The sequence below is a fragment of the Pseudomonas sp. GW822-FHT03F08 genome (genome assembly GCF_058801265.1).
Window position 1 is genome coordinate 114,771 of sequence record NZ_JBXANC010000005.1, and the last position, 107,554, is coordinate 222,324.

General features: G+C 57.3%; 124 protein-coding genes, 5 tRNA genes and 3 pseudogenes (2 of these 132 only partly in view). 32 read left to right on the forward strand and 100 right to left on the reverse strand.

Annotated elements, in window-relative coordinates:
* A protein-coding gene (locus AC1RME_RS13985; RefSeq protein ID WP_493091432.1) for a vWA domain-containing protein crosses the window boundary here: on the reverse strand, window positions 1-1,395 show its 5' portion. Its footprint begins 153 nt before the window's first position; only the first 1,395 of its 1,548 coding nucleotides appear in the window; it begins with the start codon at window positions 1,393-1,395; its stop codon lies beyond the left edge, outside the window.
* 205 nt (window positions 1,396-1,600) lie between these two features.
* On the opposite strand from AC1RME_RS13985, the gene rtcR reads away from it, so the two are divergent.
* Both rtcR and AC1RME_RS13995 read left to right on the forward strand, forming a co-directional pair.
* A complete protein-coding gene (rtcR, locus tag AC1RME_RS13990; RefSeq protein ID WP_493091433.1) occupies window positions 1,601-3,220 on the forward strand; it encodes an RNA repair transcriptional activator RtcR in 1,620 nt (539 codons plus the stop codon).
* On the forward strand, window positions 3,195-3,404 hold the full coding sequence (locus AC1RME_RS13995) for a hypothetical protein (protein WP_493091434.1): 210 nt from the start codon (window positions 3,195-3,197) through the stop codon (window positions 3,402-3,404). The genes rtcR and AC1RME_RS13995 overlap by 26 nt, the downstream gene beginning before the upstream one ends.
* A 52-nt stretch (window positions 3,405-3,456) precedes the next feature.
* Here AC1RME_RS13995 and AC1RME_RS14000 read toward each other — a convergent pair whose 3' ends face one another.
* Window positions 3,457-3,885, reverse strand: a complete 429-nt coding sequence (locus AC1RME_RS14000; RefSeq protein ID WP_255261930.1) for a hypothetical protein — start codon at window positions 3,883-3,885, stop codon at window positions 3,457-3,459.
* A gap of 122 nt (window positions 3,886-4,007) precedes the next feature.
* Between AC1RME_RS14000 and AC1RME_RS14005 the strand changes: the two genes are divergently transcribed.
* On the forward strand, window positions 4,008-4,346 hold the full coding sequence (locus tag AC1RME_RS14005; RefSeq protein ID WP_096821280.1) for a YceK/YidQ family lipoprotein: 339 nt from the start codon (window positions 4,008-4,010) through the stop codon (window positions 4,344-4,346).
* A gap of 427 nt (window positions 4,347-4,773) precedes the next feature.
* On the forward strand, window positions 4,774-4,983 hold the full coding sequence (locus AC1RME_RS14010) for a hypothetical protein (protein ID WP_493091435.1): 210 nt from the start codon (window positions 4,774-4,776) through the stop codon (window positions 4,981-4,983).
* A gap of 83 nt (window positions 4,984-5,066) precedes the next feature.
* Here AC1RME_RS14010 and AC1RME_RS14015 read toward each other — a convergent pair whose 3' ends face one another.
* The gene (locus AC1RME_RS14015) at window positions 5,067-6,299 is read right to left on the reverse strand and encodes an NADH:flavin oxidoreductase/NADH oxidase family protein (RefSeq protein ID WP_493091436.1); all 1,233 of its coding nucleotides are present in this window, start codon (window positions 6,297-6,299) and stop codon (window positions 5,067-5,069) included.
* Between the two features lie 74 nt (window positions 6,300-6,373).
* Window positions 6,374-7,453, reverse strand: coding sequence for a saccharopine dehydrogenase family protein (locus AC1RME_RS14020; protein WP_493091437.1), 1,080 nt, complete (start codon window positions 7,451-7,453; stop codon window positions 6,374-6,376).
* 194 nt (window positions 7,454-7,647) lie between these two features.
* Here AC1RME_RS14020 and AC1RME_RS14025 point away from each other — a divergent pair, with 194 nt between their 5' ends.
* Complete coding sequence (locus AC1RME_RS14025) at window positions 7,648-8,451, forward strand: type 1 glutamine amidotransferase domain-containing protein (RefSeq protein WP_103385254.1); 804 nt, start codon at window positions 7,648-7,650, stop codon at window positions 8,449-8,451.
* A 115-nt stretch (window positions 8,452-8,566) separates the two neighbouring features.
* On the forward strand, window positions 8,567-9,493 hold the full coding sequence (locus AC1RME_RS14030) for an acetoacetate decarboxylase (ADC) (RefSeq protein ID WP_493091550.1): 927 nt from the start codon (window positions 8,567-8,569) through the stop codon (window positions 9,491-9,493).
* Window positions 9,494-9,508: 15 nt separating this feature from the next.
* Here the strand turns inward: AC1RME_RS14030 and AC1RME_RS14035 are convergent, their stop codons facing one another.
* Window positions 9,509-9,988 carry a MerR family transcriptional regulator gene (locus AC1RME_RS14035; protein WP_414881750.1) on the reverse strand — a complete coding sequence of 160 codons (480 nt, stop codon included), beginning with the start codon at window positions 9,986-9,988 and terminating at the stop codon, window positions 9,509-9,511.
* Between the two features lie 227 nt (window positions 9,989-10,215).
* On the opposite strand from AC1RME_RS14035, the gene AC1RME_RS14040 reads away from it, so the two are divergent.
* Both AC1RME_RS14040 and AC1RME_RS14045 read left to right on the forward strand, forming a co-directional pair.
* Window positions 10,216-11,046: an alpha/beta fold hydrolase gene (locus AC1RME_RS14040; RefSeq protein WP_048390108.1), complete on the forward strand. Its 831-nt coding sequence runs from the start codon at window positions 10,216-10,218 to the stop codon at window positions 11,044-11,046.
* 243 nt (window positions 11,047-11,289) lie between these two features.
* Window positions 11,290-12,378: an NAD(P)/FAD-dependent oxidoreductase gene (locus AC1RME_RS14045; RefSeq protein ID WP_493091438.1), complete on the forward strand. Its 1,089-nt coding sequence runs from the start codon at window positions 11,290-11,292 to the stop codon at window positions 12,376-12,378.
* A 278-nt stretch (window positions 12,379-12,656) separates the two neighbouring features.
* Here the strand turns inward: AC1RME_RS14045 and AC1RME_RS14050 are convergent, their stop codons facing one another.
* Window positions 12,657-15,266 carry a hypothetical protein gene (locus tag AC1RME_RS14050; RefSeq protein ID WP_493091439.1) on the reverse strand — a complete coding sequence of 870 codons (2,610 nt, stop codon included), beginning with the start codon at window positions 15,264-15,266 and terminating at the stop codon, window positions 12,657-12,659.
* A 741-nt stretch (window positions 15,267-16,007) separates the two neighbouring features.
* Here AC1RME_RS14050 and AC1RME_RS14055 point away from each other — a divergent pair.
* Entirely contained in the window at window positions 16,008-16,826 is an 819-nt protein-coding gene (locus tag AC1RME_RS14055; RefSeq protein ID WP_493091440.1) for a toll/interleukin-1 receptor domain-containing protein, read from the forward strand.
* A 67-nt stretch (window positions 16,827-16,893) separates the two neighbouring features.
* Here the strand turns inward: AC1RME_RS14055 and AC1RME_RS14060 are convergent, their stop codons facing one another.
* The 20 genes from AC1RME_RS14060 to AC1RME_RS14155 form a co-directional block, all read right to left on the reverse strand.
* Window positions 16,894-17,400 (reverse strand): lysis system i-spanin subunit Rz, encoded by a 507-nt coding sequence (locus tag AC1RME_RS14060; protein WP_493091441.1) that lies wholly within the window; start codon window positions 17,398-17,400, stop codon window positions 16,894-16,896.
* Window positions 17,400-17,825 carry a cell wall hydrolase gene (locus tag AC1RME_RS14065; protein WP_493091442.1) on the reverse strand — a complete coding sequence of 142 codons (426 nt, stop codon included), beginning with the start codon at window positions 17,823-17,825 and terminating at the stop codon, window positions 17,400-17,402. Before AC1RME_RS14065 ends, AC1RME_RS14060 begins: the two co-directional genes overlap by 1 nt.
* 57 nt (window positions 17,826-17,882) lie before the next feature.
* Complete coding sequence (locus tag AC1RME_RS14070) at window positions 17,883-18,563, reverse strand: hypothetical protein (RefSeq protein ID WP_493091443.1); 681 nt, start codon at window positions 18,561-18,563, stop codon at window positions 17,883-17,885.
* Window positions 18,563-18,868: a hypothetical protein gene (locus tag AC1RME_RS14075; RefSeq protein ID WP_493091551.1), complete on the reverse strand. Its 306-nt coding sequence runs from the start codon at window positions 18,866-18,868 to the stop codon at window positions 18,563-18,565. The genes AC1RME_RS14070 and AC1RME_RS14075 overlap by 1 nt, the downstream gene beginning before the upstream one ends.
* An 8-nt stretch (window positions 18,869-18,876) precedes the next feature.
* Window positions 18,877-22,017, reverse strand: a complete 3,141-nt coding sequence (locus AC1RME_RS14080) for a TipJ family phage tail tip protein (protein ID WP_493091444.1) — start codon at window positions 22,015-22,017, stop codon at window positions 18,877-18,879.
* A 70-nt stretch (window positions 22,018-22,087) separates the two neighbouring features.
* On the reverse strand, window positions 22,088-22,696 hold the full coding sequence (locus AC1RME_RS14085; RefSeq protein ID WP_493091445.1) for a tail assembly protein: 609 nt from the start codon (window positions 22,694-22,696) through the stop codon (window positions 22,088-22,090).
* 44 nt (window positions 22,697-22,740) lie between these two features.
* Entirely contained in the window at window positions 22,741-23,160 is a 420-nt protein-coding gene (locus AC1RME_RS14090; protein ID WP_493091446.1) for a hypothetical protein, read from the reverse strand.
* A gap of 30 nt (window positions 23,161-23,190) precedes the next feature.
* Window positions 23,191-23,958, reverse strand: a complete 768-nt coding sequence (locus AC1RME_RS14095; RefSeq protein ID WP_493091447.1) for a C40 family peptidase — start codon at window positions 23,956-23,958, stop codon at window positions 23,191-23,193.
* A 2-nt stretch (window positions 23,959-23,960) separates the two neighbouring features.
* Window positions 23,961-24,662, reverse strand: a complete 702-nt coding sequence (locus tag AC1RME_RS14100; RefSeq protein WP_493091448.1) for a phage minor tail protein L — start codon at window positions 24,660-24,662, stop codon at window positions 23,961-23,963.
* Window positions 24,663-24,718: 56 nt separating this feature from the next.
* Entirely contained in the window at window positions 24,719-24,994 is a 276-nt protein-coding gene (locus AC1RME_RS14105) for a tail fiber assembly protein (protein ID WP_493091449.1), read from the reverse strand.
* On the reverse strand, window positions 24,991-25,350 hold the full coding sequence (locus tag AC1RME_RS14110) for a hypothetical protein (protein WP_493091450.1): 360 nt from the start codon (window positions 25,348-25,350) through the stop codon (window positions 24,991-24,993). Before AC1RME_RS14110 ends, AC1RME_RS14105 begins: the two co-directional genes overlap by 4 nt.
* A complete protein-coding gene (locus AC1RME_RS14115; protein ID WP_493091451.1) occupies window positions 25,350-26,507 on the reverse strand; it encodes a hypothetical protein in 1,158 nt (385 codons plus the stop codon). The genes AC1RME_RS14110 and AC1RME_RS14115 overlap by 1 nt, the downstream gene beginning before the upstream one ends.
* A gap of 8 nt (window positions 26,508-26,515) precedes the next feature.
* Window positions 26,516-26,857: a phage tail protein gene (locus tag AC1RME_RS14120; RefSeq protein WP_493091452.1), complete on the reverse strand. Its 342-nt coding sequence runs from the start codon at window positions 26,855-26,857 to the stop codon at window positions 26,516-26,518.
* On the reverse strand, window positions 26,844-30,302 hold the full coding sequence (locus tag AC1RME_RS14125; RefSeq protein ID WP_493091453.1) for a phage tail tape measure protein: 3,459 nt from the start codon (window positions 30,300-30,302) through the stop codon (window positions 26,844-26,846). The genes AC1RME_RS14120 and AC1RME_RS14125 overlap by 14 nt, the downstream gene beginning before the upstream one ends.
* 10 nt (window positions 30,303-30,312) lie before the next feature.
* Window positions 30,313-30,606 carry a DUF1799 domain-containing protein gene (locus AC1RME_RS14130; RefSeq protein ID WP_142579744.1) on the reverse strand — a complete coding sequence of 98 codons (294 nt, stop codon included), beginning with the start codon at window positions 30,604-30,606 and terminating at the stop codon, window positions 30,313-30,315.
* 17 nt (window positions 30,607-30,623) lie between these two features.
* On the reverse strand, window positions 30,624-31,013 hold the full coding sequence (locus AC1RME_RS14135; protein WP_493091454.1) for a phage tail assembly chaperone: 390 nt from the start codon (window positions 31,011-31,013) through the stop codon (window positions 30,624-30,626).
* A 2-nt stretch (window positions 31,014-31,015) separates the two neighbouring features.
* Window positions 31,016-31,672, reverse strand: a complete 657-nt coding sequence (locus tag AC1RME_RS14140; protein ID WP_493091455.1) for a phage tail protein — start codon at window positions 31,670-31,672, stop codon at window positions 31,016-31,018.
* A 71-nt stretch (window positions 31,673-31,743) separates the two neighbouring features.
* The gene (locus AC1RME_RS14145; RefSeq protein WP_493091456.1) at window positions 31,744-32,160 is read right to left on the reverse strand and encodes a phage tail terminator-like protein; all 417 of its coding nucleotides are present in this window, start codon (window positions 32,158-32,160) and stop codon (window positions 31,744-31,746) included.
* A complete protein-coding gene (locus AC1RME_RS14150; protein ID WP_493091457.1) occupies window positions 32,157-32,813 on the reverse strand; it encodes a hypothetical protein in 657 nt (218 codons plus the stop codon). Before AC1RME_RS14150 ends, AC1RME_RS14145 begins: the two co-directional genes overlap by 4 nt.
* Window positions 32,814-32,815: 2 nt before the next feature.
* Window positions 32,816-33,205 carry a hypothetical protein gene (locus AC1RME_RS14155; protein ID WP_493091458.1) on the reverse strand — a complete coding sequence of 130 codons (390 nt, stop codon included), beginning with the start codon at window positions 33,203-33,205 and terminating at the stop codon, window positions 32,816-32,818.
* 34 nt (window positions 33,206-33,239) lie between these two features.
* On the opposite strand from AC1RME_RS14155, the gene AC1RME_RS14160 reads away from it, so the two are divergent.
* Complete coding sequence (locus tag AC1RME_RS14160) at window positions 33,240-33,461, forward strand: hypothetical protein (protein WP_493091459.1); 222 nt, start codon at window positions 33,240-33,242, stop codon at window positions 33,459-33,461.
* Between the two features lie 6 nt (window positions 33,462-33,467).
* Here AC1RME_RS14160 and AC1RME_RS14165 read toward each other — a convergent pair whose 3' ends face one another.
* Genes AC1RME_RS14165 through AC1RME_RS14180 form a run of 4 tightly spaced genes read right to left on the reverse strand, consistent with a single transcriptional unit; the run spans window position 33,468 to window position 35,972 of the window.
* Window positions 33,468-33,845, reverse strand: coding sequence for a hypothetical protein (locus AC1RME_RS14165; RefSeq protein WP_493091460.1), 378 nt, complete (start codon window positions 33,843-33,845; stop codon window positions 33,468-33,470).
* Window positions 33,846-33,855: 10 nt separating this feature from the next.
* Window positions 33,856-34,161, reverse strand: a complete 306-nt coding sequence (locus AC1RME_RS14170; protein ID WP_493091461.1) for a HeH/LEM domain-containing protein — start codon at window positions 34,159-34,161, stop codon at window positions 33,856-33,858.
* Window positions 34,162-34,217: 56 nt separating this feature from the next.
* Window positions 34,218-35,195, reverse strand: a complete 978-nt coding sequence (locus AC1RME_RS14175) for a major capsid protein (protein ID WP_493091462.1) — start codon at window positions 35,193-35,195, stop codon at window positions 34,218-34,220.
* Between the two features lie 3 nt (window positions 35,196-35,198).
* Window positions 35,199-35,972, reverse strand: coding sequence for a hypothetical protein (locus tag AC1RME_RS14180; protein WP_493091463.1), 774 nt, complete (start codon window positions 35,970-35,972; stop codon window positions 35,199-35,201).
* A 191-nt stretch (window positions 35,973-36,163) separates the two neighbouring features.
* Here AC1RME_RS14180 and AC1RME_RS14185 point away from each other — a divergent pair, with 191 nt between their 5' ends.
* Window positions 36,164-36,670 carry a hypothetical protein gene (locus tag AC1RME_RS14185; RefSeq protein WP_493091464.1) on the forward strand — a complete coding sequence of 169 codons (507 nt, stop codon included), beginning with the start codon at window positions 36,164-36,166 and terminating at the stop codon, window positions 36,668-36,670.
* Window positions 36,671-36,684: 14 nt separating this feature from the next.
* On the opposite strand, the gene AC1RME_RS14190 is transcribed toward AC1RME_RS14185, so the two are convergent.
* The 5 genes from AC1RME_RS14190 to AC1RME_RS14210 are packed head-to-tail and all read right to left on the reverse strand — an operon-like array spanning window position 36,685 to window position 41,763.
* Window positions 36,685-37,173, reverse strand: coding sequence for a DnaT-like ssDNA-binding protein (locus AC1RME_RS14190; protein WP_493091465.1), 489 nt, complete (start codon window positions 37,171-37,173; stop codon window positions 36,685-36,687).
* Window positions 37,174-37,181: 8 nt separating this feature from the next.
* Window positions 37,182-38,288, reverse strand: a complete 1,107-nt coding sequence (locus AC1RME_RS14195; protein WP_493091466.1) for a minor capsid protein — start codon at window positions 38,286-38,288, stop codon at window positions 37,182-37,184.
* Entirely contained in the window at window positions 38,212-39,672 is a 1,461-nt protein-coding gene (locus AC1RME_RS14200; protein ID WP_493091467.1) for a DUF4055 domain-containing protein, read from the reverse strand. Before AC1RME_RS14200 ends, AC1RME_RS14195 begins: the two co-directional genes overlap by 77 nt.
* Window positions 39,672-41,162 carry a terminase gene (locus AC1RME_RS14205; RefSeq protein ID WP_493091468.1) on the reverse strand — a complete coding sequence of 497 codons (1,491 nt, stop codon included), beginning with the start codon at window positions 41,160-41,162 and terminating at the stop codon, window positions 39,672-39,674. Before AC1RME_RS14205 ends, AC1RME_RS14200 begins: the two co-directional genes overlap by 1 nt.
* Before the next feature lies 1 nt (window position 41,163).
* Complete coding sequence (locus tag AC1RME_RS14210) at window positions 41,164-41,763, reverse strand: hypothetical protein (RefSeq protein WP_493091469.1); 600 nt, start codon at window positions 41,761-41,763, stop codon at window positions 41,164-41,166.
* A gap of 98 nt (window positions 41,764-41,861) precedes the next feature.
* Between AC1RME_RS14210 and AC1RME_RS14215 the strand changes: the two genes are divergently transcribed.
* On the forward strand, window positions 41,862-42,275 hold the full coding sequence (locus tag AC1RME_RS14215; protein WP_493091470.1) for a DoxX family protein: 414 nt from the start codon (window positions 41,862-41,864) through the stop codon (window positions 42,273-42,275).
* A 23-nt stretch (window positions 42,276-42,298) separates the two neighbouring features.
* Here the strand turns inward: AC1RME_RS14215 and AC1RME_RS14220 are convergent, their stop codons facing one another.
* Entirely contained in the window at window positions 42,299-42,754 is a 456-nt protein-coding gene (locus AC1RME_RS14220; protein WP_493091471.1) for a proteasome subunit beta, read from the reverse strand.
* A 77-nt stretch (window positions 42,755-42,831) separates the two neighbouring features.
* On the opposite strand from AC1RME_RS14220, the gene AC1RME_RS14225 reads away from it, so the two are divergent.
* Window positions 42,832-43,086, forward strand: a complete 255-nt coding sequence (locus AC1RME_RS14225; protein WP_493091472.1) for a hypothetical protein — start codon at window positions 42,832-42,834, stop codon at window positions 43,084-43,086.
* Window positions 43,087-43,132: 46 nt separating this feature from the next.
* Here AC1RME_RS14225 and AC1RME_RS14230 read toward each other — a convergent pair whose 3' ends face one another.
* A complete protein-coding gene (locus AC1RME_RS14230; RefSeq protein WP_493091473.1) occupies window positions 43,133-43,480 on the reverse strand; it encodes a hypothetical protein in 348 nt (115 codons plus the stop codon).
* Window positions 43,477-43,815 (reverse strand): MFS transporter, encoded by a 339-nt coding sequence (locus AC1RME_RS14235; protein WP_210701664.1) that lies wholly within the window; start codon window positions 43,813-43,815, stop codon window positions 43,477-43,479. The genes AC1RME_RS14230 and AC1RME_RS14235 overlap by 4 nt, the downstream gene beginning before the upstream one ends.
* Window positions 43,816-43,914: 99 nt before the next feature.
* On the opposite strand from AC1RME_RS14235, the gene AC1RME_RS14240 reads away from it, so the two are divergent.
* Both AC1RME_RS14240 and AC1RME_RS14245 read left to right on the forward strand, forming a co-directional pair.
* On the forward strand, window positions 43,915-44,097 hold the full coding sequence (locus AC1RME_RS14240) for a type II toxin-antitoxin system HicA family toxin (RefSeq protein ID WP_085637950.1): 183 nt from the start codon (window positions 43,915-43,917) through the stop codon (window positions 44,095-44,097).
* Window positions 44,098-44,165: 68 nt separating this feature from the next.
* A complete protein-coding gene (locus AC1RME_RS14245) occupies window positions 44,166-44,897 on the forward strand; it encodes a type II toxin-antitoxin system HicB family antitoxin (protein WP_493091474.1) in 732 nt (243 codons plus the stop codon).
* A 407-nt stretch (window positions 44,898-45,304) separates the two neighbouring features.
* On the opposite strand, the gene AC1RME_RS14250 is transcribed toward AC1RME_RS14245, so the two are convergent.
* The 12 genes from AC1RME_RS14250 to AC1RME_RS14305 all read right to left on the reverse strand — a co-directional run bounded on the left by AC1RME_RS14250 (window position 45,305) and on the right by AC1RME_RS14305 (window position 51,589).
* Complete coding sequence (locus tag AC1RME_RS14250) at window positions 45,305-45,625, reverse strand: hypothetical protein (protein WP_493091475.1); 321 nt, start codon at window positions 45,623-45,625, stop codon at window positions 45,305-45,307.
* Between the two features lie 56 nt (window positions 45,626-45,681).
* Window positions 45,682-46,071 carry an antiterminator Q family protein gene (locus AC1RME_RS14255; RefSeq protein ID WP_493091476.1) on the reverse strand — a complete coding sequence of 130 codons (390 nt, stop codon included), beginning with the start codon at window positions 46,069-46,071 and terminating at the stop codon, window positions 45,682-45,684.
* On the reverse strand, window positions 46,068-46,358 hold the full coding sequence (locus tag AC1RME_RS14260; protein ID WP_493091477.1) for a hypothetical protein: 291 nt from the start codon (window positions 46,356-46,358) through the stop codon (window positions 46,068-46,070). The genes AC1RME_RS14255 and AC1RME_RS14260 overlap by 4 nt, the downstream gene beginning before the upstream one ends.
* Window positions 46,355-47,722: a replicative DNA helicase gene (locus AC1RME_RS14265; protein WP_493091478.1), complete on the reverse strand. Its 1,368-nt coding sequence runs from the start codon at window positions 47,720-47,722 to the stop codon at window positions 46,355-46,357. Before AC1RME_RS14265 ends, AC1RME_RS14260 begins: the two co-directional genes overlap by 4 nt.
* A complete protein-coding gene (locus AC1RME_RS14270; RefSeq protein ID WP_493091479.1) occupies window positions 47,719-48,522 on the reverse strand; it encodes an ATP-binding protein in 804 nt (267 codons plus the stop codon). The genes AC1RME_RS14265 and AC1RME_RS14270 overlap by 4 nt, the downstream gene beginning before the upstream one ends.
* Window positions 48,506-49,270: an LvrA C-terminal domain-related protein gene (locus AC1RME_RS14275; protein WP_493091480.1), complete on the reverse strand. Its 765-nt coding sequence runs from the start codon at window positions 49,268-49,270 to the stop codon at window positions 48,506-48,508. Before AC1RME_RS14275 ends, AC1RME_RS14270 begins: the two co-directional genes overlap by 17 nt.
* Before the next feature lie 3 nt (window positions 49,271-49,273).
* Entirely contained in the window at window positions 49,274-49,495 is a 222-nt protein-coding gene (locus AC1RME_RS14280; RefSeq protein WP_493091481.1) for a hypothetical protein, read from the reverse strand.
* Complete coding sequence (locus tag AC1RME_RS14285; RefSeq protein ID WP_493091482.1) at window positions 49,492-49,818, reverse strand: hypothetical protein; 327 nt, start codon at window positions 49,816-49,818, stop codon at window positions 49,492-49,494. Before AC1RME_RS14285 ends, AC1RME_RS14280 begins: the two co-directional genes overlap by 4 nt.
* Complete coding sequence (locus AC1RME_RS14290) at window positions 49,815-50,258, reverse strand: hypothetical protein (protein ID WP_493091483.1); 444 nt, start codon at window positions 50,256-50,258, stop codon at window positions 49,815-49,817. Before AC1RME_RS14290 ends, AC1RME_RS14285 begins: the two co-directional genes overlap by 4 nt.
* Complete coding sequence (locus AC1RME_RS14295; RefSeq protein ID WP_493091484.1) at window positions 50,255-50,629, reverse strand: hypothetical protein; 375 nt, start codon at window positions 50,627-50,629, stop codon at window positions 50,255-50,257. Before AC1RME_RS14295 ends, AC1RME_RS14290 begins: the two co-directional genes overlap by 4 nt.
* A 224-nt stretch (window positions 50,630-50,853) precedes the next feature.
* Window positions 50,854-51,276: a phage regulatory CII family protein gene (locus tag AC1RME_RS14300; protein ID WP_493091485.1), complete on the reverse strand. Its 423-nt coding sequence runs from the start codon at window positions 51,274-51,276 to the stop codon at window positions 50,854-50,856.
* A gap of 67 nt (window positions 51,277-51,343) precedes the next feature.
* Window positions 51,344-51,589 carry a transcriptional regulator gene (locus AC1RME_RS14305; protein ID WP_493091486.1) on the reverse strand — a complete coding sequence of 82 codons (246 nt, stop codon included), beginning with the start codon at window positions 51,587-51,589 and terminating at the stop codon, window positions 51,344-51,346.
* Between the two features lie 98 nt (window positions 51,590-51,687).
* Between AC1RME_RS14305 and AC1RME_RS14310 the strand changes: the two genes are divergently transcribed.
* Window positions 51,688-52,113 (forward strand): hypothetical protein, encoded by a 426-nt coding sequence (locus AC1RME_RS14310; protein WP_493091487.1) that lies wholly within the window; start codon window positions 51,688-51,690, stop codon window positions 52,111-52,113.
* A 42-nt stretch (window positions 52,114-52,155) separates the two neighbouring features.
* Here AC1RME_RS14310 and AC1RME_RS14315 read toward each other — a convergent pair whose 3' ends face one another.
* The 3 genes from AC1RME_RS14315 to AC1RME_RS14325 form a co-directional block, all read right to left on the reverse strand.
* Window positions 52,156-52,965, reverse strand: a complete 810-nt coding sequence (locus AC1RME_RS14315) for a phage antirepressor KilAC domain-containing protein (protein WP_493091488.1) — start codon at window positions 52,963-52,965, stop codon at window positions 52,156-52,158.
* Window positions 52,962-53,273 carry a DUF3077 domain-containing protein gene (locus tag AC1RME_RS14320; protein WP_493091489.1) on the reverse strand — a complete coding sequence of 104 codons (312 nt, stop codon included), beginning with the start codon at window positions 53,271-53,273 and terminating at the stop codon, window positions 52,962-52,964. The genes AC1RME_RS14315 and AC1RME_RS14320 overlap by 4 nt, the downstream gene beginning before the upstream one ends.
* Before the next feature lie 62 nt (window positions 53,274-53,335).
* Window positions 53,336-53,482 (reverse strand): ribbon-helix-helix domain-containing protein, encoded by a 147-nt coding sequence (locus tag AC1RME_RS14325; RefSeq protein WP_493091490.1) that lies wholly within the window; start codon window positions 53,480-53,482, stop codon window positions 53,336-53,338.
* Window positions 53,483-53,588: 106 nt separating this feature from the next.
* Here AC1RME_RS14325 and AC1RME_RS14330 point away from each other — a divergent pair, with 106 nt between their 5' ends.
* The gene (locus tag AC1RME_RS14330) at window positions 53,589-54,122 is read left to right on the forward strand and encodes an Arc family DNA-binding protein (RefSeq protein WP_493091491.1); all 534 of its coding nucleotides are present in this window, start codon (window positions 53,589-53,591) and stop codon (window positions 54,120-54,122) included.
* Between the two features lie 231 nt (window positions 54,123-54,353).
* Here AC1RME_RS14330 and AC1RME_RS14335 read toward each other — a convergent pair whose 3' ends face one another.
* Window positions 54,354-55,109, reverse strand: coding sequence for a hypothetical protein (locus AC1RME_RS14335; RefSeq protein WP_493091492.1), 756 nt, complete (start codon window positions 55,107-55,109; stop codon window positions 54,354-54,356).
* Between the two features lie 255 nt (window positions 55,110-55,364).
* Between AC1RME_RS14335 and AC1RME_RS14340 the strand changes: the two genes are divergently transcribed.
* Both AC1RME_RS14340 and AC1RME_RS14345 read left to right on the forward strand, forming a co-directional pair.
* Window positions 55,365-55,724 carry an HdeA/HdeB family chaperone gene (locus AC1RME_RS14340; RefSeq protein ID WP_493091493.1) on the forward strand — a complete coding sequence of 120 codons (360 nt, stop codon included), beginning with the start codon at window positions 55,365-55,367 and terminating at the stop codon, window positions 55,722-55,724.
* 139 nt (window positions 55,725-55,863) lie between these two features.
* Window positions 55,864-57,150: a hypothetical protein gene (locus tag AC1RME_RS14345; RefSeq protein ID WP_493091494.1), complete on the forward strand. Its 1,287-nt coding sequence runs from the start codon at window positions 55,864-55,866 to the stop codon at window positions 57,148-57,150.
* 387 nt (window positions 57,151-57,537) lie between these two features.
* Here AC1RME_RS14345 and AC1RME_RS14350 read toward each other — a convergent pair whose 3' ends face one another.
* Together AC1RME_RS14350 and AC1RME_RS14355 are read right to left on the reverse strand one after the other, a co-directional pair.
* Window positions 57,538-58,191, reverse strand: coding sequence for an NYN domain-containing protein (locus AC1RME_RS14350; RefSeq protein ID WP_493091495.1), 654 nt, complete (start codon window positions 58,189-58,191; stop codon window positions 57,538-57,540).
* Window positions 58,192-58,439: 248 nt separating this feature from the next.
* A pseudogene (locus AC1RME_RS14355) lies at window positions 58,440-58,630 on the reverse strand (MPN domain-containing protein); the annotation flags it as partial.
* A gap of 194 nt (window positions 58,631-58,824) precedes the next feature.
* On the opposite strand from AC1RME_RS14355, the gene AC1RME_RS14360 reads away from it, so the two are divergent.
* The 4 genes from AC1RME_RS14360 to AC1RME_RS14375 are packed head-to-tail and all read left to right on the forward strand — an operon-like array spanning window position 58,825 to window position 60,711.
* Complete coding sequence (locus AC1RME_RS14360; protein WP_493091496.1) at window positions 58,825-59,010, forward strand: hypothetical protein; 186 nt, start codon at window positions 58,825-58,827, stop codon at window positions 59,008-59,010.
* A complete protein-coding gene (locus tag AC1RME_RS14365) occupies window positions 59,003-59,338 on the forward strand; it encodes a hypothetical protein (protein ID WP_493091497.1) in 336 nt (111 codons plus the stop codon). The genes AC1RME_RS14360 and AC1RME_RS14365 overlap by 8 nt, the downstream gene beginning before the upstream one ends.
* A 48-nt stretch (window positions 59,339-59,386) precedes the next feature.
* The gene (locus AC1RME_RS14370; RefSeq protein WP_493091498.1) at window positions 59,387-59,599 is read left to right on the forward strand and encodes a hypothetical protein; all 213 of its coding nucleotides are present in this window, start codon (window positions 59,387-59,389) and stop codon (window positions 59,597-59,599) included.
* Window positions 59,599-60,711, forward strand: coding sequence for a tyrosine-type recombinase/integrase (locus AC1RME_RS14375; protein ID WP_493091552.1), 1,113 nt, complete (start codon window positions 59,599-59,601; stop codon window positions 60,709-60,711). Before AC1RME_RS14370 ends, AC1RME_RS14375 begins: the two co-directional genes overlap by 1 nt.
* 89 nt (window positions 60,712-60,800) lie before the next feature.
* On the opposite strand, the gene AC1RME_RS14380 is transcribed toward AC1RME_RS14375, so the two are convergent.
* The 9 genes from AC1RME_RS14380 to thrS all read right to left on the reverse strand — a co-directional run bounded on the left by AC1RME_RS14380 (window position 60,801) and on the right by thrS (window position 68,254).
* A tRNA-Pro gene (locus AC1RME_RS14380) sits at window positions 60,801-60,877 on the reverse strand.
* 89 nt (window positions 60,878-60,966) lie between these two features.
* A complete protein-coding gene (locus AC1RME_RS14385; RefSeq protein WP_003179985.1) occupies window positions 60,967-61,323 on the reverse strand; it encodes a MerR family transcriptional regulator in 357 nt (118 codons plus the stop codon).
* On the reverse strand, window positions 61,304-61,606 hold the full coding sequence (gene ihfA, locus AC1RME_RS14390; RefSeq protein WP_002553164.1) for an integration host factor subunit alpha: 303 nt from the start codon (window positions 61,604-61,606) through the stop codon (window positions 61,304-61,306). Before ihfA ends, AC1RME_RS14385 begins: the two co-directional genes overlap by 20 nt.
* 3 nt (window positions 61,607-61,609) lie before the next feature.
* On the reverse strand, window positions 61,610-63,988 hold the full coding sequence (gene pheT, locus AC1RME_RS14395) for a phenylalanine--tRNA ligase subunit beta (protein ID WP_493072816.1): 2,379 nt from the start codon (window positions 63,986-63,988) through the stop codon (window positions 61,610-61,612).
* A 26-nt stretch (window positions 63,989-64,014) separates the two neighbouring features.
* Window positions 64,015-65,031 carry a phenylalanine--tRNA ligase subunit alpha gene (pheS, locus tag AC1RME_RS14400; protein WP_085712031.1) on the reverse strand — a complete coding sequence of 339 codons (1,017 nt, stop codon included), beginning with the start codon at window positions 65,029-65,031 and terminating at the stop codon, window positions 64,015-64,017.
* Window positions 65,032-65,140: 109 nt separating this feature from the next.
* A complete protein-coding gene (rplT, locus tag AC1RME_RS14405; RefSeq protein WP_007913489.1) occupies window positions 65,141-65,497 on the reverse strand; it encodes a 50S ribosomal protein L20 in 357 nt (118 codons plus the stop codon).
* 28 nt (window positions 65,498-65,525) lie between these two features.
* Window positions 65,526-65,720, reverse strand: a complete 195-nt coding sequence (rpmI, locus tag AC1RME_RS14410) for a 50S ribosomal protein L35 (RefSeq protein ID WP_002553160.1) — start codon at window positions 65,718-65,720, stop codon at window positions 65,526-65,528.
* A gap of 60 nt (window positions 65,721-65,780) precedes the next feature.
* Window positions 65,781-66,332 carry a translation initiation factor IF-3 gene (gene infC, locus AC1RME_RS14415; protein ID WP_170929410.1) on the reverse strand — a complete coding sequence of 184 codons (552 nt, stop codon included), beginning with the start codon at window positions 66,330-66,332 and terminating at the stop codon, window positions 65,781-65,783.
* Window positions 66,332-68,254 carry a threonine--tRNA ligase gene (gene thrS, locus AC1RME_RS14420; protein ID WP_096821278.1) on the reverse strand — a complete coding sequence of 641 codons (1,923 nt, stop codon included), beginning with the start codon at window positions 68,252-68,254 and terminating at the stop codon, window positions 66,332-66,334. The genes infC and thrS overlap by 1 nt, the downstream gene beginning before the upstream one ends.
* Before the next feature lie 382 nt (window positions 68,255-68,636).
* Here thrS and AC1RME_RS14425 point away from each other — a divergent pair, with 382 nt between their 5' ends.
* Both AC1RME_RS14425 and AC1RME_RS14430 read left to right on the forward strand, forming a co-directional pair.
* Complete coding sequence (locus AC1RME_RS14425) at window positions 68,637-68,936, forward strand: hypothetical protein (RefSeq protein ID WP_493091499.1); 300 nt, start codon at window positions 68,637-68,639, stop codon at window positions 68,934-68,936.
* A 292-nt stretch (window positions 68,937-69,228) separates the two neighbouring features.
* Complete coding sequence (locus AC1RME_RS14430; protein ID WP_003179963.1) at window positions 69,229-69,441, forward strand: cold-shock protein; 213 nt, start codon at window positions 69,229-69,231, stop codon at window positions 69,439-69,441.
* A 72-nt stretch (window positions 69,442-69,513) separates the two neighbouring features.
* On the opposite strand, the gene AC1RME_RS14435 is transcribed toward AC1RME_RS14430, so the two are convergent.
* Both AC1RME_RS14435 and AC1RME_RS14440 read right to left on the reverse strand, forming a co-directional pair.
* On the reverse strand, window positions 69,514-69,831 hold the full coding sequence (locus AC1RME_RS14435; RefSeq protein WP_096821276.1) for an I78 family peptidase inhibitor: 318 nt from the start codon (window positions 69,829-69,831) through the stop codon (window positions 69,514-69,516).
* A 166-nt stretch (window positions 69,832-69,997) separates the two neighbouring features.
* Entirely contained in the window at window positions 69,998-70,303 is a 306-nt protein-coding gene (locus tag AC1RME_RS14440; protein ID WP_096821275.1) for a hypothetical protein, read from the reverse strand.
* Between the two features lie 131 nt (window positions 70,304-70,434).
* Here AC1RME_RS14440 and AC1RME_RS14445 point away from each other — a divergent pair, with 131 nt between their 5' ends.
* Window positions 70,435-70,647, forward strand: a complete 213-nt coding sequence (locus AC1RME_RS14445; protein ID WP_085712027.1) for a hypothetical protein — start codon at window positions 70,435-70,437, stop codon at window positions 70,645-70,647.
* 33 nt (window positions 70,648-70,680) lie between these two features.
* Here the strand turns inward: AC1RME_RS14445 and AC1RME_RS14450 are convergent, their stop codons facing one another.
* The 8 genes from AC1RME_RS14450 to AC1RME_RS14485 form a co-directional block, all read right to left on the reverse strand.
* Complete coding sequence (locus AC1RME_RS14450) at window positions 70,681-71,709, reverse strand: nucleoside hydrolase (protein ID WP_096821274.1); 1,029 nt, start codon at window positions 71,707-71,709, stop codon at window positions 70,681-70,683.
* A 44-nt stretch (window positions 71,710-71,753) separates the two neighbouring features.
* Window positions 71,754-72,158, reverse strand: coding sequence for a D-ribose pyranase (gene rbsD, locus AC1RME_RS14455; protein ID WP_096821273.1), 405 nt, complete (start codon window positions 72,156-72,158; stop codon window positions 71,754-71,756).
* Window positions 72,155-73,072, reverse strand: a complete 918-nt coding sequence (gene rbsK, locus AC1RME_RS14460; protein WP_493091500.1) for a ribokinase — start codon at window positions 73,070-73,072, stop codon at window positions 72,155-72,157. The genes rbsD and rbsK overlap by 4 nt, the downstream gene beginning before the upstream one ends.
* 24 nt (window positions 73,073-73,096) lie before the next feature.
* Window positions 73,097-74,116 carry a LacI family DNA-binding transcriptional regulator gene (locus AC1RME_RS14465; RefSeq protein WP_102621548.1) on the reverse strand — a complete coding sequence of 340 codons (1,020 nt, stop codon included), beginning with the start codon at window positions 74,114-74,116 and terminating at the stop codon, window positions 73,097-73,099.
* 3 nt (window positions 74,117-74,119) lie between these two features.
* Window positions 74,120-75,097: an ABC transporter permease gene (locus tag AC1RME_RS14470; RefSeq protein WP_025111208.1), complete on the reverse strand. Its 978-nt coding sequence runs from the start codon at window positions 75,095-75,097 to the stop codon at window positions 74,120-74,122.
* Window positions 75,094-76,647: a sugar ABC transporter ATP-binding protein gene (locus AC1RME_RS14475; RefSeq protein ID WP_085732496.1), complete on the reverse strand. Its 1,554-nt coding sequence runs from the start codon at window positions 76,645-76,647 to the stop codon at window positions 75,094-75,096. Before AC1RME_RS14475 ends, AC1RME_RS14470 begins: the two co-directional genes overlap by 4 nt.
* Window positions 76,648-76,702: 55 nt before the next feature.
* A complete protein-coding gene (locus AC1RME_RS14480) occupies window positions 76,703-77,662 on the reverse strand; it encodes a sugar ABC transporter substrate-binding protein (protein ID WP_085712021.1) in 960 nt (319 codons plus the stop codon).
* Window positions 77,663-77,864: 202 nt separating this feature from the next.
* Window positions 77,865-78,314, reverse strand: a complete 450-nt coding sequence (locus tag AC1RME_RS14485) for a hypothetical protein (protein WP_102621546.1) — start codon at window positions 78,312-78,314, stop codon at window positions 77,865-77,867.
* Between the two features lie 348 nt (window positions 78,315-78,662).
* Between AC1RME_RS14485 and AC1RME_RS14490 the strand changes: the two genes are divergently transcribed.
* From AC1RME_RS14490 to AC1RME_RS14500, 3 genes are all read left to right on the forward strand, one after another.
* Window positions 78,663-79,751: an asparaginase gene (locus AC1RME_RS14490; protein ID WP_096821269.1), complete on the forward strand. Its 1,089-nt coding sequence runs from the start codon at window positions 78,663-78,665 to the stop codon at window positions 79,749-79,751.
* A 179-nt stretch (window positions 79,752-79,930) separates the two neighbouring features.
* Complete coding sequence (locus tag AC1RME_RS14495) at window positions 79,931-80,221, forward strand: DUF1654 domain-containing protein (protein ID WP_096821268.1); 291 nt, start codon at window positions 79,931-79,933, stop codon at window positions 80,219-80,221.
* Between the two features lie 4 nt (window positions 80,222-80,225).
* Window positions 80,226-80,915, forward strand: coding sequence for an endonuclease (locus tag AC1RME_RS14500; protein WP_493091501.1), 690 nt, complete (start codon window positions 80,226-80,228; stop codon window positions 80,913-80,915).
* A 54-nt stretch (window positions 80,916-80,969) separates the two neighbouring features.
* Here AC1RME_RS14500 and AC1RME_RS14505 read toward each other — a convergent pair whose 3' ends face one another.
* A complete protein-coding gene (locus AC1RME_RS14505) occupies window positions 80,970-81,881 on the reverse strand; it encodes a siderophore-interacting protein (protein ID WP_493091502.1) in 912 nt (303 codons plus the stop codon).
* An 87-nt stretch (window positions 81,882-81,968) separates the two neighbouring features.
* Complete coding sequence (locus AC1RME_RS14510) at window positions 81,969-82,337, reverse strand: penicillin-binding protein activator LpoB (RefSeq protein WP_096821265.1); 369 nt, start codon at window positions 82,335-82,337, stop codon at window positions 81,969-81,971.
* Between the two features lie 250 nt (window positions 82,338-82,587).
* Between AC1RME_RS14510 and csrA the strand changes: the two genes are divergently transcribed.
* A complete protein-coding gene (gene csrA / locus AC1RME_RS14515) occupies window positions 82,588-82,782 on the forward strand; it encodes a carbon storage regulator CsrA (RefSeq protein WP_003179932.1) in 195 nt (64 codons plus the stop codon).
* Window positions 82,783-83,000: 218 nt separating this feature from the next.
* Here csrA and AC1RME_RS14520 read toward each other — a convergent pair whose 3' ends face one another.
* The gene (locus AC1RME_RS14520; RefSeq protein WP_096821264.1) at window positions 83,001-83,456 is read right to left on the reverse strand and encodes a DUF2214 family protein; all 456 of its coding nucleotides are present in this window, start codon (window positions 83,454-83,456) and stop codon (window positions 83,001-83,003) included.
* A 458-nt stretch (window positions 83,457-83,914) separates the two neighbouring features.
* Between AC1RME_RS14520 and AC1RME_RS14525 the strand changes: the two genes are divergently transcribed.
* Window positions 83,915-84,172 carry a hypothetical protein gene (locus AC1RME_RS14525; RefSeq protein ID WP_096821263.1) on the forward strand — a complete coding sequence of 86 codons (258 nt, stop codon included), beginning with the start codon at window positions 83,915-83,917 and terminating at the stop codon, window positions 84,170-84,172.
* A 738-nt stretch (window positions 84,173-84,910) separates the two neighbouring features.
* Here the strand turns inward: AC1RME_RS14525 and AC1RME_RS14530 are convergent.
* The 4 genes and pseudogenes from AC1RME_RS14530 to AC1RME_RS14545 form a co-directional block, all read right to left on the reverse strand.
* Window positions 84,911-85,055: pseudogene (locus AC1RME_RS14530) on the reverse strand (integrase core domain-containing protein); the annotation flags it as partial.
* Window positions 85,056-85,258: 203 nt separating this feature from the next.
* Window positions 85,259-85,471: a hypothetical protein gene (locus tag AC1RME_RS14535; RefSeq protein WP_255261929.1), complete on the reverse strand. Its 213-nt coding sequence runs from the start codon at window positions 85,469-85,471 to the stop codon at window positions 85,259-85,261.
* Between the two features lie 184 nt (window positions 85,472-85,655).
* Window positions 85,656-86,836: pseudogene (locus AC1RME_RS14540) on the reverse strand (polymorphic toxin type 44 domain-containing protein).
* Between the two features lie 381 nt (window positions 86,837-87,217).
* Window positions 87,218-87,294: transfer RNA gene (locus AC1RME_RS14545), tRNA-Val, on the reverse strand.
* Between the two features lie 184 nt (window positions 87,295-87,478).
* Between AC1RME_RS14545 and AC1RME_RS14550 the strand changes: the two genes are divergently transcribed.
* Complete coding sequence (locus tag AC1RME_RS14550) at window positions 87,479-88,762, forward strand: NAD(P)/FAD-dependent oxidoreductase (RefSeq protein WP_096821211.1); 1,284 nt, start codon at window positions 87,479-87,481, stop codon at window positions 88,760-88,762.
* A 52-nt stretch (window positions 88,763-88,814) separates the two neighbouring features.
* On the opposite strand, the gene AC1RME_RS14555 is transcribed toward AC1RME_RS14550, so the two are convergent.
* The 18 genes from AC1RME_RS14555 to AC1RME_RS14640 form a co-directional block, all read right to left on the reverse strand.
* Window positions 88,815-89,786: an XdhC family protein gene (locus AC1RME_RS14555; RefSeq protein WP_493091503.1), complete on the reverse strand. Its 972-nt coding sequence runs from the start codon at window positions 89,784-89,786 to the stop codon at window positions 88,815-88,817.
* Between the two features lie 2 nt (window positions 89,787-89,788).
* Window positions 89,789-91,024, reverse strand: a complete 1,236-nt coding sequence (locus AC1RME_RS14560; RefSeq protein ID WP_493091504.1) for a c-type cytochrome — start codon at window positions 91,022-91,024, stop codon at window positions 89,789-89,791.
* 2 nt (window positions 91,025-91,026) lie between these two features.
* The gene (locus tag AC1RME_RS14565) at window positions 91,027-91,566 is read right to left on the reverse strand and encodes a (2Fe-2S)-binding protein (RefSeq protein ID WP_096821208.1); all 540 of its coding nucleotides are present in this window, start codon (window positions 91,564-91,566) and stop codon (window positions 91,027-91,029) included.
* Window positions 91,559-94,390: a xanthine dehydrogenase family protein molybdopterin-binding subunit gene (locus AC1RME_RS14570; RefSeq protein WP_493091505.1), complete on the reverse strand. Its 2,832-nt coding sequence runs from the start codon at window positions 94,388-94,390 to the stop codon at window positions 91,559-91,561. Before AC1RME_RS14570 ends, AC1RME_RS14565 begins: the two co-directional genes overlap by 8 nt.
* A gap of 422 nt (window positions 94,391-94,812) precedes the next feature.
* Window positions 94,813-94,889 (reverse strand) — tRNA-Asp (locus AC1RME_RS14575).
* A 93-nt stretch (window positions 94,890-94,982) separates the two neighbouring features.
* Window positions 94,983-95,059, reverse strand: a tRNA-Asp gene (locus AC1RME_RS14580).
* Between the two features lie 55 nt (window positions 95,060-95,114).
* Window positions 95,115-95,190 (reverse strand) — tRNA-Val (locus AC1RME_RS14585).
* Between the two features lie 90 nt (window positions 95,191-95,280).
* Window positions 95,281-96,057, reverse strand: coding sequence for an SDR family oxidoreductase (locus AC1RME_RS14590; protein ID WP_096821206.1), 777 nt, complete (start codon window positions 96,055-96,057; stop codon window positions 95,281-95,283).
* A complete protein-coding gene (locus AC1RME_RS14595) occupies window positions 96,054-97,265 on the reverse strand; it encodes an O-succinylhomoserine sulfhydrylase (protein WP_493072830.1) in 1,212 nt (403 codons plus the stop codon). Before AC1RME_RS14595 ends, AC1RME_RS14590 begins: the two co-directional genes overlap by 4 nt.
* An 80-nt stretch (window positions 97,266-97,345) precedes the next feature.
* A complete protein-coding gene (gene purF, locus AC1RME_RS14600; protein WP_007956466.1) occupies window positions 97,346-98,851 on the reverse strand; it encodes an amidophosphoribosyltransferase in 1,506 nt (501 codons plus the stop codon).
* Window positions 98,852-98,892: 41 nt separating this feature from the next.
* A complete protein-coding gene (locus tag AC1RME_RS14605; RefSeq protein ID WP_007956464.1) occupies window positions 98,893-99,453 on the reverse strand; it encodes a CvpA family protein in 561 nt (186 codons plus the stop codon).
* 98 nt (window positions 99,454-99,551) lie between these two features.
* Window positions 99,552-100,220: an SPOR domain-containing protein gene (locus AC1RME_RS14610; protein WP_493066257.1), complete on the reverse strand. Its 669-nt coding sequence runs from the start codon at window positions 100,218-100,220 to the stop codon at window positions 99,552-99,554.
* Entirely contained in the window at window positions 100,204-101,511 is a 1,308-nt protein-coding gene (gene folC / locus AC1RME_RS14615) for a bifunctional tetrahydrofolate synthase/dihydrofolate synthase (protein WP_493091506.1), read from the reverse strand. Before folC ends, AC1RME_RS14610 begins: the two co-directional genes overlap by 17 nt.
* Complete coding sequence (accD, locus tag AC1RME_RS14620) at window positions 101,508-102,428, reverse strand: acetyl-CoA carboxylase, carboxyltransferase subunit beta (RefSeq protein ID WP_096821202.1); 921 nt, start codon at window positions 102,426-102,428, stop codon at window positions 101,508-101,510. Before accD ends, folC begins: the two co-directional genes overlap by 4 nt.
* A 192-nt stretch (window positions 102,429-102,620) precedes the next feature.
* Window positions 102,621-103,235: a phosphoribosylanthranilate isomerase gene (locus tag AC1RME_RS14625; protein ID WP_493091507.1), complete on the reverse strand. Its 615-nt coding sequence runs from the start codon at window positions 103,233-103,235 to the stop codon at window positions 102,621-102,623.
* 64 nt (window positions 103,236-103,299) lie between these two features.
* Complete coding sequence (gene truA / locus AC1RME_RS14630) at window positions 103,300-104,124, reverse strand: tRNA pseudouridine(38-40) synthase TruA (RefSeq protein ID WP_173861340.1); 825 nt, start codon at window positions 104,122-104,124, stop codon at window positions 103,300-103,302.
* A gap of 151 nt (window positions 104,125-104,275) precedes the next feature.
* Entirely contained in the window at window positions 104,276-106,936 is a 2,661-nt protein-coding gene (locus tag AC1RME_RS14635) for a motility hub landmark protein FimV (protein WP_493091508.1), read from the reverse strand.
* A gap of 209 nt (window positions 106,937-107,145) precedes the next feature.
* Window positions 107,146-107,554 carry the 3' portion of an aspartate-semialdehyde dehydrogenase gene (locus AC1RME_RS14640; RefSeq protein ID WP_493091509.1) on the reverse strand. The gene runs 602 nt beyond the window's last position, so 409 of the gene's 1,011 nt are visible here — the last part of the coding sequence; the start codon falls outside the window, past its right edge; the stop codon is at window positions 107,146-107,148.

Below are 107,554 nucleotides of genomic sequence, written 5' to 3' on the forward strand. Positions count from 1 at the left end.
GTCGATGCAGATCAGGTGTGCTTGCGGGTTGATCCGCTTTATCCGCTCCCATTGCAGCATCGTTTCACTCGCCCCTCGACGTCGCGCATCGATCCAGGATTCGTTGTCCGACACCATGATCAGCGTATCGACTTTGGCCTTGCTGTCCGCCAGCTTCTTCAGCGGCGCCGAACAGCAGGTTCCACCACCGAAAATGCCCGCAAGCTTTTCGGCATTGCTGATCACACTGTCCCGCGGGTTGAGCGTGATATCCACCACGTCGACCTCGAACGGCATCACTCGTGCAGCCGGCTGCTTGCGCAACACCGCTGCCGCGATCAACGCCGCCACATCGATGCAGCGCACCGCCGTGGTCGCACCCTGCCGGTATCCGGTCAGCGGGCTGCCCATCGAGCCGGAGACGTCCGGGCAGACCACCACCGCGCCTTCAATCTTCGGCACATTGGTCAACGACAGCTCAAGTGCATCTTGCAGCGCCTCGCGTATCGGCGCCGGAATGTCATCACCGATCATTCGATACGCCGTCAGCAACTGGTACGGGTACACCCGCGCCCTGGCGACTGCTTCGGGATCCGCCAACCGCGCGGCCACGTATTCGGTGCAACCCGGCACTTCAAAAGCACCATGGCGCGCCAGGGTGTTGAGGTTGATTCGAAGCCCCTGCCAGCCCATGTTTCGCGCTTGAGCAGCCCACTGCTCTTTGCTCAGGGTTTCATTGCCGAGCAATTGAAAAGGCACCTCTGGCACCTGATCACTTGCACCACTGCGGAACGCCAGCAGATCGCGGGTCAGTTCCGGCAATGCCTGCACATCCACCGGTTTGCCGATCAGCCAGGCGAAGAATGCTTCGCGCCAGGCTTCGGACGGTTTGGGATGAACCATTTTCACCACGTCCGCCAACGAGGGCTGATTACCGATCGACGCTTGCAGCAGTTGCCGCTCGGTCGCGCTGTTCAGCCAGTTCTGCACCAGCCGCTTGGGCTGCGAGCCGAGGGATTTGCGCCCGGTGGCACCACTGCGCAGGATCTGTACGAAGTTGCGCAGCATCTTGCCACTGTCGACGATCCCTCCGAACACCTCCGGTACCAGCACCGAACGCTGGGCGGTCAGCGCCGCCAACAACAAGGCCGGCATGTCTTTCATATGGCCCTTTTGGCGGGCGTATATTGCGGCGTTGGCCACAAAACGGCTGTCCAGTTCAGCCACCAGCTTCAACACCTGATCCAGCTGGTTTTCAGCCGTTGCGTAAAAGGTCTGGTTCAGACAACCGGTCACTGCCAACTGGGCCAATTGATGCTTGGGCGTATAGGCATAGGCGGCCGCTCCAGAAGCATTCAAGGTGTCGCACGCCGGCAGGTTGTTCGATTGTGTGTTGAAGAGGTTGAAATTGGCCATCGTGGCGTCTCGCTGTGTTGTCCTGTTCGTTGCAAGAGCTATTGCAGCCGCCGTGCCAGTTTTAAAAAAATCACCAGAAAATAATTTAACTATTTGATTTATATAGATATTTATTATTATTGCGATGATCTCATAACGTTAAGCACGACAAACCGATTCGCCGAACACTATCATTGAATATCGTCTTTTATCTTTTGAGATAGCCATGCAAAACAAGCGCACTGTTGCCATCGGTTTTATCGGAGCAACCCTCGATCGCGTGGGTAAAGGTGCCAATCGCTGGAACCACTGGCGCCCGAGCGTGGGCCTGTGCCAGCAGCCGGATGTGTTGATTCATCGACTGGAACTGATTCACGGCACAGACGCCCGAGACGCCAGCCTGGCCGAGCGAGTTCGCGAAGACATTCGCCAGGTATCGCCCGAAACCGAGGTCCGCCTGCACCCGATGGCGCTGCGTAACCCGTGGGATTTCGAAGAGGTTTATGGCGCGCTGCATGACTTCACCACCGAATACACCTTCGATACCGAACACGAGGACTATCTGGTCCACATCACCACCGGCACCCATGTGGCGCAGATCTGCTGGTTCCTGCTGACCGAGGCGCGCTACCTGCCGGCACGACTGATCCAGACCTCCCCCGCCCGCCGCAAGAGCGAAGATGAGCCGGCCACCGGCACTCACGCGCTGATCGATCTCGACCTGTCGCGCTACGATCGCATTGCCACTCGCTTTACCATCAAGCGCCTCGAAGGCCTGGAGTTTCTTAAATCCGGCATCGCCACACGCAACGCCGCGTTCAACCGCTCCATCGAACAGATCGAACGCGTCGCCGTGCGCTCGAAAGCGCCGATGTTGCTGATCGGCCCGACCGGGGCCGGCAAATCCTTCCTCGCTCGACGGATCTACGAACTCAAGCGCGGCCGCCATCAAATGCAAGGACGCTTCGTTGAAGTGAACTGCGCCACCCTGCGCGGCGACGGCGCGATGTCCGCGCTGTTCGGCCACGTCAAAGGCGCCTTCACCGGCGCGCAGAATGCCCGCGACGGCCTGTTGCGCGCCGCCGACGGCGGCATGCTGTTTCTCGATGAAATCGGCGAACTGGGCGCAGACGAACAAGCCATGCTGCTCAAGGCCATTGAAGAGAAGCGCTTCTTCCCGCTCGGCTCGGACAAGGAAGTCGACAGTGACTTCCTGATCATTGCCGGCACTCACCGCGACCTGCGCAGTCGTGTCGCCGAAGGCCTGTTCCGGGAAGACCTGTACGCACGAATCAATCTTTGGACATTTGATCTGCCCGGCCTGGCCGGCCGTCGAGAAGACATCGAACCCAACATCGATTTCGAGCTCGAGCGCCACGCACGCGAGCACGGTCAACTGGTACGTTTCAACCTTGAGGCCCGCAAGCGCTATCTGACCTTTGCCAGCTCACGCGAAGCTGCATGGCTGGGCAACTTTCGCGAACTTTCGGCCTCGATCACGCGCATGGCGACACTGGCCGACAGCGGGCGAATTGATGAAACGCAAGTGCAGGAAGAAATTGATCGACTTCGTTATGCCTGGGGACTGAAGCAACCGGCAGGAGTGACGGACGATTTACCGGGAGATGCCGAAGGCATGGACCTGTTTGATCGGTTGCAATTGAAGGCCGTGCTGGCAGTGTGTAGAGAGTCAGATAGCTTGTCGGATGCTGGCAGGCGCTTGTTCGGCGTGTCCCGACAGGCGAAGGCGCAGCCCAATGATGCCGACCGATTGAGAAAGTATCTGGGACGGCTTGGGATTGAATGGAGCCAGGTGACCGATGCCAAAGAATCAGCCGCAAAGTAAAACAGCAGCGACCGCTGCCGAAATAGAACGCTCGATCCAGGCCCTGAACAAAATGGCGGAACGCCTCTGGGGTGACGGACGCGAGGCCGAGGCCAAGGCACTCCTTGATGCGCTGGATGCGTTGAATCGGGCACTCGACAGAATCAGGATTGGAGAAAGTCGCAGGGCTGCGACGCTCCATTAAGATGAACGCCAGGACAGACAACCGAACCAGGGACAATCTACAACAGCATGAATCACTTGCGCTCGGAAGACTGACCGATCTCCTCGCGAGTCGGCATAGTCCAGTCCGAAGCGCGCCGTTCATAAATAGAGTCTTCGTGCTTATGGCCGTCGTAGCCGAACATCAGCAAATACAATCCAAACGCTGTTGCCGCCAATATCGCCCTGCCAATCGGGCTGGCATCTTTAGCTAAACCACCCGGCCCAATGGCCACCCAACCGCCCCGCAGGTAATTGAAGACGGCTTGCATAAACCAAGCTTGCATCGCCAGGGAGAGCCAGAACAGGCTCCATTCTCCTGTGTAGCGCACAAAGGCATTTACCACAGCTCCTGCAACCATCAAGGCCAGTATCCAGTAGCGAAAACGCTTGAGGAAAATCAGGGTGCTGTTCTTGTGCTCCATCCCTCCCTCACGCTTGAACTCAACAGGCTTCTCAACCATGCACACTCCTTGTATCGCGACATAATTTACCAATTCGCAAAAACGTGTCACGACTTTGAAATTGGAAGCTACCACCCCATCCATTCAGCTACCATTCAGATCTTTCGAATGGAGTCGACCAAATGAACTTTAGATTCTTTCTGTTGATGCTCGCAGCCGTTTCAGCGTCGGGATGCGGAACGATCAACACAACCTTCCGGGATGATGCCGTAGCGAGTAATAAACTGGCTCGCTGGCATTCCCACTGCGACTCGGTATCCCGCGTCTACGGCGGCACCATTTTTGACTACTGCACCCTTGATGCGGAGCCACGCCGCAGCAATGGTTTCGATGGACACCCTGCTCCAGCATTAATTGTCCTGGATATGGGAGCGTCAGTGGTCGCAGATACTCTCGTATTGCCATACACCATTTATTTGCAAAACAAGCACGGCGATATCAAGAAGGCTCGTTTCGAATAACAGGGCAAACTGATCAGGTCAGGCCTGAACTTGAACCGATTTTAAACATTCAGAAAGGTGCCGCGACTGGCCTGGCTCGATGGCCGATCCCGTCACTGATCTGAAGAATCGAGGAGCCCCGCAAAAGTCACGCACATGAAAAAGCCCAACTCGCTAAAGTTGGGCTAAGTCATTGAATTATATGGTCGGGACGGAGTGATTCGAACACTCGACCCCTAGCACCCCATGCTGGGGCCTGTAGCGAGCTAATCGACTGTTTTATAAGGAAAATATCTAATTTTAGGAATAGCAAAACATCCGTTTTTTTGTGTGTATGCAAACGAAAATACGCGGCCTCCAGAGGAGGTTTTGCGCATCCCATCTCCGGCATTCTGCCGACCGAAAAACGTCCCTGCTACTCTGGTTTCGTCCTCGGAGGAAACCCAAAATGCCGAACTCTGATCTGCTCCCTTCTCTGCTCTTCAAAATCAACGAAAACCAGCTCGCCCTCGAAGCGGCCATCATGGAACTTGCCCTCTGGGTGGAGCAGCGCGGATCCGCCGACGTCGCAGAAAATGTTCGCAGTTCCCTCGCTGCAATCGATCGGAATGAGGAGTTCATCAAGATGACCTTGGCCGTGTTGATGACACCTGACTGACCGCTATCGGCCAATAGCGGACGCTCCTGTTAGTAAAGACCGATACGACAAAACTTAGCTCTTCAAGTAAAAAACGTATCGGCTCACATCAAACGGTTTTCCACCCACCGTCGATATTGACGAGTGCGAAATGCCATACCGAGCTGTTGCAGGATAAGCGCACGCAGCGGTGAAACGTTCGGATCGGGCTTTTTCTCTCGACTCAGCTTGCGTAACTGAAACTTCACTACCGCCATGTTTGCCAAGGATGCGATGGCTTTATTTTTCCAGGTAATCGGCGGCAATTGCGGAGCATTGTCTTTGCCCAGCAGCCAGTCCCGAGGCAAGTTGGGATCGATGGCTAACGCTGTTCCGATCCCAACCATATTGACGCCGCTCTGCACGACGTTTTCCGCCACCGCGCGGCGACGTATACCACCGGTGACCATCACCGGCATTCTGGCAACTGTTTGGATATCACGGGCGAACTCGACGAAGTAGGCTTCGCGAGCCAGCGTGCGACCATCGCGCGCCTCACCCTGCATAGCGGGCGCTTCATAACTGCCTCCGGATAATTCCACCAAATCCACACCAAGGCCATTGAGCAGCTCAACGACCTTCTTCGCATCATCGGCGGTAAACCCTCCCCGCTGGAAATCGGCGGAGTTGAGCTTGACCGCTACTGCGAAATCCGCAGAAACCACAGCCCTGACCGCCTTGACGATTTCGAGTAACAGGCGCGCCCGATTTTCTAGGGAACCGCCCCATTCGTCCGTCCTTTGGTTGGTCAACGGCGAAAGGAACTGGCTCAACAAATAGCCATGGGCAGCGTGGATTTCCACGCCGGTGAATCCAGCTTGTTCGCCGAGGCGCGCGGTGTTCGCAAAGCGTTGGATAACGTCCTTAATCACGCCGGAGGTCATCGCGTGAGGCGTGGCGAAACGCTTGGACAGTTTGCCCAAATCCAGCGGCACGGCCGACGGTGCCCATGTTTTTTGCCCAAGATTGGACTGCATCTGCCGCCCTGGGTGGTTGATCTGCAACCAGAACTGCGCACCGCCGGATCGACCAATACGTGCCCAACGCTTGAACTTGGCCAGTTGCTGATCGTCCTGTAAAACTACGCCACCCGGTCCGGTCATGGCGCGGCCGTCGACCATCACGTTGCCGGTGATGATCAGGCCTGCACCACCATCGGCCCACGCTTGGTAGAGACGCATCAGTTCTTCGGAGGGTGCCTGATCGGCGTCCGCCATGTTCTCTTCCATGGCGGCTTTGGCGATTCGGTTCTTGATAGACGAACCGTTTGGAAGCATCAGGGTGTCGAACACATTCATGGGGCAGTCCTCAACTGGATATGAGGCCACCTTAAGATTGAAGTCAACTTTAAGGTCAACATCTTTTTTCCGAATCAGTCGATGTTCATCGCGCCAGATCCTGGCAATTGCGTCACCAGCTCAGCACCTAACAACTGTGCGGGCGTGTAAGCCCCGCCAGTCGGACGCATTTGCAACAGGTAATCAACCACCGCCAATGCAGCGTCGATCGTCAGGCTGTAGACGTTCGCGGTATGCAGGCGCGCGGTTCTGCACTCACCACGGGCGTTGCGAGCCTCGCCCCAAACATAGGTGCCTTGATCTGCGCGTTTTTCCTGATCTGGGCCGACCACGGTTTTTCCAATTCGTGCTTTGAGCAACCGCTGCACGAACGACAAACCCAGCAACGGACGTATCCAATTAGCAAACCGGGCGCCGCGGATCATGCCTGCGGAGCCAGGGATGAAAACTTCGATGTTGGCAATGCCGGTGGTGTGCCAAGCAGTGGAAACGTCGCCCCATGGAATAGTCATTGCCAGCTTTTCTCCGGCACCAAAATCGATGCGACGCACTCGGTAGGCCAGCGGCACCGAGGTGATTTTGCCGTCACGGCGAACCTTGCCACCCTGCGCCAAACCCTCAATTGAAGTCTTAGCAGTACCGGGCGAAAAACTTGAGCGCGAATCAAAACCCAATGCCAGATGCGTGGCATCCGGCATCGCATTTTTCAATGCAGCGGCTACACAGTCCGTAGGTACTACATCGAAACCGACGCCTGGGCAAATGACCACGCCCGCCGCCCGCGCACGTTCATTCAGGGATTGAGCGTGCTCGAATACGGCAATCTCGCCGGTGATATCCAGATAATGTGCATTGGCACGTAAGCAAGCTTCCATCATCGGTGCGGCGGTCGCTGAGAACGGCCCTGCACAATGCAGAATTAAACCATGGCCTTTAATCTGAGCAAGTAAACGTACTTCGTCTTCGAGTTCAAACACCCGAGCTTCAAGACTCAACTCCCGAGCCAGGGCTTCAACCTTGTCTCGGCTACGCCCCGCCAGCACAGGTTTAAGCCCACGTTTTACAGCATCACGAGCGATCAACTCGCCGGTGTAGCCATTGGCTCCATAAATCATCCATTTCATCTGCGTATCAAAGTTGTCTTGCTGACTCATGCATGGCTCCCGAGTGGATTAGTGAAGAGCGTTATTGCCTTGCTCATTCAGCATCAGACGCTAGCGTTAAAGTCAGGTTGAGGGTCAAGTTGAAGTGAGCAGCTACCAGTGGAAATTATTTGCAGCGGCGGGGTTGACCTTAAAGCGAGGTTTAAGGTGAGCATGCGCCGACCTGCTTGATTGATGGAACCCGGATGATGCTCAAGACCTTTGTTTCTTATGCGTTGGTACTGATAGGTAGCGCTTTCATGACATTTGCAAATGCTGACACCGCCCCTTCCACAATGACTGCCAAGAATCGCCAAATTCTGGTGATTCTGACCAACCACTCCAGCTATCCCTCACGAACCGATACGACGGGGTTGTGGCTGACTGAGCTGACGCATTTCACCGACGTAGTGGAGGCAGCTGGCTACAGCACAGTTTTTGCCAGTCCCAAAGGCGGTGCGGTGCCTCTAGATGAGCGCAGCCTCGGTTGGTTGTACATGGACAAGGCCGCCCGAGAGCATTTGCAGTCCCCTGCCTTTCGCGCTCGCCTGCAAAACACACTGCCGATCGCCGATGTCGATCCGTCCCAGTTCAGTGTCATCTACTTCACCGGGGGCCATGGGGTGATGTGGGACTTCCCCAATAATCCCGACCTGCGGCGTGTCGCCGAAACTATCTACAACCAGGGTGGCATCGTCTCGGCCGTCTGCCATGGCGTTGCGGGTCTGTTGGATCTGAAGGATGAACAAGGCCAGTTGATCATCAAAGGGAAGAACATCACCGGCTTCTCTGATCGCGAGGAGCTGTTCTCCGGCATGAAAAGCCAGGTGCCCTTCTTCCTTGAGGACAAGTTGGTGAGCCAAGGTGCGCGGTACCGCAAGGGCTGGCTGCCATTCACGTCATTCGCCATCACTGATGGAAGGCTTGTCACCGGCCAAAACCCTCAATCGCCCAAAGCCGTAGCTGAAGCCGTGATGGCGGTGCTCTCAGGCGACAACGTAGCTCGCTGAACCCTCAAGTAGTTCCCACCACCCGGAGAAAGACCGATTGAAACTCGCAAGCGCCGTATTAACAGGATTGCTGTTCAGCTCAATTGCCAACCATGCGTTGGCGGGGACGCCTGAAATGCTCAGCCCGACTGAAACCAACACAATCGATATCGCAGGCCACACAGTGCCGGTCGTCAAGGGCGGCTTGTACGACCGTTATCGCTCGAATCCTCCCTTGTCGGTGATTGCAGCAGAACTGCCGGGTGTTGATTTGAGCTGGTTCAAAGGACTGGAAAAGCACAAGGTAGACATTGGCTTCGAGTCATACTCTCCGAACTTTTATTACCAGAACAGTCGGGTAACGGCTGTCTACACGGCCGACCTGGACGCACTTCGGGCATTGATGCCGCCGGAAGTATTGGCAACCGTACACCCCCTGCAAATCTGGCCGGGTCGCGGCTTGATTGCGTTCACCGCGTACACCTATGAGCATTGTGATAACGACGCCTATAACGAAGTGGCCGTGTCGATCATCACCAACAAGCCAGGCAAAGCCAATCTGGGTCCGTTCACACTGATTGGCCAGTCGATGTCTGGCGACTTCTGGGGCTATGTGCTCAAGCTGCCGGTGAATACCGAGATTGCACGGGTGCGCGGTGTCGTCGGTTACAACCTGCCTAAATGGCTGACCGGTATTGACCGCAAAGAAGATGCCCAATCTGTGGTCTATAACATCACCGACAGCCAGACCGGAAAAGTCGACGTGTCCTTCAAAGCGAAGAAACTCGACAACCTCTCTCGTGATGTCGATATCGTCACCAGCAGCTTCACCAATCTAGATCATCATGGCCAACTGGCATACGGGTATGCGGTTTCCCGCCAGCTCAGTCACGGCTCCAGCCGCGACGCTGATTCGGCCACCCTCACACTGGGCGACGGCAGTCTGTCGAATTACCTCCGTGCCCTGAAGCTGGGGAAAATGATGAAGTACGAATACGTGCCAGAGTTCCAGAGTGCGCTTTATGCGCCCAAGCCACTCGCCAGCCTGATTGGCGAGCGCTGAGACCTTTTGCGCCTGTCAGGCTCCGGAAGCCTGACGGGTGTGTTTTTTTGTAGAAGACGTTACCGCGGGCCTATCTGAAGCTTTGCCAACTCCCTCTTCACGCAGACGATTTATCAGCATTTGAGCATTATCCCCACACGCCATGCCCTCGGGTTTATCTTCGATGCCCTTGATGACGACCAGAAGTTGAGCTTTGTTTTGCGCTAGCCGCTCCTGCAGAACGCTGATTTCTTCCACCTTTTGCTTGAGTCCAGTGAGCAACTCGTCGTGCCGCCAGCCACTGGCATTCATCGGCATCAGTTGCCGAATCTCCTCCAATGAGAAACCTGCCGCTTGTGCGCCGGTGATGAGTTCCAGTACCCATTCGGTATCGGGCGCGTAGTCCCGGTAGCCATTGGCCTTGCGCTCAACGGAGCTGATCAAGCCACTGGCCTCATAGAAACGGATGCGTGACGGCGCCAGTCCGCTGATTTTCGCCAGTTCGCCTATTCTCATACCTCACCCTGAAAAATCTATTGACCTTAAAGTTGACTTTAAACCTAAAGTCCTCGGGCGGCCAAGCGCAACTTGTGACTTGGTCGTCATGGCGTTCGTGAGTAAGCGCAGGCTAATCCAGCAACGCACTCTGAACTGCCTACCGGAAGGACTGCATGCTGTTAACTCAAGGCCATAATCGGAACGCGATTCGATGAAGGCCTCCACTTCATTCAGGAGATACGAACATGGGGTATGTCACTACAAGAGATGGTGTTGAAATCTTCTACAAAGACTGGGGGCCACGCGATGCCCAAGTCATCTTTTTTCACCACGGATGGCCACTGAGCGCAGATGATTGGGACGCGCAAATGCTCTTTTTCCTGGGTGCCGGTTACCGGGTTGTAGCACACGATCGGCGCGGTCACGGGCGATCCAGCCAGGTCTGGGATGGACACGACATGGACCACTACGCCGACGACGTCGCGGCCGTAGTTGATCACCTGGGTGTACAAGGCGCAGTTCACGTCGGGCACTCCACCGGCGGCGGCGAAGTCGTTCACTATATCGCTCGCCATGGCGAAGACCGAGTCTCGAAAGCAGCCATCATCAGTGCCGTGCCACCGCTGATGGTCCAGACACCGACCAATCCTGGCGGCCTGCCGAAGTCAGTGTTCGACGACTTGCAGGCACAACTGAAAGCCAACCGGGCACAGTTTTACCACGACGTTCCTGCAGGACCTTTCTATGGCTATAACCGCCCGGGTGCAAAGACCTCCGAGGGCATTGTCTTGAACTGGTGGCGACAAGGCATGATGGGATGTGCACAGGCACACTATGACGGGATAGTGGCGTTTTCTCAGACCGACTTCACCGAAGACTTGAAGAGCATCAAGATCCCCGTCCTGGTAATGCATGGTGATGATGACCAGATCGTGCCTTATGAAAATGCAGGGGTTTTGTCGGCGAAACTTCTGCAAAACAGTACGTTGAAAATCTACCCGGGCTTCCCTCATGGAATGCCGACAACCAACGCCGAGACGATTAACGCAGATCTGCTGGCGTTCGTGCGGAGCTAAAAAATGGGGCGGGTTAATCCCGCCCTTTTTCCCCTTGCGACTCCAAGATCAGATCTTGAATTTCGCAAAGTGCATAAGAAATGCGTTAACTGATTGTCCGCTTTTGGCCGAAAGCGGACGGTCAGGAGCGGCAGCAAGCGGCCAGTAGCAGACACTCAGAAAGCGTCCTGAACGATCAGGTTCTCATGTAAAGAAATCATCCAGCTGTCGTACCATCCGCACATCAACAAAACGGAGGTTGATATGGGAGATGGTCAGGGCAAACGAGTCGTTGTCATTGGTGCAGGCATCGTTGGCGCGTCATTGGCGTATCACTTGGCAGGTAAAGGCGCGAATGTCACTTTGGTAGAAGCTGAAGATATAGCTTCGGGAGTGACTGGCAGCTCATTCGCTTGGCTCAATGCCTCACACCCCGAACCCGACCCAATCGCGCAACTGCGCGGTTCTGCCATCAAGGAGTACCGCCGACTCGAAACCCAGCTGCCAGGTCTGGAGATAAGATGGACAGGCGCCTTGTCTTACAGCGTGATAGCGATTGAAGCGCTGCCAACCTCAGGTCACCAAGCTTCGGCAAACCTGGTGTCTCGATCGCAGATTCTCGACTTGGAACCAAATCTCAAGAACCCTCCCCAGTCTGCTCTGTATGCGGCTGAAGAAGGAGCGCTGGACGCAGTAGCAGCTACGCATGCGTTGATCGCAGGTGCCCAGGCGCATGGGGCGAAGATTCTCACTCGGACGCGAGTGCTCGGTTTTGTAAGCCAGAGTGCAACGGTGACTGGAGTCGAAACAACAATAGGCATCCTCGATGCTGATATTGTCGTACTGGCAGCCGGGACAGGCATCACGAAGCTGGCAGACATGCTTGGAGTGTCCCTGCCAATAGAGGCATCTCCCGCCATTTTCATCCGTTACAAGTCACAACCCAACCTCGTGCACACCCTCATCTCCAGCCCTGAAATGGAAGTGAGGCAAAGTTCGGATGGTACGTTGCTGGCAGCAGAGGATTACCTGGACGACGCCGTGGAAAATCAGCCGGCAGCGATAGCGCTTCGAACTGCCAAGACGATCCAGAACGAACTCCATGGTGTTATTTCTATAGATCCGGAGCGGGCTTGTGTCGGACTCAGGCCCATGCCTGCCGATGGCATCCCCATCATTGGTTATCTACCCAAAGTGGGTGGCGTCTACGTTTGTGCAATGCATCCTGGAATTACTTTGGCGGCGACAGTGGGACGTCTGGCCAGCGAGGAGATCATCGATGACAAGGTGTCCAGTGTCCTTTGCGCATGCCGGCCCGATCGATTTTTGCAAGCGGAGGGAATCCTCTTGTGAGGCAGAAATCGGCCAGAAGCGCCCCCCCATGAGCGACGGCTTCTGGCAGAGAGCTGAAGTTTGTTAACGCCCACTCTGGGGGTAGCTCATCTCTAGTTGGCACATGCAGAAAACTGAGAACTGCAGCGGGGCCGCATCGATGATGAGGTGGTGCACTATCCTCGGTTCTTCAGATCCACCGCCGTAGTGGTCGCTCAGTTAATCTACCGGCTTTAAAGCGGCGCAGCGCGGCTGCAAGCAACGCAGAATTACGTCACTCGCCTAGCCGCTGGTATCAATCAAAAGAAGCGTTCGATCTTCGTGAGCATACTGCGCACGCGGGTGCTGCGATTGGACCCGTCGCGAAGGAAATCCAAAAGCTCGGTTCGAAGTTCCATGCCAGCTTGACTCGCTCCGGCGACGCCTGACCAAGGTGCATATATGTGGTCTGAACGGCCGCCGTCCGTGAAGCCGACGCTTTCAAGAATCTGCTTTAGTGCTTCTTGGCCTGGAGACGCAGCCGGCATGCTTCCTCTGCCCAATGCGGACAGTCTGATGTACCGGCGGGCTTGAAGGGCACTGCCGTCGCCGAGGTGCGTCGGGAAGAAGGCTCGCAGTGCGCGCCGTAGACACGCTTCTGCGTCACTCATGGTTGGCACGCTCTTGCGGCTGATGCCGGTCAACACCTCTTCCTTGGCAGTCCATTCGCCTTGCATCAGCTTCGCAACATCGCAGTCGCATTCGCAATTTTCGAAGACGACCGGGGAGCCATATGCCGTATCGCCATAGGCAGCTACATCTTGAACCAGCAGATTCTTCTCGCCAATGAAGGTGCAATCGACAAATTTGAGCGCTGGCTTCTTCTTGGATCGCATATTCTTAACGCTGAAACCGCTGAGTTCACAGCCTTCAAAAGTGATCGGCCCATCGCAATTGACTAGTTCCACGTCGCTCAGGATACAGTTCTCGAACGAGACATCACTGAGGGAGACGCCCCGCAGGCGCACGCTGGACACGGAAGAGTTGACCATGCGGTTTCCGTCGAGAAAGAAATCGTCCCCGCTAAGCTCGTTTCCAATTTCAAAACCAGAAAACTCGATATCGGTGACTTCTGCTAGAGGCAAAGGCGCATGCACTGGTGCTGCCAGCGCTTCATCGCCAACGGATGCCCGGAGGAACCATAGATTGGCACTGGCCGATTCAGTGCCGTTCGCGACCGCTAAGTCGAGCGCCTGGCGCCAGTAATCGTCTACCGCATTATCGTTGAGTACGGACGGTAGCAGCGTCTCGAAGGTGAACTTCGCGCGCTCTGCTGAAGCAGCTAGTTGAAGGGTCTGGTCGCGATTCAAGTGAGCTACTGTAGCGTTTGTCGTGAATATTTGTGCGAGGAGAGTGCAGCGAATCCAGTCGCTCAGGAACTGGGGGCGGTAGGCGCCCGCAGCTTCCGTGGCGTACAGTAGCGCGTGCTTCGCGTTCTGCCGTGTAATTGCGACATGCACCTCAGACGCATTGACTGGGTCGACATCAAATGCCTCAGGTACCAGCTCATTGGGCGTGGGCACATGCGTTCCGGGCGGTGCTGAAGCGAGCGCTGCCAAGCCCTGCAATGCCCGCATTTGATTTTTTACCGAATACTTTTGCGCTGCAATGGCGTCTATCTTTGATGCTTCTCGGATGCAGGCAAACACTGCAGCGCTGAGACAAACGTCTCGGACTCTGGGAATGATGGCTTTGTTGTCCTGGTGCAGTGGCGCACGGTTACCGGATCGACGGCCAATGGCGATCGCTGCCAAGCCCTGGACGAAGAATAGCGAAGGCTCCTTCGCCACCTCAGGGAAAACTTCCAGGATCCAGGCGACAATGCTCTGCTTTTCTCGGATGACCATATCATCGGCCGGCCTGGTGCCGATCAATTCCTCGTACTCCGGCGGTAACTCAATCTCGCCTGCATTCCTGCTGCGCTCGACGATACCGTCAAAGACCGCTGCCACGTAAGCCCCGAAGTCATTGCCGTTCACGTCAGGCAGATCGACGTTGAGAATTGTCCAGTCACTGTTGTCGAGGTGCCGTGCCTCGGTACGGCGCCCCGAAAGGATGACTGTCGACTCCGGCGAGCCCAGGCGCAGCGTGATCAAATTGAGGAGGTCGAGGACTAAGTTTTTGTCATATCGACCGGCGACCTCGTCAATACCGTCGAGGAAGACCGTGACCAACCCTGATTTGACAGCCTGAGCCAAAAGGTTCGCGCCTTGACCGACGATGCCTATGAGCTGGGCGATGCTGTCCCAGGCTATGCCTTCGGAAAGGGGCAATTTCCTCAGCGGAATGAAGACCGATAGTTTTCCCCTTTTGTCATTGTTCAGATTTATCGCCGTATGGGCGAGCAAGACACTTTTGCCTTTTCCGGCCTCGGCTTCGATGAAGATCAAGCCAGCACCGGAGTAAACACGACGCGTCAGATCCGCCACAGCATCGAGTTCCCGGTCGCCAAGTTGATCGACCAGTGTCATACGTACTGGATCGATTCCAAGCGATCTAATGGGCTCCAGCGTCTCGTTTATCAAAAGCTGCTGCGAAGCATCGAACGTTGAGGGCAGGTCCAGAAGCCTTTGCAGCGCCATACGCACGGTCTCCGCGGTAAGGCCTAGCCCCAAGGTAATCAACTCCTCACCACTCGGCGCCCAATGGGAAAGCACGTAGTGGACTGCCCTAAGCCCAATCATTGGAGGCTTCTGGCTGATCTCTTTCGCTTCGATTAGTAATTCAGGCTTCGAAATGGCAGGGTCATCGACAAATACCCACAGCTCGCCTTTCAGCTCGAATGCCCGTGCACCTTTAGCATATGGCTCAAGGCTCCTGTCCATGGTTGTTGCGATAGCCTTGGCAACGTCGAAATGCTCTTGATCCATGTGTTTTCTCTTATATGCTTCCTGTTGACTAGATGCCGCTGCCTCGTTGCGCGCCACCAGCGAGGGGTCGAGTGTCGCAGTGCGCTACGCACTTTGCTAGAACAGATTCTGATCAAAGGATAGAAGCTTGCCGCGGCTCATGAGCTTTCGGCTATGGCCGCTTTAAGGCGAGGAATTCATCGGCACAATCTTTAGTAATCGCTGCAAAGTAAACTTCAGCAATTGAAATTCGAAATGCGCTGTTTGGCAGATTGCGGCTCTCCGCGAAGGACCACTATGGTTCGGACGCAGCCGTGACTGGAAGCTAATGGCCGAAAGCAGCTGATCACTATAGCTCGTCGCCTCACCCTCGCCCGCTGGCTGCACCTCAATTACTGTACATGCATACAGAACTTGTACAGCGAATCCGTTTCCATGAATTTCGACCAAGCCAAATCACTCCGCCTCCAGCGATGGCGCGCCACTCTCGATGACCAGGACTCTAATGCTAGTTCCTGTGCGCCGATATGGTCCGTCAGGGATGGCCCCGCACTGACCAAGAATTGCGCAAAGTTTTTTCGATGCCGTAAAAAGGTGGACTGGCCGACACCTCCGAATGATTAAAATCGTTAAGCACGTGAAAACGGATGAAGTGCTAGGTCTTTTTAGATCATTAACCCTCATGATAGGCTTCGACTTGAAAGATCGTTACGCTCTCAAACTGATGCTAAAACCCACAACGTCTAAACATGAGCACACAACATGTCACAGAAGACAATTTTCCTCTCACACATACACGAAGAAAAAGCACTTGCACTTATCATACAGCAAGCGATAGTAGATGAGTTCAGCGGCTTTGTTGATGTTTTTGTTTCATCAGATGGAACCAGCATTCCAGCTGGCGCAAATTTTCTAAAAAAAATAGAAACCGGATTAACCAACTGCGTAGCAGCAATATATTTAATAAGCAACACGTCCGTAAAGCGAAACTGGATTAACTTCGAGCTCGGAGCGATATGGATAAGAAACCTAATTAATATAAACGAAGAAAAGAATGAAATCCCTTTGCTTCCGATATGCCATTCAGGAGCTTCACCAAGCACTCTGCCGTCACCTCTGAATAATCTAAACGCTATATCGGGCAATCAAGCTAGTCAGCTTGAATTCGCATTCAAGTCTCTACAATCTGCGGTAGGCGGTAAAGGAAAACTAAAAACAGATTTCAACGAACTGGCAGAAAAGTTAATTGATTTTGAGCACACACACAACTTAGGTTCAAATATAGCAAAAGCAATTAAACTTTTGCTCCCAGCAAAAGAACTAAAAGGACTAATTGAAAGTTGCGAGCGCTTAGACCCAACGAGGCAAGAGCTCTGCATGAAATTAGAAAACATTGAAGTCTCAGCCGTCAAAAAAGTACGAGCAATGGCTAACAACGAACTACATTCAATTATAAGAATAGAGTCGATATCATCAGGCTTTGGGTTTGGACCGAATGGCTCCACCAGCATGGAGTCAATTAATCTGTATTTATCCCCAAAACTAATTGTCGATGCAAAAAAAATAATACTTGACACTTAAATTTCTCCAAAAATAACTACCCAGCAGGTCCGACACATCGAAAGTCAACAGCTTTTGAGTTGAGCCCCTACTGGCGACTCAATCCGTTGATGTAATCCTGACACGCATGCAGCGCGATCAGTCCCCTGTCCCCGGTGTTGGTGATGGCGATAATTCTTTGAGCATGCGCTGGGTCAAGTTCGGCTCGTACGGGGCCATGAACCACGCTGCCGGCGCTGGTGGTGGCAGGCACTGAACAGCCGCCGGCTGAACCCGCATCGAGGAGGACTGACAGCCGCAGATCAGAAGTAGCGAGGCGATCGCGCAGGCGATCCTGGTTCTTTTGAACATCGCTCAGTTCCTTGTAGTGGGTTTGCTCGCTGGCCGCCAGCCGCTGCTCGAGCGCCAGCCGCTTGTCCTGCTCGGCCTGCTGGGCTGTGGCAGCGGCCAGGGTCAACTGATTGAGGGTTTCGGTGTGCGCCCGGGCCTGCTCCGCCAACTGTTTCCCGTAGCGCCAGTCCTGAAACTGCCAGGCACTGGCGGCGCCGATCAGCAACAGCGCCAGCGCGCCGATCACTTTCCACGGCACAGCCATCACGGCACATCCCTGAAGAAGACGTGACCACCCAGCTTCAAGGTCTGCCTGGCCTTCGCAGCCCAGGCCGGCGGCGTCTTCATGGTGATCGCGTAATAGTGCGTGGCACCGCTGGTGGGATCCTGCAGTTTCCCGTCAATCACCTGGTCCGCAACGATCCGCGCTTGCGCCAGCTCGCGGAACGGAATTTCCTTGGCGCCGCTGAGGTATGGGAAATTGGGGTCGTTCTTGTTCCAGCAACTGAACTGATATGGCTTCTGGCAGACTCCGGCATAGCCCTCGCCCCACCACGAGTTGGTCTTGCCGTCGAAAACGCGATTGCGGATAGACCATGCCACGGCCACTCGGCCGCCCGCGCTCTCGCCGCGAGCCTCGCCCCAGATGGTTCGAGCGAGCACGTCGCGGTCTTTTTCGGTAACAGTCATACTTTTCTCCAGGCAAAAAAATACCCGCTCAATGGCGGGCTACGACAGTTTGGCGGCTCAGCTAATCATTTTTGCGAAGACCGCAGGAAGGAAGAAGTTGAACGGGTTATTGGCCGCAACGGTGACGGCATAAAGCGTGTTCGTGGTGAAGTCCCAGGTACAGTAGAGCTGCCTCGGGATCACGCCCCCCGAAGTCATACTCATGCCGAATGTGTTGATCAGCATGTACTCGTTCTGGGGAAAGTCGAACGGAACAGAGTAATAGTTCCGGTAGAGCCCCTGATCGGTCATGTCTGATTTGATGTACGTCCAGCCCTGAAAAGACCGGGTGAAGCTGGCGTTTGGCGTTCCTGAATCGAACAGCAACTTTCCCGCGCCATCCCATAAACGCATCCCGTAGTCGGCGACCTCCTGCGCGGCGTATGCCCCTACAAAATATCGACCATTCGGCTGCGCTGTGGCGTTGCTGTACGTTCTGACGTAAAAGCCGGTCCAGTTACCTTCAGAGCCAATCAGCCTCACTTTGCTTATGCCAGCGATTCCAGCGACCGTGTCTGGCCGAACGAACACCAGCGGCGGCTCTTGCGAGGTCACGGGGCGAGCGAAATAAGTCGTCGACCCCATGCCCGCCTCTTCAGTCGGCGCGTATCTTCCGCTTGAGATCACCATCAACCTGGCAAACTCAGAGTCGATGATCACCACGTCGCTGTTGTTTTTGAACTCAAGCCCGTATGCCATCAGCTATACCTCATGACGATCAGGCGCATTGTCCCGCTTGCAACTGTGCTTGCTGCGTATCCACGCGTGTAGTTGTAAACGCGAGCAACGTTGTCCAGCAGCTCTGTTTCGAACTGCATTTGCTGGTCGGTGTAGGCGCCAAGAGGAATGACAACAGCCGATCCGTTACCGGGTCCAACGCCCGGTACCGAAAAGTCCTGGCTTCCCTTTGCGAGCGTGAACGTCACAAGTGTGCTGAGTACGACACGGATCGTGAATGAGTTCTCATCAAGCTGAAGCGTGCCGTCGCCCCCCCAGATCCGCATGCCAAAACTCATGCTAAAAGGTCTCCCAGTTGCACCCGCTTGACGCCGTTGCCGTCGAAAACCTTGAGGGCACGGTTGGTAATGGTCAGGCGACCCTGCCCGGCAATTGTCCCGTTGATCTCGAAGACGCCGCTTTTATCCAAGCGCCAGCCCGTCTGGCCAGCCACGTAGTCGTTGGACTGGATGAAGTTTCCGATCATGGCGTTCGTGATTCGGCCGGTGCCGATCACCGCGTCATTGATCAGCACCTGACCACCTTGGATTACGAACGGCGCAACGATACGACCGGCGACGTTCGGATCGAGCACGGCGAATCGGCTCGCCGCCACCAGCACCTGCGATTCGATGATCCCGTCGTTGTTCTCAACACCAACGCCGATCCCGGCAATGTAGGTACGACCGTCCACGGTGAGCTGGGTCTTGATCGCGTACATCGCAGCCAGCTCGTTGACGATCTGCTGCACCTCGACCGCGGCGGCCGCGCCCGTGTTGACTTTCTGCAGCAGGAACTGACCGAGCTGAGATTCGGTGATTTTCCCCGACAGGTACTCGAGGATCACCGTTGCATCCATGCTCGACTGGCCATTGACCGGACCAGTCCAAGCGCCGACGTTGCCACTACGGTCTACCAGTCGTGCCCAGAAAAAGAAGCTCGCACCGGCCGACAGGTTCATCAGCACCATGTCGGATTGCGGATAGGCGTAATCGCCCAGCTTTGTAGCCTTGCTGAAGTCGTTGGTCAGGCCGTACATGACTTCAGTTCGCTGAACATCGGCGGCGCTGAGATCCGCAGGGAATCCCCACTTGAGGCGAATGGCGAAGATCTGCGATTCCGCGTTCAGGAACGTCACCACGGGGGGCGGCGTCGTCTTCCCGTCCAGCTGCGCCTCGGTGCTGTACGCCCAGACACTGCCAATATCCACGGCGTTGATCGCCCGCACACGCGCCACATACCGCCCGGCGTAGATGCCACTGACCTCAATCGCCGAGGTGCCGGTGCGGCCGGCGTAGACCCAGTCACCAGAGTTCTTGCGCCACTCCACTTCATAAGCGATCGCCGTTGGTGAAGGCGTCCAGCCGATAGTCATGACCGTGATCGCCCTGCCCTGATCAACCAGGAAGCGCGTGGACAGGGTGATGTCCGTTACTGGTGCCTGCACGCTCGGTGGAATGATCGTGACCGGCGGCGAATCGATCTTGGTTCCATTGTCGATGTTGCTGTACTTGCCAGGAACGTGTTTTACCGCGCTGATCTCGTAAGCGATTGTCGTGTCGGTGAATCGTTCCGCAACGTTCAGCACGCGGAAGGTCTGCGCGGCCAAGGTCGGGCTTTCGATGGCCCAAATTGACTGCGCGACCGGCGCGACGTCGAACGCCTCGGTTACTTCCACCTCCTGCACGTCCTGCGCGAAACCAGTCTGATCCCAGCGAATGGCCGTAGAATCGAAACGCAACGAGGCGCTGTCGAAGGTCAGCATGCCCGTGGCGAACTTCACTTTACGGGTCTGAGACTTGCCACTCGGCAGGATGATGGTCAGTTGATCGCCGGGGTAGATCTCGACACCTGCGTCCAGCACAACCGAAGTCCGGTCGGCGGTATGGATGCGCCCACCAATGCGCCGGCCGGCGCGGGAGGCGTCGGCAATGCGGATGATCTGGCCAGGACGCGCGATGGCGCCCTCGAGGCCGGTGCTAAACGTGACGGTCTCGGTCTCCAGCTTTGCACTCAGCAAAGCCCATTTGCCCATGCGCTGGGCCTGGCCCTGACTGGTACAGCCAAAGGCACTGATTTCGGTCTGCTGCACGCCATACCGGACGATGCCGTCACGGTCATCGACGTATTCAACCTTGGCCCGGAAGAAATCGGCCGGGTCGTTCCAGCTGACCAGCGCGACGTTGAATCGAGCCTTGCGAGTCGTCCCGCTGTAGCCGAACCTCCCATCGATCACGTTGCCATTGGTGTAGGTGTACACCGGATCTTCCGGCATGTCGGCCACGGCCAGCACCTGGCCCGCGCCCCAGTAGCTCATGCCCCGGAATACACCCGCGAGATCCTGCATGACCTTCAGAGCATCCGCGCGTCCCTGCAGGTAAGCGTTGCAGGTGAAACGCGGTTCTTGGCCGCCCTTCCCGTCCGGCACCAGTTGATCGCAGAACTGCCCGATCCGGTAGAGCTCCCACCGATCAACCTGCAATGCATTCAGCAGGTGGCCCAGGCCAAACCGGTCGTTCATCAGCATGTCGTAATAGATCCATGCCGGGTTGTTGGTGTAGGCCGGCTTAAATGTACCGTCCCAGGTGCCGACATAGGTTCGGTTGTCCGGGTTGTAGTTGCTGGGTACGCGGATGATCCGGCCGCGCATGTGGAACGACCGGGTTGGGATGCTGGAAAACTGGCTTGCATCGAACTTCAGGCCAACCATGGCGCTGTTCGGATAGCGCAACTTCGCGTCGATCACTTCGGTAATAGCGTCGATGTTTGTGGTATCGGCGATGTATTGGTTCGTGCTGTTCGGCGTCAGGCGGCGCACACGCACGGACCAACCGGTGGTGGCCGGCGGCAAGTTGATCCGGTGGGTACGCTCGTATTTGGTGGTGGTCTTGCCATCGAAGGCGGTGCTGATCACCTCCTGATATGGTCCGCCATCGGTGGACACATCGATTGAGTACACCACACGGTAACCGTTCGTGTTGCCATTGCCCGTGTCGGTTGATTGAAGACGCGGCGTCGATAAGCGAATGCGTACGGCGGACAGGTCAAGGTTATTGATCGCACGCACCCATGGGGTGTTGTAACGCAGCTCTACGCCGACGGCGATCTCACTGTCCACCGCCGGGAATCCCGGCATGTAGGTTTGATCCTGCGTCCCGTTACGACTGTCGACGGTCACGCCCGGAAAGTTGATCGTGCCATCAGGGTTCTGGAGCGGCGTTTCATCGAGAGTGATCGAGCGCAGGCCGTCGACCAAGCCGTAGATCTCGCCCTCGCTGATCAAGTCCAGGATGTTTGCGTACGCGATGCTTTGCAGGCTGTCCGGCGCCTCGACGGCCGGTTTTGGCTTACTCTCGCCGCCTTTGGCGCCGGCGATGATTTGCTCGAACAACTGGGTCATCGACTCGCGCGGGATCAGCTCGGTCACTTCGGTCATGCACTTTCTCCAGGCGAAAAAAAACCGCCAGAAGGCGGTGCAGATATTCGGTATGGGTTGGAGTTGGGCGTTACTGCTGGTCTTCGGCGTAGATGCCGGCGCTGATCACCGCGCTGCCGACGATCATCTCGCCATACAGCACGGGCACCGGGTTACCCTGAGCGCTGGTGTTTACCGGACCATTGAAGCTGTAACTGGCTTTGTTGTTGGGGCCGTCTTGGGAAGCGAGGCCTTTGGTTTGGGGGCTGAGCATTTGAATAACGCCGCCGATAGCGACCGCTGCACCAAGCTTCATCATTGGTACACCAATTGCGCCGCCACCGAACGCTGTTACGACCCCACCGATGACGACAAGGGCAGCGCCAACGATTGTTTGAAGCGAGCCGGCTCGCTTTGACCCCGCCAAAACTGGGACGATGCGAATTACGTCCTTTCCGGTTGGATCTGCGAGTTGATCCTCGGCAACATTTCGACGACCAACAAACACTGCAAACCGAATACCTTTGCTTGAGCTTTCGGCCAAATATTTGGCAAACCCCGGGAACTGACGGAAATAACCCATCATGTCCTTCAGTCCACCGCTGGTAATCATGCGGTGGCGGCGTCCGCCAGCTGCCCGAGCCAGAGCCCCAGAAAGCCAAACCTCTTGCATCTTGTCTTGATAGGCAGCCATCACCATAAAAAACTCCGGACATAAAAAAACCGCCTTTCGGCGGTCTTGATTCAAAGGGTCGTGGGCAATATGTCCACGTCGGCTTCGCTGCTGATAAAAATTCGGTACTTCTTGTGCTGCCCTTCAGAAAGGTTCACTTCCCTCTCTCGACGTTCAGCGGCAGTGGCACAGACACCAGAACCGACGATACCCGCACCTACGATAACTTCGCCGGCCGGGATTTTGAACGTGGCAGTCTCTTTGGTTGCGAGCTTCGCCGCCAGCTCGCCATTCACGTACACGCCCATGTCACAGCCGGAGCTGATAAAGCCGGAGTCACGCGTTACCGTTAGCGTGCCAAATGGCGACTTGGGCGTCACTTGGTAGGCAAAAACCTTGGTGGATTTTACCGCCTGTGAAGGTGGAACAGCAGAAGTCGAGCACCCGGCCAGCACGGCACCTGCGAGCACGGCGATCAGTAAGCGTCTCATGGAATCCCTCCTTGAAAAGTCAGGACTGTATCACTTGGCATCTCGGTGACGCAGCACCATGCGGGTGTATTCCGCCCACTGGCCACCGTACACATCGCGCCGACTGTCTCGGCCGTACATGTGGTGCAGGATCGACCCCGGCGCGGGATAGTGCTCCGGCTCGCTCTTGAGGATGCCGTCGGCCAGATACACCGCGCCATGATTCGGCACCGGTGAGCGGATCTGCATCAGGATCAGGTCGCCGTGGCGCAGGTCGTTGACCTGGTAGAAGCCGGCGCCCTCGTACAGGTCCAGGTAAAGGTTCTGGCCTTTGTTCCACCAGTCGTCCTCACGCTCGTACTGAGGGAGCTGGATACCCATCTCACGATGGTAGAAATCCTGCACCAGCGTCAGGCAATCCAGCACGCCGTGGTGAAATGGGCGGCCGATCAGCGGAGCGTGATAGCCCTCAGGTGTGATAGTGGTCAGTTCGCCGGCGACCACTTGCTCGTCATCGCCCTTGCGCACCTCCAGGATGTGCCACGGCAAGCCGGATGCCTCGCAAGACACCCGATCAGCCTCGCTGGCTGTTGCCGGGTAATCCGGGTGGCTGTGCACCACCGCCAGCACGGTCCCACGATCTTCTGCGGCGGCAAAGTCTTCGGGCGCCAGCCGAAAATGCTCGCTCGGCGTGGTCGCGGTATTCCGGCACGGGACGTACACCTGTTTGCGGTTTTCGCGGATCACCAGGCCGCAGCATTCACGCGGATACTCGGCCAGTGCGTGCCGCTCCACGGCGGCGCGGATTGTCTTGTTCATGGTCAAGCCCTGATGAGGCCGGCGGCCGGATAGGAGCCATACGGCAATGGGTTGTTCGCGCCAAAGCGCAATTTGCAGCTGGTGGGGCGACCGCCGCATTTGTCACGCGAAGCGTCCGAGGTGATCACATCGAACTCGTTCGCGACCGGCGGCCCGTTGTAGCCGCAGTAAGGACCACGGTAACCGCCAATGGACAGCCAGCGGCAGACGTTGGCCACGATCTGGCCTCGTGGCAGTTGCACGTTGTTGAAGTCCAGCGCGCTGGCCAGCTCGAACTGAATCGCGACGTTGTCTTCTGCGACCTTTCGCTCGATGTACCAGATATCCGGGGGAAATTCCTCGTCGGGATCTGCCTCAGGGTTGCCGCCGGGAAAGTTGACGGCGTCCAGGTAGCGGGTCAGCGTCCGGTGACGCGTCAGCTCCGCGCCCACCAAGTCATCGAAGTAGATGACCAGCGCAGTGATGAAGCCGTCAACGTTACCCACGCTTAGGGTGGGGCTCGGTTGCTGGCCCTGCCCGGTCATTTCGAAGCCCTCCGCCTCGATCGGCCAGGGCGAGTATTCGTTGCCCTGCCACCAGATCGAGGCCGAAAGCGTGTCCGCGTGAAAGCGATACAGCTCGCCGCCGATGGGGGTGGCGTCCAGTTCGTAGAGCGTCACCATCGAGCCAGGCTCGAGGGTCTGGATGTCGGAATTGATTGGCATGCGGTCTCCAGACAAAAAAATACCCGCTCAATGGCGGGTGCGAGTAAAGCTTCGATTCAGTTTGGTGCGGTGGGCCAGGTGATGGTGTTCGGATATCCTGGTTCATCAGGCTGCCGATTCAGTGCGACTCGGTACTTCTTCCACTCTTTCAGCAGCGCTATCTCTGCACCCGTAGCGTCATCGACATCCACCGCATCCTGCAACGGTGCGATTGCCTTGTCGGCGATCGTTCGGCGCCGGAGGTTTTCCGCAACGATGGCCGCCAGCACCTGGTCAGCCGCTGACTTTTCCCTCATTGCCTTCGTGACAAGCTGGCTCCAGTCAATATTCATGGTTGCGCACCCTCTTCCATCGAGGTGGTGAGGACTTCCACCAGCGGCAATGGCTGAGGCAGGGACACAGAGCCGTCCTCAGTAATTACCAACGGCGCGGGGAACGCCTGTTCCTGGCTGTAGTTGGTCGGCAAAGGAAGCATCACCGTCAGCTCGATTTCACCACCAGAACGGTAAATGTCATTCATGAACCAGAACGAATTCACGGCCGTGCGCGGCAATGCATCACCCTCTTCCATCGGGGAAAAATCAAACGGCTCTCCGTTGATTACCAGTGCGTCGCCGCGCTTTTCCATTTCCAGCAGAGGCGGAAAGCCCTGGCCGTTGACGCTGACAGGCGAGAGATTAATTTTCATCAGAACCACCTGCCTATGGCCAAGAAAAAGCAGTTGAATGACCCTGTGTAAATGCTGCCGGCCGGGTCGAAAACAAGGAAAGAGCCGAGCGTGGCAGACGTCGCATCAGCCGGTGAGGTGGTCGTGAATTTGCCGGCGCCCCTGACCCCCAGGAAGGGAATCGGCGTCGATACAAAAGCCGCCGGATAGGCCCAGTTCGTAGTGCCGATCGTGCCGCTTCCGTAGCTAGTGTTCATTGCGATCGAGAGGCCAATGACCAGCAACCGACAAATCATGGTTCCGTCTGCGAACTTCGTATACTGCCCGTTTGCACTCGACCCCGCCTCGACAATCGCCCCAGTTGGCACGCCGCCTGTTTGGCTGACGGTACCCAGAATATTGGCAACGGATGCAGACCCGAGGCCGAGCGTCGTACGCGCAGCCGCCGCGTTTGCATCATCGAGCAGCGTCTGAATGTACGTGCTGACGCCCAGCGTGGTCAGGACAGCACCAGCATTCACATCATCGAGCATCGACCGCGCGAATGACGTCAGCGGCGTGAGATCAGCCGTGTTCGATCCGGTGTAGTACGCCAATCGATCAGCCGCCGGCGTCAGGCCGGAGATTGCCGCCAGCGCCGCAGAGAGCGACTGACCGATGACCGTCCAGTTTGCCAGTGTGGTCGGTGGCAGCGTCGTGAGAATGTACGGTTTGTTCTGTTCATCCGTGCGAATGGCGATATCGCCGCGATTTGCCGGAAGCGCCAGCATGGCCGCCTGGCTGTTCACCGGGTAGACGTTGTTGATCGACATATCCGGCGTCTGCTCGGGACGCAGCTTCCCGTCAGCACCCAGCGAGGCAGCACCACCGGCGACACCCAGCCCTACCGTGGCCGCACTGCCAAGTCCGAGAATGTTGCGACCGTCAGCCGGCGCAGCAGACGCGATCAACTGACGGCCAAGGGCTGTCAGGATGGTCAGCGAAAGAGCGCCAACACCCGTGAAATACGGCAGTCGATTGGCCGCGCCAGTCAGGCCGGACAGCGCCTGAAGGTTGGGGTTGAGCGTCCGATCATCCAGCTCGGCAAAGTTCGCATTGATCTTTGCGCCGCCATCCCGCAGCGGATCGCCCGTGCCATCGTTCGGCAGCGCACCCAGATTAATTTGTGCAAGTGCCATGGTTTACCTCAGGGCGCAAAGACTTGGTTGAAGGTGACGGACAGTCGATAGACGTCGCCGCCCATGTGCGAGGGGCTGCGCTCAGGCGCCCTGAATAGCGACAGTTCGCCAAGTGGTGGCGTCCACTGGAAAGATTTGTGACCGCCATGTCGATCAAGGAATGCCTTGATCTCCATAATTCGCGCCCTAGATCCACTAAACATAAGCGGCCAAGTTCCCACCCGAGTGTTGATTCCATCACCAACTGCCTGGCTGTAACCGTCACCAAACTGAGCAGTGCGAACCCGATCGGTTTCGGTGCCGGTCATTTGGCTGTCCGGGGCCCATGTAAAAACCTCAGGATCTGCCATTCAATTTCCCCCAAATTTGACCGCCAGGCTTGAGCTCCTGAGTAACAACGCGCTTGGCACCTTCGTTAATCATCTGAGCCAATTGCTGGGCGCCCGCGCTAGCGGAGTTGGTATCTGTATTAGTTGTTGTCGAGCCATCCGACTGGACATGGATAGTCGTGTTTATTTGGATGGAGCCAGGATCGCCACCACCAGACATCGCCGCCAGCGCAGGTCCGCCGCCGGTCGTCAATGGCGTGACACTACCGCCGTTGGCACCGGTCATCAGGAACGACCGGCCGCCCTCGTTATAGAGCTCTGGCCCCAGTTCATTGACTTCATACAGAGAACTCGGTGCAACGGGCCCGCCTGCAGCGCGAAAACCTGCAAACGAAACAGATCCAGCACTCGCGTCAATTTGGCTGGCAAAATTGCTCGCACCAGCCTGAGTCGCACCAGAGGTTGCAGCGCCAGTAGCACCACTCCCACCCGTGAAGTAGCTGGTCGCAGCACCTACCAAGCTTCCCAACAGCGCCGAACTGGCCTGCCTGGTCGCAATCCGCGCCATGTCAGCCAGAACCGATTTGGCGAAATCGGCAAACGACAACTTCCCGGTCATGGCGAAATTGACGATCGCGTCTTCCATCGAACTGAAGGCGTTGGTGAAAAGGCTTTTGGTTTGCCCGGCGACATCTCGGGCTGATTCCAGGTAGTTCTGCCACGCCGACGATGCGCCAGCGCTCCAATTACCCTGGGCCGCGGTCATCTCGTCGTAGTTGGCTTGAACCGTGTCATGCAGATCCTGCTGAGTGGCTTTCAGCGCCGCCAGTTTCTGGGTGTACTCGTCGAGGCTCATGCCGCGCGAGCCGTCGCCGTACTGGTTGGCCAGATCCAGCTTTTGCTGGTTGAAGCGGTCGTCGATGGCGTTCTGCTGATCCGTCAGCCCACGCTCCCGATCACCCTGGCCAAGTCCTGCCGCAGCCCGTTCGCCCTGCTGACGCAACGTGTCGACTTGCTGCTTCAACGCGCTGGTGTAGGTCTGAACGGCCTGTTCCTGCTTCCTCAGCCTGCCCTGTTCATTCTTCGCCAGCACATCCAGCTCGCTATCCGCCGCCTTCTGCGCCTTGACCATGTCGGTGCGCGCGTCGGCGATCTTTTGGTCGAGTTGGATGCGCTGCTCGGCGGTGGTGCTGGACTTGCTCTTCGCCGACTCAAGCGCCGCGATCTCGGCCTCGTAAGCCGCCGTGATCTCATCCCGCTCGTTGCCGATCAACGCCTCGCGCTTCAGCAGGTACTCCTGCTGTGAGATCAGCCCGGCCTTTTGCGCGGCATCCAGTTGTTTCTGGGTGTTCGCGTATTCGGCCTGAATTTCCTTGAGAGCGTTTTGCGCGGCGTTGTAACCGGTGAGGTCGACGGCACCGGCTGACGGCCCCTTCTGATCCTTGTTCTTGTCCTTGATGTTCTGCAGCGTTTTGGCGACGAAATCGGCCTGAACCTTCGGGTCATTGGGATTGGCCTTTCTCAGAACTTCTACGTCACGGAGGTAGGCTTTCGTCAGTTTGTCGCGCTTTTCGGCGTTGGTCAGATTCGAGTCGCTGATCTGCTTGAGTCGCTGCTCTGCTTCGATCCCCTCCTTCTGAGTTCGGACTTCGTCCTCTTGAACTTTGACTCGCTGTTCACCTGCGAAAACCATGAGCTGAAGCTGATACAGCTCTTGTTTTGAATCTGCGAGTTTCTTCGCCGCATCGGTGTCGTAGGGATCAGCATTCACAGCGCTCTGCGCGTAAGCCACACTTTGGGTGAGCTCAGCAATTCGCTTTGCAGGCCCTGCCTCTCGGCCGATATTCTTCAGCGCATCCAGCGACTTTTTGGCTTCATCAGTGATGCCCTTCCAGGCCTTTTCGATGGTGCCGAGGTTGTCGGTGATCTCGGTCGAGCGGTTCTTGACCGTATCGGCGTAGGTGTCGGTAAGTAGCTTGGCTGCGCCAATGGTGTCGCCCTGCTCTTTCAGCGCGACGATCTGCGAGTAAACGGAAGCAGTCAGGAAGTGGTATTGATCATTCAGCTCCTTCGCTGCTGCGACCGGGTCCTTTGCGATTTTGACGAACTCGGCAATGGTCGCATCCACGGATCTTCCGGTGGCGTCTTCCATGGCTGCCGCCGCATCAGCGATATCCTTGAAGCTTCCACCGGCGATCACGCCAGACGAAGCCAGCAGCGCCAGCGAAGCGGCAGCCTCACCGGTGGTGCCGTTGGTGGCGCTCACCTGCTGGGCAAGGTCGGACAACTGTCCGGCAGTCGTGCCAGCAGCATTGCCGGTCAGAATCAGCGCCTTGTTGTATTCATCTGTTTCTTTGCTGCCCTGGCTGTAGCCGTAGATCAGGGTCCCGACGGCAGCTGCAGCGGCAACAGTGGCAAGCGCCAATCCCGCAACCCCGAGCGATACGCCACTCATTGCGGGCTGAAGAGCGCCTACCGCGCGCTGCGCGTTCTCAGCAGCTTCTGCCGCTGTATTTGAACTCTCGGCCAGATCAGACAGGCTTTCGCCCGCCTCGCCTGCGTTGTCGGCGACATCCTTGGCATTGGTGGCGATACCGGCAAGCGATTCGCCCAGCACAGCAGCCCCGGCGCCGCCGGTGAACAGCGAGCGGAACTTATCGCGCAATGCATCAAGAGTGGCGCCTACACCGCCGAAAGAATCCTTGATCTGTCCGCCCTGCTGGAGCAGAACGAGCAAAGGGTTTTGACCGCCAGCCAGGCTGGTGAAGATGTCCGTGAACTGCGATGGGAGCTGACGCAGAGCGGCCTCAGTCTGCTTCGAGCTGACACCGGTTTTGCGAAGGCCTTCATCAAAGTCGCCCAGCTTCTGCCGGGAAGCGTCGATTCGGGTCGAGTACTCACGAAAGGTGTCAGCATCGATCAGGCCAGCCGCTTTGTACTTCTGCAACTGGGCCTGTTGCTGATCAAGCTTGTCGAGCGCAGCAATGGCGGGATTGATCTTACCGAGCAGTGCTTGCAGACCTTCGGCCTGAACGCCAGTTGCAGCGGCTGCCTTCTTCGCCGCCTCGGACTCTTTATCCGTCGAACCAACCAGTGCATCCGATTCGGCCTGCAAGCGGCGTTTCAGTGCCGCCAGGCTGCTGACCGAGGATCCTGACGCATCCATTGCTGACGCGTTCGTGCCGACACTGGTGGTCAGGCGCTGGTAATAGTCGCTCGACTCCAGCGAGGCCTTGGCCATCGCCGTCAGCCGCTTCATTGCGTCTTCGGTGGACTCGGAAAGCTTGCCTTCGGCCGAGGCCAGGCCGGTCGACGCGGTTGCCGCTTTGTCGAATCCCGCGGCGACACCACCAGCGGCTTTCTCGGCCTTGGCGCCTGCCTGCGCGAGGTGCTCCAGATCCGTAGCGGCTTGGACTGCCTCACCCGAATCAACGGCAAGGCCTAACTGCGCAATTGTGCCCGACATGAGTGCTCCATTACTTCGATTCGCTCATGACGAGCAGGGCCTCGACCTCCATTGCCTGAAGGTCTGGGAAAATCTCTCTGAGTTGTTTTCTGGATGTGCCGACGAAGTCGGAGACGTCTCGAAGAGCGGTATAATCAAGGCCGGTTGCCCCGCCCATGCCGGTGCGCCACTGAGTGGACATGGCGTTGAAAAGCACGAAGGCCGGCCAGTTCTCAGCCAGCACTTCGCACTCTTCCTCGGGAATGTCAGAGATGGACAAGCCGAACGCTGCCAGATCTGCTTCAGACGGCCCCGGCTCGTACATCAGGCGGGCGACCTTCGTCAGTTTCCCAGGCGAACCGCAGAGAAGGCCTTCTGATAGGCATCAACGATCGCGTCACCGGCACCGGCCGATGTTTCCACCAGTGCGCGGATCGACTCGGGGTTCAATTTGTCCTCGAAGCCCCAGCCAGTTACCAATTGAGTGACCTGTTCGATCTGCCGTTCGACGTGCAAGTCGGTGATCTCGATCAAAGTGAGATCATCACCCTTCGCCTTGAAGCGCTCCTGGTCTTCCTTCGCGCTTTCTTGCCAGCCTGCAAACAGCTTCGCGAGCTCTTTACGATCTCGGTACTTGAACTCGAACGGAACCTTGATCGTGGTACCGCCGACGCGAGGAATGTCCACGTCGGCTTTGAAGGTCGGGTTTTGGGCGATCTTGAACTTGGCCATGGTTACACCACCGCCGAGTAACGGGCAGGACGGCCAGTCAGTGCAACGCTGATAACGCGAGTCATCAGGTTGTTGCGCGACATGGTCGGGGTCGAAGTGATCGACACGTAGCCGTTGTAGACGATGCTGCTGCCGCCTGGAAGATTGAGGCGGAGCACTCGCGGTTGCTTGTCGTCATCCGCGGCTTCGCAAACATCAACGTAGGGCTTCGACGGATCGTCCGCAACGGTGATCGTCAGCGTGATCGGGTTCTTGGTGGTCGGCATCTGACGATCGTCGTCATCGGCGAGGAAGCCATAGGTCAGGAACTGTTGGTCGCCACCGGTGGAGTTCAGTTCGGTGATTTGCGAGATCTCGGTGAACGAGGTCACTTCGCGTGCCGAGCCGACACCGGAGCCTGCCGGATATTGCTGAACGTTGGTGGTGTTCACGCCGCCCAGTGCGAAGGTGCCGCTGGCGATATCGGCAACGCGAACGGCTCGACCGTCGAGGCGCGTCCAGCCGGAGTTAACCGCGATGATGTCGCCTTCTGCCAGACCATGCGCCGCTGCAGTAGCCACTGCCGGGTTCGCATTGCTCAGCGAGGTGAACGGGATTGCTGTGCCGTAGGCGGAAGCAATTTCAAAGGTTGCGCCGTTGGGCATTTGAATGCCGGCCATGGGTTTTTCCTCTTTTCAGAAATGACAAAACCCGCTCAAAGGCGGGTTTCGGGGTTGCCCAATGGGCGGTTTTAAATGGTGTCGGCCCGGTACTGGAACGAAACCGGCACGGTGAAAGTTGTGTCGTCCGGAATACCTGGTCCCTGATCAACCGGCGTCATGGTCACCACGGTCAGCGTGCTCTTCGTGTTTCGCTCGTACAGCGGGAACAGGGCAGCGATCTGGTCAGCCAGCGTGCCGGCCGCGCCGCGGAACTTTCCCGATGGCGTCACGATGCTGACCTGGAACACTCCGGTGTACAGCTTGTGGTCACCCGCCAGCGTGTTGCTCGCAGTATCCGCGGGTAGCGTGTAAGCCCTCAGGTACGTAGCGTCGGCAACGGGCGTGTAAGCCTCGTTCTCGACGACAACCTTCAGAGGTACCGGCAACGTTTTCGCCCATGCGATCAGCCTTGCCTCGTAGATCGAGGCGATGATGTTGTGGCTCATACCTGGTTGTTCCTGATGGCTTCCAGAACGATCTGCTGAAATCGGGCCACAGTGATGCGGACCATGCCGCCCGGTGCCTGGGTCGAATGCCCAAACTCCAGTGGGATCGCATATCCGAGGCTGTTGGTGATGTAGCAGGTATCGCCCGCCTTGAACTCGATCGCGCCGGCAACGATCCGTGCCGTTGACTTGGCTCCGCTCGGGTCGACTTCGTCAGTCGTGGTGCTGTCCGGTGATCCGATGCTGAACATCCAGTTGCCACGGAACCGGCCTCCGACGTAGCCCTTGCCAGAAACGAGGCCGTTCACATTGAAGTTCTGGTCACGCTCAGCCTTGGTCAGCGGCTTGGCGTACTTCACGCCGCGCCGGAGTTTGCCGGCCTTCGTGAAGTTCGATTCGTCGAGATTGATGAGTGTGTTGCGAACGCTGACCTTGAAGTCGTAATCATCGGCCGCCCTGCTATTCGCTTGGCGGTGAGCGACGTTAGCCGCCCAGATTTCGGGGTTGCCCACCGGCGACATACGGATGACGCTGTTGCCGAGTTCGATGACGATCTCTCGAAGACTGGCGTCTATGGCCTCCGTGGCTTGGGCCGCGAACTTGGTGAGGCTCAGTGCAAAACTGCCGGACTGTCCGGCGTACTTGGATGCCATCTTCAAACCCTCAGCTGAATTGTCCAGGTGGCACCCACTGGATCTTGGCTGACGTTCAGAGCGCGCTTTCCGCCGATGATGTCGCCGATTTTCGGCTCGGCAATCATCGCTGTCGGTGCTCGCCCAACAGTGACGTACAACTCGTTCTGCAAGATCAGCAGCTTTTCGTCGGTAGTTTGAATCAATGACCCGTCGATTTCCTTGGCCAGGTAGCTGCCAAATACTCCACGACCGCCGTAGGTGGTGGTCACTTCGGGCGCACCGCCCAGGTCAGGGTCATACTCACCCGTAACCTTTCGCACACCTGTCACTGGTTTGACCGCATCGGCCAGGCCATCAGGATCATCGAACGCCTCAGCCATTTCGGCCTGGATCTCTTCGCGCATGCCCATATGCAATACTCCCTAACTCACAAAGGAGCTGTTAATGAAACGACCAGAATGCAAAATTGCGATTCGTCGCCTAGTTCATGAATGGGCGGAGACGCAAGAAAGGCCAGCGAGTTGGCACCCGTCATTTGGCGCCTTCGTCAGTTGGCTGAAAGAAAATGGTCATGGCCAATATTTGGATTTCAGAAGCACCATGGGGGCCTCGTACGATGCCGAGCAGTGGTTCGATGAGGAGCTGAAACAAGGGTGGCGCAACTGATGGGTTTCAGGTCCTTTTCAGCATCATCACCCCAGAGCGTTTGATCCAAGGATCCAGCAACGCGAGGGCGAAATTCACGCCCGCTGACTGATCGGCAGAGCCCGCCACGTATGTCTTGCTCACTGACGTGCCGGACTGAGCCGATACGGTCTTGCTCTGCACTTCCTTCTGCGTGGACGTGTACAGCTTGCCCGCCGCTGCCTCTTTGGCGACTTGAGCGCCGGCCGTTTTGATCTCGGTCGGGACCGGATCTGGAACAGCCCGCTTTATCTTGGTCGTGAGCCAGGCATTGGCCATGGTCACGGCAAGGACCGGATCACCGGTGCCGGCCCAGCCAGAACCGAGCTGGGCGTCAACATCGGCGACGGTGATGAAATCGGTCATGTGTTTGTCCTTATTCCGCTGGCACCAGGGCCAGCAGGTCTTCTTTCTTGGCGGTCACGTCAAAGGCAATGCCCTTGGCAGTCAGCCACTCTTTCAGCTCGGGGACCTTCATTTTCAGAGGGTCGGTTTCTTGGGTTTCCTGCTCATCGCCGTCGGAGACTTTGATGCCAGCCGCTTGGTAGGAATTGACGATGTCCGGGGCATCGCCATCGACGACTACCTCGGTAGCGGAGCCGATTACGCCGAAGAATTCGCTCAACAGGCGATAGCAGACACCGCGCTCATTGCCAGGCTTGTCCGTGTAGATCACTTTCATGAGTCACCTCAAAAGCACCCTGGCGCCCGTATAGGCGCCAGGCTGCGTGGGCCGCATTACGGCGTGGTGGTGCCGCTGATCACAGCGGCGAATGGGACCTGCTTGCGGCTGAACACGCGCTGCCAGTTCGCGGCGGCAGCGTATTGAGTCGCGGTAGGGCTCGCGTTCTGGGCCTCCGAGCCCTTCCAGCTGAAACCAGCGGGCTGGAGGATGTAGGTCTTCCGCTCCCACAACACTTCCGCGCCGCCACCGTTGCCGCCACCTGGCTTACGCTCCAGCTCGACCGGCACCTTCGGAGCGCCTTCGCCGTAGCCGAAAGCGCCCTGGCCGAAGAACACGGACAGGTATTTGCCAGCGCCATAAACCAGACCGTCATCCATGAACACCGGTTTACCCAAATAGGTGGCGAGAATGATCTTGCCGTCGGAGTCGCGCAGGTACTCGATCAGGTCTTGTTTCACCATCTGGTTCATCACGACCGAGTGCACGCCGATCGCGCCGAACTGATCAGCAGCATCGCCTGCAGTGAACGCGGCGTCTTGGAAGGCGTTGGCGTTGATGGTCGTGCCCGCGTCGATAACCATGTCGCCGCCGTTATTGGCGATGTTCGAGGCGATGATGCCGCGAGCAGCCCCCAGGGTGTAGCGCTGCCACTGACGAGTCCAGTAGGTGCCGAAGCGATTGCGAATCTGCTGCTGTGGCTCGGTGTTGGCCAACTCCGCGGTCAGATCGGTTACGCCGTAGCCTTTGTTGAGGTACAGAACACGGGCACGCATGCTGTCTTGCTCGACCTTGCCGACCTCGCCCTGGTCGTTCGGGTCATCGTTGCTGATGTTCGGAGCTTCATCAGCGTTGAGATCCTGCCAGTAGCTGATCTCAGCAGTGCCTTGACTGCCGGAGGCGATCGCATCCAGCACGGGCGAGCGAGTCACAATGCCCGACTCGTAAACAGCGGTCCTTTCCGGGCTGTTAACCGGCGACAGAGAGGCGTAGTAGTCGCCGACAAAGATGTCGGTCAGTTGGGTAGTTGCCATGGATTAGGTTCCTTTGGTGGCCTGGAGTTTTTTGAATGCTTCGGGGTTGTCACGGGCCAGCGCGGCGCGCTCTTGCTCGGTGTACTCACCCCATTTCTTCGTGGCCTTGCCACCTTTATCGCCGGTCGGACCGGCACCCTGGGCCCTTGGCCACAGGTGTGTTGCTGTTTCACGCAGCGACTCCGCCCATTCGAGCGGCGACAGCGGGGTTTTCCCGTCCTTCCCGTAAACGACCTCGCCGTCACGGTCGGTGGCAATCGCCTCGCCGTCCTCACTGAGCTTGAATGTGCCCCGGGCGCGCAAGATGATGTCCTCGGCAGCCTCGGGGAGTGCGCCGGCCTTGATAGCGGCAGCGCGGATAGAGTCGGCCAGCACCTTGTCGCTGTACTTGGCCGCGAAGACTTCAGCCTTGTCGGCGCGCTCATTGGCGGCTTTGATTTGCTTCTCGGAATCGGTGCGCAGGCGCTCGGTGCGGCGGTTGATGACCTCGTCGAGCTTGCCCTCTGCAATCAGCTTTGTTTCTTCGTCCTGACCGACCTTGGCGAGCAAGCCTTTCACCGCGTCGATATCCAGGCCCTCAAACTGACCTTTCAGCTTGTCCAGCTCGGTCTTGATGGTTCGGTTAGAACCCAGCAATTCCTGATTCTTGGACTTGAGCCCATTTACTTCCTTGTCCAGATACTCCTGAACCTTTCCGCCAAGCGCCTCCTGAAGGGCTGCGGTCTGAGTTGCGTCGAGGGTGAGACCAGCGGCGACCGGGTCAAATTCAAATGGCATAGGTATCCCCTGGGGATGAGTTGGCCCGCCTGACGGGCATAAAAAACCCCGGCATGGCCGAGGTTGTGAAGTTTTTGAGGCACAAAAAAACCGCCTATAGGCGGTGCGAGCATCTGAAAAGATGCTGGTGAATTGATTTTTTGTTTTTTTCGTTTATGATCAATGAACAAACACGAAAACAAGGTGATGCCATGAAAACCAAAATTCAGTTTATCGTCGACGAAGAGAGCAACCCTCTTTTTGCAGTCGTACCTTATGAGGATTATCTAAGTCTCACCGCCAATCAAGCAGAAGATGGCACATTGCCCACTGGCCCGTCGCTTCTTAGCAGCGATGGGCTAAGCATTCGCTTGCCTTACGGCGGCCCCGGCGCATCTATTTCTGTCTTGAGCTTCCTCGAAATGTGGCTCCAGTCTGCCACTATCGATATGGCTATCAATCAGCGCGCGCAATCCCTTGAAAAGTTTCCGGACGATCAGCGTTGTACTCTTGACCCAGTGATCCGTCGCAATTTCCTCCCGGAAAACTCTCCTTACAAGAACACCATGCAAGCTACTACTGATGTGGTAGACGCCTTGGTGGAAACAGGTCTTTTTTCTCGCATCAACAAAAAATACCCTTATTTCTATCGCCCGGTTAAAGCAATAAAAATCGACTGGGCTTTGGCTAATGAATTTATGAAGAAACACGGTAAATAGTCATGTGCTATTCACTAATTGCTCACCAAAGAGAGCCCCCGCGTCACCAGATAGTCAGCAAACTGCGTCCTGCTGGGCGCATACGGCGGCGGTCGCATCCTAAAGCCTGGCGTGTCTCGGTTAAGCCTGACCCGCCGTCCGTTCGGTTCAGTGCAGTGCGTTGGCACATCGATTTGAAAGCCCTGCTCCGAGGCGTAGAGCTCGGCCGCAAGCCGCACCTGTCCCCACTCCAGCTCAAAGGGCACGAACGTCTCTGAGAGCGTCTGGTACTCGATTTTGCAGTCACGCCGAGGCCAGGCCATTGCCTGATAAGGATTGGCCTTGCGCCCTTTCCACTGGCGAGCGTTGATATCGGCTGCAGCACGCAGCAGCAACTCGACCTGATCAGCCTCAGCTTCAGGTATCTGGAACCCGTAGTAGTCTCGATAAAAGATTAGCTTCTCCAGCAGCACGAAGCTGTTCGCGTCTGGCCTGCCCTTCCCGTCCTCAACGATGATCTGCATGCGCCATCTCAACCTGGTTGAGCGCCGAGTGTAACGCCTGCACGGATGAACATGTCAGGCTCAGCCGCCTTCAGTTGCGCCAGCGTCAGCGGCTTGAATGATTTGTCGAGCTGAAGCTTGGCGAACTTTTCAGGAGTCAGACCGCCATCGCGGAACAACTTGGCCCGCACCGGTCCGAGCGCATGGTCTTGGAAGCTGGCGGGTTGCGTTGCCAACCACTCGTAATAGTTCAGGCTGGCATCGACTTGCTCCCCGCCATTGTCGCCTACTGATGCGCGTGTGGTGCTCTCGGGAAACTTATCCGAAAGCCTGGTGGTCGGCACTGTAGTCGACCGGCAGTTGATATGCGCCGGCGGCAGCGGCCCGTTACCCAAGTCGAAGCGCATGCCATCTAAGCCCTTGCACTGCTGCGAGGTCTTGCGGTCGAGCGTCGATACCCAGCGGTAACCCAGAACCACGTCGCTGTTGGCCTTCAGCGTTTCCATCCGCGCCGTGGTGGCTACATGCTGGATTGCCGTCTGCACCACAGAGGCGGCGTTGCGATTGCTCACCGCGAGGATTCCGTCCGTGAAGTTCTGCAACGCGGTGCCGCGAATCGCCTGGATGATCTGGGCGTTGGTCTGGCCCTGGCCGAAGCCGAGCCGGATTGTGTTCGTGACTCGCATCGTCTCGGTGCGCGTCCAGCCACTGACGAAGCTCTTCAGCAGCTTGCCGCCGTCGACGCCCTTCACCTGCAGCGGATAGGAGAACACCGCCGCGCGGATCACGGTGTTGGTCGGTACCACTGCGTCGATGGAGAGCGCATTGCTCAAGCTCTTGGCTTCAAAGATCGATTCGTACAGCGCGATATCGACCAGATCGGCCTGCACCAAGTCGCCATAGGCCTTGTAGATTTCCAGCAACTTGCCGTCGACCAGGGCCAGAAACTTCTCAAGTCGATCCCGGCTGTAGGTGGTCAGCTCCTTGCGGGTCAACTGCTCGCGCACCAGCTTGTCGATCTGACGCAGGTAATTCTCGAACTTTTTGACTTCGCCAGCCTTAAGCCGCTCCAGCATTACCGAGTGACGGGTCGTCTGCTCCAGCAGTTGGCTGTCCGCCTGCGCCTGACTTGTCATTGGCATCTTCTTTGTCCAGGTTGAGGCCGGCCGATTCGCGCTCATCGCTGATCAGGTCGGCCTCGTCTTCGTATGGCCGGTCCGGCAGCTTGCCGGTGGTGAGATACTGCCAATAAGTGTCGGCGCTGATCGTGCCAGCCATCACGCCTTTCAGTAGTTCGGCGAGCACCTGGGAGTCAACCACTGGGGTCACGAACTCAGGGCTTACCTTGAACTTGACCTGCTTCGGGTCGTAGCCCTTCCACTCGGCGGCGTACCGCAGGCCTTGCTCCACCGCTTCTGCCACCGTGACGACAATGCTGTGCAACGTGGCGTGCTGATCGTTCTGGCGTGTCTTGCGCGCCTCGCCCGACTCAGTGCCGCCCACGTCCATTACTTTGGCGCCTGCCTCAAGCGCCGCATTCTTCTGGTTATCCATGGCCTTGCGAACAGCCTCGACCCCGGCACCCTGGAATTCCAGATAGCCGCATTGTCCGTTAGGGCCAAGATCCCATGCTGCCGATGGCCCCGTCACGCTGAGTTCTACAGAGTCATCGAGGCCGGACACCCACGGCTGCGGATGACTGGTTTGGTGCAGTGCGGTGAAGTAGTCAGCACTCAGCTGGTACGATTTCAATGCGGCCCGCGCCATGGTCAGCAGCGGCACCTCATCGACATCCGGCGAGTTGTCAGTCGATCCGCAGTAGATTACTGGCAGGTATGCCAGCCCCTTCACCAGGCGGTTGTCGGCACCAGTGGTGCCCAGCGGCTTTTCATCCTCGACCAGCTCGCCGCCTTCATTCCGCACCGACGTATAGCAGACTTCACCTTGCATGAAGAACTCACGGAATACCGTGTCGCAGTCATGACTATAACGGTCGCGGCCCTTCTTACGAAACTCGCGGAACACCGAAAGGACCAGGTCCTGCCGGCCGCCCTGATCAGCGGTGTCCCAGTTGATGGCGTTGCGCGTGGCATACGTCGAGAAATACGGCTCGCCGCTCCCATCGATGTTCACCACAAGGGGCACCCGGCCATGCGAGATAGCTTGACGCACCATGCGGAAGAACAGCTGCTTCAGACCGAAGCCGTCCGCTGTGGCGTTGTCCTCCAGCCCTTTCAGGCCGCCGGGCAGTTCGATCTCCGGCACCAACCGAGACACCAAGCCCATCATCGAGCGAAGCGAGTCACGCACCCAGTGTTCGTACTGAGCGCGGGCCGTATAGTTCGCGTATAGATACTTGTTGCCGGCGGCGTCCAGCTTCTCTGCTTCGACCATGCCGCTAGGCTTTGGCAAATTGCGCTCGTTGCGCTTGACGGCGCACTCACCCTCGAGCGCGTCATCCATCATTTCCCACTCGGCGATGTGCGCGTCGTAGTCGGGGTTTGTCGATTGCACTGACATCAGGCCAAGCCTCCAATTCGGCGTGTTCCGCCTGTGCGTTTGCGTCGGCCCATCGAGACGGCGAAGTAACGGAAGGCGTCCGCGCCGTGCGATGACCAGTCGTGAAGTGGTTTGTCTTTCCAGCAGCCCCGCTTGTCGTCCCACTCCTTTCGGTAGTTCTCCAGACAGGAAATACCCAATTCGCACCTGGACTCATCAAAGACGCAGGACGGAAGGATCTCCCGCACCTGCTCAATGCCTTCGTCGATGCCAAGCTTCGGAACAACGCTGAACTTGAGGCTGTATTTTTGCCCGTCGATCTCGTAACCCTCACGGGCCAGTTCGCGGCGGGTCTTGCCGTCGCTACCGAATTCGCGGTTGTCGATGTCGTGCGGGCCCCAGTGATCGCCATACGTGTACTTGCGATCCTTGAGAACCTTCATGTAGTGCCGCAGGCCTTCGCCGCTGTTCTCGTAGAAGTCGATGACGTGGTATTCCTCTCCGACGATCCGAACGAACCAGATGGCCGTGGAGTCGCCGACGCCGATATCCCAAATCGTGTGGACGGGCAGATGACTGTTGTCTGGCAGCGTACCGATTCGCTGAGCGGCATACAGCTTGGTGAACTGCTGGGCGTAGTAGGCGCCCTCGATCGACTGCTGGAAGGCTTCGGCCGGGATCGACGGGTACTCCCGCTTCATGTCGTCGCCGAGGGTCTTCTCCTTGGCGGCATACCAGGCGCGCTGGCCGGGGTTCGTGACAATGCCGTGCTTTGCAGCCAACTCGTTGAAGTAGTCGGTCAGACGCTGCGGGATGGCCGCTTCGGCCGGGTCGAGCCAGTAGGCCTGATTCTTCCACCAGCTGAAGAAGAAGAACTTCCAATCCAACTTGCCGAGCGGAGTACCGGACAGCAGTTGCTTCTCTGCGCTCTGTGAGTAGTCGAAGAAGTAGCCGGCCCGCCCCTCTGCCGTCGACTCAATCGTGACGAAGCAGTCAGTGGCCACAGCCTCAAAGGCGCCGGTGACGATCTCGCGGGCCTTGTGTGGAAACTTAGCGCAGATCTTCCCGAACTCGGACACGTGCAGGTATCGCAGCGTACCGCCCCGGAACGAGGTGCTGACGTAGAGTGAGCCACCTTTGCTGAACACCAGCTCGCCGGCGGCGTCGTTGCTCGCGGGGTTCGCCGCGCGGATATCTTTCGGCAGGTTGTCGTAGGCGTACTTCACCTTCTCCCGGAACAGGCGCTTGGCGTCGTTCAGGGTGTGGGCGATCAGTGCGCACTTGGCCGACTCGAACAGAGCGGCGTCGAGCTGGATGATGCAGCACTCGGTGGTGAAGCCGAGTTGCCGGGCCTTCAGGATGATGTTCCGGGTGTGCATCCCGTCGAAGTATTCGATCTGCTCGTCCGTCATCCGGAAGCGGACTTTCTTGCCCTGCTTGTCGGTGATGAAGTAGAGATTGTTCAACCGCCAACGCTTATCCCGGAGCAGCTTCATGTGCTCGGGCTTCATGTCAGGCGTCCTTCGATAATTCGTCCATCATCTTCGAGAGTTCGTCGGCGTCGTCCGTCTTCTCCTTCTCGTCCAGGCTGTATGCCTGACGCTCCAGAACCTGCAGGTTCTTCATTGCAGAGGAAAGCTGGAACAGTGTTTTGGAATTGCTGGGTAGCGCCACGGCGGCGAGCATCGAGGCCCGGCGCATGCCGTTGTTGTCTTCGGAGGTTTCATCCTCGATCGCGTCTTCGATCTCTTCGCGGCGCTGGATGGTGGTCATCAGATCATCCATCAGCAGGTTCGCAAGGATCGTCGCCTTGCGAATGTCGCGGCGGTGACTGCGAACCACTCGGGCGCCTTCCTCTGCGGCTTCTTCGATGATCTCGGCGTCGAGTTCGCAGTTCGCGCCTTGCTCGTTGCGAACCTCTCCGCGAACCAGCTTGCTGCGAACCTCTTTCCGCACCTGGTCAGAAAGATCTCTCGCCCATCCAAGGGCTTTGGCTTTCTTCCTGATTGCAGTGTCGCTCACGCCTTGGCGCTCAGCGATAGTTCTGATGGAAAGCGAACCGGCCCGGTAGGCTCGTTCGATCGCCTCCCAGTCGGGTTGCTTGGTTGTCATAATGATCCTTCAAATTGTGAAAAGTGGCCTTGGCAGTGCACGGAGAATATTTGGATGGGGACTAATATCAAATCGCCCATCAATGAAGGAAAGTCATCATGCGATACAACCTGTTCGAGAATCAGAGAAACGAGCTCATCTTGCTCGCGCGCATCCTGCTAATGATCCTTTTCCTTATTACCGGCTGGGGAAAACTGACTAACTTTGACGGTACCGTTACTTACATGAGCTCACTTGGCGCTCCTCTGCCCATGCTCGCTGCGGGAATTGCGGTCGTCATGGAGTTCTTCGTCGCTATCGTGATCGTCCTAGGCTTTTACACTCGACCACTCGCGTTTTTGTACATCCTGTTCGTACTCGGCACTTCGCTGATCGGGCATCACTTCTGGACGATGGTTGACCCAGAGCGGTCGGCCAACATGATCCACTTCTTTAAAAACATCAGCATCATGGGCGGCTTCCTGTTGCTAGGCATTACCGGTCCAGGAAAGTATTCGATCGATGGCAGATAAAGAGTGATCCGGCCGTGCCGCACTCACCTGCGGCACACATACCCCGCCTTGCCCGGATCAATGACCAGTGTGCGAATAGTGCCGCCGGTGTAGACATCACGCTTCGCCGCAGCCTCTACAGCCTCCTTGGCAGTTGCGCCCATATCCATTGCAGCCAAGGCATATGGGGCGCCGCTGCCAATGGCGTCAGGGTTGGACAGATCGAGTTCCTGTTTCCAGATCCCGGTCTTGTCATCATGACCGACCAGCATCAGCTTGCCGGCATCGACCGCATAGCCAGAGCACTCCACAGGAACAGGAGACTGGGTGCCAAAGTAGGCGGCAATCAATGCCTTCTCGTCGCACACCGCACCAGACAGGAAAAAGCTGACCCCATCAACAACCTGGCACTTCGCCGAACTGTCAGAAACGATCCGATCACTTCGGGTCTGGCGTGAGTCATAGGCGATAACACCGTCTTTGTAGGCAATGGTCGTCATCGTCTTCCTCGCACAATGCTTGAAATGGTGGCTGGTTGCCGGTATTGGTTACGCTCCAACACTCACGGAGCAGAGATATGAAGTTCAAAGTGAAGGCATATTTCAACGAGTCGAAGCATCGAGCTCTTGCCATTCCAGAAGACAAGACACTCGAAGATCTTTCCGCAGAAACTCAAGCCTGGATTGGCCCGACTGTCACTCAGCAATTCAGAGAGCTGGATACATCCGAAAAGCTCATTGGCTTTGACCCGCAAACAGTTTGGGACGATTTCCAGACAAAAGGATTTTCGACCTATGAGATCACCGCAACAGTCACGGTGATTAACGGGTGACTCCGTATCGCGACACAATTTGCCGTTTCGCGAAACGTGTCGCGACTTACTTGGATCGGCGTTCGATACCGCCCGGCGCCTCGTCGCAGCGCAGGCAGTGCTCGCAGTTCAGCGTTCGGCAGAGCCAGGCTTTCACACGCTGCCACCAGATGACCATGAAGATGTGTCGCATACCGGCCAGAGCCAGCGACGCGTGCAGCGTGATCCCGGCAGTGGTCGGGCCCATCATGAAGATGGTCTGCTCCCGGTTCATCACAACGAACCCGCTGATGGCGATCGCCGAATAAATCAGCTTGCCGATGACGCCGTCCCGCACTTTCCCGCTCAGAACACACCAGGTCGCCCACCAGGCAATCAAGCCGCAGGCGATGGAGTTGATCAGTTCAAGATTCATGGTGGATTGCCTCCCCCGAACCGCTGGCGAATGAGCGCCCAGAGGTCAGCGGCTTTGATGGCTCGATTGATGGCCGCGAGCAGCGATCCGCCGAAGGTGCCCAGCAGAAAGCCAATGCCCGCGACGATCTTGGGCTCGGTCACACCCAGATAGGTGCTGACCATGCTCGTCAGGTACAGCGAACAAGCGATACCGGTGATCAGGAAGATCAGCCAGGCGCGCCAGTCGGCCAGATCGTCCTTGTGCCACCAGCTTGCGACGACAGCGCCGACCAGTCCTGCGATCAGCAATTCAAACCTGTCGATCTTGTCGAGCAGGCGCTGCAAATACTCCATGCGCTCGACTCCGTGTGCATGATTAAGAAATAACACATTTTTGTTGTACCACCACAAAAACGTGGTAACTTGGCCTCATCCAAACAACGAGGCGAGGTGATGAAGTACAGCGAGTTCAGACGATGGTTGAAGGCCAGAGGGGTTATCTTCGAAGCAGGCAAAGGTGGTAGCCACTTCAAGATCTACTACAACGGCAAGCAAACGGTCTTTGCAGATCACGGCTCAAAGGAAATGAAAGAGCCAACACGCAAAGGAATCATCAAACAGCTGGGGCTTGAATGAGCCCCAGCTCACTCGCATTCATCACCCACCAAACATTCAACAGAGAGCCGCCGATTGGAGGGCTAGAAATGTTTGACTACCCAGTAACTATTCACGAAGACGAAAACCCAGGTGTCGCTGTTACCTGCGACGACCTACCAGAATTCAACAGCGCGGGCGACGATATCGCCGATGCGCTGCGGGAGTCGGTGGACGGCATCGAAACGGCGCTGTCCATCTATGTCGACCAGCGTCGTCCAATTCCACTGGCATCGCAGCCAAAGCCCGGTCAGTACGTTGTTCGCCTACCGGCGGTGACCGTGGCCAAGATCATTTTGTGGAACGAAATGATGGCGCGCGATATGCGCAAGGCCGATCTGTGCCGGCTCCTGGGACTGGCTCAGACCCAAGGCGATCGCCTGGTCGACTTCCTGCACACATCGAAGATGGAAGCGATTGAGAATGCCTTGGCCTCCCTTAACGTGCGCCTCCAAGTTAATCAACTTCAGCTGTTTAACTTGATTGAGGTGTACGAATATCAAAACCACGAACCAATCATCTTGGAAGACGCTTGGTGCAGCATCGAATATACGGGTGTCGAGGAGTACACCAACAATCAAATAGGCTGGTTCAACCTACCCGGGGATATCGGAATACCTGCGGACCGAATTGGGAGAATTACGGCCAAGCAAAATGGATTTAGAAACGGAGATTGGGTCATGGCAACGGATCTAAATCGCCCCGATGATCTACCGCACTCTTCGTTAGGAAAAATCCATCTGCCTGTCACTTTTTTCAAAGCTCGCGTTATGGGTTCATGACAGAAAGAAAAAAGCCCAGCGTGATGGCTGGGCTTATGATCGGGCGATCCTACGCAACTCTTTTGCGCTTGCGCAACGCTCGCAGGTGCACCCACCCAGACCGAGTGATGTCATGCCTAAGAGAGTGAGAAAGCGAGCATGTAAAGGCTTTGAGAAGTCCGCGCTCAACCAAATCGTTCAAGCATGATTTCAGCCGATGCCAGTGCGCTTTATCATTTGGCGCAGGATTACGCTCAATGGCAATGCCCACAGGGCTATGCTCAGTAGATCGACTGATCGCCAAGAGCAATTGGTTTTCGTAATCTGCGTCAGTCTCCATACATAACTCCATGCGTTTTCTGTGTCAGGTTCGACCTAGCGGGCATTAGCACCGTTTGACGTTGCAAGCTTCAACCAAAATGCACGGATTATCTAGTGAAGGTCGCCTTAAGATTGTCATGGCTGCCCTCAAGCTCTATCTCCCACTCCGGGCATTCGGCGTTCAAATCCAGTAGTACTGTCTCAAACGCTTCGCAGGACACTTCAGCACTGACTTCAGTCTTGACCGATGCTTTGAGTTCAAGATGACGAAATCCGCCACCAACCAGCGGCCTGGACGGCAACTGCCTGATGATCTGACACTTCAATTCGGCGGCTAGAGTAAGTGCGGTGTATTCCACGAGCTGAATCCTTTCGAGCAAGAAGAAAGCCCGACGCAATTGTCGGGCGTTGTCTGGTGTGTCGCGCATGAAAAGCTGAACACCGTGCCATGAAAACAGGTGTTTATCCGCGTGGAAAGGCTTTTTTACGCAGCCTCGCGAATCGCCTCCAGGGCGCAGTCAACCCAGGCTACACCGGCCTTGATCACCTCTCGAACCTTAGCCTCGCCGATACCCACCTCCCGAGCAATTCGCAGGGCAGGCCATTTGGCGCCGAAGTAAAGCCAGATGAAATCGCCCATTTGTGTGTCCCGATTGATCAGGCGTGCCACCGCGCCATCAATGACCAGAGCCAGGTCGTCGGTCAGGCTGTATTCCTTCACCCCTCCAGCGCATGGCGTGTTATCTCGGATCAGCGCGTAGAGCGGCGACACGTAGCTCGGTACACCCATGCCGTCCATGCGCCAGAATCCCCACTGCTCCAGCAGCCACTCAGTATCGCCCAAGGGTTTGCCGAGGTACGTTCGCTTTTTCATGCGGCCTTCCTCGGGTCCGGATCACATAGGCCAAATAGGTCACGAAGTAGCCGGTCGGCACCTTTGTTCTTGGCGTTACCGTCGATCAACCACCGCTGGCCGAAGTCGTGAAAACCAATCTGGGTTCGATTGCCATGCCAACTGGCGACCATGTCCAGTAGATACGCGAGTGCGATTGGACCACCCAACTTAATCTTGGCTAGTTCTTCACCCGCGACCTTCAAAAACTGGCGTTCCAAATCACTCATACTTTTGCGCGGAAGCACTGAAGCAACTCGTTCATTCATTGTTTGTTTCCCCTGTACTTGCTAGCGAACGGGCGATTCATCTCGATCTCTTCATCAGATGGTTCTCGGTTGCCGGCGAAGTTGACGAATCGAGCATACTGCCCCTGCTGCTGGACGAGGCAGGATCCAACGGGAGCGTGTCTGCACTTAGGCATGATCAACTCGGTGACACCGTTCTGCCCCTCCTCTGAATCGTTATCGCGGTGAACGAGGATGATGCAGTGGGCGTCCGCCTCAATCTGGCCGGAGTCGCGCAGGTCAGAGGCGATTGGCTTCTTGCCCGGGCGATTCGTCGAGTTGCGGTTCAGTTGCGCCAGCAGAATCACAGGCACCTCCAACTCTTTGGCGATGTTCACGATACCGGTCGAGATTTTCCCCAACTCCGAAGTGCGGTTGAACGCCTTACCATCGGAGCCGATCAGGCCGATGTAATCGATCACCACCACGTCGAGCCCATGAGCGCGCTGCACCTGACGGGCAATGCTACGAATGCGCGCCACGGTTAGCCCGGATTTATCGGAAACGAAGAGCGGGACATCAAGGATCTTGCTTACTGCCGAGGTCAGCCGGGGCCAGTCTTCATCCTGCAATTGACCATCATCAAGTTTTCGCAGGTCAATGCCGCCAATTGAGGCAAGCGCGCGATTGCCCAACTCCTCCTCCGGCATTTCCAACGAGAACACCATGCCGACACCGACACCGCTGCACGCGATGTGCTGGGCGATCTGCAGACCGAGAGTGGTTTTACCACTCCCTGGCAGGCCAGCCACGATGGTGACAGTCTTCTTCCGCAAGCCCCGGATGAGTTTGTCCAGATCCACCAGCCCGGTCGACAGGCCAGATTGCACGGTTCTATTGAACTTGGAATCGATGACATCAACGTTGCGCGCCACCACCTCATCCATGCGCTTGTAGTCCGGTTCATCGGTTTGCAGGTCGCGCAGATCCGCCATCGCCTGTTGGGCGTTGGCAATGATCTCGGCGACCGGCCTATTCTCGGAGGCCGACTCGCGGACCGCATCAGCGGCGTCCACCAGGCGGCGCAGCACGGCGCGCTCGGTAATGACCTTGGCATAGGCCTTCCAGTTGGCTGTGCTCGGCGTGTTGCGTGCCAGCTCGGCGGCGTAGCCCATCGTGCGGGCGCCGCTTGGCAAATACTCGGCGAAGTCATGCAAAGTGACGGGATCGACAGGATTCCCTGCCGAGTGGCAGCCGATCATTGCCTGGAACAGGGCGGCGTTCTCCGGATCGTGGAAGTCGGCTACCTGCACTTCGCCGGTAATCAAGTCGAACAGGTTAGAGTCTAGAAGCATGGCGCCAAGCAAGGCGTGCTCAGCTTCATCGCTGAAAAGTTCTCTGGTCATACAGCACCTCGCGCAGATGCCCAGTTGAAACCAATGGCCTTCCCGCCAGCCTGGCGCAGGCGGTCAAGCGCTCGGTCTCCGATGTAACGAGCCAAATCTGCAGCAGCAAGATTGGAAACCACGACTGTCGGCAAGACAAGCTGGTAGCGTCGATCAATCACTTCGTGAAGAACACTCAGCTCATATGCACTACCACTTTGAGCTCCGACTTCATCGATCACCAGCAAGTCGAAGGTCGCCAACTCGTCGAGAACCTCTCTGTCCGAATACTCGGCGCTTCGATCCATGGCCCCCTTGAATACACGGATGATCTCAGCTGCCGTGGCGATCACTGCCTGAGCCCTGTGTTCACGAATGACCGCCTGTACGATGGAGCAGGCAAGATGCGTCTTGCCATTGCCAACGTTGCCGGTAAGAACCAGTGATCGGCCGGCTGCGTAGTTATCGGGAAAATGACCGACGTAGTCCATGCAGGCATTCCGAGCCTTGGATATTCCCTCACCTCCACCTGTAGTCCTGTAAGTTTCGAACGTGCAACTGTTGAACCGTGGAGTGATGCCAGAACCAACGAGCAGCTTGTTCAGGTCCTCAGCCTGCTTCCTGCCGCTAGCTAGGATATGCGCCTCGGATTTTTTTGGAGCCGTGTGCAAAGCCTCCCAGTGGCAATGCTTGCAGCCACGAGGTAACACAGACCCGTCGAACTGTTCGATTTCAGAACTGCTCACAGTTCCGTGCAGTGCGCATTCGAGATCGAAAAAACGAACGTGAGGCTGCCGGCAAAAATTAGAAGTTCGCGCCATTCTTCACCTCCGGGTACATCTCCTGCGTGTGCTTCGGCAGACTGTGGTAAGCCGAATTTAAGCTTGTGCCTGCTGGTTTCAGTACATCGTTCCACTTCTCTCCGTTGATCCAGCGCGAACCGTGGGGAATGTACTGACCTTCCTCCCTCAACCAATCTCGGGACAGTCGATGCTGGGCCAGTGAGGTCAACATGGTTTGCTGAAGCTCTGCGTTTGGCTTTAATTTCTCCCATGCTTTACGAGCGTCTTTCTTGCTTGCCTTGTTTGGGTACAGTTTCCAAAACTGCTCGAAGGCTTCCATCAGATAAGATTCTCCAGCAGTTGTTTCAGTACTTACTGCTTCATTCAGTCCTTGCTTAACTTCAATACTTACTAGTGTCGGATTTGCCGTATACGGCTGAGCCGTTTCCGGTCGAGCCGTATACGGCTCTTCCGGAAGCGGTGATTCGGACACCAAATAATTGATCTCACCCAGTACGCCTGAATCAGAGCGAGCCTGGTTGCGACGTATGTATCCGGCGCTGATCAGCTCTTGCAGGAGACCGTAGACGCCGTCTCGACCGGTCGGCTTGGAAGACTGGGCAGTTTCGCCGCGCAAGTGCGCCACAGAGATTTCCCAGTGGTCTGGCTTGCCAAGCAAGAACACAAGCACCCCGCGAGCCGCCCAACTAAGCCGACGGTCCTCGCTGATGGCCTTGTTCAACAGATAGAAATTTCCCTCGGGGCGAGGGGCGCGAATGATGCTCATAGATCAGAGCTCCAACTCATCAGTGACACGCTTGATGAACGCGTCGTATGACTCGGCCATGACGAATCCCTGCCCCTCCAGAGACTGTCGATATACCTTGGCGCTGCCGTAAAGCACCCAACGCTCGCGCTCAGGAAGATTTCGGAAATTGGTATAAGTAGGCCAAGGGCCTGCGATCTTGCATGCCGTAGTAGGCACTACAGGGGCCTGCTGCAAGAGGCTCATTGCATCGTCTCCCATGCTGGGAACTGTTCGACCTCGGAGCGCAACACCAAAGCATTCAGTTGTCGATGAAATAACGCCTGCCAAAGGGTGTCCGCATCCATCCCGGTAAGACGGCGGACCAGCACCCGAAGGGCCATGCTGGCGTGAGCCACCTCGAACTTGGCGTCATGTAGACTCTGTTCGCAAGCCTCATCGTCAAAGAGAATCTCTTGCACCATATCCATGCCGATCCAGGCCTTATAGGCCAATTGGTCGTTGGTAAACTGCTCCATGTGGGCTTCGTCGATAACCGTGACGGGCCGTTTCTTAGAAAGGTCGCTCATGGGTATGCCCTTCCGATCGCTGATTGGTGGAGAGGGATGTAGGTGAACTCGTTAAAATCTGGCTCGTACTTGGCGTGTTCCAACATGGACACGATATGGCTGAGCGGCATTACCGATCGATGTTCTTGAACGAAGGCAACCAAAAAAGCACGACCAGGTGACGGCTCATCAAGGCAGCGATTCAACAGCGACCTGATTCGCTGAGTTTGAGCCGCGAAACGGTGACGGTTTTCCTCGCCCCCCGTTTCCGCCGGGGGATTATCTAGCGTGTAGAGCTTCGTCACTCTGCCCAACAAATCCCTTCCAAAAACTTCGAACAAATCGCGAGCTACTAGCTCATCTGTCAGCCCGAAACCGAAACCGTAGGAGCCGCGGCCGTCAAAGACCTCGATCAGATAGAATGGCGAACTGAGCTCGACAGGGAGATTTGACTGGCTCATGCGTCGAACTCCACGCTGCAATAACCACCTGCGGCATACACACACCGAGTCCCAAAGAGCTCCAGATTTACGTTCTCGCAATCACCGCGATAGCGTTCATATTCAGGGCCGATTCCAACACTTTGATTCTTGACCCAGTCCGGTAGCTCTCTCCGCGCGCGCATCTCGTTAAGGAAGGTCCACCAGCGAACCGCATGCTTTCGCTCGGCCTGGATTAGTTCCACAACTGCGATGCGTTGCTCCTCGGTCAAATCATGCAGTGCGCTGCCCTCTCTGGCTTCATACAAGGCCGCTTCAGCATCCCGGACCTGTAGGCGAGGAAACGCATGTACATTCGAACTGACTTGTTCACTACGGATTGCGTGTGCCATGATTAGTACCTCATTGAGATGTGTTGTCCTGGTTGCACAGGACGATTGATAAGCCCGGTTCCCGCCGGGTTTGTTGCTTTCTGAGCCGGGCGAATTTCATCATCCACCCTTTTGAAATAATGCAAGTCCTGTCCTGATAGCTTGTTTCAGGTGAGCAATCTCATGGTCACTGATTTGCTGAATCAGTTGAGTTTCAGCGCCGTTTAAGACTGTCCTTGGCCTGCTCAAGCCGCCTTCACCGACTCCTCCAGCATCAGCAAGCTCTGCCGCACATGGCCGATTTCTTTCTGAATGCCTGCCTTCTCTATTTGTGTTACACGCCCATCCGCCAAAGCGTCATGAACAGCGCGAGAGACATCGCCTGACTCTGCCGCCAAGTGCACCAATGCTTGAACCAAGCTGACCCCTTCAGGCTTCACCTGAGGCACCAGTTCGTAACCCAAGGCGCTCGCCAACAGCTGCAGCGGCTCAGGGTTCTTGCTATGCACCAGGATCTGTAGGAACTGCTCCAGGTTCAGCCGATGTGAGTCGTCATTCGGATTACTGCGGTTCAGCAGCGCGGTGTGGCTCATGCCCATCAGGTGAGCCAACTGCTTTGGCCCCGCATCCAGCACTGCCTCATGAATTGCGCGATGTACCTGTTCCATTCGGGAAACCTCTTGGCGGTTGTCGTGGCAGCACGTCTTGTTGATGAGCGAAACTTTGCTCATCGAATCAGGCGGCGGATTGTTCAGTGCTGGTTGAAGAATTGCGCAGGTAGGCCCAATCAATATCAGGGCGCAGTTCTTCGCAGGTCACCGCCCTCCCCGACTCCCGGTCAAGATTTATGGCGAGCCCTGGCCCTGCGAGGCGGTACCCATAGGCGATCTGTTTGAGGTTGCCGACGCTGGTGCCGCTGCGTTCGGCCAAAGCATCCAGTTGAGCCGGCTCAAGGGAGCGAATGAATTCGAGTAGCTTCATGGTGATCTCCGAAAGAACTCCAGATTACACATTGCTAATTCGACGCGCAATAGCACTTCGTAATTTACTGTCTGCTAAATCGAGACCAGTATTCGCCTATGGATATGAAAACTCTTCGGGTAGAAGCGCTGCGGCGCGTAATCGGCCCACTCAGTCAGAAAGAATTCGCCGACCAGCACGATCTGGACGCCTCCTATTTGTCCCAGATCCTCAATGGTCACCGAGGCCTTGGCGAGAAGGCTGCTCTCAACCTCGAGCAGAAAATCGGATTAGCCCCCGGCGTTCTTGTAAACCCCGCTGGCTACAGTTCGAACGTTATCGAGGGTGAGTTCGGCCGCATGGAAATCATCCGGGAACAATCCCCCGTGTATCAGGCGATGATCGGAAATGCCTCGCCTAAATCGATCGCAATCCTCGACAAGCTGGCCCGCGCCGCGGCGAAGGGAAAACTAAAGGAGTCGGACCTGATGTTGCTGGAAGGCATCGCGGGACTGCTCGAGAAAGCCAATACCGAAAAGTCCTGATCCAAGAAAGCAAAAGCCCGGCGCTATGCCGGGCTCTTTTCCCTACTCCGTCAGCAAATCCTCTTCGCGGCTCTGCCACATCGCCTGAAGTTTGGTCAGTCCCTTGCCAGTGATCAGCGTCGAGCACGTCGGGATCGTGCCATCTATTGGATGCTCGAACGTGCCGAGTTTCACATCGAGCAACCCGGCCTCGATCTTCGCTTGGTATGGCTCGTTAGATCTGGTCACCCACCCCTTCTGGCGCATGAACTGTAACAACCGAGTACGACCAGTCCCGATGATCTTTGCAGCCTGTGCAGCGTTGTAGGACTGATGCGAAACCGTGACCATATCGTGGAACGCCACCTTCGGCGCATCCTGCTCAACCTTCACTTCCAGTAGATGGTTCTCTTTGGTCAACTCGGTGTTGTCCGCCTCCAGCGCAACGACCTTCGTCACGTTTTCGGTGAGCAGCGCCAGGAGCGTGCGAGGGTCACTCAGCGCGGCCGCGTAGTCGATCGACGGCTTAGCAACCTGCTCTTCCAACTCCTGCCAGCGGTCCACCAGCGCGGCGGTGAACTCTGGGCTGAGTTGGGCCACGACCACGAAGCTGTCCCGCTTGTCGACGCGGTAAACGGACTCGGTCCGAGGACGGCCTAGCGAGTCACGGAATTGTTCATCCCCCATTGGGGGTTGGACGATTACCCCGCGCTCCACCAACCGCTCGATGGATTGTTTGACCTTGTCATGACGGGAGACGACCAGGTCGGCGATTTCGCGAGACGACATAGTGGGACGCGAGACGCCTTGTTGAATCTGAAAAGGTGTCGCTACATCGATTGGCTGTCCGATTTGGCTCAAAGAGTTGTTCATGCGAATTTCTCCAAGCCCTCACCCACAGAGTCAATCACCGCCTTGGCTGATTCGACGGCCATGTGGAGCAGCCAAGCTTGAGTCGGAGAGATAGTAATCTCCTGCATGCCTGCCTCACACAGTGACTCCCTCACGTTGTAGAGAATGCAGGACGCCTGGTTAAGGGCATCCACAGCTGGCAAGCTCGCCCGCACTGCGAAAAGATGCTGCTTCTCGACATTGCAAACGGTGAAGGTGCTCTCAACGGTGAGCGCCCCCCTGGTGGTGCTAGCATTGAGTTTTTCATTGACTGCGGTATGCTTGTCCATGACGTTTTTCCTAGTAGATTGACGTTATCCAAACCTCAGCGCCGGCCAGCGCTGGGGTTTTTTTATGCCTGTTTAGTTTGTTCATCACGCTGCATCGCCTCCCGTAGCGCCTTCCCTACCAGCCAGTTTTGACTGCGCTCTTCTTGCTGCGCCTTCCTTTCGAGCCATGCCTTGATATCCGGATCGGCCCGGAAAAAGACCTGCGCCATATCCCTTACTCTCATCTCTCAATCCTCCATTCAAGCACCGTGCTTTGCTCGCAGTTAAGCACCGTGCTTTATTGCAGTCAATAGCACTGTGCTTCATTATTCGAAAATGAGCAGAACAGACCTTCAAGTAAATTTTAGGATGCCGGCCGAACTCAAGTCAGAGCTTGAGCGCGCCGCCAAGGAGAGTGGGCGTTCTCTCACGGCAGAGGTAGTCGCTCGACTCGACCTGAGCCTGCTCGCGGATGGCAAATCTCCGGAAACCCTCTTCACCGCAGAAGAGGCTAAGACATACGCGTCCGTAGCGAGGAAAAGCATTCCAGCCATAGTGCGAGAGCGAATCAGGGTCTCCATCAACCGCTCGATTATTCGAGGGTTGAATACGGCAGAGGTACAACTCAGGGACCTAGGGCTTGAGTCGCTACCATCGGAAGAGCTGGCCAAAATTCAATTTGAGCTCAGCCATGAGCTTCATGAAGCTGGTTATAAATTCGAATGGGATGGCGGAGATTCGATCTGGATTACTTACGGTGAAGACGAGTCTGCCCCTTCAGCTCCAGATGTTGAAATCCACACTAAGCAAGATATAGAGCCTTTGGAAGCACCGCGGCGATTAAATCTTAGCCGTAAGCGAAACGCCTAATTGCTACCCAGCACCGAGCATCCGACTTCACCATAATGGGTGATAACCGAATCGTATGAGCCAAGCTTGGGCTGGAGGGCTTTGAAACCAGTGCGAATTCGAGTAAGGCACGATTATTCTCCACTTCGGCTCCCGTTAACTTGGTGTCTGGGAGTAGAATAATCGCGGATCCCACAGTAATCACCGCAAATGCGGAAAAGAAAATCGCAATTGCGGTAGTGCTGCGGAGTACTATTCAGCTTCTTTAAAGGCCCTATTGGCTGCCGCGAATACTTCCTCAAGCGTGCGCTTACCCAAACCACGCTTACGGGGGTGACGCTCTAGTATTTCAGAAACGATCGCAGATTGATTTCGCGCACCACGGCCTGGCTCGTCCAATAGTTCCAGCATGGCAGCAATTGCCAAAAGATGGGATGGTTTCACTTCAGTATTTTTAGCAGAGCATTTTGGCTCCTCGGGATATGCAGTTACGTCAACACCTCGCTTATTCCAAAACTCAGACCACCACTCAAATGTGTATTTCTTGTCAACAATTACTTCCTCAGCCTCAATAGCCAGAAACAACGCTTCAATATAGACAGTAAACGCCGACATAAAATTCAGAGTTTCCTGCTCTACTGCATTGATAGGAGCAATATTGAGATTAGTCGTTATCGCCAAATAGCTTAGATCCGGTCTAATGGGAAAAAATGTGTTTCCTCCCCAGTAGAAGGTCGACCCGCTGGCAATAACGTCAAAGTACATACCTGTCGCCAGGCACAGCCCCTCTTCTATAGTTAAATAATGCTGAAGCCTAAAATCGGCAATCACACTCGAATTTAAACAATATCTATCATAATCCAAGTACTCCTCGCGAAAATCACGCAACAACCTTGCCAAGGCTGCCCCATAAGTAAGTTCAGCAGCGTACTTCTTATCAGAAAAAACACATGGGCTAGCTGGAACAATACGTCCTTCTTCATCGATACTATATTGAAATTTCTCCATGGCTCCAGCCTCTCTATAGCACTGACCAGTCGGATAAGAGCTTTGCTCTCGCATCACCGGTCTAGACCATTCAAACTTGAGCAGGACGCCGGTCCACGTCCCAGCAATAGCATCCAGTCTATCGCCAGTTAGCAAAATGTAATAGGTAGCCTGGAGTAATTCTTACTCAGCTACTAGGGAGTGAAATGCGCTAGGCTTGAGCACGCAGTCCCAGATACCTCTATGGATAGGCCTATGAAAACGAGGAGTTTTTTCATGAATAGAACGCAAAAAATAAAGAATTCTGTAACTGCACTAGCAGTTCTGTTCGTGATCATTTGCTCGAATTCATCTTTGGCCGAACCTAAATTCGCAGTCGCAGGTGTCGGCGCCCTTTCTTGTGGTCAGTACCTAAAGCCCCCTTCGACCACAAAGGAGATCTCTGATGCCTTGGTTACTACATGGATACAGGGCTACCTAAGTGGAACGAACACCCAACGTTTTATGGATAGTGAAACGAGCATGAAGAAGCAACCGGACGGAGAGACCCTTATAGCTTTCGTCGATAAATACTGCCGTGAAAATCCACTGAAAACCGTTTACCAAGCATCAATGAGCCTTGATCAAAGCTACTAAATCGAATAAACCAACATGCCAGTGATTGGACCGGCGTTTTACGCATGTGATGACCGTGCTCAGTACCTGTTGCTAATGGTGTCTCGATCCGGAGGGGTGATACGGTCACCCTCCTCACTTTGCGTGAAGAGGCAGGAGCATGGCTGCATTCGAAAAGCGCTATCCCCGCGAATCCTTCACCAAGAAGCTGGAGCGGATCTGCCAGAGGTTGGATGAAGCGTCCGTGCGCACGATCGCCTACAAAAACTTCTTCAACAAATCGGCGACCTCCCGGGTTGAGATCATCTCTTTGTGGGTGGTGGGCTCCTACGCCCGCGGCTCCCTGTTGTGTGGCGACTTGGATCTTGTCCTCGAGTACAAGGTAGTAGAGGGAACCCATCCCTCTACTACCTCTATGACAAAGACGTTCTTCGGCACGCCTCAATACGTTCGCTACTACTTTGGAACGCCGGAGAGCAGCACCGCCGGCGTCGTGTTCGAGAACGCCGTTCAGATCTGGAACAGCCCTGGGTGTGATTGGAGAGCGCCGATCAATTCAATAACCCCGGACCCAAGCGCCGGCCGCGCTGAACGAGAAACGGACTCGATTCCTTTGCGAGCGGAACAACTCTATATGGCGCCCGAGCGGCTTCAGCAGTTAGTGGCCCAAGAGAGGGACGGCATCATCGCGTGGGAATTTGTAGAGATCACCCGGGACGAGCTTGAGCCCATCCCGACAGCAGCGGTTTGCGACCGTGACCACAGGCTCATTCGAGTAGCGCCCATGATGGGCAAAAAGTCCCAAGCCTTACTCCCGGCGATCGTCCGGTTGATGGCCAGGTACTCACCTTTTGGAGATTGGGACGCGTCAGAGAGTCATCAAGGAAGATTGAGGTGCGGCGCCACAGTCTTACATCTCGGCAGGCCCGCCCTACCGTATTACCCGTTTGACGATGAGCCGACAATCGAGCAGTTCGCGCTGATCCCGCATATCAGTGCCAAAGGCCCCAACGGCGCTTGGATCATTCGGAGAGGCCCCAATCATCCCGACACTCAATCACTCGGACAAAAGAGCGCCTATTACCTTCTGAGCGATGGAGAGCCAGACATCGTGCGATATCACGACCACGGCAGATCCTGGTCGATCGAATTGCTGCAGCTCTTCAATACACGGGAAGAGGCGGAGGATTTTTCGGCGATGGTAGCCGCGGATGATGAGTCGTGGCAGATAGAGATCGGAAAAGCTAAAGGGTTTGAGCTGATCCCTCTATTTTCCGTGGCAGACGTCGTCGAGATTGGCGACCTCCAGTTCCCGGTGACCCACACTGGCGCTGCATACTTTGATCGAGACAAGGCAACCATGGACGAGATCGTGGCCGCCCTCCCCGTGGCGACAACAGTGAGCCCTGAAGTCTGGCCAGAGCAATCCCGAGGTGATATGTCCTAAGTTCTCCCCGGGCCAACACAGCAGGGATTTCAAAGCGCTGCTATAGCTGAAAGCTCAACAAATCAGCGGAGCATCTGAAATGGACTTGGATCGAATTGGCGCGTGGATCTGGGGCACAGGCACTGCAGTCATGGCCATCTCGGCACTCGCAGTTGTGATAGTCGGAGGATTGTATCTTGGTCCCGATGGGCGTCCAGGGCCGGACACTCCATGGAAAATTGCTGGCCTCTACACGGCGCTGAAAGATTGCGGGACTCTAGTTGCAGGAATCCTAGGGTTCAGCGGACTGGCTTGGTCAAATTTTTTCACGGTGAAGAAGTAACCTTAGCCATGATTGAGCTAGAACGAAAAAGCCCGACACTGGGCCGGGCTTTCTGTAGAGGTGTACTACGGAATGTTGGGGGCATCCTCGGTAACATAATGAGCCGCAGGCTCTGTAATAACCAAATCTGCATGCTGATGAACAACATCGCGGACGCCGTGGCCCATCGTCACAAGATAAAGCTGGGCGCCCTCTCTACGGGCGAACTTCATCGCAGGTATAAAGTCACTATCACCAGTAACCAGGACTATGATGTCCACTTGCTTTTTGAGGGTCAAACTGGCGATGTCTAGACCAATCCGCATGTCCACACCCTTCTGCTGAATGCTTGGCTCCAGGTCTGATGCTTTGAACGTAGTGTTAGCGTTCGCCTTTCTGAGAGTCTTCCCGTTGATTCGCCAGCCCTGATGCACAAGCTCGCCAAATCGTAAAGCTACATACGGGCTTTTCTCTAAACCGGTGTGAAGCGCCTCATTGTCGCGCGCCACCGATGTCTTGGAGAAATCGATGACTGATCCGTCAGGGTGATTGGCTTGGGTCAGCAGAGGTCGAGCATCATAAAAATAGACGCGATGCAGTCGATGTTGGGTAAGGAAAGGAGATTGAGCAAGCTTTTTAGTGAAAAGCTCTATCAGCTCGCTAGTGATTGGCGCTTTGCGTGCAGGCCAAAGCTTCTGCTTTACGAAGCCTGCATCGATAAGAACGGCGTACCTGAGCATCCTTTCCTCCGCGCAAAAAAAAGGCCGCTAAACAGGTGGGGACGAATCCCTCTTATATGTCACCCGTAGAGCAGCCGGTTCTTGCGCAGGAATATAGGTTCAGTTGACAAGCTCGTCAACTCGCATCGGAGCTTTCAACCACGAAACCCTGCGAAATAAAACGAAAGCCGACGAAAGGATTTCCCGTTCGTTATCACGCTCGCATGCCGAAGTGCCAAACCTAAGCCGGCTGTACGAATTTCCAGTAACACCATGCCGATCACCTCGCCGACATCTTCGGCCCCTGCGTACTCTTCCGGATCGATACGGAACTCCTCGTTCGGCTCGGTCGAGATGTTGATGCAGGGGAAGTATTCTATTTGCGGCCCACGGCGAGCAGCAGCCCGCAGCATTCCTTCGGGTTTTCGGCGGCCGCGTGCGCCTGAATCGCGTTTTCCACACATTAGCAAAATACAATTTAGCAATTTGTATTGACGAATTATTTAGCTCTTGCTAAATTTTCATCACTTCTCCCTTGCCTCACGGCAAACCTAAAGCTTTCACCGATTTTTTCGAATGCCAACAACGCGGCGGGCTTTTGCTCGCCCTGGAGAAAAGGTGTCGTTGGCGAGCCTTAACCCGAGAGGAAACGCAGTGAGTAATCAAGCACAGAGCCCGGCAAGCGAATTCGCAGAGTTCGGCCAACGCCTGGTAGACCTGGGTATGGCGATGAAGCGGGATCAAACGACCGTGCGGGATCTGCAGGAGCTGGCCAAGGCGTGCGGCATAAAGCTGCTGAACCTCCGTTCAGTATCCAAACCGGAGCCGGACAATGACTAAAACAATTCTCAGCACCCACCGGGACGGGATCCATTTCTACCTGAACACTGAGACCTCCTCTCCCAGTACCGGGCACCGAAATCGTTACCGGCTGTTCAAGACTGAGAACTATGGTCGCGACAAGTCGGGATGGGTTCAGGTGGGGTCAATTGCAGGGCAAGAGCTGATCTCCCTCAAGGGGGAGAAAGCCCTGTTTGAAGCTTGTGAGAAGCTGTTCTCCAGCAAAAGACCTCAGCGTTACAAACAGTATGGCGTGATACGCGGGAAGCCAGGGCCGTGGGAGGGAGAGGCCTTCCCTATCCGCCGCGCCCAGTTGGCAACCGCCTAACCCACCTTCATGTCAGCTGATCCATCGCGGATGCTTCCGAGGTAATCAATGAATCGAGAATTGATCAAAATCAGCGAGTTTCAACGTCGGCGCTGGGGTATAAACGGCACGCCACCTTGCTCACAAGCAATCCGCAACTACATCCGTAACGGTCAGTTGCCCGGTGAGCAGATCGGAAAACTTTGGTACGTTGACTGGACCGCGTTCAGTAAGTCGGAAGGCAACGACCTGGTCGCGATGGTGTTGAAAGGAGCTGCATGATGGTTCCACGGCCGCGCAACAAGGCGAACAAAAGCCTTCCGCAGAATCTCTACTTTGATTCGCGGCGCTCGACCTATCGCTACCGGCGGCCAACCGATGGTAAGTGGTTCCAGTTCGGTACCGACCGAGTCAAAGCGATCGACGCAGCGAAGCAACTGAACCTGGAGTTCATGCGCGGCGCCGATCTCATCGGTGCGGTCATGGGCAACTCAACCGAGTCTTTCGCCGGCTTCCTGGATACCTACGAGCGCGACGTGCTGCCTCCGCGCGAACTGGCCAAGGGCACTCTCGGGCTGTACGCCGTCCACTTCCGCCGTTTTCGAAAGCAGTTCGAAGGCAAAGCGGTCGACCAGATCACGATCCGCATGATCGCGGAAATGCTGGACGCTCTCACTCCGCGCACTGCCAACCAATGCCGGGCCCTGCTGATCGACATCTTCAACCACGCAGCGGCGAAAGGCTTGTGCCCCGACAACCCAGCGGCCAGCACCATCAACCGCATTGAGAAGAAGCAGCGCAAGCGGCACACCGTCGAAGGCCTGAAAGCCATCCGGGAGAAGTCGCCGTTCTGGCTGCAGAATGCGATCGATCTGGCGTTGATCACCGCGCAGCGGCGCACCGACATTCTCAACATGCGATTCGACGGGGTTCGGGAAGGGTTTCTGTATGTGGTGCAGCAGAAGACGGCCAAGGCCAGTGACGCAGCGTGGATTCGGTTCAAAGTGACCGAAGAACTCCAGGCCGTCATCAGCCGGTGCCGGGATGACATCGTTTCGCCTTACTTGATCCATCGCCGGCCTGACCGCAAAAAGCAGAAACAAGCACAGACGAAAGAACACTGGACGCAGGTCGAAGAACGATATTTGACGCGAGCCTTCAAAGAGGCCCGGGAAGCGGCGGGTTGTTACAAGGGATGGAAAGAAGAGGAAATGCCGGGCTTCCACGAAGTGCGAGCGCTGTCGCTGCACCTGTACCAGAAAGCCGGAAAAGACGGTCAAAAGATCGCTGGCCACGCCAGCGAAACCATGACCAAAAACTACCAAAAGGACCACGCCGAAATCGTCTGGTCAGAGGCAATTCCAGACCTCAATATCAGCGAAATCACCGGGTAGTTTTGCGCAAGTTTTGCGCGGGTTTTGCGCATGCACAAAAAAGCCGATCTAGCTGATCGGCTTAAATGTCTGATTTTACTCAGGAATTATGGTCGGGACGGAGTGATTCGAACACTCGACCCCTAGCACCCCATGCTAGTGCGCTACCGGACTGCGCTACGCCCCGACTAGGCGTGAAACTCGCTCCTCATCTCGAAGAGCGCTCAAGAATATATCGCAAGCTTTTGAAAACTGGAAGTATTTAAAAGCAGGAAATTATTTCTTGAGAACCACCAGAACATCTTCGAGCTCGGCGATCATCTGGCGGATCATTTGCTTGTATTGGGTTGTGTCGTCTTTGGCCTCATCACCGGACAGCCGCAGGCGCGCGCCGCCGATGGTGAACCCTTGATCGTAAAGGAGCGCGCGGATCTGCCGGATCATCAGCACGTCCTGGCGCTGATAATACCGGCGGTTTCCGCGGCGTTTGACGGGGTTGAGCTGAGGAAACTCCTGCTCCCAGTAGCGCAGCACGTGTGGTTTTACCGCACACAGCTCGCTGACTTCACCGATGGTGAAGTAGCGTTTGCCCGGGATGACGGGTAGTTCGTCGTTATGACTTGGTTCCAGCATAAGCCTCAACTCGGGCTTTCAACTTCTGCCCTGGACGAAAGGTGACCACACGGCGAGCCGTGATCGGGATTTCTTCCCCCGTTTTCGGGTTGCGGCCAGGCCGCTGGCGTTTGTCCCGAAGGTCGAAATTGCCGAAACCCGACAATTTGACCTGCTCGTTGTCTTCAAGAGCGTGCCTGATTTCCTCGAAAAACAGTTCTACCAATTCCTTGGCTTCCCGCTTGTTCAGGCCCAGCTCTTCATACAGACGTTCCGCCATCTCAGCTTTCGTCAAAGCCCCCATACGTCACTTCCTTAACGTGGCGTTCAACCTTTGTTCGAGCGAGGTGAGGATATTTTGCGTCGTCGAATTCACCTCATCGTCATTAAGAGTGCGCGATGGATGCTGCCAGGTCAAGCCGACTGCAAGGCTTTTTCTATCAGGATCAATACCTTTACCCTGATACACGTCAAATAGCCTGAGGTCTGTCAGCCATTCGCCTGCATTTTCACGGATTACGTCCAGTACAGCCGAGGCTGCAACGTCTTTGTGCGCAATCAGTGCAAGGTCACGACGCACTTCAGGAAAGCGCGACAACTCGTGGAATTTAGGCATTTTGCCGAGTGCCACTTCAGCCAGAACCAGCTCGAAAACGAAGACCGGACGGTCGAGACCGAGAGATTTCGACAGCTCAGGGTGAATCGCGCCGATAAAGCCGACTTCACGCCCTTCACGTTCAATGCGCGCGGTTTGACCCGGGTGCAGTGCCGGGTGCTTGCCCGGAGTGAAAGTGAACGAATCCAGCGCACCGGCAAAACCCAGCACCGCTTCCACGTCGGCCTTGACGTCGAAGAAGTCCACGGTATCGCGACCTTGCGCCCAGCCTTCCGGCAAACGGCTACCGCAGACAACACCAGCCAGCATCGGCTCTTGCTTCAGGCCTTCCAGCTGACCGACGAAGCGCAGACCGCTCTCGAACAGACGGACGCGATCCTGCTGACGATTCAGGTTGTGCTGCAGCGATTTAACCAGACCCGGCCACAGCGACGAACGCATCGCAGCCATGTCATTGGAGATCGGGTTCGCCAACAGCAGTGGTTCAACACCTGGGCTGAACAGCTCAAACTGTTTTGGATCGATGAAGCTGTAAGTGATCGCTTCCTGATAGCCACGAGCGACCAGCAGACGGCGCAGCTCCGGCAGATCGCTACGCGCTTCGGCCTTGGCTTGCGGCGCCAGACGAGCTTGCGGGTAACGAACCGGCAGACGGTTGTAACCGTACAAACGCGCCAGCTCTTCGATCAGATCGACTTCCAGGCTGATATCGAAGCGATGGCTTGGCACTTCTACGCGCCACTGCCCTGCTCCCTCGGCGGAAACTTTCAGACCCAAAGCATTGAGCAGACGCTCGACTTCGGCCGAATCCATTTCCATGCCCAGCATCTGGGTGATGCGCTGAGCGCGCAGAGTGATCGGCGCGATCGACGGCAAGTGCTGCTCGCTGACGGTCTCGATGATCGGACCCGCTTCGCCACCGGTGATTTCCAGCAGCAGGCCAGTGGCGCGCTCCATGGCTTCACGGGCCAGTTGCCAGTCCACGCCACGCTCGTAGCGGTGCGAAGCATCAGTGTGCAGACCGTAAGAGCGAGCCTTGCCCGCCACAGCGATCTGATCGAAGAATGCACTTTCGAGGAACACGTCACGAGTGGTCGCGGACACGCCGCTGTGCTCGCCACCCATCACGCCGGCAATCGCCAGAGCGCGAGTGTGGTCGGCGATTACCAGCGTATCGCTACGCAGGCTGACTTCCTGACCGTCGAGCAATACCAGCTTCTCGCCTTCCTCAGCCATGCGCACACGAATGCCGCCGTTGATTTCAGCGAGGTCGAATGCGTGCAGCGGTTGACCCAGCTCAAGCATCACGTAGTTGGTGATGTCGACCGCAGCGTCAATGCTACGCACCTCGGCGCGACGCAGACGCTCAACCATCCACAGCGGCGTAGGCTTGGACAGGTCAACGTTGCGGATGACACGACCCAGGTAACGCGGGCACGCGGCAGGCGCCAGGACTTCGACCGAGCGCACTTCGTCGTGCACGGCAGGAACCGTGAGAACCACTGGGCGAGTGACCGGAGCGTCGTACAACGCGCCGACTTCACGAGCCAGACCGGCCAGGGACAGGCAGTCGCCGCGGTTCGGAGTCAGGTCGACCTCGATGCTGGCGTCTTCCAGATCCAGATAAACACGGAAATCTTCGCCCACCGGCGCATCGGCCGGCAGCTCCATCAGACCGTCATTGCCTTCACCGACCTGCAGCTCGGTTTGCGAGCACAGCATGCCGTTGGACTCGACGCCACGCAGCTTGGCTTTCTTGATCTTGAAATCGCCCGGCAGCTCGGCGCCGATCATTGCGAACGGAATCTTCAGGCCCGGACGCACGTTTGGCGCACCGCACACGACCTGGAAAGTTTCCGTGCCATTGCTGACCTGGCAAACACGCAGCTTGTCGGCGTCAGGGTGCTGCTCGGTACTCAGTACCTCGCCCACCACTACACCACTGAATGCACCGGCGGCCGGCGTAACGCTATCGACCTCAAGACCGGCCATCGACAGACGAGCAACCAGCTCGTCGCGACTTACCTGCGGGCTAACCCAGCCACGCAGCCATTGTTCACTGAATTTCATCCTGCTCTCCTAAGAATTCGTTACGACTAGCGAAATTGCGCGAGGAACCGCAAGTCGTTGTCGAAGAACAGACGCAAGTCGTTCACGCCGTAACGCAGCATGGCCAGACGCTCGACGCCCATGCCGAAGGCAAAGCCCGAGAACTCTTCCGGATCAATCCCGGACATGCGCAGCACGTTCGGGTGAACCATGCCGCAGCCCATCACTTCCAGCCAGCCGGTCTGTTTGCAGACGCGGCAACCTTTACCGCTGCACATCACGCATTCCATGTCGACTTCAGCGGATGGCTCGGTGAACGGGAAATAGGAAGGACGGAAACGCACCGCCAGTTCTTTTTCGAAGAACACCCGCAGGAACTCTTCGATAGTCCCTTTCAGGTCGGCGAAATTGATGTCGCGATCGACCAGCAGGCCTTCGACCTGGTGGAACATAGGCGAGTGGGTGATATCGGAGTCGCTGCGATACACACGGCCTGGGCAGACGATGCGGATCGGCGGCTGTTGCGATTCCATGGTGCGGACCTGTACCGGCGAGGTATGGGTGCGCAACAGCATGTTCGCATTGAAATAGAAGGTGTCGTGCATCGACCGGGCCGGGTGATGGCCTGGGATGTTGAGCGCCTCGAAGTTGTGATAATCGTCTTCGACCTCAGGACCTTCGGCAATGCCGTAGCCGATACGGGTGAAGAACTGTTCGATACGTTCCAGAGTCCGGGTTACCGGATGCAGACCACCGGAGGTCTGGCCACGGCCCGGCAGGGTTACGTCAATGGACTCGGCGGACAGTTTGGCAGCCAGTTCGGCTTCCTCAAACAGAGCCATGCGCGCATTGAGAACGCCTGTGACACGTTCCTTGGCAACGTTGATCAGGGCGCCGACTTGCGGACGCTCCTCTGCCGGCAAATTCCCCAGGGTCTTCATCACCTGAGTCAATTCACCCTTTTTGCCAAGGTATTGAACCCGGATTTGCTCCAGGGCATTGATATCTTCAGCGCTTTGCACAGCCTCTAGTGCTTGAGAGACCAGCGCATCCAGGTTTTCCATGTACAGACTCCAGATACAAAATAGGGGAAGAGCTTGAAGGCTCTTCCCCTATTTATGACGTTTACCACCTGACCCCACAGAGGTGAGGCCGGGTGACTGTCGGGGGTACTTAAGCCAAGGTGGCTTTAGCTTTCTCGACAATCGCGGCAAACACCGCTTTTTCGTTCACTGCCAGATCAGCCAGAACCTTACGGTCGATCTCGATGGACGCTTTTTTCAGGCCAGCGATGAAACGGCTGTAGGACAGACCGTTAACACGAGCACCAGCGTTGATACGAGCGATCCACAGAGCGCGGAACTGACGTTTTTTCTGACGACGGTCACGGTAGGCGTATTGGCCTGCCTTGATTACCGCTTGCTTGGCAACACGGAATACGCGCGAACGTGCACCGTAGTAGCCTTTAGCAAGTTTCAGAATTTTTTTGTGACGCTTACGGGCAATGACGCCACGCTTTACACGAGCCATGAGTTACTTCCTCTATTCTTGACTAAAATTAACGAAGGCGCAGCATGCGCTCGACTTTTGCCACGTCAGACGGATGCAGCAAGCTGCTACCGCGCAGTTGACGCTTACGCTTGGTCGACATTTTAGTCAGGATGTGGCTCTTGAAAGCGTGCTTGTGCTTGATACCGTTAGCAGTTTTCAGAAACCGCTTAGCAGCACCACTTTTCGTTTTCATCTTTGGCATGTTCGGATACTCCGCATTCAGTTGATAAACATAATCAGAAGGCCTGCCGTGCCCTGTTGATTACTTCTTCTTTTTCGGGGCGATGACCATGATCAGCTGGCGTCCTTCCATCTTAGGATGCTGTTCGACCGAACCGTACTCGAGCAGGTCAGCTTCAACCCGCTTGAGGAGTTCCATCCCCAGCTCCTGGTGGGCCATCTCACGGCCGCGGAATCGCAAGGATACCTTGGCCCTGTCCCCGTCACTCAGGAAACGTACCAGGTTGCGCAGTTTTACCTGGTAATCCCCTTCCTCCGTCCCTGGACGAAACTTGATTTCTTTTACCTGAATCTGCTTCTGGTTCTTCTTCGCCGCAGCAATCTGCTTCTTCTTTTCGAAGATCGATTTGCCATAGTCCATCACACGGCAAACCGGTGGGACTGCGTCTGCAGAGATTTCTACCAGATCAAGCTTTGCTTCTTCAGCAATACGAAGCGCTTCATCAATCGAGACGATGCCAATCTGCTCGCCATCAGCGCCAATTAACCGAACCTCGCGTGCCGAGATATTCTCGTTGATCGGGGCTTTCGGTGCAGCTCGTTTATCTTGTCTCATTTCACGCTTAATAATAATTACTCCGAATCTGGGCGACCACGCCGGGAAACCGCTTGCGCGAGAAACTCAGCGAACTGGGCGACGGGCATCGAGCCCAGGTCAGCACCTTCACGAGTACGCACAGCGACAGTCTGCATCTCGACTTCCTTATCCCCAATAACCAAGAGATATGGAACCTTGAGCAAAGTATGCTCGCGGATTTTAAAGCCGATCTTTTCATTTCTCAAGTCAGACTTGGCACGAAACCCGCTTTCGTTGAGAGTTTTTTCGACCTGAGCAACAAAATCTGCCTGTTTATCAGTGATATTCATGATCACTGCCTGGGTTGGCGCCAGCCACGCAGGGAATGCACCTTCGTAGTGCTCGATCAGAATCCCGACGAAACGCTCGAACGAACCGAGGATCGCACGGTGCAACATGACCGGATGCTTGCGGCTGTTGTCTTCGGAGACGTATTCGGCACCAAGACGCACTGGCAGGTTGAAATCGAGCTGCAAAGTACCACATTGCCACACGCGACCGAGGCAATCTTTCAGCGAGAATTCGATCTTCGGACCATAGAATGCGCCTTCGCCCGGCTGCAGATCGTACGGAAGGCCCGCGCTATCAAGGGCCGCGGCCAAAGCAGCTTCGGCGCGATCCCACAGCTCGTCGGAACCAACGCGTTTTTCCGGACGAGTGGACAGTTTCATCTCGACGTCGGTGAAGCCGAAGTCGCGGTAAACATCCATGGTCAGCTTGATGAACGCGGCGGATTCGGCCTGCATCTGCTCTTCGGTGCAGAAAATGTGGGCGTCGTCCTGGGTGAACGCACGCACACGCATGATGCCGTGCAGCGCACCCGACGGCTCGTTACGGTGGCAGGCACCGAACTCGGCCAGACGCATCGGCAGTTCGCGGTAGCTCTTCAGCCCCTGGTTGAACACCTGCACGTGGCAAGGGCAGTTCATTGGCTTGATTGCGTAGTCGCGGCTTTCCGACTCAGTGGTGAACATGTTGTCGGCGTAGTTGGCCCAGTGCCCGGACTTTTCCCACAGGCTACGGTCAACGACTTGCGGCGTCTTGATTTCGAGATAGCCGTTGTCGCGCTGCACCTTGCGCATGTACTGCTCGAGTACCTGGTACAGAGTCCAGCCATTCGGGTGCCAGAACACCATGCCCGGCGCTTCTTCCTGGGTGTGGAACAGGCCCAGGCGCTTGCCGATCTTGCGGTGATCGCGCTTTTCAGCTTCTTCGATTCGCTGGATGTAGGCAGCCAGCTGCTTCTTGTCAGCCCAAGCGGTGCCGTAAACGCGCTGCAATTGCTCGTTCTTGGCATCACCGCGCCAGTAGGCGCCGGACAGCTTGGTCAACTTGAAGGACTTCAGGAAGCGGGTGTTCGGCACGTGCGGACCGCGGCACATGTCGACGTATTCTTCGTGATAGTACAGGCCCATGGCCTGCTCATTCGGCATGTCCTCGACCAGGCGCAGCTTGTAGTCTTCGCCGCGAGCCTTGAACACTTCGATCACTTCGGCACGCGGAGTGACTTTCTTGATGACGTCGTAATCGGTATCGATCAGCTGTTGCATGCGCTGTTCGATGGCCGCCATGTCGTCCGGCGTAAAAGGACGCTCGAAGGCGATGTCGTAATAGAAGCCTTCGTCAATGACGGGACCGATAACCATTTTGGCCGTCGGGTACAACTGCTTGACCGCATGGCCAACCAGGTGGGCGCAAGAGTGGCGAATGATCTCCAGCCCCTCTTCATCCTTTGGCGTGATGATTTGCAGCGTTGCGTCGCTGTCGATGATGTCGCAGGCGTCGACCAGCTTGCCGTTGACCTTGCCGGCCAGGGTGGCCTTGGCCAGGCCTGCACCGATAGAGGCGGCGACCTCGGCTACGGAAACCGGGTGATCGAATGAACGTTGACTGCCGTCGGGAAGAGTAATAGTTGGCATGGCGCCTCCTCTCCTAGTGGTGACCCCTACCAAAGGTCACGTGGGTTGGGATGAGCCAGTACAAGATCCGATCCAGGCCATTCAATGACGAACGCCTGCCTTACAGCGGCAGGAGCCTTGCGGCCAACCGGAAAACCGAACCAGAGTGACTGGGATTCAAATCAGAGTATTCGTACGCCGCCGCTTCCGGGACTGAAGGTCATCCGGAGCCTGCGAACGCCCGAGTCGGGCATCCTAGCACAGATGAACGGTCACAGCGGCGAACGAATTGAGCCAGCCCCTGATTGCTCGTTTTAACGGTGCGCAGTGAACTTGAGATGTACGGCTAACCTCAAATGGGCTGAGAATTACCCCGAATTACTCAAACCAAGGAGTTTCAGACATGCGCCTTACCCGACTTTTCGCCTTCGCGGCTCCCCTGGCAATGCTGCTGCCACTGAGCGCTCAGGCTGCCTGGCCTGCGGGCGTGAAAGAGCAATACATGAATGACTGCACCAAAGCCGCCAGCCAAAGCGTCAACCCGACCGTGGCCAAGCAGCACTGCACCTGCGGTGCCGACGTCCTGGAGAAGAAATTCACCTCCCAGGAAATCGCTCAACTGATGGACAAGAACACCCCGCCAAGCGGCGAGCTGGGCCAGCGCGCACTGAAAGAAATCTCGGTTTGCCGAGTGCAGAAATAATCTGTGGCGAAGGGATTTGCGGGCGCTCTGCAGGCCGGAACCGGTCAAAATGACCCTGAATCCGATATTTTACGCAGGTTTTATAGCTTTTTTTACACCCCTTCGTTTCGGCTGAAAGCCGCTGAAACCGGGGGTTGTAGCCATTCAGAATGTCGAAACATCCGCAATATGAAAGCAAACAGCACGTCCGGGGGGCTACCAAAGCGAACATTTCGACTATGATACTCCGGTGTGCCCAGTTGGCCTGAGCAGCACAGTACTACTGAAAATATATGTTTCTTGGAGATACACCATGTCTAATCGCCAAACCGGCACCGTTAAATGGTTCAACGATGAAAAAGGCTTCGGCTTCATCACTCCTCAAGGTGGCGGTGACGACCTGTTCGTACACTTCAAAGCTATCGAATCCGACGGTTTCAAAAGCCTGAAAGAAGGCCAGACCGTTTCCTTCGTGGCTGAGAAAGGCCAAAAGGGTATGCAAGCTGCACAAGTTCGCCCAGAGTAATTTCTCGGCGCACTAAAAAAACCCCGTCCATGTGACGGGGTTTTTTATGGGCGCTACAAAAGCCTGTGCGACTCAGCCGCAGCTGGCCCGGGTAACCACCAGATTGCTGTCGGTATTGAGGTTCAGCCGATCAGAACGGTATTCCAGGGTGATCATGTCGTCAGGCTTGAGGAACCGGGCATTCTGCGCGCCGGCTTTTTTGCGCGCCTGCTCCAGCAATTCCGGCGAAGCCTTTTTGCCGACGGTGAACTCTGCAGCTGTTGCCTCGCAACGACTGTGACCGGTTTCGGCCGCCACGGGATCCTTCTGCGACTCACTGGAGGTTGTGTTGCAGCCAGCCAGCATGGCAACCGCCATCAGAGTACCCAGTGACGCGAGCTTCCAAGGCATGAAGCCTCCTTTTTTCAATAGTTGAGCGAACATCGTGCGACCGCCGATATAGCGTTTGGTTTCATGACTTGCGCCACTCCCCTGCCCCACGATCAGAAAAACGGCGAGTTTGCCTGAGCTACGCCTGATACTTCATCACACAATCGTCACTGAATATGAACGGCGCTCAGTAGACGTCAATGTAGTCATAGGGCGGGTTCGGCCAGTTGTCCTTGAGCGCGTTGAATATCTGCATCACCCAGACCTCATCGCTCGCTGCAACGTTGCCCACATAGCCCGAACCCTTGGCCCAGGTTTCCAGACGAAACGACAAGCCATCGATATCCTGACCACCCGTGACGCCCGAAGAGATATACGCAATGCCGCCCTTGGTCACACGCAATTGGGTGTGCTCATCATCACTGGCAGAGGCCAGCATCAGACGCACAGCGTCCAGCGTCAGGCCGTCGGGGGAATTCAAATCGATCTGCACAGCTCAGTCCTTGGTTTTTCGGAGACGACCAAGTGTCGCATAGCCCTGCGCTCATGCCTAAGTCGCAGTGCCAAACGCCGGACAAAGTGGTTAACTCAAAACTCCAATCCCGTGACCTTCCGAGCCCCATCATGACGACCGTAAGCATCTCAGCCGACATCAAGGCCCACTGGCCACAAGGCCATAGCTCTTACAGTCCGGGCAGCCCGGAGGAATTGGCACTGATCAGCATCGACCTGCTGGTCAAGACACTGGGAACGCAAGCCGCGCAATCATTTATCGCCCAGCTGTTCGAGAAGTATCCGGATGACTTCAAAGGCACATCGGACATCGAGAAAGAATAAAGGCCCGCAGGCTGGCACCTGCGGGCCTGTCGCTTACTTCAGACGCTTCAGGCGTTCGGTCAACAGATCGAAGAAGCCCTGAGCATCACCATTTTCCACCCAGAAGGCATTTTTCGGGGCTTTCAGGCCATCATACCAGTCGACGATGGTCTGCCCGAAGGTCGGACCTTCACGGCTGTCGACCACCACGTTCACCGAACGGCCGGTGAACAGCTCTGGTTTGAGCAGGTAAGCCACGACCGTAGCGTCGTGCACCGGGCCACCCGGAATACCGTAGTGTTCCATATCGCCCTTGATGTACTCGTTGAGGATGTCGCCAACAATCTTGCTCGCATTGTTGTTCAGCGCCGCGATCTGCTTCAGGCGCGCATCGCTGGTGAGGATCTTGTGGGTCACATCCAGCGGCAGGTAAGTCAGTTTCACGCCGCTTTTGAGCACGACTTCAGCCGCTTGCGGATCGGCATACAGGTTGAACTCGGCCACTGGCGTGATGTTACCGCCGTTGAAATGGGCGCCGCCCATGATGACCACTTCCTTGATGCCCTGAACGATTTCCGGCTCCTGGATCAGCGCCAGTGCCAGGTTGGTTTGTGGCCCAAGCATGGCAATGGTGATGCTGTGCGGCTTGGCTTTTTTCAGGGTGTCGATCAGGTAGTTGACCGCATTGCCTTCAGCCAGGCCTTTTTTCGGTTCGTGCACGGTGACACCCGACAGGCCTTCCTTGCCATGGATGTTCTCGGCGTAGATCGGCGTGCGCATCAACGGTTTCGGTGCGCCGGCGTAGACCGGCACCTCTTCGCGCCCTGCCCACTCACGAGCCAGTCGCGCATTGCGAGAGGTCTTGTCGAGACGCACGTTGCCAGCCACGGTGGTCAGCGCGCGAATATTCAGTTCCTCTGGCGATGCCAGAGCAAACAACAGGGCCACCACATCATCGGCACCCGGATCGGTGTCGATGATCAGATCGATCTTTTCCGCCGCCTGGGCGCCGGTCGCGGTTATCACGGACAAAAGCAGAAGACTCCGGATCAGTTGGTGCATTTTTTGAGCATAGCGGTGCATGGCGCATTCCTTGTGCATATGAAATCGAAAGGGTCTGAACCCGATTAAAATGTTACCCCGGCCACCAACACGATGTTGCAGTACGGCTGACATTCGCCTGTACGAACAATCGCTCGCGCCTGTCGGCTGAGAACCTTGAATTGCTCGTGACTGAGCAGATCGCGTCGCCCGATTGCACCTTCTTCATTCAATGCGTCCAGCGAAGCCAGCGCAGTGGGTTGTTTGTCGAAGATTTCCTGGGCGAGCACATGACTCTCCACCTGCATTTCGCTGAGCACGACCTTCAAGGTGCTGACGAAATCCGGAACACCGTGGGTCAGCGCGAGGTCGATCAACTCGACGCCCGGCGGCACGGGCAAGCCGGCGTCACCGATCACGACCATGTCGCCATGACCAAGGGAGGCGACAAGCCGGGACAGTGCGATATTGAGCAAAGGAGTCTTTTTCATGCGAGTTTGAACGCCTGTACGTCAGATGAAGTAGGAATGGACGGCTGGGCACCCGCTCGAGTGACCGACAGCGCCGCAGCTATCTGACCAAAACGAATGGCCTCGGCTTCGGCTTTGCCAGCGGCCAGCGCTGCCGCGAAACCGCCGACGAAGGTATCCCCGGCAGCCGTGGTATCGACCGCCTTCACTTTGGGTGCAGGAAAATGCTGGTAACCCGCAGCATTGGCGAACAATGCCCCCTGAGCACCCAACGTGACGATCACGTTGCCGGCGCCCATGGAAATCAGCCGAGCAGCCGCTTTTTCAGCGCTTTGCAGCGAGTCCACCGGCAAACCGCTGAGGGCGGCAGCCTCGCTTTCATTGGGAATCAGGTAGTCGATGGAGGCAAACCAGTCTGCCGGTAGCGGACGGCTGGCCGGGGCCGGGTTCAGGATCACTGTCTTGCCCAGTTCGCGACCGCGCTTGAGCGCATGACCGACGGTAGCATCGGGAATTTCCAGCTGACAGATGATGACATCCGCCGCCTGCAGCACCGCGTCGAACTGGTCGATCACCGCTGGCGTCATCGAGCCGTTGGCCCCGGCGACGATGACGATCGCATTCTGACTGTTGTCATCGACCACAATCAGCGCCACGCCACTGGAGTCCTCGACGACGCTGACCGCCTGGCAATCGATCTGCTCGGCCAGCAATGCCTCGCGCAATTGCACGCCATAGTCATCATTGCCGACACAACCGATCATCGACACCTGCGCGCCCAACCGGGCAGCGGCCACCGCCTGATTGGCACCCTTGCCACCCGACACAGTGGCGAACGAATGACCGATCAGTGTCTCGCCACCCCGGGGCAAACGAGGCGCCCGGGTGACCAGGTCCATGTTCAGGCTGCCTATTACCACTACATTTGCGGGCATACATCACTACTCATCAATTCGGTTTCAGCGATATTCGGTAAACACGCCAGCCAGCGGCGCAGTCGACTCTCGCAAGACAATACTCGGGGTCACGATCCGCTGATCAGTGGCCAGATCCGGGGTAGCAATTCTTCGCAGCAACACTTCTGCCGCCATCTCTCCCAGTTGCAGGATCGACTGACCAACAGTGGTCAGCGCCGGATACACGTAACGGCTCATCTGGATATCGTCGAAGCCGATTACCGACAACTCCGCGGGCACGCGCACATTGCGCTCGGCAGCCGCCCGCAGCACACCAATGCCAATCATGTCGTTGCCGGCAAAGATTGCGCTCGGAGGGCTGCGCTCAAGCAGAGCCGCAGCTGCGTTATAGCCGCCCGTGCTGGTGAAATCGCTTTCCAGCATCCGCGATGGCGGCACTTCAATACCCGCCTCTTTCAAGGCGCGGCAAAATCCGGCCTGACGCATTTGCGCAACACTGGTGCTCGCCGGGCCGCCAATGGTGGCGATATCACGATGTCCAAGCTCGATCAGGTGCCTCGTTGCCAGATAGGCGCCATATTCATGGTCGATGCGCACGAGATCGGCGTCCACCCCTTCCAGGCCCCGATCAACGATCACCATCGGCGTCTTGACCCCGGCCAGCCCCTGCACCAGGCCACTGTCACCGCCAGCGGAGGCGACGATCAAGCCATCGATACGCTTCTCCAGCAACACCCGCAGATAGCTGCGCTGTTTTTCCGGGTTGTCGTCGGAGTTGCAGAGAATCACGCAGTAGCCATTACGCTCACAGTAATCCTCGATCCCGCGCGCCAGTTCGGCAAAGTACGGGTTGAGGCTGTTGGGCACGAGCAAGCCAATGGTGGCAGTCGTCTTGGCCTTCAGCGATCGGGCGACGGCGCTCGGTACATAGTCGAGGCTCTTGATCGCCGCCTCGACTTTCAGCCGCACCTCCTGACTCACCGGCCGGGTGTTGTTCACAACATGGGAGACGGTCGTGTAGGAAATTCCCGCAAGCGCCGCCACATCCTTGATCGTCGCCATGTCTCAGCCCCGCCGGCTTGCGCGCTGGCTACGATACGTATCGAGCACTACCGCGATGACGATCACTGCACCGGTGATGATGCGCTTGGTCGGCTCGGTTGCGCCGATCTGCGCCAGACCGGCCGCCAGCACGGAAATGATCAATACGCCGAAGAACGTACTGATCACCGAACCACGGCCGCCCATCAGACTGGTACCGCCAATCACCACAGCAGCGATGACTTGCAGCTCAAGGCCTGAACCGGCGTTCGGGTCGGCAGCTTCCAGACGGGAAATCTGGAACAGCGCCGCGATGCCGGCCAGCAGCCCCATCAGGCTGAACACCAGAATCTTGTACGGTTTTGGGTTGATGCCCGCCAGCCGCACCGCTTCCTCATTGGTACCGATACCGATCAGGTAGCGACCGAACACGGTCCGGGTCAACACCGCCTGAGCAATGAAGATCACCAGCAAGGCAATGATGAACGACGGCGAAATGCCGAAAGCAATCGGGTTTGACAGCCAGGCGAATGAATCACCGATGTAGGCCGTACGCGAACCGGTCATCTGATAGGCCAGGCCCCGGGCCATTTCCAGCACACCGAGCGAAACGATAAACGACGGAATTCGCCAGGCAACCGTGATCGAGCCGGTCACGGTGCCGGCCAGTGCCGCCACTGCCATGCCAAGCAGCGCAGCCGGCAAGACACTCCAGCCCCAGCCCAGAATCGCCACGCTGACGGTCGATGCCGCAAGCGCCAATACCGAACCCACCGACAGGTCGATCCCGCCGATGATCAGCACGAAGGTCATGCCCACCGCCAACACCATCAGGTCGGGGATCTGGTTGGCCAGGGTGCTGAAGGTGTTGTACGACAGGAAGTGGCTGCTCATGACCGAGAACAGCGCAACCATCGCCAGCAAGGCACCGGCCAGACCCAGGTAAGTACCCAGGCCGTAGAAGTTGCCACTACGTTTACCGGCAGAAGATGCAGTTTTCATGGGAGATCCCTAGGCGCTGCTTCGTTGAGCAACGCATCACGTTTTTGGTAGCCGGCAAACGCGGCGGCAAGCAAGTCATCCTGGGTCCAGCTGTCACGCTCGAACGTGTCGATCAGACGCCCCGCCGACAGCACCCCGATGCGGTCGCAGATCAGCATCAACTCGCGCAGGTCGCTGGAGACCACCACCAGCGCCTTGCCCTGCCGGGTCAGTTCGCCGAGCAGGTTATAAATGTCGAACTTGGCACCGACGTCGATACCGCGAGTTGGCTCATCGAACAACAACACTGAACAGTCGCGCTCCAGCCAGCGGCCGATCACGACTTTCTGCTGGTTGCCGCCGGAGAGCTCGGACACCAGTTGAGTCGGGCTCGAACTGCGGATGCGCATGGCGTCGATCTGCCGTTTGGCCAGAGAGATTTCGTCACCGTTGTTGACGAAACCACCGCTGGAAATTTCCGGCATATTGCCCAGAGCAATGTTGGCGCTGATCGACTGGCTCAGCAGCAGGCCTTCACCCTTTCGGTCTTCAGTGATCAGGGCAATGCCGTTACGCACCGCGTCGACCGGCGAGCGGATACTCACTACCTGCGCCGGCGAACCGAGAGCAACGCTTCCACTGTCGGCGAGATCGGCGCCGAAGATCAGGCGCAACAGCTCCGTGCGCCCCGCCCCGATCAATCCGGAAATGCCAAAAATCTCACCGGCGCGCACTTCAAAGGACACATCGCGCACCTTGTCGGAGCGAGTGAGGCCTTTGACCGTCAGCGCTGGGGCACCGATATTGCGCGGGCCCATGTCCATGTGTTCGCCCAGTTCGCGACCGACCATCAGGGTGACCAGTTGCTCGCTGTTGTAGTTGGCCATCGGTTCGACGCAAACAAGGTTGCCGTCACGCAACACGGCGATACGCTGCGCAACGCGAGCCAGCTCTTCAAGGCGGTGGGAGATGTAGATGATCGCAACGCCGCGTGCCTGCAGCCGAGTGATCTGCTCGAAGAGCATTTCGACTTCGCGAGCGGTGAGCATCGCGGTCGGCTCGTCGAGGATCAGCACATGGCAATCACCGATCAGGTTGCGCGCGATCTCGACCATTTGCTGGTGACCGATGCCCAGCTCACCGACCAGCGTGTCCGGGTCGATGGCATCCAGGCCGACCTGAGCCATTGCCTCGATTGCAGCTTTGCGCAGTTGTTTGCGACTGATCCAGCCGCCGTTGCTCGGCAGGTTGTCGAGAAACAGGTTCTCCGCCACCGAAAGGGTCGGCAGCAGATTGAGCTCTTGCATGACCATGCGCACACCAAGCTCTTCGGCCTGGGTACGACTGCCGGGGCGGTATTCCTTGCCCTGAAATTGCATCTGCCCGGTGGTCGGGGTTACCAGGCCACCAATGATCTTCGACAGGGTACTTTTACCGGCACCGTTCTCGCCGGTCAGCGCCAGCACTTCACCGCGCATCAGCGTCAAGTCGATGCCGGTGAGCACCGGCTGCGCATAGGTCTTACCGATACCGCTGACCGAGAGGACAGCGTTCGGGGCGGAAACTGACATAAAAACTCTCCATGCGCTCGCCCGGACGGACGAGCGCCATTGTGTCGCCGAAGGACTACTTCTTGGTGACCAGCTCGACCGGGGTTTCGATGACGCCGTTGGCGCCACTGTCGACTTTCTCGCCCTTGATGATTTTCAACGCGGTCTCGATGCCGAACACGGCCTGTTTGGCGGCGAACTGATCGGCGGTTGCCAGGACACGACCATCCTGCAGCATCGGCTTGATGGCGTTGATGTTGTCGTAACCGACCACTTGTACCTGCCCGGCCTTGCCGGCAGCACGCACAGCGGAAACAGCGCCGACGGCCATGCTGTCGTTACCGGCCAGCAGTGCCTTGACGTCCGGGTACTCGCTGAGAATCGACGCGGCTACCTTGTTGCCCTTGTCGATTTCCCAATCGCCGGACTGCAGGGAAACAACCTTGATCTGCGCGGCTTCCATCGCATCCTTGAAACCAGCGGTACGCTGCTGGGCGTTGGTCGTTGTGGAAACGCCCTCGATGATGCCGACTTCGTCACCGGCCTTCAGCTGTTTGGCCAGGTACTCGCCCACCAGACGTGCGCCCTTGCGGTTGTCCGGGCCTACGAACGGTACGGAGATATTTTTGCTTTTGATGACAGCCGGATCGAGTTGGTTGTCGATGTTGATCACGGTGATACCGGCATCGACGGCTTTCTTGATCACCGGCACCATGGCCTTGGAGTCAGAAGGCGCGATGACCAGTGCATTGACCTTCGCCAGAATCATCTGCTCGACGATGCGGGTCTGGCCTGCTGTGTCAGTTTCGTCCTTGATGCCGTTGGAGATCAGGTCGAAATCGGCGGAGTGTTCTTTCTGGTAAGCCTTGGCGCCGTCTTCCATGGTGAGGAAGAATTCGTTGGCCAGGGATTTCATGACCAGTGCGACTTTTGGTTTTTCCGGGGACTCGGCGAAAGCCGAAGAGACGGGCAGTGCGGCGGATGCGGCAGCCAACATGGCGACAGCGAGAAGACGTCCAGCGAATGGCAGCTTCATGAGTTCACTCCGATCTTATGATTATTGTGAGCAACGCTTGCGCTGGCGTAAGCTTCGCTGCGTTCCACGACGAGTTCAACTCATCGCGAAGGCCGCGCAAACGTTTGCGTAGACCGAACTATGCGAACCCTGCCCCTATTTGTCAACAATCAGAAATCGGTTTTGATTGTAGGGCGAATCTGCATATTCGCCCCTTGAATGCTCAAGCCGTGGTGTTGACCAGGTTGCCGCCAGACGAACCCTTGGACATTTCCTTGACCAGAGCAGCCGAGACTTCCAACAGCGCACCGCTTGTTTGAGCGATCTCCCCCTGAACGGCCATGACCGCCTGCGACTTCGCTTCCGGAGTCGGATAGCTCGCGGCTTGTGCCGCGGCCAGTCGCTGTTGCTGCTCTTGCAATTGCTTCTGTAATTCCTGCATCCGCTTCAGCAACATCTTGACGGTGAGGCTCAGGTTATCGCCTTCCCCTTCAGCCTTGCTGCCTTCTTGTGCGGGACCGCCGGTCTTGACCTGATTGCTCTCTGGTTTTTCTGTGCCCAGCGCTTCGGTTGAAGCATCCGCTTGCGCTTCACTCATCGCATTGATCGTTGCTGCGGTTTTGCCGCCGATGGTGACGGCACCGGGGTTTGAAAAACCGATCGTCAGTGACATGTGAACTCCCTCAATTCCAGTTTCCTTTACCACCCATCGGCCTGTGGGAAGCTTTCTTTAGCAGAGAATCCAAATCCGGCAACCTCACTTGTCCTGCAAAAGACGTAGTCCTTTTCGGAGAGCCGAACACGAAAACCTTCCTTGTTCGGAATACCGGATAAACGATTCAGCCAGAAACTCGTCAACTCATAAAATATTGATATAAATCATCAAGTTAAACATTTCTCTAAAGCAAAGTACGGCTGGTACAGATCCTGCTCCCTCCCTGCACCCCTGGCATTCAGATCGGCCCGGGGCGCATCTAGATGAACCTGCACCAGCACCGTCTCACTACTAGAGAGAAAAATAATGAAATCTGCTTTCAACACATTGGTCCCGGGCGCTTTGGCCCTGTTGCTGCTCCTGCCCTCCGCCCTTCAGGCAAAAGAAGTCGAAACCCAGACCAAACTGGCCAACGTGGTGGTCCTTGCCACAGGCGGCACCATTGCCGGCGCTGGCGCCAGTGCGGCCAACAGCGCTACCTATCAGGCCGCCAAGGTTGGTATCGAACAATTGATCGCCGGCATCCCTGAGCTGAGCAAACTGGCGAATGTGCGTGGCGAGCAAGTCATGCAGATCGCGTCGGAAAGCATCACCAATGAAAACCTGCTGCAACTGGGTCGCCGCGTATCCGAACTGGCCGACAGCAAAGACGTCGATGGCATCGTCATCACCCACGGCACCGACACCCTGGAGGAAACCGCCTACTTCCTGAACCTGGTGGAGAAAACCGACAAGCCGATCATCGTTGTCGGCTCGATGCGCCCAGGCACCGCCATGTCGGCGGACGGCATGCTCAACCTGTACAACGCAGTCGCCGTCGCCAGCAGCAAAGAAGCCCACGGCAAGGGCGTGCTGGTAACCATGAACGATGAAATCCAGTCCGGCCGCGACGTCAGCAAGATGATCAACATCAAGACCGAAGCGTTCAAGAGCGCATGGGGCCCGCTGGGCATGGTGGTCGAAGGCAAGTCCTACTGGTTCCGCTTGCCAGCCAAGCGCCACACCATGGATTCGGAATTTGATATCAAGAACATCAAGAGCCTTCCCGACGTAGAAATCGCCTATTCCTACGGCAATGTCGGCGACACCGCCTACAAAGCCCTGGCTCAATCCGGCGCCAAAGCCATCATCCACGCCGGCACCGGCAACGGCTCGGTGTCTTCTCGCGTCGTCCCGGCCCTGCAGGCCCTGCGCAAGGATGGCGTTCAGATCATTCGTTCTTCCCACGTCAATGCCGGCGGCTTCGTTCTGCGTAACGCCGAACAGCCTGACGACAAGTACGACTGGGTCGTGGCTCACGACCTGAACCCGCAGAAGGCCCGCATCCTGGCGATGGTCGCCCTGACCAAAACCAACGACAGCAAAGAGCTGCAACGGATGTTCTGGGAGTACTGATTCACCCTCGCCCGGTCTCATCCTGACCGGGCACTTCTCTCACCACTCGCCGCTCTGGCGGGTGGTGCAATTGCCTACACCGCCTTCGCACCTTTCCTGCACAAATATTTCGGATGAGCCACATCAAAACCGGAAAACCGCTGTCAGAGGATTTTCTTGATTTTTAAGCAGTTGCGAAAATGCTTACAGTTAAATACTGTATGCACGTACAGCTTAATAAGGATAACCTCGTGGCCACTTCCTCTGATGCTCCCGATGCTTACGAACGCATGGGCATGCGTGTTCAAAAGATCATCAACTCCCCCACCGCACAAAAAGCCAAAGCCGCTCTGATCTTCCGTCTCCCGGATGAACCGATGGATGAGTGGGAGCGCCTGCTGGAAGAGATCGACGAGAACGACAACGTCACCCTCGCCTATCGAGACGATGGTGGCGTGCAGATTTTCTGGGTTGTACCGAAGGAAGATTGACTCAATGATTGTCCGTTTTTTTGCTTTGCTTTTACTGTTCATTTCTCTAGGCGCCCACGCTGGCGCGCCCCGCACATTCAACGAGGCCAAGAAGGTCGCCTGGAAGCTGTACGCCCCACAATCCACCGAGTTTTATTGCGGGTGCAAATACACGGGCAACAAGGTCGACCTGGCCGCTTGCGGTTATGTACCGCGTAAAAATGCCAAGCGCGCCTCCCGCATTGAGTGGGAACACATTGTCCCGGCCTGGGAATTCGGCCATCAGCGCCAGTGCTGGCAGGACGGCGGACGCAAGAATTGCACACGCTATGACCCGAGCTACCAGAAAGCCGAAGCCGACCTGCACAACCTGGTACCCAGCATCGGCGAGGTCAATGGTGATCGCAGCAACTTCAGTTACGGTTGGCTACCGGTCGAAAAGGGTCAGTATGGCTCCTGCCTGACCCAGGTCGACTTCAAGGCGAAGAAGGTCATGCCCCGCCCTTCGATTCGCGGCATGATCGCCCGCACCTATTTCTACATGAGCAAGCAATACGGCTTGCGCCTGTCGAAGCAGGATCGCCAATTGTATGAAGCGTGGGACAAGACGTACCCGGTGCAAGACTGGGAGCGCCAGCGCAATCAGAGCGTGGCGTGCGTGATGGGTCGCGGCAACGAGTTTGTCGGGCCGGTGAACATGAAAGTCTGCGGCTGATCGTTCGCGCAAAAGAAAAGGCCTCGCGCTTCAAGCTCGAGGCCTTTTTTGTGGTTAGCTGCCGGGCTTGTTGTAACGCCAGTAGCCCATCAGATTGAGTGATTCGCGAGGAATACCGCGCTCCTTGATCAGGTATCTACGCAGATTCATGACCGCAGCGGATTCGCCGGCGATCCAGCCATAGAAACCATCAGAGGCGGTTTCAGTGATTTCCCAGAGAATCTCCTGATCGATATCGACGTCAGCCAGCTCTATAGCCTGATTGACCATCGATGCGTCGACAGGTAGCACAGCCTTTCGCACCGCCTCCACCATCAGCGTCCCGGCAACCGTCGCTCCCGCCTGCTCTCGGATCAACCACTGCACCGAAAGGCCAGGCCAGTCCGGGACTGCAAGCATGTCCTGGGCACTGTCGACCTCGAAGAACACTTGAGTCTGGGGTGGCTGTGCAAGCGCTGCCAGCTCCTCGAGAATCCCCATCGCGGCGGGCAATGCCGTTGAGTCGGCGACCAGCAAAAGCTGCTGGAGGGTTTGCGGAGGCTTCCATTCAAAGCCACCCGCCTCTTCGGCCGAGAACCGGCTATCGGGCGCCAGAATCTGCATCGACTCGCCCGGCTGTGCCCGAAGAGCCCAGCGCGAAGCCGGCCCGGTTTCGCCATGCAGTACAAAGTCGATGTCGACTTCGCCCTGATCGGCACGCAAATGACGAATGGTATAGGTGCGCATCGCCGGGCGCCGATCCGCCAGCATTGAGCGGAAACGAGCGTACCAACCCTCACCCTGAGAGAGCCGGGCTGGCGAACCGTCCGCAGCCGGAAAAAACAGTTTGACGCGCTGATCAGGCGCCCAGGTTGCCATCTCGGCAACAGCCGGGCTGGCGAGCGTAATCCGCATGAGATGCGGGCTCAGCTGACGCTTGTGACGCAAAACGACGTCGAACAACTTGTAGGGGTTGGCGGAGGCCATGCGGAGCTCCTTCTGAGAATCTTCGGTGACTCCTGTAAAAACGAATCACACCGGACTCCCTTTAGTCAGCTCCGCTGAAAGGAATGCTTACTGCGCTGCGGTACGTTCGATCACCAGCGTCTCGATGTTCTGCTTTTTCGCCTTGATCAGCGCCGCATTCACGTCAGCCTGTTTCGATTCGGCTTCGGCTTGGGAATTGAATGGCCCCAGCAGGATCCGGGTTTTTCCGCTGGCATCCTTGATGACATTGGCGATAAACGCATGCTCGATCAACCACCCGCTAAGATCACTGACAGCCTGAGGCGTTTCACCGCGCACCTCCAGATCCCACTGCGGCCCGGACACGGCTGCCGGCGCTGCCACCGCTACCGATTTTGGCTTTTGCGCATCCACGCTCTTGCCTTCACCACATCCCGCCAATGCCAGTGCTGCGACTACCCAGACCAATTTGCGCACAACGCTTCCCTCTGAATTCTCGAAAGGGAGATCTTAACATTCGCGAATACTTTCAGAGCCCCGCAAAATGGGCACAAAACAACGAGATTGATGAATGCAGCACCTGTATAGTTACGCGCTGGGAATTAATGCCGCATCTGCGCGTCAGAAAGAGGCACCCAAACCGTGAGACTTCGCACTAATCTATACGTACCACCGACCTCTGCACTGTCTGAATCAGGTGCCCTACAAAGCAATCAAGGAGAAGACCATGCTGATACTCACCCGCAAAGTCGGTGAAAGCATAAACATTGGTGATGACATTACGATCACCATCCTCGGCGTAAGCGGCCAACAGGTTCGCATCGGCATCAACGCGCCAAAGAACGTTGCCGTACACCGCGAAGAGATCTACCAGCGCATTCAGGCTGGCCTGACCGCACCGGACAAGCCACAAACCCCCTGAGCCCTGCCGCAGTCAGTAGCCAGTCCGTTCACCTTCGCGTAATGACTGGCTAAAGATCCGAGCGCCGTATTGCCATCCCCCCACCTCATTGGTGACGGCGCAGGCTATTTCCCCTCCTGCTGCAACTCCCTCCCCCCCTTCTTCGCAACCGATACTAACCATCATTTCAATGGCTGGCTGTCGGACGTTTCCGAATAAAAGCAGGGAATCGCGCCCGCCTAGCCGAACGTCACCCCACGCGCCATCCCGGTGGCTGCTATCACCATCAGAACCAGCAACAGCGCTTCGGCGTGACTGATTCGTGCAAACACCTTGGCCCGCCCAGTGTCGAGGGGAGTTCCGCGCGCCTGACCGATGCGCCATTTGATCAACGTAATCATCGGTGCAAGCTCCAGAAGCAGAATCAGCACAAACAGCGTCATCTTCAAATGGAACAAAGGCTGATGCAGATAGTAATCGGCGCCCTTTTCATAACCGCCAAAAGCTCGCATGCCACCCGTGATCAGCAGCACCAGCGCAGATATCCCCCATAGATTGTCAGCGAGCAGAACCCGCCGAACTTCACCAGCCCCGGCAGCCAGTCGGCTGAAGGCCGTTCCGCGTGTCAGGACGGCCCAGAACCCCAAGGCAAATGCCAGCAGATGAACCGCAGCAAGAAACCAATGAAACAGCATCGATGAACCCCCGTCAGACTGAGATGAAAAATCGGCCAGACAGTAGTAGTCGAAAAAGTGTGGACTTGCCCGATGCCGCGCCAGAAAGGCACTCGGGTTGAGGGAGTCGGCAGGACGAAAGCCTGGGGAGAGGTAAATCGCAGGCAAAAAAAATCCCAAGCAGCTGATGGAAGCTTGGGATTTAAAAATGCATAAACCGTGGTGGTGAACGCGGGGCGGATATTACTGATATTTTCATTATGTAACAACGTATTTTTGATAACCGGTTGGTTCAATAAAATCGTAAGCCATTCAATATCCACATTATTTTTATGGTCTGCCAGGATCTGGCTCACCGTATGGCTTTGTGGAAAAACCATCGCCAGCAAGCAAACCCTTTTAGCCGCCCGTCACCCAAGCCGCACGCTCATCTCGTCCACCCCTCCAACAAGCAGATACCCTGAACTGAGGATTGGTCGATGAACAGAAAAATCGCAGCACTAGCCTTTGCTGGTCTTTTGTCGGCGAGCCCTATCGTCTCCATTGCCGGATCTGCCGTACCACCTGCCGCCATTCCCGGAGTGAACCAAGGTGGATCCGATTCCAAAGAAGACAAGGCTGACAAAAAAGGTGAAGAAGCATCCGGGTCAAACTCCGGAGCCGAGTCGCATGAAACCGACAAGGATTCAGCCAGCTCAAGCGGCTCGAAAGAAACCACCAAAGAGCCAAAGCAGTGAAGATGGCGCTGCCTGCATGGAAGACGTAGGGTATTGAAGCAATGGGGTTAGCTGGCTTTATACCCCATACTCAGGATTTGACCGCTACTGAAATACTTCGAGTTGTCCATGCAATTGATCCAATCGTCGAAGGTGATCTCGAAACCACGACACACAAGACAGTCGAGCGCAGGGAAGCATTTCCACTTACCCTCGAGCAAGCCAGCGGCGTATGCCATATGACGAGGCGTCAACCATCTATAGAAAGTTTTGCGGTGTCACGAAATGAAGCCACATCGTATTTCCTGCATGATCCTTTGCTGCGTAGGCTCATTTGCAAACGCAACGGATATACCCATCACAAAGGGAATGTCTTTTTTAAGCGCTCGAAAAGAGCTGATCAATCATGGCTGGAAACCATATATCACAAACGAGACAGAGCTAATTGGCACTGAGATCCTGCTCAAAAGAAGAGGCGTTGTAGAGGTAGAGCGATGCACACAAGGGGTGCAGTACTGCGAATTCAATTACAAAAAAAACAATAGGTGCCTGGTCATCTCGACGACCGGCGAAGAAATAAAGGACTTGGTCATAAATGGCTGGGGCTTCACATGCCCAGAAAAATACTAGCCATGCGCTAATCGTCGGCCTCGCCTACCGCGGCCGACAACCAAAATGATGAAAACGAATAAGGCGGTGGAGCACATAAAGATGTGCTCCGAGCTGACGCTCGAGGCGGCGCTTTGCAAATCGCAGTGTCTAGTCCTGAAATAGGTTTACACCTGCTTCACCCCAACGCCCGATGCGTCGCATCGGGCGTTTTGTATTTCAAAGACAGGTGCGGACGCTCGTGGTTGTAGATCGAGACCGACTCTCTCACCATCTTTTTCGCCTGCATCAAGTCCTGTGTTTGGCGGGGGCCAGGAACTGGCTGGAGCGATTACGGCAGACTCACTTCGCTCGCTCACACCTTCAGTTTAACCGCCGAGCAGGATGACAGTCCTTTGGTGTGGGCGGACCACCAAATGATTTTTAGATTGGCACGCAGACCGCTTCCACACTGTGCAACATCCCGAAACGGCGGGGTTAGGTTCTGGAAATATCAGCTTATGGTTTCGCCTTGTCCGTAATGCACTGCTTCAAGCGATCAGTATTCGTGCCGCTGTCTTCGCCTCTATCAATGTCGCCGTTCGCATCAAGGTAGATATGCGTCGTCGGCCATTTTGGGGTGATGTTGACGCAATGGTTGCGAGTCTTTTTCCCCCACCAGTAGAACTCCATAAAAAAGCCTTCGTCTGGAAATATGTGGCCGAAGTCCATTGAGGTTTCGCCGGGGTACAGGCCTCCACGACCACTTCTGTAGATCCTGTTCTCTGTATTCCAAACGACTCCAAGACTCTCTGTGGCTTCCTTTGAATAGTGAACTGTTACAGTGGGCGTTGCGACATACCAAAATGCAAACGGTGAGAGCATCAGGAAGAGGACAACAGAGATTCGCCGGTATCTAGTTGGTTTCACATTTATGCTCACGTATACCGTCTCCCCATTCCGTTGGTGCCACTGCCAAAACTTTTTCCATCACCATTTTGGCTGTGATGCCTCCATTTGGGTGCTCCTTGAAAAGCTGCACACCTATCTGAATCGATATTCGGTCAGGAGCATCATCTAAGGCGCGTAGCCCCTCAACATTCCCTGAGCGGTGTGGGCCGGGAAGTGGTTTTTCAGGCGTCTGTTGCGTCAGCACTTCTACAAACTTCTCTTTCGCCTTCCGTATGGAGTCCGAGGCAAATTGCTCAACGCCCGCACCGTCTGAAAGAGCGCTTTCAGACAGACCGCCAGCCATACCGACATATCCGTAGTGGACGTTCGACCAGATGTCGTAAAAGTAGTCGTGGGCTCCTTGCTTGTACCAAACCCCACCAAAGAGTTTGAGCAGGATAGGTTTGTGATCCCAAGGGCGATTCTGTCCAACTCGCTCCGTCCAAATGGCCATAGCAGCCGCACCATTTGCAGCCCCTATCGCTTGAGGGCTTGTAGTTCCAATCTGTGCATACCAAGGCAAGTCCATTTGTTTGCGGGTCTCTGCTGCAACGTCGTAGCTCAGCAGCTGTTTCATCTTGAGGACTGCCGGATCGTGAATGTGCAATTCATCTCGTCAGCAATGTAGCTCGCCGGTTCTTCCATCCTGTCTGGATCATTACAAATGGCGGGCTTTGTCTCTGGCTCTGTCTTTGCTTTCGGTTCCGCCGATGCTGCTTTAGAGCCTACCAAGGCGTTCGCCGCTAAGGCTTTCTCCTTGAGCTTAGGGTCAGACAATAAGGTCGCCATTTTCTCATCGTCCACTGAGCCATCTGGCCGGAAAGCTCCCAGTGCCATGAAGTTGATGATTGTTGCCCCCCCCCCCCCCGCCTCCCCCATTACAAATCCGCCACCGACATCGCCTGATCCGGTGATGATTGTTCCGCCATGGCTTGTGGGACTGCCCAAATGGGCCATAGGCCGCCCGTTCACTTGAATCGAGGGAAACCCGGTAGTGATAACAGCGCCACACCCACAGGTATCGCCAACACGTGCAGAACCCATGAAGTTGATATTCACGTCGCCACTAGCTGAGGCAATCGGGGTGGTGCCATGACCTGGCATTGGGCAGACATGCTTGTCACCCAATCGTGCAGAGGAAATCATTGATCATCCTTGAGTCGTTGTGAAAAGTCTCAGCCAGTAGCTTGGCAGCGTCGACGCTAGCGGGAAGCTCGAGCAATGGCTGCAGGACAAATCCCAAAAGCCCTACTGAATGTTCCCGCGTTCCGTGTCATTCACCTAGATGCGGAGGATACCGGCTCAAGCTAGGCATGCTGAGTGGAGGCAATGTGCTTATATCGGATATGACATCACACATTCAGTTATCAAGTATAACCGCCACAAAATCATCCGCTTTAGGCGTTCACATTGCCCAGTGTGAACGAACCCGATCTTTTGTGAACACTCTGAAGAAACGACAGACAACAAAAAAGGGCCCACCTTTCGGTGAGCCCTTCTAGACCGCCCAGCAGAGCGGATTTTGTTTGGTAGGCGCGATTGGACTCGAACCAACGACCCCCACCATGTCAAGGTGGTGCTCTAACCAACTGAGCTACGTGCCTGCTGTGAGGCGGCATTCTACGGAATTCCGGAGGGGTGTCAACACCTTTTTTTCACCTAACCCTATGAATATGCAAAATATTTAATTTCGACCCGCCGCAGGAAGATTTCCCGGTGGCTGGCGGAGGTTTTTCAACTCGGGTAGGATCGTCACACTCGTAAAATATATTAAACAGAGGCTGCAGGATGGCGAACACCCCTTACCCAGAGTCTTATTACGCGGCGTCGGCCAACGCCGTACCACCACGCCCTGCCCTGCAGGATGACGTGGAGACGGATGTCTGTGTGATCGGCGCTGGTTATACGGGACTTTCCTCGGCCCTGTTCCTGCTGGAGAACGGTTTTCGCGTGACCGTGCTGGAAGCCGCCAAGGTCGGTTTCGGCGCGTCGGGGCGCAATGGCGGGCAAATCGTCAACAGCTACAGTCGTGACATTGACGTGATCGAGCGCAGCGTTGGCCCAAAGCAGGCTCAATTGCTCGGGCAAATGGCATTCGAGGGCGGCCGGATCATTCGTGATCGCGTCAGCAAGTACAACATCCAGTGCGACCTGAAGGACGGCGGTGTATTCGCGGCAATCACAGCCAAGCAGATGGGCCACCTGGAAGCGCAGAAACGCTTGTGGGAACGCTTCGGGCACACCCAGCTTGAACTGCTCGATCAGCGCCGCATCCGCGAAGTGGTGGCCTGCGATCAATACGTCGGCGGCATGCTCGACATGAGCGGCGGCCACATCCACCCGCTCAACTTGGCGCTGGGCGAAGCCGCCGCCGTGGAGTCCCTCGGCGGCACCATTTATGAGCAGTCGCCTGCGGTGCGTATCGAACGCGGCGCCAACCCGGTCGTGCATACGCCACAGGGCAAGGTCAGGGCCAAATTCATCATCGTGGCCGGCAACGCCTATCTCGGCAATCTGGTGCCGGAACTGGCAGCCAAATCGATGCCGTGCGGCACTCAAGTCATCACCACCGAACCGCTCGGTGATGAACTGGCCAAAACCCTGTTACCGCAGGATTACTGCGTCGAAGACTGCAACTACTTGCTCGATTACTACCGTCTTACTGGCGACAGGCGCCTGATCTTCGGCGGTGGCGTGGTGTATGGCGCCCGGGATCCGGCGAACATCGAAGCGATTATCCGCCCGAAAATGCTCAAGGCGTTCCCGCAACTCAAGGACGTGAAAATCGACTACGCCTGGACCGGCAATTTCCTGCTGACCCTGTCGCGCCTGCCTCAGGTCGGGCGCCTGGGCGACAACATCTATTACTCCCAAGGCTGCAGCGGCCACGGCGTGACCTACACACACCTGGCCGGCAAGGTATTGGCCGAAGCGCTGCGAGGCCAGGCCGAGCGCTTCGATGCGTTTGCCGACCTGCCGCACTATCCGTTCCCTGGCGGGCAATTGCTGCGCACGCCGTTTGCCGCACTGGGCGCGTGGTACTACGGACTGCGCGACAAGCTCGGTTTCTGACGCGCAAAAAAAGGGGCCGCTGAAAAGCGGCCCCTTTTACATCCAGCACGGATTACAGCTGATCTCGCGCAATCCCGCTACGAATCCGCAGGATATCCGCCAGCACCGCCAAGGCAATTTCCGACGGGGTCTTGCTACCAAGGTTAAGACCGATCGGCGCATGAATCCGCGCCAGCTCGCCCTCTCCCAATCCGCCAATCCGACGCAATCGCTCGAAGCGCTTCTGCGACGTCTGCTGCGAGCCCATTACGCCGATGTAGAACGCTTCTGTGCGCACCGCTTCCATCATCGCCAGATCGTCGATACGCGGATCATGGGTCAACGCCACCACCGCCGTATCACGGTGGCAACCACCATCGGCGATGAACACCGACGGCAATTGCCGGCGAATCTCCACGCCATTGAGCACCACACCTTCCAGCACCTCTTCACGCGGGTCGCAGAGAATCACCTCGAAACCGAGACCCACTGCGAATTCCGCACACGCCTGCGCCACGCTGGAATAGCCGGCCAGCAACAAACGCTGAGCAGCACCGATGCGGATCCGTACCCGGTCGATTTCACGCTCGATCCGCGCACCTTGCTCGCCATCTGCAAACACGCTACGCGCGCCAGTGGCCAGATCGACCTCGCGAATCAACCGGCGCTGACCCAGCAACGCCGATTCAAGCTCACGCAGATGCGCCTGCACATCGCAGTCGGCGTCAAATTTCTCTACCAGCACATCGAGAATGCCGCCGCACGGCAGGCTGACCCGCGATCGCGGATCATCACCTTCGCCATAGCGCACCACGTTGATCGCATCGAGAAATGCACCTTCGGCGACACGCTCAAGAAAATCCTCCTCGACGCAGCCACCGGACAGCGACCCGATCCACTGTCCGCCGTCGTTCACCGCCAGCAGCGAACCCGGCGCGCGCGGCGCCGAGCCGTAGGTCGTCAGCACGGTGCAAAGCCAGATGCGCTGCCCCGCTGTCGACCACTCCAGCGCCCGCCGCACAACCTGCAGATCGAGATGTTGCATGATCAGTGCGCCTTGTGCTCGATGGACGGAGCGTCAGCCTTGAGCTTCTGCACATCGCCCACCGCCAATTCAGCAGACTGACCACCCCAACCCTGACGCAGGTAGTTCAGCAGATCGGTCAGTTGTTCGGCACTGAGCTTGTCGGCAAAACCGGGCATCGGCTGCATGTGTTCGAACCCGGCGAATTTCTGTTCGCCGATACCATCCTCGATCACTCGCAACAGGTTGCGTGGGTCTTCCAGACGCAGCGTGGTATTGCCGCGCATAGCCACCGCGATGTGCGGTTTGCCTTCGCCACCAGCCGCGTGACAGCCGGCGCAGACGTTCAAGTATTCCTGACGACCGCGTTGAGCGCTGGCACTGAGTTTTTCCACCGGCACTTCGGCCAGCTCTTTCGCTGCTGGCGGCTTGTCGCCGAGCAGGAATGTTGCCATCGCCGCCAGATCCGGATCATTCAGGCCCTGGGTGCTGTTGTGGAACACCGGGAACATTTCGTTGAACATCGTGCCCTGAGCGCTCATGCCGTGCTTGAGGAACGTGCTCAGGTCCTGATGGTTCCAGCCGCGCGCCGCCAGATCCGTCGCCAACAGGCTAGGTGCCAGATAGCCGTTGAGGATGCCGCCGGTCAGGCGCTTGTCCAGTTGCATCGCGCCAGGCAAGCCGCGCGGTGTATGGCATTCGCCGCAATGACCAAGCACTTCGACCATGTACTGGCCGCGCTTCCAGGCGTCGCTTTTGCCTTCGGCAGACTCAAGCTTCAAAGTCTTGCCGTACATCATGTTCCAGCCCATCAGGCCCGGGCGCACGTTGAACGGGAAGCTCAGGCTCGTCACCGGCGCAGCACGCTCGATCGGCTCGACAGTTTTCAGGTACGCATGGATCGCATCCGAATCCGCACGCGGCATCAAGTGATACGACGTGTACGGCATCGCCGGGTACAGGTTGGCGCCATCACGACGCTTGCCTTCAGTCAGCGCAGCGAAAAATTCGTCATCGTTGTACAGACCGATGCCGTGTTCTTTGCTCGGCGTGATGTTGGTGCCGTAGATCGTGCCGAACGGCGAGACGATCGGCAGGCCGCCGGCAAACGGCGCGCCGCCTGGTGCCGTGTGGCAAGCCATGCAGTCGGCCGCGCGGGCGAGGTATTCGCCGCGCTTGGCCTGATCATCCGCGTGCGCCGCCAACACAGGCGCAGCCAGCCCGACCGCCAGGGCCAGGCGGGTCAGTAATTGCTTCATGCTCAACCCTCCTTGACCAGGCCGAGATCGGTCAGCACGTTGCGGGTGGCGTTGTAGTAACGCACGTACCCGGTGCAACGGCAGACGTGATGGCCGAGGCTGTCCTCGATAACTTGTTCCAGCTTGCTTTTGACGATCGGCTGGCGCTGCAGCTTTTCCACCAGCACGGTCGCGGCGTTGACGAAGCCCGGCGCGCAGTAGCTGCACTGGAAGGCGAATTCATCGACGAAACGTTGCTGGATCGGGTTCAGCTCGGTGACCTGGCCTTGCTCGTCACGCTTGGCATGACCTTCGATGGTGCGGACTTTCTTGCCTTCGAAGTAATGCGCGCCGGTGATGCAGGTGCGCACTTCCTCACTGGTGCCGTCCGGGTTGTCGACGATCACCACGCAAGCGTGGCAGATGCCCTGGCCACAGCCCAGGCGCGAGCCGGTGAGGTTCTTGTATTCGTGCAGGTAGTCGATCATCGGCAGGTCATCAGGGATGTCCACCGGGCCGACGGTTTGACCGTTGAGGGTCAGTTGAAGCGGACGGTTAGCCATTGAGGGCCTCCTTGATGCGCGCAGCAGTGATTGGAAGATCGCGGACACGTTTGCCGATGGCGTGCGCCACGGCGTTCCCGATGGCGCCAACCACCGGGATCATCACCACTTCGGCGATGCCTTTGGACGGGTCGCTTGGCGAGAGCGGCGGCAGGATCTCCGCGGTCTGCTTCCACACCGCCACGTGGCGCGCCATCGGCAGGCGATAACGGTTGAAGTTCCAGTCACCCTCCCCCGGCCCGCCTTCGTACAGCGGCATCTCTTCCATCAAGGCGTGGCCGATACCCATGGCGATCCCGCCTTCGAGCTGGCCACGGACCAGCTCTTCGACCAGCACCCGGCCACATTCCAGCCACGAGTGATGATTGAGCACTTCAACTTCTGCCGAACCTTTGTTGACCTTCAACTCGACCAGCGTTGCGACCGGGCTGTAGTAGGTCACGGCGGCATTGTTCAGCTGAACCACCGGATAGGCGATGTTCTGCCGATCCAGCAGATGGAAACCATCGCTGGTCATCTGCGCTTTCTTGGTTTTCGGGGCGCCGTCGCCGTACTTCACCGCCAGACCGTCCAGCGGCAGACGCTCGCGTACACCGTCGATGCTGTATTCGGCTTCTGCCCAGCTCCAGCGGTTGAAACCGTGGACCGTGGCGGCGGTGACCAGACCGCGCTCGTGAGCATGTTTGGCCAGTTCTTCGAAAGTCAGTGGCTGCATACCGTTGGCAGTCAGTTTGCCGTCGACCCAATGCGCATCTTCGCGACGCACCACGTAGGGGTTGGCCTGGCCGCCGTACGGGCCCTGACGCCAGATCTCCAGCGCCGCCGGCCACAAACCGTGGTTAAACAGCACGCGCGCCGCTTCACGGGTGGCGTGGCTGAAGTAGTAGGCGGAGTTGGTCGCGGACGAGGCTGAAGCCAGTTTGCCGACCCAGCGCGGGTTGCGCAGGAAGTTATCCTGCTCGGCCTGGCTCATGATGTAAGGGTTGCCGGCGGTGACCAGCTGCATTTCCTTCCATTCGGTCTCGCCGGTCTTCACGTCGTGCGCCGGGCTGCCGAGGAAATCAGCGACCACCAGGGCTTGCGAAGTGGACATGCCGGTACCGATCTCGATACCGATGTGACGCAGGGAAATGCGCCCTTCAGCGGTGAATTCGATGCTGGCCATCGGCGCTTCGGAACCGGTGCCGAAGTCTTTCTGGCAAATGGCGAAACCCACGCCATACCAGTTGTCCGGATCCGCCGCTTCACGCTGTTTCTTGATCGCGTCGCGGTTCTTCCAGACTTCGTGCAGTGAAGCCTTGTCGAGAATCTCGTGCAGGCGCAGCGCACCGGCCGGGATCGCGCCCTGGGTGTTTTTCATCCCCGAACGCAGCGCGTTCTTGCGACGCAGATCGATCGCATCGACACCGAGGCGGTCGGCGATTTCGTCGACCATCATTTCGGTGGAAGCCATGCTCTGTAGCGTGCCGTAGCCGCGCATCGAACCCGCTTCAACCCCGCGGGAGTGGTAAGCGGTAACTTGCAGATCGTTCTGCGGCATGTAGTAGATCGACTGAGCCGCCGTTGCGCCAACCGCAGCCACCGACGGGCTGTAGTTGATCCGACCGCCACCATCGACGCTCATTTCGGCGCGGAAAATCTTGAAGCTGTGGTCGGTCTTGTCCACCGCCAACTGGTAACGAATGTCGAACGGGTGACGCTTGATGCCGCTCTGGAACTGCTCGTAGCGGTCGTTGGCCAGGCGAATCGGCACACCCGCGCCATACAACGCCGCCAAGGCCGCGTAGTAGACGAAAATGTTGTGGTCCTTGGAACCGTAGCCGACGGTGTAACCCGGGTGCATATTCAGATTGGCCAGGCCGAAGCGCGACGGCGAGATCATCTTCGCGGTCTCGGTTGCTGCTTCCAGCGGGCACTGGGTGGCGACGACGAAATGCAAGGTCTTGGTCGCAGGGTCGTACCAGCCGTTGCCGTTGTCCGGCTCCATCGCAGCAGGCTCGATCGACGGAGTCTTGTAACGCTCGTCGAACACCAGCCAGTTGTCCGGTGGGGTGTCGATCTCTTTCTTCATGCGGTCGGCGTAGAACAGGCCGCGCTCGGTCAGGTTGCCGTGCAGGTTCGGCTGGGAATTCCATACCGGGCGACGGTTTTTCAGCATCGGAAACAGGATCGAATCCTTGAGGCTGGCGAACTCGTCTTCGTCCGCCGACTTCGGGCCACCGACGCGCACGTAGCGGAAACTGCCATAGGGATCGCCTTCGTAGAACGGCACTTGCGCACCGTAACGAATCGCTTTGTCATTGAATTTGAGTTTGTTCTTGGCCTGACGGAAACGCTCGAAATCGTTCCAGATCAGGATCGCGACCGGGTGACCGATGAACATCGGCACCTTGCCCTCAGGCAGCAAGGGATCCGGAGCGTGCTCTTCCGGGAATACGATGCCGTCCTTGTCCAGGTCGGCAGCGGTGACGATGCGATCAGGCTGCAAATCGGCGCCGAGCCACGACAGGTCATAGCCATCGTAGATTCGGTCGGCCTTGATGGTTTTCAGCAACATGGCGTGGCCTTGCTGCTGGGGCCAGCCCGGCATGTCCTTGGAACGGATGTCGCGGGCAAACACCTTGCTGCCGCAGACCTTGGACAAGGCATCGTTACGCTGGCGTGCCTTGCCGTTGTTGCCGAGCCACTGCTCGGACGGCACGGTCACGCTGTTTTCCATCAAGGCAGCCAGCGCCTGACTGCTGAGCGGCGTGAGCGTAACGCTCACACCCGCCACCAGCCCGCCCTGAAGGAACGAGCGCCGGGATATTTCACGGTTGGACATGGATCATCCTCTGGGCGGTTATGGATCCGCCCTTCTGGTTATCTACTGGGAATCTCGAGTCTTGCAGAAGCCCTTTTTGGCTAAACAAAGGACGTGATGACAGTGCAAAGCTGACCGAAAGGTTAACTTTAAAGGTTTCTGCGCTCGCAGCAAACAACCAGTTACAAAAATCTGACTAAAGAATCAAAAATCAATGCGACATCGCATCGCAGCGACCCATAGACGCAGGGGAGACTGTCCGGCGGCATCGAACGAGCCACAGCTGCGTTCGTTGCAGGACAACAAAAAGAGGAGTTTTGGAAAGGTCAAATTTCAGACACAAAAAACCCCGGTCTTTCGACCAGGGTCTTTGCTATCGATTCCGAATCAACCAAAGGTTGCTTTCGGTGTTCCAAGGCGTTCAGTGGTCCTTGAAACAGATATGGCGCAGCGGACGGGACTCGAACCCGCGACCCCCGGCGTGACAGGCCGGTATTCTAACCGACTGAACTACCGCTGCGTATCGCTTTGAGCTGACGCTCAAGTAACTCGTTTGACTGAAAGCTTCGGTGCTTTTCAATCGCGAACCAGACAGTGTCTGACTCGTTAAATATGGCGCAGCGGACGGGACTCGAACCCGCGACCCCCGGCGTGACAGGCCGGTATTCTAACCGACTGAACTACCGCTGCGCGTCGGTGGAGGCACTTTCAGCCTACCTCTTGCTTTCGCAAGTTTCTCGGGGAGTGGTGGGTGATGACGGGATCGAACCGCCGACATTCTGCTTGTAAGGCAGACGCTCTCCCAGCTGAGCTAATCACCCGTTTGCATCTCCGAGGCCGCGAAATTTACGCAGGTAGCGAACCTAAGTCAATAGCAGGATTGAAGTTTTTCTCAAAAAGACAAAAACATGTCATTCCGAGTAGATCATCTTCTTGGTCATGCCGCCGTCGACCACGAATTCCTGGCCCGTCACAAACCCGGCATTCTTCGACAGCAGCCAGGCCACCATCGCCGCCACATCCTCGACCGTCCCTACCCTGCCCGCCGGATGCTGGGCATGATCGATATCGGTCAGAGGCTCGGCGCGGCGCGCAGAGGGATCCCGCGCATCGATCCAGCCCGGACTGACCGCATTGACGCGAATCTCCGGCCCGAGGCTGATCGCCAGTGCGTGAGTCAACGCCAGCAAGCCGCCCTTGCTCGCCGCATAGGCTTCGGTATCAGGTTCCGATTGCGCCGCACGGGTCGAGGCCAGATTGACGATCGCCCCGTTGTGCGCCCGCAGATACGGCGCACAATGCTTGGCCAGCAACATCGGACCACTGAGATTCACTGCCAGCACCCGATTCCAGTAGGCCAGATCCAGGCTTTCCAGCGTGATGTTGTGCGGATCGGCCACCGCCGCGTTGCACACCAACGCATCCAGACGACCGAATTGCCCCAACACTTCAGCGACGCCGAGCGCCACCTGGCTTTCATCCGCCACGTCCATGGCGATGAACCAGGCATTCTCACCCAGCACTTTCGCCACTTTGGAACCACGCACCCGATCCAGATCCGACAGCACCACCTGCCAGCCTTCGCTGATCAGCCACGCCGCGATCCCCAGCCCGATTCCGCGAGCGGCACCCGTGACCAGCGCAACGCGGCCATGGGTGCCCGTCTTCGGAGTGGACAACTCGATCACAACGCCGCCAGACCGCGCGCCAGATCGGCTTGCAGGTCAGCGACGTCTTCCAGACCGACCGCGATGCGGATCAGGCTGTCACGAATCCCCGCCGCTTCACGCTCCTGCGGCGCCAGACGGCCGTGGGACGTGGTGCTCGGGTGAGTGATGGTGGTCTTGCTGTCACCCAGGTTGGCGGTGATCGAAATCAACCGGGTCGCATCGATAAAGCGCCAAGCGCCCTCTTTGCCGCCCCTCACCTCGAAGCTGACCACCGCACCGAAGCCCTTCTGCTGACGCTGGGCCAGTTCGTGCTGCGGATGGCTCTTGAGACCGGCGTAATGCACTTTTTCGATGCCGTCCTGCTGCTCCAGCCACTCGGCCAGTTGCTGGGCGTTGGCACAGTGCGCCTTCATCCGCAGATTCAGGGTTTCCAGACCCTTGAGGAAGATCCAGGCGTTGAACGGGCTCAGGGTTGGCCCGGCGGTACGCAGGAAGCCGACGATTTCTTTCATCTGCTCGCTGCGACCGGCAACCACGCCGCCCATGCAACGACCCTGGCCATCGATGAACTTGGTGGCCGAATGCACAACGATGTCTGCGCCCAACTTCAGCGGCTGCTGCAACGCCGGCGTGCAGAAGCAGTTGTCGACCACCAGCATCGCGCCCTTGGCGTGAGCGATTTCCGACAGCGCGGTGATATCCACCAGCTCAGCCAGCGGGTTGGACGGCGACTCGACGAACAGCAGTTTGGTGTTGGACTTGATCGCCGCATCCCAGGCCGACAGATCGGCCAGCGGAACGTAATCGACTTCCACGCCGAAACGCTTGAAGTACTTCTCGAACAGGCTGATGGTCGAACCGAACACGCTACGCGACACCAGCACATGATCGCCGGCACTGCACAGGCTCATCACCACCGCCATGATCGCGGCCATGCCAGTCGCCGTGGCTACGGCTTGTTCGGCGCCTTCCAGCGCAGCAATGCGCTCTTCGAACGAGCGAACGGTCGGATTGGTATAACGCGAGTAAACGTTACCCGGCACTTCCCCGGCAAACCGCGCAGCGGCGTCGGCGGCGGTACGGAACACGTAGCTGGAAGTGAAGAACATCGGATCACCGTGCTCGCCTTCCGGCGTACGGTGCTGACCGGCACGTACGGCCAGGGTATCGAACGCTACGCCTTCAAGGTCGCTGTCCAGCCGACCGGCATCCCATTCCTGACTCATGCTGTCACTCCTTGCCCTGTTCTCGATAAATAAAAGTCTTTTGCCAGATACAAAACCGGCCCCTAAGGGCCGGTTGAAACTCAGTTGTTGTACAGATCGATGATCGCACTGACCGCCTGGGTCTTGACCTTCGAGGCATCGTTGCGTGCCTGTTCGATCTTGTTCAGGTAAGCCTCATCGACGTCGCCGGTGACGTACTTGCCGTCAAACACCGCGCAATCGAAGTTTTCGATCTTGATCTTGCCGCCGCCGACCGCTTCGATCAAGTCAGGCAGGTCCTGATAGATCAGCCAGTCAGCGCCGATCAGGTCAGCGACATCCTGAGTCGAACGATTGTGCGCGATCAGCTCGTGAGCGCTCGGCATGTCGATGCCGTACACGTTCGGGAAGCGCACAGCCGGAGCGGCCGAGCAGAAGTAGACGTTTTTCGCGCCGGCTTCGCGGGCCATCTGGATGATCTGCTTACAGGTGGTGCCGCGAACGATCGAGTCATCCACCAGCATCACGTTCTTGCCGCGGAATTCCAGCTCGATGGCATTGAGCTTCTGGCGTACCGATTTCTTGCGCGCAGCCTGGCCAGGCATGATGAAGGTACGGCCGATGTAACGGTTCTTGACGAAGCCTTCGCGGAATTTCACGCCCAGATGGTTCGCCAGCTCGAGTGCGGCAGTACGACTGGTGTCCGGAATCGGGATAACCACGTCGATGTCGTGCTCAGGACGTTCGCGCAGAATCTTCTCGGCCAGCTTCTCACCCATGCGCAGACGGGCCTTGTAGACCGACACGCCGTCGATGATCGAATCCGGACGCGCCAGGTAGACGTGTTCGAAGATGCACGGCGTCAGGGACGGGTTGGTCGCGCACTGACGGGTGTGCAGCTTGCCGTCTTCAGTGATGTAGACCGCTTCGCCCGGTGCCAGGTCGCGAATCAGGGTGAAGCCGAGCACGTCGAGCGAAACGCTTTCGGAAGCGATCATGTACTCGACGCCTTCGTCGGTGTGACGCTGGCCGAACACGATCGGGCGGATGCCGTGAGGATCACGGAAGCCGACGATGCCGTAACCGGTCACCATCGCCACGACCGCGTAACCACCGACACAACGGTTGTGCACGTCGGTCACCGCAGCAAACACGTCTTCTTCAGTCGGCTGCAACTTGCCGCGCTGGGCCAGTTCGTGGGCGAACACGTTGAGCAGCACTTCCGAGTCGGAGCTGGTGTTGACGTGACGCAGATCGGATTCGTAGATCTCTTTGGCCAACTGCTCAACGTTGGTCAGGTTACCGTTGTGCGCCAGGGTGATGCCGTACGGCGAGTTGACGTAGAACGGCTGGGCCTCGGCCGACGTCGAGCTGCCGGCAGTCGGGTAACGGACGTGACCGATACCCATGTGGCCGACCAGGCGCTGCATGTGACGCTGCTGAAACACGTCACGCACCAGGCCATTGTCCTTGCGCAAGAACAACCGGCCATCATGGCTGGTCACGATACCGGCAGCGTCCTGGCCGCGGTGCTGGAGCACGGTTAGCGCGTCATACAGCGCCTGATTGACGTTCGACTTACCGACGATACCGACGATGCCACACATGCGACGCAACCCCTACTTAATGGATCTGAACTGAACAACACTCACTGAGGCGTTTTGGCCGACGGCAAGAGTTGCTCCTTGAACGGAATATCAGCGGGTACGCTGATTCCGCTGGCAAGCCACTGACTGCTCCACCCGAGAATCAGGTTCTTGGACCAGTCTGCGACCAATAGAAACTTTGGCACGAGCTGTGATTCTTTCCACCACCCGTCCTGCTGTACCGGCCCCAGGCTCAACAGCCCGACCGCCACGACCACCAGCAACACGCCACGCGCAGCGCCGAAGGCCATGCCGAGGAATCGATCGGTCCCGGACAACCCGGTGACGCGAACCAACTCGCCGATAAGATAATTGATCATTGCGCCCACGATCAGTGTGGCGACAAACATGATGGCACAGCCCGTGATCACACGAGCCGATGGCGTTTGAATGTATCCGGCGAGGTACTCGGACAATGAGCCACCGAACATCCAGGCAACAGCTCCTGCGATGATCCAGGTCACCAGCGACAATGCTTCTTTGACGAAGCCGCGGCTCAAACTGATCAATGCGGAGATGGCGATGATCGCAACGATCGCCCAGTCAACCCAGGTAAATGGCACAGTGCAGCCTACAGACGGATAAGGCGGCGCATTTTAGCAGAGCGCAGGGCTGTCGGTAAGCTGCGAATGTCAGTGCATTTCAATCGAGGTGATAGTTTTCAGCCACGCTCGGGCTGGAAGCGCACCACAAACCCCTTGAGGTTCTGCTGGCGACTCAACAAATCGCGCAAACGATCGGCTTCGGCGCGCTCGATCAGCGGACCGACGAACACCCGGTTCTTGCCATCGGCGGAACGGATGTAAGCGTTGTAGCCCTGACTGCGCAGGGTCTTCTGCAGGCTTTCGGCGCTGGCGCGGCTCGACAGACTGGCCAGTTGCACCGACCAGCTCACTGACAAGCCATTGGCGTCGACGCGACTCTGGGTAGTATCCGGTTTGGCAGAAAGCGCAGCGATCGGCTGGGCCGGGGCTGCGGCAGGCTTGGCCACGGGAGCCGGTGCCGGCGCGACCGCAACCGGTTTGGCTACGGGCGCAGGAACCGGAGCTGCAGGCGCAGGCGCAATCGGTGCCGCTGGCGCCGCCTGCTCGGCAACTTCGTCATCGCTCGGTACAGGCTCTTGCGGCAGAACCTGCGGCTCAGGCACTGCCACTGTCTCCATCTGGATCTGCGCCACGGCGGGTGTCTGCGGTGCAGCCGGCGCCTCGACGGTCACCTGACGTTGTTCGTCCTGACGGGAAAACAGCATCGGCAGGAAAATCACCGCCAGCGCCACCAGCACCAGGGCACCGACCATGCGTTGCTTGTACGCCTTATCCAGCAAAGCCATTTGCTGCTTCCTCCGTGGAGCGCCGAGACAGCCATTCAAGGGCCTCGGCGACACAATAAAATGATCCGAACAGCAAGATCTCGTCGTCGCTGGTGGCCACTGCGCACTGCCCTTCCAGAGCGGCCGCCACGCTGTCATAAGACGTGACCGAGGCGCCAAGGTTCTGCAATGCCTGATTCAATTCAGCCACCGGACGCGCACGCGGCGAATCCAGCGGCGCCACCGCCCAATGCTGGACGCTGGCATTCAATTCACCGACCACACCGTCCAGATCCTTGTCCGCCAACAGGCCGAACACGGCCAGGCGCTTGCCGACCGGTGGACGAGCAGCCAGACGCCGGGCCAGGTACTCCGCCGCATGCGGGTTATGACCGACATCCAGCAACAGGTTCAGGCGCTTGCCATTCCACTCGAATGAACGGCGATCAAGACGACCGACCACACGAGTCGCCTGCAAGGCCGCAACAATCTGTTGAGCATCCCAAGGCAACCCGAGCAGCAGATAAGCCTGCAAGGCCAGCGCGGCATTTTCCATCGGCAGGTCAAGCAGCGGCAAATCACGCAGCTCTACGACCTGACCGTCAGCATCAGTGCCACGCCACTGCCAGAATTGATCAGTGATGCCGAGATCGAAATCGCGCCCACGCAGGAAGAACGGGCAAGCAAGCTCGCGCGCCTTGTCCAGCAAAGGTTGTGGAGGATTCAGATCGCCGCACAGTGCAGGTTTGCCCTGACGGAAAATCCCGGCCTTCTCGAAGGCCACGGATTCGCGGGTATTGCCCAGGTAATCGGCATGATCAACACCGATGCTGGTGACCAGCGCGATGTCGGCATCGACCACGTTGACCGTGTCCAGACGCCCGCCCAGACCGACTTCCAGCACCACCGCATCGAGCCCGGCCCGTTGAAACAGCCAGAACGCCGCCAGGGTGCCCATTTCGAAGTAAGTCAGGGAAGTCTCGCCCCGCCCGGCCTCGACCGCCGCGAAGGCTTCGCACAACTGTGCATCAGTGGCTTCGACGCCATTGAGCTGCACCCGCTCGTTGTAACGCAGCAGGTGCGGGGAATTGTAGACACCAACGCTCAGGCCCTGCGCCCGCAGCAACGAAGCCACGAAAGCGCAGGTCGAACCCTTGCCGTTGGTGCCAGTGACCGTAATCACCCGAGGCGCCGGCTGGCCCAGCCCCATGCGGGACGCTACCTGTTGCGAACGCTCCAGCCCCATGTCGATGGCCGAGGGATGCAACTGCTCAAGGTAGGCGAGCCACTCGCCAAGGGTGCGCTCGGTCATACGTTGGCAGGCACCGGCGGAACGACGATCGGCTCGATCGGCGCAGCAACGAAGGTCGGGGTCGGCTTGCCGGTCAGTTGCGCCAGCAGATTACCCAGACGTGGACGCAGTTCACGACGGTCGATGATCAGGTCGATTGCACCGTGCTCCAGCAGGAACTCGCTGCGCTGGAAACCTTCCGGCAGTTTTTCGCGAACGGTCTGCTCGATCACGCGCGGACCGGCGAAGCCGATCAGGGCTTTCGGCTCACCGACGATCACGTCGCCCAGCATTGCCAGACTGGCGGAAACGCCGCCGTAGACCGGATCGGTCAGCACGGAGATGAACGGAATGCCTTCTTCACGCAGACGCGCCAGTACGGCCGACGTCTTGGCCATCTGCATCAGCGAGATCAGGGCTTCCTGCATTCGCGCGCCACCGGAGGCGGAGAAGCAGATCATCGGGCAACGGTTTTCCAGGGCGTAGTTGGCGGCGCGCACGAAGCGCTCACCGACGATGGCGCCCATGGAACCGCCCATGAAGCTGAATTCGAACGCCGAAACCACCACCGGCATGCCCAGCAGGGTGCCGCTCATGGAAATCAGTGCGTCTTTCTCACCGGTCTGCTTCTGGGCAGCGGTCAGACGATCCTTGTACTTCTTGCCGTCGCGGAACTTCAGACGGTCAACCGGCTCCAGGTCAGCGCCCAGTTCGGCACGGCCTTCGGCATCCAGGAAAATGTCGATGCGCGCACGTGCGCCGATGCGCATGTGGTGGTTGCATTTAGGGCAAACGTCCAGGGTCTTTTCCAGCTCCGGACGATACAGCACAGCCTCGCAGGACGGGCATTTGTGCCACAGACCTTCAGGCACCGAGCTCTTCTTGACCTCCGAACGCATGATCGAAGGGATCAGCTTGTCTACCAACCAGTTGCTCATGCTTTTTTTCTCCAGTACCGGCGGCCCGAACGCTCTGGTTCGCGGCCCCGCGTATGCCCTTCAGCTAAATTCATGTGTGGCGATGATCGTCTGGGCTGCCGGGTCAGCGGAACTGACCTGCGTACAACCCGAAAAGACCCTCAGCCTCTTTTCTACAGAGCTGTGGACGGCGGCAGTCTGCCAGCCGTCACATCAACGTACGGCGTTGATGAACGCCCGAATCTTTGCGTGATCCTTGATGCCCTTGCTCGCCTCTACCCCACCGCTGACATCCACCGCGTATGGCCGCACCCGGGCAACGGCATCGGCGACGTTCTCCGGTGTCAGCCCGCCGGCCAGAATCAACGGTTTGCTCAAACCCTGCGGAATCAATGACCAGTCGAACGCCTCGCCGGTTCCACCGGGCACGCCCTCAACATACGTATCGAGCAGCACGCCACTGGCGCTCGGGTAGGCATCGCAGGCGGCGGCGATGTCATTGCCCGCCTTGACCCGCAGGGCCTTGATATAAGGCCGGTGCCAGCCTTCGCAGTCGGCGACGGATTCATCACCGTGAAATTGCAGCAGATCCAGCGGCACGGCATCGAGGATTTCCCCGAGCTCGCAGCGACTGGCATTGACGAACAGCCCGACCGTGGTCACGAACGGCGGCAATGCAGCGATGATCGCGCGCGCCTGCTGAACGGTTACCGCCCGTGGACTCTTAGCGTAGAACACAAACCCGATGGCATCGGCCCCGGCCTCGACGGCCGCCAACGCATCTTCTATGCGGGTAATCCCGCAAATCTTGCTGCGAACGGCCGACATGTCGATAAAAACCTCAAGGCAAATCCGGGAAAGTCCCGGATGGTAACAAATGCATTCGAGGGCGTCAGCCGTCAAGTTCCGAGAAACCCGTAAGGAAATGTGGCCCGATGAAACGCTCGGGCAACGGGAACTCGTCGTGGTACTCGACCTGCACCAGATACAGCCCGAACGGATGCGCCGTGACCCCACCGGAGCGCCGCTCGCGACTCTCCAGCACTTCCTTCATCCACTCCGGCGAGCGCTCGCCGGCACCGATCGTCATCAACACCCCGGCGATGTTGCGCACCATGTGGTGCAGGAAAGCGTTGGCGCGGATGTCCAGCACGATCATTTTGCCGTGACGGGTCACGCGCAAGTGATGCATCTTCTTGATCGGCGATTTCGCCTGGCACTGGCCGGCACGGAACGCGCTGAAATCATGGGTACCGATCAGGTACTGCGCAGCCTCGGCCATGCGCTCCACGTCCAGCGGACGGTGATTCCAGGTGATTTCTTCATTGAGATGCGCCGGGCGGATCTGATCGTTGTAGATCACGTAGCGGTAACGCCGGGCAATGGCCTTGAATCGCGCATGAAAGTGCGCCGGCATGACCTTCGCCCAGCTGACACTGATGTCATGGGGCAAATTGATGTTGGCGCCCATGACCCAGGCTTTCAGCGAACGATCGACCTGGGTGTCGAAATGCACGACTTGCCCGCAGGCATGCACGCCGGCGTCCGTGCGCCCGGCGCATTGCAGCGAGATCGGCGAATTGGCGACCTTCGACAAGGCTTTTTCCAGGGTTTCCTGCACGGTGAGCACGCCTGTGGACTGGCGCTGCCAGCCGCTGTAGCGCGAACCCTTGTATTCAACGCCCAGTGCGACGCGGAAAAAGCCTTCGGGGGCCATTTCGGCGGCCGGGTTATCTATGTTTGCCAAGTCGGGACAGCCTGCTGATCTACAAAGGCGGGCATTATAAGGCGGCGAACCGGGGATACCAGACCCAAACAAAAACGGCAGCCTCGAAGGGCTGCCGTTTTATTTACCGCTGAACGCTGACTCAGGCCAGATGCGAAAGCATTTCCTTCGCTTCGTTCTTCTGCTTGTCGTCACCTTCGCTGAGCACTTCCTTGAGGATGTCGCGCGCGCCGTCGTTGTCGCCCATGTCGATGTAGGCCTGCGCCAGATCGAGTTTGGTGGCAGCTTCGTCGGTGCCAGCGAGGAAGTCAAAGTCATCCTCACCCAGATCGCCACCCAACGCAGCATCGGCCTCAGTGAAGCTTGGCTCGTTGATGCTGCCCGACAGACGATCCAGTTCAGCGTTGACGTCATCCAGCTCGGCCGCGAATGCATCCGGCTCGGCCGGCGCGGCATCCATTTCGTCAGCCAGAGACAGGTCGAAATCGGCTGGCAGTTCCAGATCATCCAGTGGAGGCTCGACCACAACCGGCGGCTCGACCGGCGCAAGATCCTTCACGCCTTCGTCCAGATCCAGCAGGAAGTCGTCGTCAGCCAGTTCAACCGGCACAGGCGCAGGATCGGCACCCAGATCCAGATCCAGGTCGAAATCAGACAGATCGTCGAGGTTTTCCTTGATCTCGGTCTGCTGCTGCAGAACCGACTCGAAGCTCAGATCGTCATCCGCCGGGAACTCGTCCAGCTCGACCGGCGCTTCAGGCTCGACAGCAGCCGCCGGTGCAACAGGCTCCACCGGTGTGATGTTGTCGAGATCATCCAGGCTCAGGTCGAAAGCGCTGTCCAGATCGTCTTCCGCGGCAGCAGGCGCTTCAGGCACTTCAGGCACTTCAGGCTCGTCGAGCAGCAGGTCCTTGACGTATTCCGCGTCCAGCTCGGCGGCAATGGCAGCAGCGGCCAGACCACTCGCCACGACGACCGCCATGGCCGGGAAGCGGCTTTTCAGCTCTTCGACCTTGGCAAAGTTATCGCCGTTGGCGACCAGTTGACGCTCCTGACCGACGAAGGCATCACGATCACCCTGGCGACCGTAGACTTCCATCAGTTTCAGACGCAGGTCACTGCGCTGCGGCTCCAGGCTCACGCCCTCCTCCAGCAACGCGGCGGCCTGATTCAGACGACCGCCGTCGATGTGCGACTGCGCCTTGTCCAGCACGTCGTCGGAACGCTCGGCCGCCGGGGCCACCAGCGGCGCGGCGATCGGCTCGGCCATCACGACCGGAGCCACCACCGCAGCGGCAACAGGCGCCGCTGCTGGTGCAGGCGTGAGTTTGACGCTCGCTGCCGGCACTTCCAGGCCTTCGAAGCTGCTTTCCGGCAGATCGAGTTCAGGCGCGAACGATTGCTCCTCAAGCGCCCGAGCCATGCGCAGGTGCTTTTCAGCTTCCTGCTGAGCCTTGCGGCGGCGAGCCAGCAGCAACAACAGAAGCAACAGCACCACCGCACCACCGCCCACCAGACCCAGCAGGATCGGGTTGGTCAGCAGTTCGTTGAAGGTTTTCTCGTCATCGGCGGCAGGCTTCGGCTCGACTACCGGCTCAACCGGTGCTGGCGCAACGGCTTCCGGCGCAGGCGTGACAGGTGCAGCTTCTGCCGGGGTGGCGGGTGGCGTGGCGGCCAGTTCGGCGGTGATCGCCGGAACCGGGGCAACCGCAGGTGCGGCGGCTGCGGGAGCCGGCGCAGTGGCGGAACCTTCGGCCTGCAACTTCGCCAGTTGATTGTTCTTCAGTTCGATCAGGCGTTGCAGCTTGTCCAGCTGACTTTGCAGATCGGTCATGCGGCTTTTCAGTTCCGCATTGTCACGACGGGTCGTGTCGAGGCTTTCCTGGGTCACCGCCAGTTTGTTGCTCAAGGCCTTGGCGTCGCCGGCCGGGCCCTTGCCGCGACCCTTGGCACCTTCAGCCGAGACCAGGCTCAGGTTGTCCTTGGCATTCTTGGCAGGACCGGTGTTGGCGCGGCCACGGTTGGTCGCATCAAGCTGCTGCTGACCGGTGCCTGGCTTGGCCACATAACGACGACCCTGACGCCAGGCCTCGTTCTGCGCGGCCACTTCGGCAATGGCTTTGGATTGCGGCAGCGCGGTGCTTTGCACCTCATCCGGCAGACGCAGCACCTGACCGGTTTTCAAACGGTTGATGTTGCCGCCGATGAACGCATCCGGGTTCAGGGCCTGAATCGCCAGCATGGTCTGCTGGACCGAACCGCCAGTACGCGCCTTCGCTGCGATTTCCCACAGGGTGTCGCGTGGCGTGGTGGTATGGGTCGAATGTGTTGCACCCGTGGTCGGCGCGGTGATGGTTTGCGTCGGCGCCGGTTGAGCGGCGGCATCGGCGGTCTGCGGCGAGAACTTCGACGGATCCAGCAGCACGCTGTAATCGCGCAGCAGTCGACCGTTAGGCCACATCACCTGCACGAGGAATTTCACCATCGGTTCCGACAGCGGTTTGCTCGAGGTAATACGCAGCACGCTTTTGCCGCTGGCGTTGAGCACCGGGGTGAAAGTCAGATCATTGAGGAAGGCCTGGCGATCGACACCGGCCTTGGCGAAATCTTCCGGCGAGGCCAGGCTCGGTACCACTTCGGCAGCGGTCAGATCCTTGACATCGAGCAGCTCGATTTCCGCCACCAGCGGCTGGTTCAGGGTCGACTTCAGGGTCAGCTCCCCGAGCCCGAGGGCATGCGCCATACCGGAGGACAGCGCCGAGGCGGCCGCTATTGCTAACACCAGTTTGCGAACTTGAACCATAGCCTCTTCCTTTGTTTGAACGTTCCTCGGCCAGCGAGAAGATGTTGATTGTCGCTGCCGTAAGGCATTGCGCGCGACGACGACAGCATGCCGCGCGCGATCATTTCTTTGATGCCCCGGAATGTCCCGGAGGGTGTTACGTCATCAAGTGATCTGGCCAAGCATAGCGCCCGGCTAGAATCAGTCGACAAATTGTTGCCAAGTATCTTTTACAGCAGGCCTTTTATCAACAACTCGGCCACTTGCACCGCGTTGAGGGCCGCACCTTTGCGTACGTTATCTGACGTCAGCCACAGATTTAGTTCCGACGGCTCGTCGACACCGCTACGCACCCGTCCGACATAGACCACGTCCTGGCCCACCGCGTCACCGACGGCGGTCGGATAATCGCCGGCTTCAACCAGTTCGATGCCGTCAGCGGCTTCAAGGGCGGCATTGACCTTTTCCAGATCGACCGCGCTCGCTGACTGCAAGGTCACGCTAAAGCTATCGCCAAAAAACACCGGGGCTTGAACGCAAGTTGCGGAAATCTTTAATAAAGGCTTGGCCAGCACCTGACGCAGTTCGCGCACCAGACGTTTTTCCAGCAGCGTGTGGCCTTGAGCGTCAGGCGTACCG

Bases quoted from the DNA above. Each gene is read 5' to 3' on its own strand.
- rtcR (WP_493091433.1), top strand. From the start codon at position 1,601: ATGCAAAACAAGCGCACTGTTGCCATCGGTTTTATCGGAGCAACCCTC.
- AC1RME_RS13995 (WP_493091434.1), top strand. From the start codon at position 3,195: ATGCCAAAGAATCAGCCGCAAAGTAAAACAGCAGCGACCGCTGCCGAA.
- AC1RME_RS14000 (WP_255261930.1), bottom strand. From the start codon at position 3,885: ATGGTTGAGAAGCCTGTTGAGTTCAAGCGTGAGGGAGGGATGGAGCAC.
- AC1RME_RS14005 (WP_096821280.1), top strand. From the start codon at position 4,008: ATGAACTTTAGATTCTTTCTGTTGATGCTCGCAGCCGTTTCAGCGTCG.
- AC1RME_RS14010 (WP_493091435.1), top strand. From the start codon at position 4,774: ATGCCGAACTCTGATCTGCTCCCTTCTCTGCTCTTCAAAATCAACGAA.
- AC1RME_RS14015 (WP_493091436.1), bottom strand. From the start codon at position 6,299: ATGAATGTGTTCGACACCCTGATGCTTCCAAACGGTTCGTCTATCAAG.
- AC1RME_RS14020 (WP_493091437.1), bottom strand. From the start codon at position 7,453: ATGAGTCAGCAAGACAACTTTGATACGCAGATGAAATGGATGATTTAT.
- AC1RME_RS14025 (WP_103385254.1), top strand. From the start codon at position 7,648: ATGATGCTCAAGACCTTTGTTTCTTATGCGTTGGTACTGATAGGTAGC.
- AC1RME_RS14030 (WP_493091550.1), top strand. From the start codon at position 8,567: ATGCTCAGCCCGACTGAAACCAACACAATCGATATCGCAGGCCACACA.
- AC1RME_RS14035 (WP_414881750.1), bottom strand. From the start codon at position 9,988: ATGAGAATAGGCGAACTGGCGAAAATCAGCGGACTGGCGCCGTCACGC.
- AC1RME_RS14040 (WP_048390108.1), top strand. From the start codon at position 10,216: ATGGGGTATGTCACTACAAGAGATGGTGTTGAAATCTTCTACAAAGAC.
- AC1RME_RS14045 (WP_493091438.1), top strand. From the start codon at position 11,290: ATGGGAGATGGTCAGGGCAAACGAGTCGTTGTCATTGGTGCAGGCATC.
- AC1RME_RS14050 (WP_493091439.1), bottom strand. From the start codon at position 15,266: ATGGATCAAGAGCATTTCGACGTTGCCAAGGCTATCGCAACAACCATG.
- AC1RME_RS14055 (WP_493091440.1), top strand. From the start codon at position 16,008: ATGTCACAGAAGACAATTTTCCTCTCACACATACACGAAGAAAAAGCA.
- AC1RME_RS14060 (WP_493091441.1), bottom strand. From the start codon at position 17,400: ATGGCTGTGCCGTGGAAAGTGATCGGCGCGCTGGCGCTGTTGCTGATC.
- AC1RME_RS14065 (WP_493091442.1), bottom strand. From the start codon at position 17,825: ATGACTGTTACCGAAAAAGACCGCGACGTGCTCGCTCGAACCATCTGG.
- AC1RME_RS14070 (WP_493091443.1), bottom strand. From the start codon at position 18,563: ATGGCATACGGGCTTGAGTTCAAAAACAACAGCGACGTGGTGATCATC.
- AC1RME_RS14075 (WP_493091551.1), bottom strand. From the start codon at position 18,868: ATGCGGATCTGGGGGGGCGACGGCACGCTTCAGCTTGATGAGAACTCA.
- AC1RME_RS14080 (WP_493091444.1), bottom strand. From the start codon at position 22,017: ATGACCGAAGTGACCGAGCTGATCCCGCGCGAGTCGATGACCCAGTTG.
- AC1RME_RS14085 (WP_493091445.1), bottom strand. From the start codon at position 22,696: ATGGTGATGGCTGCCTATCAAGACAAGATGCAAGAGGTTTGGCTTTCT.
- AC1RME_RS14090 (WP_493091446.1), bottom strand. From the start codon at position 23,160: ATGAGACGCTTACTGATCGCCGTGCTCGCAGGTGCCGTGCTGGCCGGG.
- AC1RME_RS14095 (WP_493091447.1), bottom strand. From the start codon at position 23,958: ATGAACAAGACAATCCGCGCCGCCGTGGAGCGGCACGCACTGGCCGAG.
- AC1RME_RS14100 (WP_493091448.1), bottom strand. From the start codon at position 24,662: ATGCCAATCAATTCCGACATCCAGACCCTCGAGCCTGGCTCGATGGTG.
- AC1RME_RS14105 (WP_493091449.1), bottom strand. From the start codon at position 24,994: ATGAATATTGACTGGAGCCAGCTTGTCACGAAGGCAATGAGGGAAAAG.
- AC1RME_RS14110 (WP_493091450.1), bottom strand. From the start codon at position 25,350: ATGAAAATTAATCTCTCGCCTGTCAGCGTCAACGGCCAGGGCTTTCCG.
- AC1RME_RS14115 (WP_493091451.1), bottom strand. From the start codon at position 26,507: ATGGCACTTGCACAAATTAATCTGGGTGCGCTGCCGAACGATGGCACG.
- AC1RME_RS14120 (WP_493091452.1), bottom strand. From the start codon at position 26,857: ATGGCAGATCCTGAGGTTTTTACATGGGCCCCGGACAGCCAAATGACC.
- AC1RME_RS14125 (WP_493091453.1), bottom strand. From the start codon at position 30,302: ATGTCGGGCACAATTGCGCAGTTAGGCCTTGCCGTTGATTCGGGTGAG.
- AC1RME_RS14130 (WP_142579744.1), bottom strand. From the start codon at position 30,606: ATGTACGAGCCGGGGCCGTCTGAAGCAGATCTGGCAGCGTTCGGCTTG.
- AC1RME_RS14135 (WP_493091454.1), bottom strand. From the start codon at position 31,013: ATGGCCAAGTTCAAGATCGCCCAAAACCCGACCTTCAAAGCCGACGTG.
- AC1RME_RS14140 (WP_493091455.1), bottom strand. From the start codon at position 31,672: ATGGCCGGCATTCAAATGCCCAACGGCGCAACCTTTGAAATTGCTTCC.
- AC1RME_RS14145 (WP_493091456.1), bottom strand. From the start codon at position 32,160: ATGAGCCACAACATCATCGCCTCGATCTACGAGGCAAGGCTGATCGCA.
- AC1RME_RS14150 (WP_493091457.1), bottom strand. From the start codon at position 32,813: ATGGCATCCAAGTACGCCGGACAGTCCGGCAGTTTTGCACTGAGCCTC.
- AC1RME_RS14155 (WP_493091458.1), bottom strand. From the start codon at position 33,205: ATGGGCATGCGCGAAGAGATCCAGGCCGAAATGGCTGAGGCGTTCGAT.
- AC1RME_RS14160 (WP_493091459.1), top strand. From the start codon at position 33,240: ATGAAACGACCAGAATGCAAAATTGCGATTCGTCGCCTAGTTCATGAA.
- AC1RME_RS14165 (WP_493091460.1), bottom strand. From the start codon at position 33,845: ATGACCGATTTCATCACCGTCGCCGATGTTGACGCCCAGCTCGGTTCT.
- AC1RME_RS14170 (WP_493091461.1), bottom strand. From the start codon at position 34,161: ATGAAAGTGATCTACACGGACAAGCCTGGCAATGAGCGCGGTGTCTGC.
- AC1RME_RS14175 (WP_493091462.1), bottom strand. From the start codon at position 35,195: ATGGCAACTACCCAACTGACCGACATCTTTGTCGGCGACTACTACGCC.
- AC1RME_RS14180 (WP_493091463.1), bottom strand. From the start codon at position 35,972: ATGCCATTTGAATTTGACCCGGTCGCCGCTGGTCTCACCCTCGACGCA.
- AC1RME_RS14185 (WP_493091464.1), top strand. From the start codon at position 36,164: ATGAAAACCAAAATTCAGTTTATCGTCGACGAAGAGAGCAACCCTCTT.
- AC1RME_RS14190 (WP_493091465.1), bottom strand. From the start codon at position 37,173: ATGCAGATCATCGTTGAGGACGGGAAGGGCAGGCCAGACGCGAACAGC.
- AC1RME_RS14195 (WP_493091466.1), bottom strand. From the start codon at position 38,288: ATGACAAGTCAGGCGCAGGCGGACAGCCAACTGCTGGAGCAGACGACC.
- AC1RME_RS14200 (WP_493091467.1), bottom strand. From the start codon at position 39,672: ATGTCAGTGCAATCGACAAACCCCGACTACGACGCGCACATCGCCGAG.
- AC1RME_RS14205 (WP_493091468.1), bottom strand. From the start codon at position 41,162: ATGAAGCCCGAGCACATGAAGCTGCTCCGGGATAAGCGTTGGCGGTTG.
- AC1RME_RS14210 (WP_493091469.1), bottom strand. From the start codon at position 41,763: ATGACAACCAAGCAACCCGACTGGGAGGCGATCGAACGAGCCTACCGG.
- AC1RME_RS14215 (WP_493091470.1), top strand. From the start codon at position 41,862: ATGCGATACAACCTGTTCGAGAATCAGAGAAACGAGCTCATCTTGCTC.
- AC1RME_RS14220 (WP_493091471.1), bottom strand. From the start codon at position 42,754: ATGACGACCATTGCCTACAAAGACGGTGTTATCGCCTATGACTCACGC.
- AC1RME_RS14225 (WP_493091472.1), top strand. From the start codon at position 42,832: ATGAAGTTCAAAGTGAAGGCATATTTCAACGAGTCGAAGCATCGAGCT.
- AC1RME_RS14230 (WP_493091473.1), bottom strand. From the start codon at position 43,480: ATGAATCTTGAACTGATCAACTCCATCGCCTGCGGCTTGATTGCCTGG.
- AC1RME_RS14235 (WP_210701664.1), bottom strand. From the start codon at position 43,815: ATGGAGTATTTGCAGCGCCTGCTCGACAAGATCGACAGGTTTGAATTG.
- AC1RME_RS14240 (WP_085637950.1), top strand. From the start codon at position 43,915: ATGAAGTACAGCGAGTTCAGACGATGGTTGAAGGCCAGAGGGGTTATC.
- AC1RME_RS14245 (WP_493091474.1), top strand. From the start codon at position 44,166: ATGTTTGACTACCCAGTAACTATTCACGAAGACGAAAACCCAGGTGTC.
- AC1RME_RS14250 (WP_493091475.1), bottom strand. From the start codon at position 45,625: ATGCGCGACACACCAGACAACGCCCGACAATTGCGTCGGGCTTTCTTC.
- AC1RME_RS14255 (WP_493091476.1), bottom strand. From the start codon at position 46,071: ATGAAAAAGCGAACGTACCTCGGCAAACCCTTGGGCGATACTGAGTGG.
- AC1RME_RS14260 (WP_493091477.1), bottom strand. From the start codon at position 46,358: ATGAATGAACGAGTTGCTTCAGTGCTTCCGCGCAAAAGTATGAGTGAT.
- AC1RME_RS14265 (WP_493091478.1), bottom strand. From the start codon at position 47,722: ATGACCAGAGAACTTTTCAGCGATGAAGCTGAGCACGCCTTGCTTGGC.
- AC1RME_RS14270 (WP_493091479.1), bottom strand. From the start codon at position 48,522: ATGGCGCGAACTTCTAATTTTTGCCGGCAGCCTCACGTTCGTTTTTTC.
- AC1RME_RS14275 (WP_493091480.1), bottom strand. From the start codon at position 49,270: ATGAGCATCATTCGCGCCCCTCGCCCCGAGGGAAATTTCTATCTGTTG.
- AC1RME_RS14280 (WP_493091481.1), bottom strand. From the start codon at position 49,495: ATGAGCCTCTTGCAGCAGGCCCCTGTAGTGCCTACTACGGCATGCAAG.
- AC1RME_RS14285 (WP_493091482.1), bottom strand. From the start codon at position 49,818: ATGAGCGACCTTTCTAAGAAACGGCCCGTCACGGTTATCGACGAAGCC.
- AC1RME_RS14290 (WP_493091483.1), bottom strand. From the start codon at position 50,258: ATGAGCCAGTCAAATCTCCCTGTCGAGCTCAGTTCGCCATTCTATCTG.
- AC1RME_RS14295 (WP_493091484.1), bottom strand. From the start codon at position 50,629: ATGGCACACGCAATCCGTAGTGAACAAGTCAGTTCGAATGTACATGCG.
- AC1RME_RS14300 (WP_493091485.1), bottom strand. From the start codon at position 51,276: ATGGAACAGGTACATCGCGCAATTCATGAGGCAGTGCTGGATGCGGGG.
- AC1RME_RS14305 (WP_493091486.1), bottom strand. From the start codon at position 51,589: ATGAAGCTACTCGAATTCATTCGCTCCCTTGAGCCGGCTCAACTGGAT.
- AC1RME_RS14310 (WP_493091487.1), top strand. From the start codon at position 51,688: ATGGATATGAAAACTCTTCGGGTAGAAGCGCTGCGGCGCGTAATCGGC.
- AC1RME_RS14315 (WP_493091488.1), bottom strand. From the start codon at position 52,965: ATGAACAACTCTTTGAGCCAAATCGGACAGCCAATCGATGTAGCGACA.
- AC1RME_RS14320 (WP_493091489.1), bottom strand. From the start codon at position 53,273: ATGGACAAGCATACCGCAGTCAATGAAAAACTCAATGCTAGCACCACC.
- AC1RME_RS14325 (WP_493091490.1), bottom strand. From the start codon at position 53,482: ATGGCGCAGGTCTTTTTCCGGGCCGATCCGGATATCAAGGCATGGCTC.
- AC1RME_RS14330 (WP_493091491.1), top strand. From the start codon at position 53,589: ATGAGCAGAACAGACCTTCAAGTAAATTTTAGGATGCCGGCCGAACTC.
- AC1RME_RS14335 (WP_493091492.1), bottom strand. From the start codon at position 55,109: ATGGAGAAATTTCAATATAGTATCGATGAAGAAGGACGTATTGTTCCA.
- AC1RME_RS14340 (WP_493091493.1), top strand. From the start codon at position 55,365: ATGAATAGAACGCAAAAAATAAAGAATTCTGTAACTGCACTAGCAGTT.
- AC1RME_RS14345 (WP_493091494.1), top strand. From the start codon at position 55,864: ATGGCTGCATTCGAAAAGCGCTATCCCCGCGAATCCTTCACCAAGAAG.
- AC1RME_RS14350 (WP_493091495.1), bottom strand. From the start codon at position 58,191: ATGCTCAGGTACGCCGTTCTTATCGATGCAGGCTTCGTAAAGCAGAAG.
- AC1RME_RS14365 (WP_493091497.1), top strand. From the start codon at position 59,003: ATGACTAAAACAATTCTCAGCACCCACCGGGACGGGATCCATTTCTAC.
- AC1RME_RS14370 (WP_493091498.1), top strand. From the start codon at position 59,387: ATGAATCGAGAATTGATCAAAATCAGCGAGTTTCAACGTCGGCGCTGG.
- AC1RME_RS14375 (WP_493091552.1), top strand. From the start codon at position 59,599: ATGGTTCCACGGCCGCGCAACAAGGCGAACAAAAGCCTTCCGCAGAAT.
- AC1RME_RS14385 (WP_003179985.1), bottom strand. From the start codon at position 61,323: ATGCTGGAACCAAGTCATAACGACGAACTACCCGTCATCCCGGGCAAA.
- ihfA (WP_002553164.1), bottom strand. From the start codon at position 61,606: ATGGGGGCTTTGACGAAAGCTGAGATGGCGGAACGTCTGTATGAAGAG.
- pheT (WP_493072816.1), bottom strand. From the start codon at position 63,988: ATGAAATTCAGTGAACAATGGCTGCGTGGCTGGGTTAGCCCGCAGGTA.
- pheS (WP_085712031.1), bottom strand. From the start codon at position 65,031: ATGGAAAACCTGGATGCGCTGGTCTCTCAAGCACTAGAGGCTGTGCAA.
- rplT (WP_007913489.1), bottom strand. From the start codon at position 65,497: ATGGCTCGTGTAAAGCGTGGCGTCATTGCCCGTAAGCGTCACAAAAAA.
- rpmI (WP_002553160.1), bottom strand. From the start codon at position 65,720: ATGCCAAAGATGAAAACGAAAAGTGGTGCTGCTAAGCGGTTTCTGAAA.
- thrS (WP_096821278.1), bottom strand. From the start codon at position 68,254: ATGCCAACTATTACTCTTCCCGACGGCAGTCAACGTTCATTCGATCAC.
- AC1RME_RS14425 (WP_493091499.1), top strand. From the start codon at position 68,637: ATGCGCCTTACCCGACTTTTCGCCTTCGCGGCTCCCCTGGCAATGCTG.
- AC1RME_RS14430 (WP_003179963.1), top strand. From the start codon at position 69,229: ATGTCTAATCGCCAAACCGGCACCGTTAAATGGTTCAACGATGAAAAA.
- AC1RME_RS14435 (WP_096821276.1), bottom strand. From the start codon at position 69,831: ATGCCTTGGAAGCTCGCGTCACTGGGTACTCTGATGGCGGTTGCCATG.
- AC1RME_RS14445 (WP_085712027.1), top strand. From the start codon at position 70,435: ATGACGACCGTAAGCATCTCAGCCGACATCAAGGCCCACTGGCCACAA.
- AC1RME_RS14450 (WP_096821274.1), bottom strand. From the start codon at position 71,709: ATGCACCGCTATGCTCAAAAAATGCACCAACTGATCCGGAGTCTTCTG.
- rbsD (WP_096821273.1), bottom strand. From the start codon at position 72,158: ATGAAAAAGACTCCTTTGCTCAATATCGCACTGTCCCGGCTTGTCGCC.
- rbsK (WP_493091500.1), bottom strand. From the start codon at position 73,072: ATGCCCGCAAATGTAGTGGTAATAGGCAGCCTGAACATGGACCTGGTC.
- AC1RME_RS14465 (WP_102621548.1), bottom strand. From the start codon at position 74,116: ATGGCGACGATCAAGGATGTGGCGGCGCTTGCGGGAATTTCCTACACG.
- AC1RME_RS14470 (WP_025111208.1), bottom strand. From the start codon at position 75,097: ATGAAAACTGCATCTTCTGCCGGTAAACGTAGTGGCAACTTCTACGGC.
- AC1RME_RS14475 (WP_085732496.1), bottom strand. From the start codon at position 76,647: ATGTCAGTTTCCGCCCCGAACGCTGTCCTCTCGGTCAGCGGTATCGGT.
- AC1RME_RS14480 (WP_085712021.1), bottom strand. From the start codon at position 77,662: ATGAAGCTGCCATTCGCTGGACGTCTTCTCGCTGTCGCCATGTTGGCT.
- AC1RME_RS14485 (WP_102621546.1), bottom strand. From the start codon at position 78,314: ATGTCACTGACGATCGGTTTTTCAAACCCCGGTGCCGTCACCATCGGC.
- AC1RME_RS14490 (WP_096821269.1), top strand. From the start codon at position 78,663: ATGAAATCTGCTTTCAACACATTGGTCCCGGGCGCTTTGGCCCTGTTG.
- AC1RME_RS14495 (WP_096821268.1), top strand. From the start codon at position 79,931: ATGCTTACAGTTAAATACTGTATGCACGTACAGCTTAATAAGGATAAC.
- AC1RME_RS14500 (WP_493091501.1), top strand. From the start codon at position 80,226: ATGATTGTCCGTTTTTTTGCTTTGCTTTTACTGTTCATTTCTCTAGGC.
- AC1RME_RS14505 (WP_493091502.1), bottom strand. From the start codon at position 81,881: ATGGCCTCCGCCAACCCCTACAAGTTGTTCGACGTCGTTTTGCGTCAC.
- csrA (WP_003179932.1), top strand. From the start codon at position 82,588: ATGCTGATACTCACCCGCAAAGTCGGTGAAAGCATAAACATTGGTGAT.
- AC1RME_RS14520 (WP_096821264.1), bottom strand. From the start codon at position 83,456: ATGCTGTTTCATTGGTTTCTTGCTGCGGTTCATCTGCTGGCATTTGCC.
- AC1RME_RS14525 (WP_096821263.1), top strand. From the start codon at position 83,915: ATGAACAGAAAAATCGCAGCACTAGCCTTTGCTGGTCTTTTGTCGGCG.
- AC1RME_RS14535 (WP_255261929.1), bottom strand. From the start codon at position 85,471: ATGGACTTCGGCCACATATTTCCAGACGAAGGCTTTTTTATGGAGTTC.
- AC1RME_RS14550 (WP_096821211.1), top strand. From the start codon at position 87,479: ATGGCGAACACCCCTTACCCAGAGTCTTATTACGCGGCGTCGGCCAAC.
- AC1RME_RS14555 (WP_493091503.1), bottom strand. From the start codon at position 89,786: ATGCAACATCTCGATCTGCAGGTTGTGCGGCGGGCGCTGGAGTGGTCG.
- AC1RME_RS14560 (WP_493091504.1), bottom strand. From the start codon at position 91,024: ATGAAGCAATTACTGACCCGCCTGGCCCTGGCGGTCGGGCTGGCTGCG.
- AC1RME_RS14565 (WP_096821208.1), bottom strand. From the start codon at position 91,566: ATGGCTAACCGTCCGCTTCAACTGACCCTCAACGGTCAAACCGTCGGC.
- AC1RME_RS14570 (WP_493091505.1), bottom strand. From the start codon at position 94,390: ATGTCCAACCGTGAAATATCCCGGCGCTCGTTCCTTCAGGGCGGGCTG.
- AC1RME_RS14595 (WP_493072830.1), bottom strand. From the start codon at position 97,265: ATGAGTCAGGAATGGGATGCCGGTCGGCTGGACAGCGACCTTGAAGGC.
- purF (WP_007956466.1), bottom strand. From the start codon at position 98,851: ATGTGTGGCATCGTCGGTATCGTCGGTAAGTCGAACGTCAATCAGGCG.
- AC1RME_RS14610 (WP_493066257.1), bottom strand. From the start codon at position 100,220: ATGGCTTTGCTGGATAAGGCGTACAAGCAACGCATGGTCGGTGCCCTG.
- folC (WP_493091506.1), bottom strand. From the start codon at position 101,511: ATGACCGAGCGCACCCTTGGCGAGTGGCTCGCCTACCTTGAGCAGTTG.
- accD (WP_096821202.1), bottom strand. From the start codon at position 102,428: ATGAGCAACTGGTTGGTAGACAAGCTGATCCCTTCGATCATGCGTTCG.
- AC1RME_RS14625 (WP_493091507.1), bottom strand. From the start codon at position 103,235: ATGTCGGCCGTTCGCAGCAAGATTTGCGGGATTACCCGCATAGAAGAT.
- truA (WP_173861340.1), bottom strand. From the start codon at position 104,124: ATGGCCCCCGAAGGCTTTTTCCGCGTCGCACTGGGCGTTGAATACAAG.
- AC1RME_RS14635 (WP_493091508.1), bottom strand. From the start codon at position 106,936: ATGGTTCAAGTTCGCAAACTGGTGTTAGCAATAGCGGCCGCCTCGGCG.